The organism is Stenotrophomonas maltophilia group sp. P373 (assembly GCF_053295075.1).
Genome location: NZ_CM129994.1, coordinates 2,400,466 through 2,513,513 on the forward strand (window position 1 = coordinate 2,400,466; position 113,048 = coordinate 2,513,513).

Here is a 113,048-nt window from a genome sequence, read left to right on the forward strand (position 1 = left end):
GCCGAGGTAGCGCCCATAGGTGGCGTTGCCGGCACCGCCACGACCGACACCGGACGAACCGCCACCACTGCCGGATTGGATGCCGAAGTTGTCGCCACCGGCCTGCGCGTCGGCGTTCATCGTCACCGGATCGCTGTTGTCCGGGGTCGGCGTCGGCTCTTCGGCCGGCGTCGGCTGATCCAGCGGCTCCGGTTCGGGCATCGCCTCTTCCGGCGGCGTTTCCGGTTCCGGCGGTTTCTCCGGCGGCGGCGGGGGTGGCGGAGGCGGTGGCGGCAACGCCAGCATCGGCGGCTGCACCACCGGCCGGCGGGTGCTTGCGGTGTCCTTGAACAACAGCCACCACAGCGCGACGCCAAGCACCAGCAACGCGACCAGCACCAGCGCGACGGTCACCAGCAACGGGCGACCACGCATGCCGGGCTCCGGCCGAGGGGGTTGATGGGCGGTCATGCCTCAGCCCTGCGCCTTGCCAGTGACCAGGCCGACCTGAGCCAGCTCCAGGCGCCGCAGCAGGTCCAGCACCTCGACCACCCGGGCGTACTGCACCTGCGCGTCACCGCGCACGATCACCGGGAAATCCGGCGTGGTCGCGCGCTCGGTGCGCAGGCGGTCTTCCAGCTCGGCCATCGTCACCGGGTAGGCATCCAGGAACACCTGGCCACTGGGGTCGATGGTGATCGCCTTGATCTTCGGCTTCTCCAGTGCCACGCTGTTGCTGGCCTTCGGCAGGTTGACCTCGATACCGGGGATGGAGGCGTTGCTGGTCAGGATGAAGATCACCAGCACCACCAGCAGCACGTCGACGAAGGGCGTCACGTTGATGCCCTTCTCGCGCTTCTTGATGCCGAACTTCGCCTTCTGGCCCATGGCGCGCCCCTCAACCCTGGACCGCGGCCGGGCCGCGCCCGTCTTGCTCTTCAGCCAGGCGCGCGGCGAACTCGTCGATGAACACCGCCATGTCCGCGCCGATCGCTTCGGCACGCGCGCCCAAGTAGTTGTAGCCGAACAGCGCCGGGATCGCGACGCCGAGGCCGGCGGCGGTACACAGCAGCGCCGCGGCCATGCCCGGCGCCACCGAGTTGATGTCCACCGCGCCGGCCATCGCCGCAACCACGAACACCAGCATGATGCCGATCACGGTGCCGAACAGGCCCACATACGGGGCCCCCTCGATGGTGGTCGACAGCCAGTTCATGCGCCGTGCCATCGCTTCCTGCTCGCGCACCATCACCGCATCCATCGACGCGCGGATCGCCGCGATGGTGGCACCACTGAGGTAACCGCTGTTGCCATCGCGCTGGTGGCGCTGCTGCATTTCATCGATGGCCACCTGGTAGATGCGCCACAACGAGCCATCGTGCATCGCGGCCGGTGCCTTGCCCTGGCGGTCCATGTCGGACAGGGTGCGCAGCGGCACGCCGGACAGCTTGCCGAAGCTCTCCGTGAACACCGCATTGGCCTTGCTGGTACGGCCGAAGTGGCGCCCCTTGGCGATCATGATCGCCCACGACAGCAGCATCATCAGGCCGAGGATCGCCACCACCACCCAGGCGTCGAACGGCATTGCCTTGAGGATGAAGGCGAAGTGGCTCTGACCGGCGGACTGCTCGTCCGCGCCGTAGCTGATCAGCCGCGAGTCGGCACCCTGTGCGGTGGCATCGGCCAGCAGCAGCGCGGCCGGCCGTGCCACGCGCGAGACGCGCAGTTCATCGAGCGCACCTTCGAAGTTGGCCAGTGGCTGCACCGCCCCCGGCGCATCGGCACCCACCACCGGAGCCGTGCCCAGCGCCGGCAGCGCACCGCTCAGCTGGGCAACGACGCGCCCGTTGAGGTACAGCTGCAACGCGCCCTTCTCTGCCGTCAGTGCAACGTGTGCCCACTGTCCTTCCGGAACCGGCTGCGCGGGCGTGCTGCGCTGGCCATTGAGCTGCACGAACGGCACGCGGTTCTCGATGCCCAGCACCAGCTCGGATGCGCCGTCGCGACGCGCATAGATCGCCTGCGCCGCAGTGTTGCCGCCCGGCTTGATCCAGGCTGAAACGGTGAGCGGCGCGCCCGCTTCCTGAGCCAGCGATGCGCTGGCCGGCAGCGGCAGCGGACCGGCGCCCAGCTGCACGCCACGGCCGATCACCGAGCCTTCCGACGGCGGCACCACCGCGCCGGCATTGTTGCCATAGGCGGTGGTGTCGCGTGCCGGCGCATTGGCCTCGGCAAAGTGGTAGACCAGCGTGTAGTCCGGATCGAACACCTGCTGGCCGTTGCCGCTGGCCGGTGCCTTCTCATTGCCGTAGTACATCCAGATCGTCTGCGGCGCGGCGGTACTGACCGCCGGCACGTCGACCCAGACCAGGGCCAGGCCCATCCTAGGATCGAACTGTTCGATCTGGTGGGCCAGCACGGTACGGCCATCACCCGAAACGAAGCGCAGGTCGTTGCCCGCATCCTGGGTTCCGTCGAAGCCGAAGTTGCCGGTATGCAGGCGCAGCAGCAGCGGCGTGCGGCCCGGGTCACCGGCCAGGCCCGCGCCCTGCGGGCCGGCGTCGATGGTGATCGGCTTGCGGTACTTCCATTCGGCCTGCCACCAATTGGCATCGGCCGCAGCCACCGGCAGCGCAACGAGCGCGGCCAGCAGCAACAACACTCGGGAAAGCAAACGGTCCATGCGAAGGGTCTCCGGAGAACGCATGTTCAAGGGAAGGGTCAGTAACTGGTGCTGATGTTGAAATGCAGGCGCGGGTCGTCCTTGCGCGTGACCGGGCCATCGGCATACGGCCAGGCGTAGTCCAGGCGCAGTTGCAGGTGTTGACCCAGGCGCAGCTGCGCGCCCAGGCCGACCGAGGCCAGGTTGTACTTGTCGCGCTGTTCGGGCAGCGGCTGGCGCAGGCGCAGGTAGGCCGCGTCGGCAAAGCTGTAGACACGCAGGTCGGTGCCGCGCCACGGTGACCACGCAGGCGTGCGCCATTCCAGGCTGGCCAGGCCGCCGTAGTCGCCGATCGCCTCGGCCGAGAGATACCCACGCACGGTGTACATGCCGCCGGCGGCGAACTGCTCTGCCGACACCAGCGGCGCGTCGGTCACCTGCAGCGATCCACGCGCATACCACTGCCAGTCGTTGCCGAAAGTGTGGGTGTTGGCGACATCGGCCTTGAACGCCACGAAGCTCGGATCGGCCCAGTAGCGCTTCTGCCCGAACGCGGTGGCGTCACTGCCGTAGCCGAACAAGCGACGCGTACCGGCCACCAGCTGGGTGTTGATGCTCAACTGATCCTGCTCGCCCTGGCGTACACCGACAAACGCCAGAGTGATCGGCGCGTACCTCAGCGGCGTCTTCAGGCTCTCCTTGCCCATCTGCGTGTCTTCCTCGGTGTCCTTGAAATCCACGCCGAGGCTGAGCTGGCGCCACCACTGGCTACTGCCCGGCAGGCGATAGTTGAGCTTGAGGCCGATCGAATGGCCGTTGCCGATCACATTGGTACCGGTGCCGGTACCGACCTGCCCACCTGCATTCAACACGCGGCTGTCGGATCTGTAGCCGGAGGCTTCCAGGCTCCACGGCGTACCTTCGAACGGCATCGTGTACGAGGCCGAGAACACCTTGGCCTGCTTCGTGTCTTCCGGCGCCAGATACACGCCGAGGTTGGCGCTGTGCCCACGCTTCCACAGGTTGTCGTAGGCCAGCGATGCACTCAGGCGCAGCTTCTCGGTGTCGGCGCTATGGTCGTTGTTGAGTGACGCACTGGCACGCCACGGCGACTTCTCCTCGACCTGCAGGTCCACATCCATCGTGCCCGGCACCTGGCCTTCGCGCACCAGTGGCATCACCTGGCGACGTCCGCCTTCGTTCAGTGCGGTCAGTTCCTTCTGGGCCTGGTCAAAGTCAGGCACCTTGCCCTCGGCCAGCGCCGGTACACGTTCCCGGATGCGTTCGGGCGACTCGTGGCGGGTGCCGACCACGCGCAGCTGGCCGATCGGCGTCTGCTGCACCTTCAGCAGCACCACGCCCCCACTGACCTGCTGCTCGGGTAGCTCGACGTAGACCGACTGGTAGCCGGCCTGCTGATAGAGCGCGTGGACCGCATCGCGCGCCTTCTCGACATCGGCCAGGGTCTTGCCCGGGCCGAGGAACGGTTCCACCGCACGTTCAATCTGCCGCGGATCTAGCACCGTGTTGCCGCGCACGACGTATTCGTTGATGTTCACGCTGGGCGCGGGTGCTGCCTCCTGCGCGAACAGCGGCAGCGGCATCGCGGCCAGGGCCAGCACCAGCGGATGCAGGCGCAGCGGAAGGCGAACGGCTCGGCACGGAACAGGATTCGTCGAAGGCATCGCGTCGTATCGAAGGGAGGGCCAGGGAGCGGCGCGTGGATCTACCAACAGGACGTGTACATCGCGTCAAAGCCGCCAACAGTTTTGTGACAGCACTGTCATCTTTTGAAAGCGCCGCAACGCACGCAGGCGGACCCTGCCTTGGCCACCCGTCTTCATTGCAGGACATCGATTGCTGCGGGAGATTCGAGATGTGTGAATCGTTGATGCCGGACCTGCGCGCTGCCCTCGCCCTCGCCCTGCTGCTGGCGCTGCCATCGGGTCGCGCCGACGAAGCGAAGAAGCAGGAAGAAGCTGCGCCCTGCATCGAAGTACTGGTCAACGGCGAGCGGATTCCGGCCTGGGACTGTCTGCAACGCAAGCTGGCGCCTGCGACAAGGCCGGCGAAGTCGGCGGCGCTCCCCGAAGCCGAACGCCTGATGCAGCAGCCCGGCAACCAGCTGATGCAGTACAACCTGGAAGGCACGCGGCAGCGCATGGGCGATGCGTTCGGTCGCTCGGTGGTGCCGCAGCGACCTGCGCGCTGAGCCAGCGCCTTTGTAGAGCCGAGCCCATGCTCGGCTGTCTTTGCATTCATCGGCGATGCCGCGCAGGAGCAGCCGAGCGCGGCCTCGGCTCTACAAGTCAGCCGGCACGATGCCATCAGTTGGCACTGGTGGCAGCGCGGGCACTGGCAGGCTGCGCGATTGACCGGCCTGGTTCAGTTCCACTGCGCTGGCATTGATGCTGGCCAGCACCGTACAGGGCCCCAGCCGCTGGCCGGGTGCGTACGCTTCGGCAGGACGCCCATCCACCGAAAGCAGCGCCAGCGGCGCGTGGTCGCCGGCCATCACACCCAGCACGACCACCTCGGTCTGCACCGCGCCCGGGGACAGCAGCCGCACCAGCGGCAGGCTTGCCACCGCATCGAACATCGGCCGCACCGCCGCCTCGGTCTTCGCCTCGCTGGCCACGGCCGCCGGCGCCACCGCAGACAGAGTGATGCTCCAATAGGCGACTACGGCCAGCAGCAGCGCCGCCGCCAGCAGGGTCAACATGCGATTGCGATCCCAGCGCCTGCCGTCCATGTTCCGCACCATCGCCACGTTCATGTCTGCCCACGCTAGCAGGTGCGGCTGACGCTTTTGTTTCATCATGCGGGCCTACGCTGGCAGGCATCGACCCGGACAGAAGGCAACGTCGATGCAGCGCGTGCCGCGTGGTTTCACCCTGCTGGAACTGATGGTGGTGCTGGTGATCATCGGTATCTGCACGGCGGGTATCGGGCTGGGCCTGGGCAGCCTGCTCGACCCGGGCCGGCAGCTGCGACAGGAAGCCGAACAGTTGGCGCAGCGCCTGCAGGTGGCGCGCGACGAGGCCCGCATCGATGGCCGCCCCCTGCGCTGGCAGGCCGACGCCGCCGGCTACCGCTTCAGCCGCCGCGAAGGCACCCGTTGGGTGGATGTGCAGCGCGACGACCTGCTGCGCCCACAACCATGGCAGCTGGCGGGCATCGCGGTGCAGCCGACCACGCCGATTGAACTGAGCCCCGAATGGATTGGCGTGGCGTGGGAGTTGACGCTGTCGTTGCAGGGCCGCCAGCTGCGTCTTCGTGATGATGGCAGCGGACAGTTGCAGGTCGTGCAGTGAAGCGGAACAGGCACGGGTTCACCCTGATCGAAGTGCTGATCGCATTGGCGATCGTTTCAATCGCACTGGCGGCGGTGATGCGTTCGGTGGCGGTGGCTACCGACGATCAATCGCGCCTGCGCGACCGTCGGCTGGCACTGATGTGCGCGCAGGACCGCTGGCAGGAGCTGCGCCTGGCTGGGCAGCCGCCGCAGGATGCACGGCAGCGCTGCGTGCAGGGGCGCAGCACGTTCCTGGTGCTGCAACATCTCGGCACCGGCAGCGACAGCCAGCCGCAACTGGAACTGAGCGTGGTGGCTGAAGATGCACCGCAGCAGTCCCTGGCGCGGATGCAGCTGCCATGGACCACCATGCAATGAAGCGGGTCGCGCGTGGCTTCACCCTGATCGAAGTGATGATCGCGATCACCATCATGGGTGTGCTGGCGCTGATCTGCTGGCGTGCGCTGGACAGCGTGGCCAGCAGCGACCAGCGCCTGCGCCGGGCCGATGCCGAAACCACGACGGCGCTGCGCATCCTGCAGCAGTTCCAGCGCGATATCGAGATGCGTGCCGACGACGCGCTGATGAATGGTGCAGTGCGTCCGGCCGATCAACCGCAGCGGCTGCTGCCTCCGTCCCTGGTAAGCGAACGGCACCCGGATGGCAGCTTCGCGCTGGAGATCACCCGCAGTGTCGGCAGTGATGGACTACGCTGGCAGCGGGTGCGCTGGTGGCGGCAGGGCAATACGCTGTGGCGGGCCAGTGGCGCGGCGACGGATCGATACCCCCTGCCCGCGCCTGAGCCGTCGAAAGGCATTGCGGTGGCCAGGGATGTGCAGCGGTTCGAGGTACGCGCCTGGCAGCCGGGCGCGGGGTGGGCGCTGTTGCCGAGCGAAGGCGAGGTGCTGCCGGCCACCGGGCTGGAACTGCGGTTGGGCCTGCGCGATGGGCGTGGGCCGCTGAGCTACCGGCGGGTGCTGGAGCTTTAGGATTCCTCCCAGGCAAAGCATCCACGCATGGCGTGGATCTACTGCCGAGCGGCTTCTACTGCCCGGCCTGCTTTGGCGGGTGCCGACCTTGGTCGGCACTGATGCTGGCCCAGCCATCCACGCATGGCGTGGATCTACTGCCGAGCGGCTTCTACTGCCCGGCCTGCCCTGGTGGGTGCCGACCGTTGGTCGGCACTGATGCTGGCCCAGCCATCCACGCATGGCGTGGATCTACTGCCGAGCCTGCCGCCGGGTGCCATCCTGCGCCCGGCGGCGCCGTGTCGGTGGTCCTCACCGCCGATGGCCGCTCCCTGCCCTCCGTGCCGTCCTGGCTGGGGCCGCCACCGTTCCCTGGCGGCTGGCCCGATGCTGTCCGTTCTTCCTGGTCAGTCCCATCCACGCATGGCGTGGATCTACTGCCGGCCGCGATCGTGCCGACCAGGGTCGGCACCTACCTGCGCTGCGTGCCGTCGTCGCGGCTGGCCTGCGGGAACTGGAATGCGCTGTCGGCGTCGTAGCCGCTGTTGGCGGTAGTGCCGCGCGCCGGCGGCGCTACGCTGCTGGTACCGCTGCCGAAGCCCAGGATCTGCACGCTGATCACCGACGGCTGGTTGCGCCGTGCGTCGTCCTGGCTCTTGCGCATCACGTCCTGTGCCGCCTGGCTGGCGCTGTTGGCTGCCGCACTGGCCGCGGCCAGCGCATTGACGTTGACCGATGCCAGCACCGGCAGGCCCTTGCTCTCGCCCTGTACCTGGATGTTGGCCGCGTTGAGCACCTGCAGCGCGGCCAGATTGATGTTGCCGGAGACGCGTATACCGGCCTCGCCCGCATCGATGGTGCCCAGCGGTGCGATCAGATCGACGTCGCCCGGCGGCACTTCGGCGATGGGGTTCAAGGTCGCGATGCCAGCACCGCTGGCCGGGGCCTGCGGGGACAGGATCACATTGCCCCACCCGTCATAGACGCGGCGCGGTGGCGTGTACAGCAACGTCGTGCGCGAACCACGACCAGCATTGATGTCACCCTGCTCCGACCACGCCAGGATGTCGCCGCCGAACGTGGTCATCACCCGCGACAGGCCCAGCAGCACGCTGTCCTGGCTGAACAGCCGGATATCGCCCTGCCCTTGGGTCACCAGTCCGGCACTGGCCGGGGGCACCACGCCCTGCACACCGATCACGATCTGCCCACCCGGCGCCATCAGCTCGATGTTGCCACCCGCTTCGGTGCGCACGCCGGAGCCACCGTACATCACGATATCGCCGTAACGGTCGATCGTCGCGCCGGTCGCAGCCTTGTCTGGCATCAGCGTGGCGATGGCCTCGCGCCCACGCAGGTAGGAGCCGAAGCGGGGCCCTTCTGCATCGGTATATTCCCGTCCACCTTCGCGCAGCTCGGCGTAATAGACCTGGCGCAGGAAGATGTGCTGCTGTTCCTGCGGCAGCGCATCGAAGGCAGCCAGCGCCCCGTCGCCGTCAGCAGCCACGCCGAAGCGCTGCTGCAGCCACTGCGTCAGTTCCTGGTCGTAGACCTTGACTGCCTTGCCCGGCTGCGACGCAAGCGATTGCGCGGGATCGGCAAGGTTGTCGGGGTCCAGATAGCGGGCACGCAGGGCCGCGTAATCGATCTGCTGGTTGCCGGCCGTCAGCGCGATGCTGGCGCCGGGACGGGTGTCGCCCTGCACGATGCCACCGAGGCTGACGATGCTGCCCGCATCCTCCTGGCGCAGCTGGCGGCCGGCACTGATCTCGGTGTTGCCGGGGCCGGCGATGGTCGCGTTCAGATGCACGATGTCGCGGCCCGCCGCCGCCACCGTGATATCGGTGGGCGCGGTGTTCAACGCGGTCATCGATACCCCGAGGATGTCCCGGCCTGCCCGCAGTTGCACGGCACCGGCGGCCTCGAACCAGTTCAGCTGGGTGCGCTGCCCCACGTTGGGATTCAGCGTGCGCCGGGCGCCGCCGGACAGACCGATGATGTCGCCCTGCACCGCGTAGAAGCGGCTCGGCGCCAGGGCCGCAGACACGGTGGACAGCGGAGTATTCGGACCGAACGCAAACAGCGGAAGCGACGCGTCCGGCGATGCAATGTTGCCGTCGACCGACAGGTTGTGCCGCGAGCGGGTCACATTGCCGCCGGAATCCCCCTGCTGGGCCAGGAATGCGGGGTCGAAGGGTCCCGGCAGGCGCGCATCCGCGCCCGAGCGCGCGATCTGGGTCGCGCCACGTTGGGCGAAGATGCTGCCACCGGCCAGGACGTCCAACCGTCCCGTTGCCGAGGGTGCCAGCAGGATCACATCCTGCGTCCCCGGCGTGGCGCTGATCCGGTCCAGCTTGATGTCGCCCTGCGCAGCAATGGCGCTGAAGCGCGAAGGATAGAGCCAGTAATTCAGCAGATCATCACCACCACGCACAACAAGCTGGACCTGCTCGCGCCACAGATTGCTGCCGGTCACGTTATCCGGCCCGGCGAGGCCTGGCGCGAGGTCACCACCGGCACTGAACAGATCCACGGCCGTGCTGGCGGTCCACAGGGAAAACCACGTGCTGCCTGCAGCGCGCGCGCCATCATCCTGCAGCACCGCGCTGTAGTTGGCCAGCGGCACCCGGCCTGCATCGGCGATCCCGCCGAGCACCACATCGCCCCGTGCCTGCAGCTGCGCGACCGCATCGCCCAGCACCAGCACCGGTCCGCCCATCGCGCGGGCGGTGTCGGGCGCAAACAGGTCTGCGGCGCGCTGCTGACGCAGCGTCGCGTAGTTTTCCAGGGTGACGCCCATTGCACCGATGCGCCCGGCATCGAGCTGCAGGCTGCCACGCAGATTGCTGAAGGTACCGTTGAGATCGAGATTCTGTCCCGCCCTGGAGGGATTGAGGCTGGAGATCGTCGCCTGCAGATTCGGATTCAGTGCGCCACCGATGCGCAACCGCAGGTCGCCGCCACCGGTCAGGTGCAGCTGGCCATTGCTGACGCGGCCGGTCGATCCCACCGCCGCGATGATCGCGCCCGAGCGTGGTGCGCTCAGCGAGCCCAGCGCGTCGCCGATCGGATCGCGGACGCCGGCATTGCGCCCGGCCTCAAGCGTCAGGTCGCCGCCACCCAAGGTGCCGAAGCCGGTGAAGCCGACCATCCGCGGAGAGGCGCCAGCGGCAGCGGACACGTTGGTGTAGGTACCAAAGTTCACCCACCAGCTGGTCGGCACCGGCTCCACGCCGGTGGTGCTCCCGGTTCCCTGCCGCCACAGCCAATTGCCGACCGCGGCACTGGAGTACAGCGCCCAGTCGCGCTCGCTGGTGCCCGACTCCGCGCGCGCGGTCCAGGCGTCGCCGACGATATCGCGCCCGGCTTCGACCCGCAGGTTGCCACCATGATCGGGATACCAGGCCTGGTAGCCTGCGATCGCTGCGTCATAGCTGCCCGGCACCAGGTTCGGCCCCAGCAGTGCGGTGTTCCAGGGAGCCGCTGCACGGGGCGAATTGAAGGCAGCGTCGTGGCCCCCACCCAGCGCGGTGGGAGTGCCGGCGGTGTAGACACCGAAGCCTGACTTCATCACGACGTCACCGGCAGCGAGCAGTTCCATGTCCCCCTTGCCGGTGCGCAGCACGCTCCACGCCGGCGTGCCCGCGCGCTTGCCGTAGGTAGTCACTTCGGTCTGCGTGCCGCCGCCGGCGCAGTAGGTGGGCGCGGTACTGCAGAACTCGTCTTCGGTCATGCCGAACATCGCGGCGAAGTCCTTCGCAGGGGTGCCCACGTAGGTCTCGTCACCCCAGTAATCCAGCGAGCCCTGCGCGGCCACCTGGCGGGGTGCCGGGCCGCAGTAGTCGGCCGACATCGCGCAGAACTCATCTTCGGTGAAGCCGAACATGTCAGCCAGCTCTGCGATCGGGCGGCCCGCATAGGACGTGTCGCCGATCCAGTCCAGCGATGCCCGCTCGGTCAACGCACGATCACCCACCCAGATGATCTCGGTCTTGACCGTACCGATCGAGCCCTGGTGGGTATCGGCCAGCACCACGCTGCCTTCGCTGCCCCAGCGCCGGCTGCGTGGATCGGCCGCCCCGGCATCGGCACCGGCAACCACGGTCAGGTCCCAGGAGGTGGTGCCCTCGGCCAGCATCGGCGCCAGCGCCCAGTTGCGCCCCTGGTTGCCGTTGGCATCGGCCGGCCTCAGATTCACCGGCGCGTCGCCGGGCAGCTCCACCTTGGTCAACGAGGGAATGTACGCGCCCACCTTGAGCGCGACTTCCCGTGCCAGGCGCAGCGCAACCGGCAACACCGCGCCGGCGGGCCACTCCTGTGCCGCCACCTGTACCGCACTGCGCAGGCGGAAGCCGGCTCCCAGCCGCGCACCTGCCGCCAGCACCAGCGGCTCCTGCAGCACGGTGCCCGCCGCCAGCGTCTGCCCGGAGTCGGTGGTCACTGCCGCACCCAGTACAGTACCCGCGGGCAGGCGCAGATTCTGCGAGATCACCATCGGCGCGGGCAGCACGGTACCAACCGGAAGCGTTACCGATTCGACCGGCACGTCGTAGTTCAGGCGGGTGCCGGCCTGGAACTCGGTGCCGGGCTGCAGCTTCACTCCGTCCACCGGCACCACCAGGCCGCTGCCGAAGGGGGTGTGCCCGGCGCTGCCATTGCGGCCCTCATACAGCTGCCAGCCCCCCTCATCCGGCGTGGACGGCGGCGGTGCGAAGCCATCGTTGATGCTGCCGTAGACGTTGATGTTGCCTTCGGCCCGCAGCACCAGCGAGGCCGATTCGCCGAAGCCACGCCGCGATGGATCGGCGCGGTTGGCTTCGGGCCCGTAGCGGTAGCCGGACAGATCGATGTCGCCGGCAATGGTCAGGTCGCCGTCCGGGTTGGCGTCGCTGCGCCGCGCCACCACCTGCACGCCGGGACGAAGGCGGACATCACCCAGCGCGCGGGTGCGCTGCTGCAGGTCCGGGTTGCCCAGCGCACCATCGATCCACGCCACGCTGTGCGGATCGACCACCTGGTCCAGCCACTGCTGGGTCACCAGCTGCGCGCGGTTGCCGCGCACATCAGCGGTGCTGGCCAGGGGCGCATCGTCGTAACGGCGGACACCATTGAGCTGGATGTCAGCCGCGCCATCGATGCGCAGGCCATTGGCCGCGGCAATCGCCGCGTCGTTGCTGCCCACCCGCGGCACATCGATCTTCAGCGAGCCCCGCGCCATGCCGTCGTTCTGTCCAGCGCCGTCGCCGACGGCCACGCCGCTGCCGGCACGCAGGTCCAGGTGCGCCGCGCTGCCCAGACCCACGGCGCCTTCGGCGCTGCCCAGCGTGATGGTGGCCCGGTTCGGACTGTCGATGATCTTGCCATGGCTGTCCACGCGCAGGCCGGTACCGTGCGCGTCCAGCGTGCCGTCCACCTGCAACTGGTCGCGGGCGTACAGGCGGATGCTGCCGACCTGCTCGCCGCTGGCATCGATGCGGCCGGCCACGGTCAGGCTGCCCGCGTCGACACTGATGTCGACCCGGCGCGCCTTCACTTCGTCGCCGATCCGAAGATCGCCTTCACCGATCTGGAAGCTGCGGCCGCCAACGACACCGCCGGCGGTCAATCGCTGGTTGAGGCCGGCGAAGTCCTGCAGCTGACGTGCCCGCACCACAAGTTCACCGCCGTCGTAGGGCACCAGCGTGCCGCCGGCATCGTAGCGGCCACTGGCGGCACCCTGCAGAAAACCGGCCAGATCGGCTTGGCCGGCCATTGCGGTGACCGTCATGCGCCCGCCGCGGTTGTTGCGGGCGGAAACATCGATGCGGGAGGCCGCATCGGTGCGGATGTCACCCGTGTCGCTGGACAGCAGGACATCACCGCCCCAGCTGAACTTGTCCACGTCGTACAGCGGGACCTTGCGCCCGGCCAGGTCCAGCGCCGCCCGGCCGCCAAGCGTGATGCCCTCGCGCGCGCTCGCCGACAGCCGTCCTGACGCCAGCGCGATCGTGCTGTCCAGCGTGATCCGGTTGGCGTCGATGCTCAGCTCACTGCCCAGTGCATCGCCACCCGCCTTGCCGGTGCCTCCGTGCAGGCGGAACTCGCCGCCAGTGCGCACGCGCAGCTGCGCGGCGGGATCGGCGGTCAACAACGAGGTATCGATGCCGAGGCTGCCTCCGCTGTACTGCCAGCCCTTGTCGGCCAGATAGTCGCCGCGCTGCTGGAACACGTCCAGCGTGCCCTGCGCGGAGAACGACAGCTGCTCCGAAGCACTCAGGTTCAGCGCACTGAATCCGAGCACCTGCCGGTTCGCAGGTACTTCAGAGCTGGGACGGCTGAATGGTGCCCGCCCCAGCTGCAGCTGGCGGGTGACGAGGTCCAGCTGCCCGGCGCCGAGCCGGTCCACCATCGGATCGGCCGGCGGCACCGACGCGTCGCTGCCCGGCGCCTGGCTCGCCGCCAATGCGCCGTCCCAGACCAGCGTGTCCACCAGGATGCGCGCACGGTCGGTCGCCGCGCCGTAGCCGCGGATGGCCTGCGCACCCAGCACAAGCGTCTGCAGGCCACTGCGGCCGGTGGCACTGTCGCGCGCGTCCAGGTCGACGCTGCCGAACACGTTGACAGACTCCCGCGCGACCAGGCTCAGCGTGTCCAGCGCCGGCGCGCCGGTGGCATCATTGCCGCGCAGCAGTTGCTGCAGCACGGACTGGTTCATGGTCATGCCACTGGGCAGTGCCCCTGCCGCAGCGGCCTGTGCGATCGCTTCGGCACTGCCGAGGTTCAGCGCCGCCATGCTCAGGCCGAGCTGACGGGTGCCATAGCTGACCGAGTCGCGCATCTGCAGCGTGCCATCGGTCGCTACCGCGATGCTGCCATCGGAAACCAGCCGGGCCTGGCCGTCGCACGCCGCCTGGCACCCCCCGATGTCGATCGCCACCGGACCGGCCTCCACGCCCGTGGTGCCGGTGATCAGGTTCAGGCGCTGGTTGGACACCGCCAGCAGGCCGCCGGAGACCTGGTAAGGCAGCGTCGCGCTGGCACCCGCGTTGGCGGTTGCGAACGGCAGTGTATCGAGGGTCGCACCGGCCTCGACCAGCACGCCGCTGCCACCGGAGGCCGCTGCCACCAGCACTTCCGGTGCGTTCAGGGTGACGCCGGAACGGATCGCCACACTGCGCGCCTGGCCGGTCACCGCCACCTGCGAGGCCTCCTGGCTGAACTGCCCGCCGATGATCATCCGCGCCGGCAGGAAGGCATTGAGCGCGTCGTCGCTGAAGGTGGCGCCGCGATCACGCGCCTGCGATTGCGCGCTACCGTCAACGATCTCCAGTGAACCGACCGCCGGGCTCGCCAACGTGGCTGCCAGCGTGCCGCCGCGCCCATTGTCGGTGGCGGCGCCGAACCGCGCGGTGCCGGCGAAGCGGATGGCAGGCGTGTCTGCACGACCTGCACCTTCGCCCAGCGCTAGGGTCAACCCGAGCGCATCGATGGTCTGCCAGCCACGCGACTCGCCGCGGCGGTCGGCCACCGACTGCGCGAAGCTGTTGTAAGAGGTTTCGTTGTAGCCCGAGTGCCGGCGTACCACTGCGGCGGGCGTCAGCAGGATGTCGGTGAGCAACGGCGAGATTGCCGCGCCCAGCGCCGTGCGCTGCTGCCCGGACACACGCCAGGTGCCGGTGCCGGTCGCAATCGGTTGCACGATGCCAGAGGTGCCGGTAGCGCCCAGCTCCACCCGGAATGCACCGGGCTGCAGCGCATAGCTTGCCGGCATCAGCGTGTAGGTGCCGGCCGCCAGGCCGGGCACGCCAGCCGGCACGGTGATCTGCTGGCCCACCGCCGGAGCTGAGAATCCTTCTTCGCCGCTGGGGGCGAACGCCCCGGCGCGTCCCGGTACGATCGCGTACACCGGGTTGCCCGACGCACTGAACGCGTAGCGCGGATTGGCGTCGGCCAACGCCGTGCGCAGCACGTCGACAGAGCCGCCGCGCCCGGACACGAAGGCCGCACCGGTCAACTCACCACCGCCGGACATGTCCAGCAGTGCCCCCGACGCCACCTCGATCTCGTTGGCCTTCAGGGTCACCCCCATCGAGGAGATGCCGGCCGGCGTCAGCGAGCTCAGGCTGCGCGTGCCTACCCGCCAGTCGACACCATCGACGGTGCCACCATAGGGCAGCGACAAGCCGGCACCGCTGGTGGAGGTAACGCTGCCTGGCAGCAGTTCCACCCGGCTGCCGATGGTTCCGTTCTGGATCAGGCCGCCCAGCTGCAGCGTGCCCATCGGCGCCTGTACGTTGCCGCCCTGCTGCACCGTGGCGGCCACCAGGCGAAGCGTGCCCAGCGCCGATTCCGGCGCCGGCTGCGTGGCCGCACCTGTGCCGTGGATTCGCAGCACGGCAGCTGGATCGGCCCAGTAATCAGCGGTCTGCACGGTCTGCGCCGAAGCGCCGGCCACCAGCGTGCCGACCGCGCCTGCGGTGGGGTACAGGCGCGCAGCGGTGACGTCCATCGAACCGGCCGTCATCAACGCGCTGGTGTTGCCACTGCTGGCAATGCCGTTGGTCAGGCGCACGTCGCTGCGGCTTTCCAGCGCCACGTGGTCGAACCCGGGCAGCCAGGTGACGTCGCGGATGTCGATCAGCGCGGCCTGCACCGCCAGCGCGTGATCGTCCGGCCCGGCCGAAGCGACCGCCGCAGTGCCCTGCAGGTTCTCGCCCGCCAGCTGGCCCCAGCGCGCCTGCGCCAGGCGGACGTAGGGCGCACTCAGCCGCAACGCCGACGACGGCCCGGCATCCACGGCCATGCCCAGGCTCGAAGTGCCCTGGCCATGGATGCGCAGGCTCTGGGCCAGGCGCAGGTCGACATCGCCAACGGCGCGGATGTCACCGAACACGGACAGGTTGTCGAAGCCGCCCGCCTGCAGCTGCTCGACCGACAACGCGGCGTGGCCATACTCCAATGCGGCCGGCAGTGGCTGCACCGGTGCGCTGTGCTGGCCGAGGGTGATCGCACGTGCCCGCAGTACCTCCTCGCTGGCGCCACGTGCATGGATGCTGCCGCCGAAGGCCAGCCCAAGCGTGCCACCGCGTGCGCCGGCACCACCGGCGGCCGCGTCCATTCCGCCCTCCAGATACAGCGCATTGGCCGAGCGCAGCACGATCTGCCCGCCGTCGCTGTCCACGCGTACACGGCCTTGGCCGTCGATATCCAGCTCGGCCGACGCCCCCCGCGCCTGCAGGCGCGCGCCGCGTTCGACCACTACGAACGCTTCCGGTGGTCGGTTGTCGACGAATGCTGCGGTCTCCCAGTCCAGCGCCCCGCCAATCTCAATGCGTCCACCCGCGCGCACCTGCCCGCGCAGGCGGCCGCTGGCATCGGGCAGCGAGATCGCGTCCGCATCGGCATCCAGCAGCGCGCCTTCGGCGAAACGCCAGGTGCGTTCGGTGCGCTGCCCCGCGTACAGCGCATCCTGCGGACGCACATCGTCGATCACGATGCGACCGCCCTTCGCACGCAGTGTGCCTTCAACATCGATGTTGCCTGCACCCAGCAGCGAGATCGTCTGCCCTGGATCGACCGCCACCAGTGCATCCTTGCCGACCCGCAGGTCACCGCCCACGCCGTTGCGGTCCGAACGCAGGCTGATGCTCGCACCGGCGCGCTGGCTGACGCGCCCGTTCGACGGATCGGCGCTGTACAGCGGCGCATCCCATGCCGCCAGTGCGGACGCCCGATCGGTTGCCGTCTGCGCGTCCTGGGTCATGCGCAGGCCTGGCAGGGCAGCGACCAGCCGCGCGCCGTCGGCCACCTCCACGCCTTGGTGGCCATTGATGTCGTATTGCGCGAAGCCACTGCCGAACAAGCCGGTGTCCAGTCGTAGCGATGCGCCCGCCGGGTCCGCATCGCCCACTCGAACGCGGCCACCGGTTCCCAGCGAGAAGGCACCACTGCCCTGTCCTCGGCCACTGAACCGGCTCCCCTCACCCAGCTGCACCCGACCACTGCCGTCGGTCGTAACCGTGCTGCTGTTGGCCTGCAGGCTGACGCTGCCCCCTTTGCCGATGCGGGCCTTGCCGCGCAGGTCCAGCGCGGCGCCGGCCTCGACGTCCACCGTTGCCTCGGCGCCCACGACCACGTCATGACTGTTGCTCAGGCTCAGGCGGCCGCCATCCGTCCAGGCACCGCTGGCGTCGAGCGGCATCGGCAGTGATGCGTTGCTCCATTCGCCGGAGAGATCGATCCGCGTGCCACCGGCAATGGCGGTGCGGGCGCGGCCGTCGTGCAGCAGCGCCGTCGGCCGGCCCTGGACATCCAGCAGGTTGCCCGCCGACAGCTGGCCGCCAGCAATGCCGATGTCGCCTGCCAGTTCGACCTCGCTGCCGGTCAGGTTGAGCTGTCCACCTGCCTGAAGCCGAAGGCTGCCGTCGATGCGGATGCGATCGGCGGTCGCCAGGTCGATCCGTCCCCATTGCTGGGCACTCAGCGCTGCGATATCCAACCACACCGTGTCACGCCGCTCCTCGTTGATCGGAGCCAGCAGCGACCACGCCGCCTTCGCCGGAGCCTTGTCATCCAGGCGCACATCCGAGCCGAACACACCACTGCGGCCCTGGCCGTCGTAGCGCCCCAGGTACAGCTGCGCATTGCGCGCCACTGCCGTCTGCGCCTGCGCATAGCCATCCAGCGCGGCCTCCGGCCTGCGGTTCTGCTGCGCGCCCTGGAAGGTGGTCGTCTCAACCTTCCCATCCAGCACTGCGGTCGGTGCGGAGACGATCAGCCGACCTGCATCGCGGCCGACGGTGTATCCGTTATCGACACGCTGCGCTGCGAATACGATCGGATCACGGAAGGTCTCAGTGATGCCCCAGCGCTCCTGCTTTACTTCATGGCCGCTGTACAGGCCATCGAACAGCATCTCCGCCGGCGCCTCATCAAGGCGGTAGACCTGGCCGTCGACGCCGCGCACCCAGCTCTGCCGGATCACGCCGCTCTGCACATCCAGGCTGCCGCCGGCAAGGTTGATGCGTGAGCCACCGTTCGTGATCACTTCCCTGCCACCCAGCAGGACGGTGCCTCCCTGCGCAGCCCATTCGCCGATCGAGTGCCCCTGGTTGTCGAGGTAGCCACCCACCTCCAGCAGGCCGCCTGCAGCGTACCAGCGCTCCCCCTCGTAGCCCCCGGTACCGGCCGGAACGTGGACCAGCCTGCGGCGATCGACCCAGACTTCACTGCTGGTCAGCTTGCCGCTGTCGCGGTTGTCCAGGGCATCGCGCAGTTCGTTGCCCTGCACCTTGACCTGGACATTGTTGCTTTCCATCGACACCTGCACGCCCACTGCGCCGGACACGTCCACGCGCGCGGCGTCGTCTACGTAGCTGCGGGCCGCCGCATCGGCGATGATCTGGCCGCCCGTGGCAACCGTCAGCGAATCCCTGCTGAAATGGATGTTGCCACCCGAGACGATCTCCACCCGCGACTGGTCCCGGCGATCATTGTGCTGGGACAGATTGTCGAAGGTTGCCGAGCGCGCGCCAGCGCGGATCGCGTCCTGCTCTGCCGACTCCTTGATGAGGCTGTCGCGCTGCGTATCCAGCACCGTGGCCTTGCCATCGTCCTCGATCAGCACCGCCGTAGTGGCGCCATCGGCCAGCGTGACGCTGCTGCCGGCATCACTGGCCGAGGCCAGAAGATGCACGGTGCCGCGCTGTGCGAGCGTGGTGCTGGCCACGGCCACACCGGCCTGCTCGACGCTGCGCCCGGCCAGAGTCACGTCACCCTCAAGCGCGCGCAGCAGGCCGGTGTTGCGCACGCTGCCAGCCGTGCTGCCGGCGATGAAGCGCGGCGCGATCTCATTGCCCCGGGTGGTGGAGCTGGTGTTGGTGGCCGTACCCACGCCGCGCCGGATCACGAAACTGTCTCCCGCAGCGAGCTGCACCTGGCCCTTGCGCGCCTCGATATGGCCAGCATTCTCCACGCTGTGCCCGGCCAGCAGCACGTAGCCACCGCCGCGCGTCGCACTGGTCGGCTCATGGGTCGCGATGCGGGCACCCTGCTCCACCATCACCTTGCCGAATGCATCGCTGAGCGTGCTGCTGCTGGCGTCGGGGCTGTACAGGCCATTGTCGCGGAACTGCGCATCGCTGATCCGTGCTGCAGCCGCCAGCAGATTGCGTACATTGACCTGGCTGTTGTTGCCGAACACCACGCCGTTGCGGTTGGCCACGAACACCGTGCCATTGGCCTTCAGCTGGCCCAGGATCTGGCTGGGCCGCGCCTGAGGATCGTTGACGCGGTTCAGTACTGCCCAGTCAGGGTGCTGCAGGAAATTCAGCGTTGTGTTGCCGCCGATGTTGAAGGTCTCCCAGTTCAGGATCGCCTTGTCCGCGGTCTGCTCGACCGTGACCTGCACCCGCCCGTCGCTGCCCTGCGACTGGATCGCCTCGCGCGCGTTGAGCCAGCCACGGGTCAGCGGATTCTGGTCGACGCTCAGGCCGTCCTTGCCGAGGCCGTCGGCAACGACGAAGCCAGCTTCGCGGCGCGCCTGCCGCGCCTGTTCCTGCAGGCGCTGCTGCAGGGCAATCGCCTGCGCCGCCGTGCCAAGATTGTCGATCGACTGCTGCAGCTTCTGCCGTGCTGCGTCCTGCTGCTGGGCCGGCAACTGGAACTGGATCGGCACGCCGTTGGGCATCCGGCCACTCTGTGCCGCGCTGCCCTGGGCCGCGCCCCGTTCGGCGAACCAGCCCGGACTGAACGCCTGCTGCGCCTGGCTGGCCGGGGCCACCATGCTCCCCAGTGCGACTGCGATGGCCCACGCCATCGGATGATTGCGGCGCATCGACGCGGCCGGACGAACAACGGACGGGAGCGGGTGCGACATCGGAACCTCATCAACCTGGTGGGCCGCGGCTGCGGCGACGATCGGGGAGGCACGCGCAACGCATGCCCTGCCACTGATAGACGGTTCACGTGGCACGAAGCCGACAGCGAAACACTGCGGCGGCGGCACCGTCGCGGAAATGGCGACGCCGGCCCAGAGGCCGGCGTCGCGTCAAGCAGGATTCAACCGGCGCTGCGGATTACAGCGGACGACCGATGCCGGCGCAGGTGCTGGGGTTGTTCAGGCCGGCAGTGCTGCTGGCCAGCACGAAGCGGTTGCGGATCGCATCGCGCCAGGCCTTGGTAAGCGGAATGAAGCCGTGGTCGGTGATCGACTTCTCATACGTGACGGTGTAGGTGGCCGGATAGTGGCGGGCCAGGAAGCCGCGCAGGCTGGTGGCAACGCTCGAATCCTTGTAGCACTGGCCGATCACCAGGTTGGTGTAGCCGGCGATCGGATAGCCAGCCGACGGGTTGCCGAACACCGGCACCCAGTTGGCGGGGTTCTCAGCATCGGTGCCGGTCGGCGGAGCAACGGTGTCCAGGGTGGCCTGCACGCTCACCTGGTCCGGCGAGAAGCCCTTGACCTTGGCGACCTTGGTCGCATCGGTCAGGCTCGGGATCACGTCCGGGCCGACGTAGCCGATACGGCCTTCAGCAGCGTAGACCGTGTTGTACAGCGAGGTGCCACCGGTGGCCGGGGCGGCCACCAGGAACGCCGGCAGGTTGCCGTTGGCATCGCGCTTGTACAGGTCGGCGAAGGTCGACTTGATGGCGAACTTGCCGCCCACCAGCTTCGAGGTTTCAGCGTTCTCAGCGGCACAGGCCGCGGTCAGGAAGCGGCTGAACATTTCGCTGGTACCGCTGCTTTCCGCGCGGTACACCACCTGGATCGGGCCACTGCGGTTGGCATCGATGGTCGACCAGTCGCTGATCGCACCCGAGAACACGCCGCAGATCTGCGCCACGCTCAGGTCCACCGCCGAACCGGCTTTGTTGAACGGGATGGTGACCGAGGTGGCCACCGACGGCACCTGGATCAGCGCGCCGTAGCGATTGGCGTTGGTCGGCTGGTTGAAGTTGGTGGTGTAGTTACTCAGGTCGGTGCTGCTCAGCACCGAATCGCTGCCGGCGAAATGCACGGTGCCGGTGGTCGAGAACAGCGCCGAGTTGTTTTCCAGGAAGGCCTTCTTGCCGGTACCCGAACCGGTCACGGCGTAGGTGAAGTTCGCCGGCAGGATACTGTCGGCCGAACCCTTGTAGAGGTCGGCCGGCAGCGAGGCACCGCCGCCGGTAACGGTCTGCGCCGAGGCGGCGCCCACGGTAGCGAGCAGCGCGGTGGCAACCAGCGCGGCCAGGGTCTTGTACTTGGTCATGATCTTCTCCTGAAGGGTTTACTGCGAAGGGAAACGCCAAGGGAGGAACGGTCACTACACGCCTGCTGCCGCCGAGGGCCTCCCAGCCCACTCTGCGGCGACGGGTCCATGCTGGTCCGCGCCGATGACAGGCCGCTTAAGAAACCTGTGGAAGATCGGAAAAAGGTGTGGAGGATTGTGTGGAGAAATCCAGGCACCAGTAGATCCACGCCATGCGTGGATGTGCCGCCCATGCGCGCGTCGGTTGATCCATCCACGCATGGCGTGGATCTACTGCACCAACTGGTTCATTTCCATGATCGGCATCAGCACGGCCAGCACGATCGTCAGCACCACGCCGCCCATCACCAGGATCATGGTCGGTTCCAGAAGCGCGGTCAGTGCCATCGCGCGACGCTCGATGTCGCGCGAGATCGTCTGTGCGGCGCGGTCCAGCAGTGGCGCCAGCGAACCAGTCTTCTCGCCGCTGGCCACCAGGTGCACCAGGATCGGCGGATAGACCTTCTGCGCCTTCAACGCAGCACCCAGTGCCGCACCTTCGCGTACGCGTGCAGCCACATCATCGGCACAGCGCGCCAGCAACGCGTTGCCCAGGGTCTGCCGCGCCGCTTCCAATGCGCGCAGTAATGGCACGCCGGCATCCAGCAGGATCGCCAGTGTCGAGGCGAAGCGCGCACTGTTCACGCCCAGCACGAAACGCCCGACCATCGGCAGCCGCAGCAGCATCGCGTCCCAGCGCAGGCGCAGTTCCGACCGCCGCAACGCCAACCGCCATGCCACCACCAGCGCAGCGATGCCGAGCCCCACCCACATGCCCCAGCTGCGCACGAACGCGCTGGCGGCCAGCATCACCTGGGTCAGCATCGGCAGCGTCTGCCGCGCCTGCACGAATGCGGTCACCACTTGCGGCACCACGTAGCTGAGCAGGAAGATCACGATCGCCACCGATACCAGGCTGATCGCCGCCGGGTAGATGAAGGCGGTCAGTACCTTGGCCTGCAGCGCATTGCGTTCCTCGATGTAGTCGGCCAGACGCTCCATCACCCGCGCCAGATCGCCGGAATCCTCACCTGCACCCACCAGCGCCCGATAGATCGGCGGGAAATCGCGTGGCCGCGCGGCCAGTGCCACGGTCAGGCGCTGGCCGGCGCGCACGTCGGCGCGCACAGCGGTGAGTGCCTGGGCCACGTGCGGGCGCTCGGCCTGTTCGATCACCGCACTCAATGCAGCTTCCAACGGCAGGCTGGCCGCCAGCAGGCTGGCCAGCTGGCGCGTGGCCCAGGCCAGCTCGCTGGCCGACAAGCGGCGAGCGCCCCAGCCAGTGCCTGCACTTCGCGCCGCGCTGACCTGCACGGGTGTCAGCCCGCGCCCACGCAGCAGCTGGCGAGCACCGCGCGGGCTGTCGGCGTCCAATTGACCTTTCTCGATGCGGCCCTGCGCGTTGGCAGCCTGGTAATCGAACAGTGCCATGCAGGCCTCAGTCGTCGCCGGTGACGCGCAGGATCTCTTCCAGCGTGGTCACCCCGCTGTCGACCCAGCGCTGGCCGTCCTGCCGAAGGGTCCGCATGCCGGCCCGCCGCGCCGCCTCGCGTAGCGCAGGCTCACCCTGCCCTTCATGGATCAGTGCGCGTACCCGGTCGTCCACCACGAACAGCTCATGGATGCCCGTGCGTCCGCGATAGCCACTGTTGGCACAGGCCGTGCAGCCCACTGCGCGCCATACGGTCCGGCCTTCGCCATCCAGCTCGGCACGCCGGCACTGCGTGCACAGCCGCCGCACCAGCCGCTGCGCCAGCACACCGCGCAGCGACGAGGCCAGCAGGAACGGTTCCACGCCCATGTCGGCCAGGCGGGTCACCGCCGAGACCGCATCGTTGGTGTGCAGCGAAGCCAGCACACCGTGCCCGGTCAGCGATGACTGCACCGCGATCTGTGCGGTCTCCAGGTCACGGATCTCGCCGATCATGATGGTGTCCGGATCCTGGCGCAGGATCGCGCGCAGCGCGGTGCCGAAGCTCATGCCGATGCGCGCATTGACCTGGATCTGGCCGATGCCGGCAAAGTCGTACTCCACCGGATCTTCCACGGTGAGGATATTGCTGGTGCTGCTGTCGAGCTGGCCCAGCGCGGCGTACAGCGACGTGGTCTTGCCGCTGCCGGTCGGCCCGGTCACCAGCACGATCCCATGCGGCTGGCGGATCAATCCGGTGAACGTGGCCAAGGTGTCATCGGCCATGCCCAGGCGCTGCAGCTGCAGGCGGCCGGCATCCTTTTCCAGCAATCGCAGCACGGCGCGCTCGCCATGCGCGGTCGGTACAGTGGAAACACGGATGTCCAGCGGCCGCCCGCCCACGCGGATCGCGATGCGCCCGTCCTGCGGCAACCGCTTCTCGGCGATGTCCAGGTGGGCCATGATCTTGATGCGCGACACCAGCGCCGCGTGCAATGCGCGCCGTGGCTGCACCATGTCGCGCAGGGTGCCGTCCACCCGGTAGCGCACTACTGAATGGGTCTCGAATGGCTCGATATGCAGATCGCTGGCGCCATCGCGCGCGGCCTGTGCCAGCAGCGCATTGATCATGCGGATCACCGGTGCATCGTCCTGCGCATCCAGCAGGTCGGTGACCTCCGGCATGTCCTGCATCAGCCGGTCCAGATCGACTTCGCTTTCGGCGGCACCGACCACGGCAGCGGCATCACCGCCGTCACGGTACTGCTCACCCAACCGCTGCTGCCAGGTCGCGGCATCCAATGCCTGGAACGGAAGCGGGCCATGCCGCCGGCGCAGCTCGGCCACGGCCCACGCTGCGGTATCGTCCGTTCCCAGCAGCACCTGCTCGCCACCGGCTTCGGTCAGCATCACGCCGTGGCTGCGCACCCACGCGTACGGCAGCGGCACAACGGCGCTCACGGCCCGATCACCAGTTCCGGCGTGTAGCCCAGCCCGCGCAGCTGCTGCAATGCCGGGTCCAACTTCACCGGATCACGCGGCAGCCGCACGCGCAGGCGTTGCCCACTCTCGCCCGGCGTCGCCTCCGCGTAGGCCTGCAGGCCCAGCGCCCGCACCTGCGCCACGCCCTGGCTGGCACGGCTCGGCTCCAGCCCCTGTGCGAACTGCACCAGCTGCGCATCGCCGTCACCGGCCGGATACAACGCTGCCAGGCTGGTGTTCTGCAACGGCTGGCCGTGGCCATCGCGCGCATTGCCCTGGCCGAGTACCGTCAGGTCCTGCGGTGGCAGCTGCGGCGCCGGCAGCGCGGGCAAGGCCCAGCTCTGTACGGGCTGCGCGCCGGCCTGCGCATTGCGCATGTAGTCGTAGCGGTCGCGGGTCAGGCGCTGTCCTGCGGCCGGGTCGCGTACCACGTGCGGACGCAGGAACACCATCAGGTTGGTCTTGGCGCGCTTGCGCGAGTCGCTGCGGAACAAGGCACCCAGCACCGGGATCTTCCCCAGCCCCGGTACCGCATCACGGCCGTGGCTGACGCTGTCTTCCAGCAGGCCACCGAGCACCATGATCTGGCCATCGTCCAGCAGCACGCTGGTATCGAGTGCGCGCTTGTTGGTGATGATGCCGGCCGTGCTGTTCGCGCTCTGCGCGTCGATGCTGCTGACTTCCTGGTAGATGTCCAGCTTCACCGTACCGCCCTCGGAAATCTGTGGGCGCACCCGCAGCTTCAGGCCCACGTCTTCGCGCACGATGGTCTGGAAGGGGTTGTTGCTGCCGCCGCCACCGTCGGTCACGTAGCGGCCACTGACGAACGGCACGGTCTGGCCGACCATGATGCTGGCTGCCTCGTTGTCCAGCGTCATCAGGTTCGGCGTCGACAGGATGTTGGCGCCGCCCTTGCTCTGCAGCGCAGTGGCCAGCGCCTTCATGTTGAGGATCTGGCCGACACCGGGCAGGTTGATGGTGCCGTCGATCACGCCGATCTTCAGGCCATCCTTGGGCAGCACGTCCAGCGTGGTACGCGCACCGGTATTGAGCCCGCTACCGCCGGTAGCGCCCCCGAAATGGGTGCCGCCAAACGTACGGCCGTTGCCCAGCATCCACTGCACGCCCAGCTCGGCCGCGTCGGTCTGGTTGACCTCCACGATCAGGCTTTCCACCAGCACCTGCGCACGGCGCTGGTCGAGCTGGTCGATCACCCGCCGAAGGTTGCGGTACACCGGCTCCGGCGCCGAAATCAGCAGGGTGTTGGTGGCCACGTCCGCCTGTACCGAAATGCCGTTCTGGCTGAAGCCGGTGCTTCCTGCATCGATCGGGTCGCCCCGGCTCGGGTCCAGCCGCTGCGATTCCAGCGCATTGCCCCCGGGCTTGGCCTGCTGCGGCTGCGACGTCTGGGTGGGCGTGGGACGGTTGGCGTCACCCGGCAGCGGGGTGATTCCTTGGTTGCTGCCCATTGCCGGTGCATCGCTCTGTCCGGCTACCACGCCACGCAGCACACCGGCCAGCTGGTTGGCCTGGGCGTTGCGCAGGTAGACCACATGCAGGTTGCCGGACTCGTCCTGGGCACGGTCCAGCTTTTCCACCAGCTGCCGCGCCAGGCGGGTGCGGCCCGGGCTGCTGGAACGCAGCAGCACGCTGTTGCTGCGCGGGTCGGCCATCACCACCACCTTCTGGCCCGGCTCGGCACCCTGCGCATCCAGCAGCGGTGCGACCATTGCCGCCACGTCCACCGCAATGCCCTGCTGCAGCTTCACCACATCGGTGTCCATGCCGGCGGGCGTGTCGACGCTGGCGATCACCCGCGCGATGCGATCCAGGTTGTCGGCGTAGTCGGTGATCACCAGGGTGTTGTTGCCTGGATTGGCGGTGATCGGATTGTCCGGGCTGATCATCGGCCGCAGCACAGCCACCAGCGCCGCCGCATTCTCATAGCGCAGCGCAAAGGTGCGCGTGGCGATCTCGCCCCCTGCACCACCGCTGCCCACCCGTCCACCGAGCAACTTGGCATCGGCCTGCGGCACCACCCGGCTGACGCCGCCGTTCTCGACCACGGCGAAGCCACGCATGCGCAATGCGCCCAGCAGCAACTGGTAGGCCTGGGTACGGCTGACCGGGCCATCGGAAACCACCGTCATCTTGCCGGTCACGCGTGGGTCGACCAGGAACTGGCGCCCGGTGAAGCGCGCCGCCATGCGCAGCACGCCGCCGATGTCGGTGTCGACCAGGTTCAACTGCACCGGCTCATCGCGGGTGTCCTGCGCCAGCACGGGTGCCGGCGCGTGGCCCATGCACACGATCAGTGCCAATGCGGCACTGCAGGCAAGGCTGCGCATCGCCCTCATGGATGGGCACCCGCAGTTGCCACCATCACGATGTGTCCTGAAATCCGTGCCGCCGGCATGTTCGCATCCCCTGTGCGTGTCAATTGCAGCTGCTGCAACTCGATGGCCGGGTCGGCCAGCAGCGGCAGCAGCCAGTTCCATAGCGCATCGGCGGGTACGGCCCGTACCTGCAGGTGCCAGCGCCCGTCGCGCGCTTCGATATGCAGGCCGTCGGCCAGACCGGCAGCCTTGATCTGGTCACGCAGCCCGGCCAGGGTCGGATGCTGGCCCTGCGCCAGCTGCTGGCGCTCACGCGCGCGCAGCAGCGGCGCCAGTGCGCGGGACTGCGCCTGCAGCCGTGGCAGTTCGGCCTGCCAGTGCGTGCGCTGCTTCAGCAGGGGCTCCAGCCATAACGACCACAGGCCCGCTACCAGCAGCGCCACCACCATCACCCACAGCATCAGCCGGTCGCGCGGTGGCAGGCGTTGCCAGCGCTGCTGCAGGCCCACCAGCCCCTGGCCCAGCCGCAGGGTTCGGGTCGTCACTGTCCCGCTCCGCTCACCCGCAGGCGTCCACCGGTATCGCGCGCCAGCTGCAGTCCCTGCGCCTGCATCGCTTGCTGCCAGCGCTCAAGCCGCTGTGGATCGTCGGCCAATGCCTGGGCATCGGCGTCCAGCTCCAGGTACACCTGCCCGGGTTGGTAGTGCAGGCTGTGCACCTGACCCGCCAGCTCCGGAACCGCGTGCAGCGTGCTGGCGATCTGACGTTGCAGCGCCGGCAACGGCGGCGTCGGCGGTGGAACCGCAAGCGCTCGCCTTGCCTGCAACACCGGGTCCACCACATCGGTGACCTCCGGAAAGCGTGCGCTGAACTGCCGTGCCATGCCCTGCTGCAGCGCCTCACCCTCGATCCGCCAACGCGAGACCTGCCACTGCAGGCCAAGTGCAGCCAGCAGCACCGCCGCCAGTGCCAGGCCGATCGCCAGTCGCGGCGCTTGACGGCCTGCGCCGGGCAGCGGCAATGACCAACCCGGCAACGGACCACAGGCCTGCTGTTCATGCGCAACGGCGCTGGCCGGCAGGCTATCCGGCCACGCCGGCGGTACGCTGTCGATCCATTGCACGGCCCGCACCCCGGCCTGTTGCAGGCGGGTGGCCAACGCCTGCATCACCGCGGACGCGTCACGTCCGCCATACCATTGGACAAGTCCCCGATCGCGCCCGCTGCGCACCAGCAGATGCTCGCCGCTGACCTGCAGCGTGGCGTGGCCGCGCTGCCAAGGCAGCAGCAGTGGCGTCGGATACAACGCCTGCAGCTGCAGCGCACACGAGGCCAGCAGCTGCTGCACCTGCGCGATGGCCTGCTGGCCGAGCCAGGCCACCGGAACCGTACCGTCTGCCGCCTGCGGACCGTGGGCCAGCGCCACGTCCTGCAGGTCATCCAGCAGCATGGCCTCCACCTCACCCTGCAACGCCGCCTGCAGGCGGCGCCCGGACAGCGGTGGCAGCTGCAGTTCCAGCAGGATCAGGTCGTTCGGGTCAAGGCAGGCATGCACTGTGGCCCGCGGATGCCGCAGACCCAGCGCGGCCAGCGTGTCGCGGCCGTGTGCCACTACCTCGTCCTTGTGCAGCTGCGCCCAGTCCACCGCGCTGTCGGCGCGCAGGTGCGCCAACGGCGGCAGGCGCACCCGAAGCTGCACCGTCATGCGCCGATCCTCGTCCACACCCGTTGTACACGTACCCCGTCGTCGCGGTACTCGCGCCAGAGCAGCGCGCGAAAATCAACCGCGCTGCCGTCAGCCTGCACCCGGCCCACGGCCAGGAACCACTCGCTATGGATACCCAGCGGAAGCACGGCCATCTGTTCGTTGCTCAGTTGGAGTCGGTTGGCGATGTCACCGCGGTTGAGCAGCCAGTGGCCGGCGTCGCGCTCAGCGAGCAGCGCCTGCAGCCTTGCCGGTTCCACCGCAGGCGCCACCGCCTGCAGGACGCTCAGGTCGCAGGTGTTGGCGTTGACCAGGGTCTGCGCCGGCAACACCACTGTGCGCCGCACCAACGCCTGCAACGCCACCGGGTCAGCGCCGACCAGCGCCTGTTCGATCAGTGATTCGCGCGGCAGCGGTGCCTGCGCCTGCACATCGCCGTCGCGCAGGCGCGCCTGGATGTGGTCCACCGCGGATGCGCAGGTGCCCTGGCCCAGCCCCTGCCCGGCGCACAACGCGACGAACGCGCCCCGCGCCTCGGGGTCCGGCCTGCCCTGTGCCAGCAGGTTGCGCAGGTTGAACATCGACTGCGCATCGACCAGTTGCAGCTGCACCGGCAATGGCGCCTGCAGTTCCAACGGGCGCGCCCAGCGCCCGCTGCGCACCGTGGTCAGCTGTTCCTTGACATCCTCACGCAGCTGCTGCGCCGCACGCTCCAGCGTCGCATCCACCGCCATGCGTACCTGTGCGCGCAACTGGTCGCCGCGCAGCGCGCGCAGCTGCGCCGACTGCCGGGTCAACAGCGCAGTGGCAATCACGGCCACCAATGCCACCACCAGCAAGGCGACGATCACCGCTACGCCACGCTGGTGGATGCATGAAATCGAACGCGTCCGGGCTGCCATCAGCACGCCTCACAGCTGCCAGGAGCCGATGTCTGCGTTCCCGGCGTCGCCACCGGGCTTGCTGTCCGCACCCAGCGAGAACACATCGATGTCGCCATGAGTGCCTGGAACCTGGTACTGGTAAGGATGGCCCCACGGATCATTCGGCAGGCGATCCAGATACGGCGTCACCGGCAACGCACCGCTGCCCTGCGGCGGCTTCACCAGCGCCTGCAGGCCCTGTTCGGCACTGGGATAGCGCCCATTGTCCAGCTTGAACAACTTCAGCGCCTGCATCAGCGCCGCGATGTCCTGGCGCGCCGCCACCACACGCGCCTGGTCCGGACGGTCCATCAACCGCGGCACGATCAGCGCGGCAAGGATGCCGATGATCACCACCACCACCATGATCTCGATCAGGCTGAAGCCCTGCTCCCGAGCCCTGCGACCACCTGCCTGCCTTGCCATTGTTCCGCCCTCGTCATCCTGGAAGAGACCGCTGCACCATGGTCAGCGGTGCATGTGTCAGTACGATAAACATCCGCCTGCGATTCGCTGCGCGGTTGCCTGTGCGGGCGCACGTGCAGCCGGCACGCGTGCCGCCTCGAGCAGGTGCGGCGGCACGCTGGCCAGTGTTTGGTCGATGCACTCGCGCAGCAACGGATGCACGCACGCCTGCAGCAGGCGCATGCACTGCGTCGGCGACCACGCGGTGCCGTGGTCGAAACCGATGAACATGCGGTACGCCTGGTGGTAGCGCAGGTCGTCGTACACACGCTGCGCACTGTTGAGGTCACGCACGATCACCAGCAGGGCCGCACGTTGCAGCAGCCGCGCATCGGCTGCGCCAAGCGGCAGCGCGCTCATGGCCGCGTCGGGCCAGGGCGACAGCCGCAGGTCGAGGGCCTTTCGAAGTGCCGCCAGTGGATGCGCACTGCTGTCCAGTGCCGCCCAGCGTGCCGCATCCGCCCAGGCGTCACTGGACAGCACCCAGACCCACGAGCGCCCGTAGCGCTGCACGTTCAGTGGCGTGTGCCGTGCCTGTTCCAGTGACTGGCTCAGGTGGCGATCCAGCTCCAGCATGCTGATCCTGCGACTGTCTTCCATCTGCGCCGCCCGTGCTCCGCGACGCGTGGTGCGTCGTACTCTGGAGAAGACGTCAGCAAGGCAGGTGAAGCGACACCGCGAATGCAACTCTGTGCACGGGGTGGCGCTTCATCGGCAACGTCATCGCAGCGTCATCCGCCTGCAGGCTTCGCGCTGCAGCCGCGGTGCGTCACCCCCACAACGGCGGGCCAGTACCGCCACGTCGCTGCGGGCAGCGAATGCGACCAGTGCATCGGTCATGTCCACGTCATCGCACCATGACGCCAGCGCGACGCGCAGTGCGGGCAGCTGCCACCCGTCCATCACCCCATGGGCGCCCGCCACGAACCAGTGCCAGAGCCGATGATGCAGCACCTGCTCATGCAGCTGCGTGAGATCGTCGATGCCATGGATGTCCGCCAACAGCAGTGCGCGTGCGAGCGCCGCAGGCGGCAGCGCCCCGGATTCGACCAGGGGCATCTCCTGCTGCTGCAGCCGCAGCAGCATCGCCAATGGGTGTGACTGCGGATTGAAGTCCAGCAGCACCGCCTGCTGCTGCCACTGCGCGTCAGACACCACGCACACCCAGGGCGAACCATAGCGATGCACCATCAAGGGCCTTCGCTGGGTGGTTTCCAGCAATGCAGACAGATTGCGACGCAGATCGAGCACACCGATGGTCTCGTTGCGCATCCTTGGCTTCTCCTCGCTTGCAACAGCCCTGCGCGGCGCGCACGGCCAGCGCCTTCATCTATCCAAGGACGGCGATGCCACCCGGAAAGCGACGCAGATCCAGCGACATCGTCAGTCGCAGCTGCTCCAGCGCCGCGTCCGGATCATCGATGCGGAAGCGGCCACTGACCGGCGCGCGCGCCAATGCCGATTCACCCAGCAGTACCTTGCCCCGCCGGTAACGGTTGATCTCGTCCACCACCTCGCCCAGCGGTGCGCGGCGGAACACAAGCATGCCTTCGGTCCAGGCACTCACTTCCGAAGCTACGGCCTCGGCCACGACGCCACTGAGGCGCTCGTCGAACCGGGTCTGCTGGCCAGCCTGCAGCTGCAGGCGGCCCTGCGGGTGCTCGATACGGGCGCTACCCTGCAGGCAGGTCACCCGTACCTGGCCGTGGGTGTTGCGCACGTCCAGGCGCACCGCACCTTCATCGGTAATCACGCAACCCGGGCCCGCGAACAGCGCCAGGCGAAGGCCAGCGCCGGTTTCGATCGAGGCCTGGCCCTGCACCAGCTCGAAGCCTTCGCCCTGCGCGTGCGCGCGGCGACGCAGGCTGCTCTGCGTATCCAGTTCGATCTTGAGCTGCGGCAAGGGCGCGATCTGTAGTCGTTCACCTGTGCCGGTGTGGAAATCGGCCGCCATCGCCGTCACCGAGGGCCACAATCCCAGCGGCGGGCGGAGCGCCGCCGCCACCACCAGACTGGCTGGCGCTGCCACCGCAGCGCCCAGGAAGGCGCGCCGGCTCCAGCGCTGGGCCGGCGTCGGCGCGACCGGTTCGCGCGCGCCGGCGGGCAGTCGCTCGCCGGCCAGCCGCACCTGCTCCCACTGCCTGCGCGCACGGCCAAACGCTTCACGATGACGCGGGTCGGACTCGCACCATGCACGGAACCGGCGCCCATCGGCAGCGGTCGCCTCGCCCGAGGTCAGCCGCACCACCCACGCATGGGCCTGACGCTCAACTGCATCCAGCGGGCGTTGCGGGCGGTCGTCAGGATCCATGGGTCTCATGCCGGACCCGCACGCTGCGGGGTTCTGCTCGGCGTCAAAGTGTAGACGGATGCCGTCGCTCAGAACCGCACCTGGCGCCCCTGCCCGCTGCGTTCGGCCAGGTAGTCCTGGGCTGCCTTCAGCTCCCGCTGCACCAACCGCAGCGACACACCGAGGTGGTCGGCCACGTCGCGCTGCTGCAGGCCATCGACGCGGATTGCCAGCAGGATGCGACGACGGCGCTCGGGCATGCGCTGCAGCAGGCCGACCATGTCTTCCAGCGCGAAGTCCAGCTCGGCCGCCTGCGCCGGCCCCGGCCCCGGGTCGGCCATGTCCATCAGCGTATCCACCTCCTCCAGGCTCAGCAGGCGGTGGTCTGCCCGTTGGCGGTCGATCACGGTGTTCATCGCCATCCGCAGCAGGTAGGCCGCAGGGTTCTGCACCGCGTCCAGGCGGTCACGGCGCGCACTCAGGCGCACCCACGTGTCCTGCAGCGCGTCGCCGGCCAGCTCTTCCGATCCGAGCTTGCGCACCAACCGGCGTTTCAGCTCGTCGTAGGCACCCAGGAGGTGGTCCATCAGATCAACCGCCCCAGCCGTACCGTTGCTCATGTTCGAATCCTTGAAGTCATGGAAGGGGCGCGCGCCGGCCGCAGTCGTGGTCGGTGCCGGAAGGACGGATCTGCAGCGTCACCGGCTGTGGCAGCGCGGCGGCCTCGGCCGCCAGCACCAGGCCGTGCAGCGCCTGCAGCAGGCGTGCGTCGCGGCGATCACTGCCACTGCCGGACAGCAGCTCGGGCTCGCTCACCTGGCCCGCGCCGTCGATGCGGAAGCGCAGCGTTGCGGCATAGCGGCCGGGCGCAATCTCCGGGTCGTCACAGAACGCCTCACGCAGCCGCTGCTGCAACCCGCCGTAGCGACGCCGACGTTCGGCCTCGGGAAGCCCCGCGCCAATACCGGGTTCCGCGGCCGAGGGTTTGCCCCGGCGCAGCACCACACGCTGCTCGCCGATCACCTCCGCCTCGATCCCGGTGTCCTGCAGCAGCGACTCCAGCGCCGCAAGCGGCGCCAGGCTCCCGCGCAGCGCATGGCTGCTGCGGCCCGAAGCAAGGTCGCCGGGGTACATCACCGACCACCCACTGATGACACTGAAGCGCTCGACCGCCTGTTCCAGCGGCTGCGCAGGGATGTCGTAGGCATGAACCGCGTCCTGTGCGGCAGCGGCAAAGGACAGCAGCAGCCATGCGGCGATGGCCACCTTCCAAGTTCTGACCGCATGGTGTCCATTCAGCCCCCTGACGTAGAACACATGACCCTCGGCAGCGACAGCAGCTGCAGTGGACGCGCACCACGACCGGAACCCCGGCCCGCGCGCGACCCGCAAGCGGGCTCAAACCGTACCGGGGGCACATGTCATTGCGATGACCGCCGCCACGGCTGACGCCGAGGCAGGCTCCGTGGGGCCAGTCACGCATCAGGAATCAATGAATCGAACAGACATGACCATCTGCCCCTGGGGTCAGAGCCCGTTGCGCAGCAACGGGATCCGCCCCGTGCCGACCCAAACGTGTCGACCAAGGTCGACCCCCACCAAGAGCAGTTCATGCCGTTCCGGCAGATCGCGGGAAACTGTCGAAGGCGGGGTGGGTCTGGTTGCAGGGGTGTCCGCGGCATGGATGCCGCGGCCAAGCCCCCATGGAAGGGTTTACGGCGTCCCCTGCAACCGGACCCACCCCGCCATCCCACGGAATGCACGCTGTTGCTTCGGCCGTTGCTTCTGAGGTTGCCGGCCAGCGGCCGGCACTACCGGCGGGTGCCGGGTGCAACCCGGCCGCAAACCCCATCCCTCAAAGCGGCAGCTGGGTCGTCTGCTTGATCCGCTGCATCGGAATCTCGGTCTTGGTGTTCTGCACGCCGGCGATCCGGTTCAGGTGCTGCATCTGGAACTGCCGGTAGGCATCAAGGTCGGCCACCGCCACCCGCAGCAGGAAATCGCAGTCACCGGCCATCAGATGGCATTCCAGCACTTCCGGGAAAGACTTGATGCTGTTGATGAAGTGATTGGTGGTGTCCTCGTCCTGCCCGCGCAGCCACACCCGCACGAACACGGTGAAGCCGCGGCCCACCTTGGCCTCGTTCAACAGCGCCACGTAGCGGTCGATGTAACCGCCCTCCTCCAGCAGCCGCACCCGGCGCAGGCAGGCCGACGGCGACAGCCCGACCAGACGGGCCAGCTCCAGGTTCTGCAGGCGGCCGTCGCGCTGCAGGGCGTCGAGGATGCGGCGATCAAGGTTGTCGAGCTGATACTGCATGAAATTTCGTCCTGGTCGACTCTGGCCGCATGGAATATCAATCATCCAGAATCCAGTGGCATCAACGCAACCCGATTTCGTGATCGGACCGCTAGCATGGGCCACCCCCACCTCGTCGTGCCGTTCCATGGACGCCCGTACCACCCTCCCCCTGCCAGACACCTGCGATACCGCGCCGCGTGCCGAATTCCTGCGCGGCCTGCGCGCCGCCGTACCGGTGATGATCGGCTTCATTCCGTTCGCCCTGGTGCTCGGCGCGCAGGCGGCCCAGAAGGGTCTGAGCGCACTGGAAGTACCGCTGATGACCGGCCTCAACTTCGCTGGCGGTTCGGAGTTCGCCGCCGTCGAACTGTGGACCTCGCCACCGCACATCGCACTGATCGTGGCGATCACCGCGCTGGTCAACAGCCGCCACCTGCTGATGGGCGCCAGCCTGGCCCCGCTGCTGCAACACCTGCCGCGCCGCCGTGTGCTGCCAGCGCTGTTCTTCATGTGCGACGAAAGCTGGGCGATGGGCGTGGCTGATGCGCGCCGACGCGCACTTGGCTTCAGCCTGGCCTACTACCTGGGCGTATCGGCAGGCCTGTACACCGTCTGGGTGGCCTGCACCGCACTCGGTGCGATCGTCGGGCCGATGCTGGGCGACATCCACGCCTACGGCTTCGACATGGCCTTCCCCGCCGTGTTCCTGGTGCTGCTGCGCGGCATGTGGCAGGGCATGAAGGCGGCTAGACCGTGGCTGGTCAGCCTGGTCGTCGCCGCCGCCACCTACCTGCTGATCCCGGGCGCGTGGTACGTGGCCAGCGGCGCATTGGCCGGCCTGGCCGCCGCCTGGCTGCTGGCGGAGGACCCGGCATGATCTTCAATGGACTGATCCACTGGACCTCGGTGTTGACCATCGTGCTGATGGCTGCCGCCACCTACCTGACCCGCATCGTCGGCTTCCTCGCGCTGCGCAACCGCACGTTGAGCAAACGCGCCGTGACGGTGATGGAAGCCGCGCCGGGCTGCGTGCTGATCTCGGTGATCGCCCCGGACTTCGTCGCCGACAAGCCGGCCGACCTCGCCGCGCTGGCGATCACCCTGCTGGCCGCCACGCGGCTCTCGATGCTGCCGACGGTGCTGATCGGCGTCACCTCGGCCGGACTGCTGCGCTATCTGATGGGCTGACGCGCCCGCCGTTTCTGTAGAGCCGAGCCCACGCCCGGCAGCTGGCATTCCCGCTTGCCGCGCGAGCCAAGCATGGGCTCAGCTCCCTGCGACACCCGGTCGCAGCCCTTCGCGCCACCCGCTTGACCAATGTCAAACCGCCCGCTGCCGTGCGGGCGTATCTCTATGCAGGACCCGAACACGCCGGCGTTACCGGCATCCACAAGGACCCTGCGATGAGCTACACCCCCGACAACGCCCAGCTGCTGAACGCCATGCAGAACGTCATGGTGATCTCCACCACCGACCTGCAGGGCAACATCACCTACGCCAACGATCTGTTCTGCACCCTCACCGGCTTCGCCCGCGAGGAACTGATCGGCCAGCCGCACAGCATCGTGCGCCACCCGGATGTGCCCAAGGCGGTCTACAAGGACATGTGGGACACCATCAAGGCCGGCAAGACCTGGACCGGCATCGTGCCCAACCTCGGCAAGGGCGGCGTGCTCTACGTGGTCGACACCACCGTGCAACCGCTGTTCGACGCCGACGGCAACATCACCTCCTACATCAGCATCCGCCGCGTGGTGAACGACCTGATGCAGAACTACGAGCTGGTCGAGTTCAGCAAGGAAAAGTTCGACGACTTCTACGAGGCCGCGTGAACGCCCTCCCGACCAGTACGCCCTTCAGCCGCCTGCTGGTGGGTTTCGCGTCCGAGTCGGGCAATGCCCGCGCCCTGGCCCAGCGCCTGGGCGCGGACCTGCAGCCGCACGCGCCGCAGGTGCTCCCTTTCAACGACATCGAGGTGGCCAGTCTCGGTCACGGCGACGTGCTGCTGGCGATTTCCAGCTCGTTCGGCGATGGCGAACCGCCGGCCAATGGCGAACAGTTCTTCGAAACACTGCGCCAGACCCCGACGCTGGCTGGGCTGCGCTATGCAGTGTTCGGCCTCGGTGACACCGGCTACCCGAGCTTCTGCGGCTTCACCAAGGCGCTGGATGCTGCACTGAGCGAGCGCCAGGCGCAGCCGCTGCTGCATCGGGTGGACGCCGACCTGGGCTACGAGCAGTTCTTCCAGCAATGGCGGCCGGTGCTCGGCCAGGTGCTGGAGGGCGACCTCAACGCTGGCCAGGACCTGCGCCTGCAGGTCACCGCCTATGGCGAAGACAATGCGTTTGCCGCCCCCATTCTCGAACGTCGCCGCCTGAACAGCAGCGACCCCGCTGCCTGGCACCTGCAGCTGGACATTGCCGGCAGTGGCATGGCCTACCGCGCAGGTGACACCCTGCACGTGGTACCCGAGAACGATCCCGCCCTGCTGCAGGCATTGGCTGCCTGGTATGGCGACACCGCGGCCTTGGCCGCCCTGCACGACCGCGAGCTGCGCCTGCTGAGCAAGGGCGTACTGCGCGAACTGGCCAGGCTCGGCGGTAGCGAGGTACTGAAGGGTCTGTTGAAGGTCAGCCAGAAGCGCGAGCTGGACGCCTACCTGCACGGCCTGGACCTGCTGGACGTGCTGCAGGACCACGCCACCCCGCACAGCGTTCCTCTGGCCAGGCTGCGCGGGCTGCTGTCACCGCGGCTGCCTCGCGCTTATTCCATCGCCTCTCACCCTTGCGACGACCAGCTGAGCCTGTGCGTGCGCGAAGTGCGCTACACCCTGCGCGACCGCGAGCGCTTCGGCACCGCCACCGGCAGCCTGCTGCACGGCGGCGACCACGCCCGGGTGTACTGCCGTTCCAACCCCGGCTTCCACCTGCCCGATACCGGCCAGGCACCGCTGCTGCTGGTCGGCACCGGCACCGGCATCGCACCCTTGATGGGCCTGATGCAGGAACTGCAGGCCAACGCCTGCGAACGTGAAGTGCACCTGGTGTTCGGCGAGAAGCACCGCCAGCACGACTACCTGTACCGCGACCAGCTGCAGGACTGGCACACGCGAGGCGTGCTGGCCGGCCTGCATACCGCGTTCTCGCGCGATGGCGCCGAAAAGGTCTATGTGCAGCATGTGCTGCAGCAGCGTGCCGCCGAAGTGCGCGATGTCCTGGCCCGCGGTGGGCACCTGTACCTGTGCGGCAACAAGAGCCACCTGGAAGGCGCGGTGCGCGAGGCCATCGATGCCATCGGTGGTGAAGGATACTGGGACACACTGCGGGGCGAAGGCCGCACCCACTGCGAGTTGTACTGATCCATGACCACCGGACCGCACGGACCTTGAACCGGTAGAGCCGGCCGCTGGCCGGCTGCTCAGGATTCCGTTGTTGCCGGCCAGCGACCGGCACTACCATCAGATGTGACCAACCAGCGCCGGTGCGTCCATCACGGGTCAATTGCCGACGATGCGGCCGTCCACCACGCGCGCCACTTGCTGACCAAACATGGCTACGTCCTGCGGGTCGTGGCTGATCAACAACAACGGGATCCCGGTCTTGTCCAGCACCGCCTCCAACTCCTGGCGCAGATGCTGCCGAAGGTCATGATCCAGTGCGGAGAACGGTTCATCCAACAGCAGCGCCTGCGGTTGCGTCACCAGCGCCCGCGCCAGTGCGGTGCGCTGGCGCTGCCCGCCGGAAATCTGCGAGGGCAGCAGATCACCCACGGTGTCGATGCGGAAGGCGTGCAACCACTGCTCCACCGCACCGAAGTGCTGGCGGTTCCGTGGATTCAACCACCCCTTCTCCAGCCCGAACGCCACGTTCTGGCGCACGCTCAGATGCGGGAACAACGCGTAATCCTGGAACACATAGCCCAGCCGGCGGCGCTGCGGCGGCAGATCCACGCCGGTGGCCGCATCGAACAGGGTCTGCCCCTGCACGCGCACATGCCCCTGGCCCGGCCGCAGCAGCCCGGCCACCGCCTTCAAGGTCAGGCTCTTGCCCGCGCCCGAGGGCCCGAACAACACCACCTGCCGCTGCGTGCACTGCAGCGATACGTCCAACACGAACTCCTGGCCGGCCGCCTGCAGGCGACGCTGCACCTGCAGGTCAAGCCACATCGCGCAGCTCCCGGCGACGCCCGCCCACCAGCCGCGCGGCCAGCAACAGGATCACGATGCAGACCACCGAGGTCAGGATCACCAGCGCATTGGCCTTGCCGTCCTGGCCGGCCTGTACCGCCTCGTAGATGGCGATCGACAACGTCTGCGTCCGGCCCGGAATGCTTCCGGCCACCATCAGCGTCGCGCCGAACTCGCCCATCGCGCGCGCAAACGCCAGCAGCAGGCCGGCGAGGATGCCGCGCCACGCCAGTGGCAGCGTGATGCGGAAAAACACCGCCACTTCGGACACACCCAGCGTGCGTGCGGCCTGCTCCAGCTGCCCGTCCACTTCCTCGAACGCCGCGCGTGCCGGCTTGAACACCAGCGGCAGCGAGGCCACCGCCGCAGCAATCACGGCCGCCTGCCAGGTGAACACCAGGTTGATGCCGAACCACGACTGCAGCCACGCACCGATCGGACCATTGCGACCGATCAACACCAGCAGGTAGTACCCCAGCACCGTCGGTGGCAGCACCATCGGCAGGGTCAGCAGCGAATCCAGCAGCTCGCGCCCGGGGAAGCGACGGCGGGCCAGCAACGCGCCCAGCGCCACGCCCAGCACCAGATTGATCGCGGTGGCCCAGCCGGCCACCTTCAGCGACAACCCCAGCGCGGTCCAGTCCAGATCCATGCCTCAGGGCTTGCCGAACCCGTGCTTGGCCAGAATCGCCTGGCCCTGTGCCGAACGCACGAAGGCAGCGAAGCGCCGTGCCTCTGCCGGCTGCGTACTGGCCCTGGTCACCGCCAGCGGATACGCAATGCGCCCGGACACCGGCACCGCGAACGCACGGCGCACCCGGTCGGGCATCGCCTGCGCGTCGGTGGCATAGACGAAGCCGGCATCCACTTCACCGCGCGCCACGTAATCCAGCGACTGACGCACGTTCTGCGTGGTGATGATCCTGCCCTGCACCGACGACCACAGGCCCGCCACGTCCAGCGCGCCCTTGGCATAGCGGCCGACCGGCACGCTGTCCGGGTTGCCCAGTGCGATGCGCTGCACACCGGCACCGGCCAGGTCCTTCAAGGTACGCGGCGCCGCCTTGGCCTGCAGCGGCACCACCACCCACAGCGCGTTCGCTGCAAACACCTCGCGGGTGCCGGCCGCCAGCAGATCCTGCTGCTGGGCCTGGTCCATCGTGGTTTCGTCGGCCGAGGCGAACACATCCACCGGCGCACCGCGGCTGATCTGTTGCAGCAACACGCCGGACGCGGCGAAGTTGAAATCCACCTTGGTGCCCGGGTGTGCCTTCTCATAGGCATTGCCCAGTTCGCGGAAGCTCTCGGTCAGGCTCGATGCCGCCGAAACGGTCAGCGTGGCCGCCCAGGCCGGCACCGTGGCCAGCAGGCCCAGCAACAACAGTCCAGCTCGCTTCATCGTCGGCTCCCGGCCAGGTTCAGTTCGGATCGGATTCGTCGGCCACCGCCAGCGCGGCCAGGCGCTCGGGCTGCAGCAGCAGGATCTCACGCTGCTTCACCGCGATGATCCCATCATCGCTCAGGCGGCGCAGCACGCGGCTGGCGGTTTCCGGCGCCATCCGCAGGTAGTTGGCGATCTCGGTACGCGCCATCGTCAGGTTGAAGCGCGTGGCAGAAAAACCGCGCCGCGCGTAGCGCTCGGACATGTCCAGCAGGAATGCGGCCATGCGCTCTTCGGTACGGTGGTTGGCGGCCAGCGTGGCGACCTTGCCGATCTCCGCACTGAGCAGGCTGAACAGCTTGGCCTGCAGCCCGGGCATGCGCGTGGCCAGCGAGCTCAGCTTTGGGAACGAGATGCGGCACAGATGCACCGTATCCAGCGCCACCGCATTGCAGGGGAAGCGCGAACCGTGGATCGCATTCAGGCCGATCACTTCGCCCGGCAGGCTGAAGCCCAGCACCTGCTCGTTGCCCTGGCTGTCGTCGACGAAGGTCTTGACCATGCCGGCGCGCACCGCAGCAATCGAATCAAACGACTCGCCAGCGCGGAAGATGTAGTCACCCGCATGGAACGGACCGACGTGGTCGACCAGCACGTGCAGATCGCCCAGTGCGGTCTTGTCGTAGCCCTGCGACATGCAGGCGTCGGAAAACGCGCAGGTGCTGCAGAAGTGCAGCGCGTCGCCGTCATCGGCGGCGGCGGGGTTCGGGGTGGCCTGTCCAAGGCGGCCGTGCGAAGGCGGATTCGAAGACATCTGGGCAAGACTCAAGCGATGGCGGCCGCCGGCCGGAAGCATGCGGCCATCATACGCCACAGCAGGCGCCCTTCTTCGGCCAGCCGCAGCACGCGCGCATCCCAGTGCGCCCAGCCGCGCGCCAGCAACGGTGCCAATGCTGGCAGCTGCCCGGCGAAGCATTCTTCGAACGGTTCATCGTTGCGCCATTCGAAGGCAACCGCATCGAGCGCGTGATCGCAGGCGATACTCTGCGCCACCTCGGCCGCCAGTCGCTCGTCTTCGGACAGGATCAATCCAGCAGACACGCCCATATGCCCAGCCTGCAGCCGCGCACGCCATTCGCCCAGTTCGTCCTCCAGGCGGTAGAACACCTCGCCGATCTGGCTGCAGGCGGACAGCCCAAGCCCGATGAAATCGCTGCGGTCGCGGCGTGGCACGCCGGCCAGGTCACAATGACGCTGGCCATCGCCCGGGCCATGCGGGATCGGCAGGTCGCCGCGCTGGTAGTGGTCACCACCGATCGGTTCGTAGCCGGCTGCGCGCAGCAGGCGCCAACTCTGCAGCCATCGTGCCGCCGAGGGATGGTCTGGCAGCGCGCAAGGCGCCGGCAGCAGGATGCGCTCGGGCGCTTCGGCCAGCACCTCATGCAGTCGTTCGATGAAGCCGGTATCCGCGCTGCCGGGCACCCGCAACTGGTAGTATCGCGCGGTAAAGCCCACCTGTCGCGCATGCGCCAGCAGCGTCGGCCCGGGTGCATCGGCGCGATCAATCACGTTCAGGCGGGTGCAGCCCACCGCACGCAGTTGTGCCGGCGCCAGCGCGCTGCCCGCGTCCAGCCGCACCTCCACCTGTGGCCGCGCCACGGTGCGCAAGTACTGCGGCACGGCATCCAGCAGCTGGCCCAGCTGTGGTGGCGGCAGCGTCTCGGCCAGCCCCAACTGCAGCACCATTGCCACCACCTCGCGATCTTCAGCCAGCGCGCCGGCCTGCAGGCGCAGCGCCAGCAGCAGGGTGTCCAGATACGCCTGCGGTGGCACGTCGCGCCCGCCACGACCCGCCTGGAAGCCGAGCGTCAAACCACGCGGGATCAGGTGCTCGTTGCTGGCGCGCACGGCGGCGCGCCACCCGCTTTCGCCAAAGCCGGTACTGAACTGGTCAGCCGGCGGAAACAGCACGTGCCGTGGCTGCCGCAGCAATGCCGCCTGCAGCGCAGTGTCCTCGCTCTCGTCAACGTGGAAGCTCATGGCAGACATCTTCGGGCGTTCCTCTTCGCGTGGCCCTGATTGAAATCAAGCGTGGCGAATCTGATGGTTCCTGCCGGCCAGCGGCCGGTACTACCCTTTCACCCACCACTCGGTCGTGCCGGCCGCTGGTCGGCATCACCCCTTCACCCGCCGCGTATCGTCCTGGTAGTGCCGGCCGCTGGCCGGCAGCACCCTTCACCCGCCGCGCACCCGCTCGGCGGCGGCCGCGTCGATGGCTTCGGGCAGGTCGGTTTCGCGGTCGATCTGCGGGAAGTGGCGACGTTCCATGCGGCGGATCGCGAAATGCATCCACGCCAGTGCAGCCGCCACCAGCACGAACAGCAGCATGAAGCAGCTGCTCCAGATGCCCACCGCATCGTTCAACGCGCCAAACACGATCGGCAGGACGAAGCCACCCAGGCCGCCGATCATGCCGACCACGCCGCCCACCGCGCCCACATGCCTGGGGTAATACACCGGAATGTGCTTGTAGACCGCGGCCTTGCCCAGCGACATGAAGAAGCCCAGCACGAACACCAGCACGGTGAACATCACTACGCCGATGGCCAGATGGAAATGGAGCGGGCCGTGGATACCCTTCACCACATACTCGGTATCCGGGTAGGCCAGCAGGAAGGTGCAGATGGCCGACACGCCGAAGGTCCAGTACATCACCCGGCGCGCGCCCATCCGGTCCGACATCCAGCCACCGACCACGCGGAACAGGCTGGCCGGGATCGAATAGCACGCCGCCAGCATGCCGGCGTGGCCCACGTCCATGCCATAGGCGCCAACCAGGTAGTGCGGCAGCCACAACGCCAGCGCCACGAAGCCGCCGAAGACGAAGAAGTAGTACAGCGAGAACCGCCATACCTGCAGGTTCTTCAGTGGTGCCATCTGCTCGGCGAACGGCACCGGCTTCACGCCTTCGCGGCGGCGCTGTTCCAGAGACGGGTCTTCCTTGCTGAAGAGGAAGAACAGCACCGCAGTGACCGCCAGCGCGACGGCCCAGACCTTGGCAACCATGGTCCAGCCGGCCGCCACCATCACCAGCGGCGCCAGCAGCTTGGTCACCGCCGAACCGATGTTGCCGGCACCGAAGATGCCCAGCGCAGTGCCCTGCTTGCTGGCCGGGAACCACTTCGAGACGTAGGCCACGCCCACCGAGAAGTTGCCGCCGGCGATACCCACGCACAGCGCGGCAACCAGGAACTGGCTGTAGGTCTGTGCGTAGGTCAGCATCCAAGTAGCGACTGCACCACACAGCATCACCAGCACCATCACCTTGCGGCCACCGAACTGGTCGGACCAGATACCGAGGAAGACGCGGCTGACCGAGCCGGTCAGCACCGGCGTGGCGATCAACAGGCCGAACTGGGTGTCATTCAAGCCGAGCTGTTGACTGATCTGGATACCAATGATCGAGAAGATCATCCACACCGCAAAGCACACGGTGAAGGCGAACGTGCTCAGCCACAGCGCACGTTGCTGCTGCCCGGCACTGGCGGGGGCAAGGGCCTGGTTCATGAATTTTCCTCGTTCAAAGGGGTTCAGCCGATATCCGCTTCGGCTTCGATCTCATCCAGCCCGCGCACTGGGTAGCGTTCCTGCAACTGCAGCAGGTAGGCCTGCACCTCGCGCTGCCGCACCTGCAACTCCAGGTAGTCACGCAGCTGCGGCAGCACGGCCTCGAACGGCTGCGGCTGGCCTTCCTCGCGGGCATCGACGCAGACCACGTGGTAGCCCCAGCGCGATTCCACCGGGAATCCGGCCAGGCCTTCGCGCAGGCGGAACACCTGTCGGTCGAACTCCGGCGTGGTCTGCCCACGTTGCAGCCAGCCCAGGTCACCGCCTTCGCTGCTGGACGGGCAGCGTGAATGACGCAGGGCGAAATCGGCGAACAGGTGCGGCGACTCCTTCAGCAGTCCGACCAGCCGCTCGCCCTCGGTGCGTGCAGCGAAGCGCCCGGCCACGTCGTCGGCCGGTGCGGCCAGCAGGATATGGCGCAGGCGCACACGGTCGGGGGAGCGGAAGCGCTCCGGGTTCTGCTCGAAGTAGCGCCGGCAGTCTTCATCGGTCGGCACGCGGTCTTCGATCGCGTCTTCCAGCAGCTGCTGGATCAGCACTTCCTCGTCACTTACCCGGTTACCCTCCGGCGCCTGCAGGCCCAGCCGCTGCGCTTCCAGGCGCAGCAGTTCGCGCACCACCAGTGCACGTGCCGCTTCGGCACGTGACTGTTCCGGGCGCATCGCCCGGTGGTGCTGCATCTCGCGGGCGATGTCGGCCTCGCTGATCGCGGTCTCGTCCACGAACAGCCGGCACGGTGCCGGCTGCCCGAGCGAACGCGGCCCCTGCGCCGCCGCGTCATGGTGGTGCGAATGCGCCTCGGCGGGAACCGGTGCCGCGGAGTCGATCACGGTAATCGGCAGGAATTTCGGCAGGCTGCGCATGGTTTACTCCCGCGGCCCATAGCGCAGCGTGGCCTGACGGCGGCGCACCACCTGGTAGGGCCGCCACAGGTAACTGATCGGAATGCTCCATACGTGCACCAGGCGGGTGAACGGCGCGATCAGGAACAGGGTCAGGCCGAGGAAGATATGCATCTTGTAGACCCAGCTGACGCCCTCGATGTAATCAGCGGCACCGGCACGGAAGGTCACAATGTGCTGCGCCCACTCGGCCAGCTGCACCATCACCCCGCCGTCCAGGTGACCGGACGAGACGCGGATGCTGTACAGGCCCAGGCACAGCTGCGCGAACAGCAGCACCAGCACCAGGGTGTCACCGAAGCTGCCGGTAGCCCGAACACGCGCATTGAACAGGCGGCGTACCAGCAGGATGCTGATGCCGATGAAGCACAGTGCGCCGAACACACCACCGACCACCATCGCCAGCATCTGCTTCTGCGAGGAGGTGATGAAGTGCTCGTACACCGCGTGCGGCGTCAGCAGCCCGACCAGGTGGCCGCCGAGGATGGCCAGGATGCCGATGTGGAAGCAGTTGCTGCCGAGCCGCATGCCCTTGTCCGACAGCATCTGACTGGAGCCGGTGCGCCAGGTGTACATGGCCTTGTCATAGCGGGCCCAGCTGCCGATCAGCAGCACTGCCACGGCGATGTACGGGTAGTACTGGAAGGCGAATTGATGCAGGGAGTAACTCATGGCTGGACCTCACGATGCGAAGGACGGGCCGGCGAACGCACGGGCGGCTTGCAGTCTTCGGCAGGGGCTTCGGCGCCGAAGCGCACCGCCTCCTCCTCCCACAAGCGGTCCATGGCCTCGGCGGTATCGTCGCGGACTTCCTCGCTGGCACGCTGGCGCAGCGCCTGCAGATCGGCCTTGCCGTCACCGGCTTCGACCAGGATCTCGAACAGCACCCGGTGCGGCAGCTCACGCTCGGCGGCACGCGCGGCCAGCATCCCGGCGATATGGCCGATGTGGTGCAGCCACTCGCGGGCCTCGCTACCGGGGCGGTGGGCCAGGAACTCCAGCAGCAACGGCAGGTAATCCGGCAGCTCGCGGGCATCCAGTTCGAAGCCGTTGCGGCGGTAGGTTTCGACCAGATCGACCATGGCCTGGCCGCGGTCGCGCGACTCGCCATGGATGTGTTCGAAAAGCAACAGGCTCATCGAACGGCCGCGGTCGAAACTGGCCAGCCACGCCGCCTGTGCATCCAGCGCATCGGTGGCCAGCAGCTGCTGCACGAAGCTGCGCAGCTGCTGGCGGCGGGCGGGGTTCAGCGCCGGGTCGTCACAGGCGGCGAGCAGCTCCTCGCCGTGCTCCCACAGTTCCTCGCGGGGGTAGTCCAGCAACACCCCGACCAGCTTGAGCACCCTCATCACACCACCTCCTTGCGGCGCTGGTTCGGGCCCTTGTCCACCACGAAGGTGGTGGTCTTGCGCTGCCCGAACAGGTCCGCCGGGCTGTCACCATTGCAGCCGTTTCCGAAGGTGAAGCCGCAGCCGCCGCGCTCACCGAAGGCGTCGTTGGCGTACTCGCGGTGGCCGGTCGGAATCACGAAACGGTCCTCGTAGTTGGCAATGGCCAGATAGCGGTACATCTCTTCCACCTGGGCGATGCTCAGCCCGGTCTGTTCCAGCACGGCGGTGTCTTCCACGCCGTCCACGTTCTTGGCCCGGCGCCAGGCACGCATCGCCATCAGCCGCTCCAGCGCGCGTACCACCGGCGCCTCGTCACCGGCCGTCAGCAGGTTGGCCAAATAGCGCATCGGGATGCGCAGCGACGCCACGTCCGGCAGCTCGCCGCTCATGCCCACGCGGCCACGCTCGGCGGCGGACTGGATCGGCGACAGCGGCGGCACATACCAGACCATCGGCAGCGTGCGGTATTCCGGGTGCAGCGGCAGCGCCAGCTTCCAGTCGATCGCCAGCTTGTACACCGGCGACTGCTTGGCCGCATCCAGCCAGCTGTCCGGGATGCCTTCCTTGCGCGCGGCGGCGATCACTGCCGGATCGTTCGGGTCCAGGAAGATGTCCAGGTGGGCCTGGTACAGCTCCTTCTCGGCGGCTACCGAAGCGGCCTCGGCGATGCGGTCGGCGTCGTACAGCATCACGCCCAGGTAGCGGATGCGGCCCACGCAGGTTTCCGAGCACACGGTTGGCTCACCCATCTCGATGCGCGGGTAGCAGAAGATGCACTTCTCCGACTTGCCGCTCTTCCAGTTGTAGTAGATCTTCTTGTACGGGCACGCCGACACGCACATGCGCCAGCCGCGGCACTTGTCCTGGTCGATCAGCACGATGCCGTCTTCCTCGCGCTTGTAGATCGCGCCCGAGGGGCACGCCGAGACGCACGCCGGGTTCAGGCAGTGCTCGCACAGGCGCGGCAGGTACATCATGAAGGTCTTTTCGAAGGCGCCGTAGATCTCCTTCTGCACCTGGTCGAAGTTGCAGTCGCGTGAGCGCTTGCTGAACTCCGAACCGAGGATCTCCTCCCAGTTCGGGCCCCACTCGATCTTCTGCATGCGCTCGCCACTGATCAGCGAACGCGGGCGTGCGGTGGGCTGGTGCTGGCTGTCCTTGGCGGTGTGCAGGTTCTGGTAGTCGAAATCGAACGGCTCGTAGTAGTCGTCGATCTGCGGCAGGTCCGGGTTGGCGAAGATCTTGGCCAGCATGCGCCAGCGGCCGCCCGCGCGTGGCACCAGCTTGCCGGCGCGGCTGCGCACCCAGCCGCCGTTCCACTTGTCCTGGTTCTCCCATTCCTTCGGGTAGCCGATGCCCGGCTTGGTTTCCACGTTGTTGAACCAGGCGTACTCGACACCCTCGCGCGAGGTCCAGACGTTCTTGCAGGTGATCGAGCAGGTATGGCAGCCGATGCACTTGTCCAGGTTCAGCACCATCGCGATCTGTGCACGGACCTTCATCACACCACCTCCTTTACAGCTGCAGGTACTGCCTCATCGTCCAGCCAATCGATCTTGTCCATCTTTCGCACGATCACGAACTCGTCGCGGTTGGTTCCGCAGGTGCCGTAGTAGTTGAAGCCATAGGCCAGCTGCGCGTAGCCGCCGATCATGTGGGTCGGCTTGAGCACGATGCGGGTCACCGAGTTGTGGATGCCGCCGCGGGTGCCGGAAATCTCCGAGCCCGGCACGTTGATGATGCGTTCCTGCGCGTGGTACATCATCGCCATGCCCGGCATCACGCGCTGGCTGACCACCGCACGCGCGGCGATCGCACCGTTGACGTTGAACAGCTCGATCCAGTCGTTGTCGACGATGCCGGCACTGCGCGCGTCGTCCTCGCTGATCCACACGATCGGACCACCGCGCGACAGCGTCTGCATGATCAGGTTGTCGCTGTAGGTGCTGTGGATGCCCCACTTCTGGTGCGGGGTGATCCAGTTCAGCACGATCTCCTTGTTGCCGTTCGGGCGCTGGTTCAGCAGCGGCTCCACCGTGCGCGTGTTGACGGGCGGGCGATAGCTCATGAAGGCCTCGCCGAAGTCGATCATCCATTCGTGGTCCTGGTAGAACTGCTGGCGACCGGTCACCGTGCGCCACGGAATCAGCTCGTGCACGTTGGTATAGCCGGCGTTGTAGCTGACGTTGTCGTCTTCCAGTCCCGACCAGATCGGCGAAGAGATGATCTTGCGCGGCTGCGCCTGGATGTCACGGAAGCGGATCGCCTCGTGCTCCTTGCCCACCGCCAGATGCGTATGCTCGCGGCCGGTGAAGGTGCCCAGCGATTCCCAGGCCTTAACTGCCACGTGGCCATTGGTTTCCGGCGCCAGGTGCAGGATCACTTCGGCCGCGTCGATTGCGGTCGAGATGGCCGGGCGGCCCTGGCTTACGCCTTCTTCGTGCACGGTGTGGTTCAACTTGCCGAGGAACTCGACCTCGTGCTTGGTGTCCCAGCTCATTCCCTTGCCGCCGTTGCCCTGCTTGTCCAGCAGTGGGCCGAGCGAGGTGAACTTGCGGTACAGGTTCGGGTAGTCACGCTCCACCACCGTCATCGACGGCATGGTCTGGCCCGGGATGGCCTCGCACTCACCCTTCTTCCAGTCGGCCACGCCGAACGGCATGCCCAGCTCGTTGGGGGTGTCGTGCAGGGTCGGCACCAGCACCAGGTCCTTCTCCACACCCAGCACGCCCGGCGCCATCTCGCTCACGGTGCGGGCCACCTCCTTGAAGATGTCCCAGTCACTGCGCGATTCCCACGCAGGGTCCACCGCCTTCGACAGCGGGTGGATGAAGGGGTGCATGTCCGAAGTGTTGAGGTCGTCCTTCTCGTACCAGGTTGCCGTCGGCAGCACGATGTCCGAATACAGCGCGGTGGTGCACATGCGGAAGTCGAGCGTGACCAGCAGGTCCAGCTTGCCTTCCGGCGCCTCGTCGCGCCACTTCACCTCCTGCGGCTTCACTGCGCCCATTTCGCCCAGGTCCTTGCCCTGAAGCCCGTGGCGCGTACCCAGCAGGTGCCGCAGCATGTACTCATGGCCCTTGCCCGAGGAACCGAGCAGGTTCGAGCGCCAGATGAACATCATGCGCGGGTGGTTCTGGCTGGCGTCCGGGTCGGCGAAGGCGAAGTCCAGCGAGCCATCCTTGAACTTGCCCAGCGCGTAGTCCGCCGGGGCCACGCCGGCCGCTTCGGCCTCGCGTACCAGCTGCAGCGGGTTGCGGTCCAGCTGCGGGGTGCTCGGCAGCCAGCCCATGCGCACCGCGCGCAGGTTCAGGTCAGCCAGGCTGCCGCTGTACTTGCGGGCATCGGCCAGCGGCGACAGCAGCTCGTCCACCTGCAGCTTCTCGTAACGCCACTGCCCGGTGTTGAAATAGAAGAACGAGGTGCCGTTCATGTGGCGCGGCGGCTTGCTCCAGTCCAGGCCGAACGCGAGCGGCTGCCAGCCGGTCTGCGGGCGCAGCTTCTCCTGGCCCACGTAATGCGCCCAGCCGCCGCCGGTCTGGCCCACGCAACCACACATGATCAGCATGTTGATCAGGCCGCGGTAGTTCATGTCGTTGTGGAACCAGTGGTTCATGCCCGCGCCGACGATGATCATCGAGCGGCCGTGGGTCTTGTCGGCGGTACGCGCGAACTCGCGGGCGATCTGGATTACCTCGGCGCGCGACACGCCGGTGATGCGCTCCTGCCACGCCGGCGTGCCCGGCACCCTGTCATCGAAGCTCGATGCCACGTTGCCGCCGCCAAAGCCACGGTCCACGCCGTACTGGGCCAGCAGCAGGTCGTAGACCGTGGCTACCAGCGTCTGGCCGCCATCGGCCGTGGCCAGCCGGCGCACCGGAATGTTGCGGTCCAGTACGTCTTCGGCCGGCGCGGCGGTCCAGCCGTCGCTTTCAATGCCACCGAAGTACGGGAAGCTCACCGCCTCGATGCCGTCGTTGGCGTCGGACAAGCTCAGGCGCAGGCGCGTGTCGGCGCCATTGCTGGCCTTCTCTTCGATGTTCCAGCGGCCCTTTTCACCCCAGCGGAAACCGATCGAGCCATTGGGCACCACGATCTGGCCGCTGTTCTCGTCGTAGGCCAGGGTCTTCCAGTCCGGGTTGTTGGCTTCACCCAGCCCGCCCAGCTCACTGGCGCGCAGGAAGCGGCCCGCCACCAGGCGGCCATCGTCGCGGCGCTCCAGGCGCACCAGCATCGGCATGTCCGAGTACTGGCGGCAGTAGTCCTGGAAATACTGCGAGGGCGAGTCGACATGGAACTCGCGCAGGATCACATGGCCGAACGCAAAGGCCAGCGCCGCGTCGGTGCCCTGCTTGGGGTGCAGCCAGTGGTCGGTCAACTTGGCCAGCTCGGAATAGTCCGGGCAGATCGCCACCGTCTTGGTGCCGTTGTAGCGCGCCTCGGTGAAGAAGTGCGCATCGGGCGTACGCGTCTGCGGCACGTTCGAGCCCCAGGCGATGATGTAGCGGCTGTTGTACCAGTCAGCCGATTCGGGCACGTCGGTCTGCTCGCCCCATATCTGCGGCGAGGCCGGCGGCAGATCGCAGTACCAGTCGTAGAACGACAGGCAGGCGCCACCCAGCAGCGACAGGTAACGCGCACCGGCGGCGTAGGACACCATCGACATCGCCGGAATCGGCGAGAACCCGACCACGCGGTCCGGGCCGTACTGCTTCACCGTGTACAGGTTGGAGGCGGCGATGATCTCGTTGGCCTCTTCCCACTGCAGGCGCACGAAGCCGCCCATGCCGCGGCGGGTCTTGTACGAACGCGCCTTCTCCTTGTCCTCCACGATGCTGGCCCAGGCATCGACCGGGGCCTTGCTCTTGCGCGCTTCGCGCCACAGGCGCAGCAGCGTGCCACGGATCAGCGGGTACTTCAGCCGGTTGGCGCTGTACAGGTACCAGGAGTAGCTGGCGCCACGCGGGCAGCCACGCGGTTCATGGTTGGGCAGGTCCGGACGCGTGCGCGGGTAATCGGTCTGCTGGGTTTCCCAGGTGACCAGGCCGTTCTTGACGTAGATCTTCCAGCTGCAGGAGCCGGTGCAGTTCACCCCATGGGTGGACCGCACGATCTTGTCGTACTGCCAGCGGGCGCGGTAACTGTTTTCCCAGTCGCGGCCCTCGCTCTTGGCAAATCCATGGCCATCGGCAAAGGTCTGGGGGTCACGCTTGAAGAACTGCAAGCGATCGAGGAAATAACTCATCGGGGATCTCCCTTTGCGGACATCGGCATCGTGGCTGTGTGTGTCATCTGGCTGCGGTGCGTTTTCATGTCGTCAGCAGGGTGTCTCGGCACCGCGCCGGTAGTACCACCACCAGGTCACGGCCAGGCAGGTGACATAGAAAACAACGAATCCGTACAGCGCCATGTCGGGGCTGCCGGTCAACGTAATGGACGAGCCGTAGCTCTTGGGAATGAAGAAACCGCCGTAGGCGCCGATCGCACCGGAAAAGCCGACCACCGCAGCCGACTCGATGCTGGCCTGGTGCGCGGCGGTAGCCTTGCCCTCGGCGTTGTCGTTGGCCGACCAGCGCTCATGCAGCGTGCGGAAGATCACCGGGATCATGCGGAAGGTCGTGCCGTTGCCGATGCCACTGAGCACGAACAGCGCCATGAAGCTGAGCAGGAAGCCATGGAAGTTGCCGCCCTGGCCATCGCTGGGCAGGAAGTGCAACACACCGAACACCGCGGCGATCATCAGCGCGAACACCCAGAAGGTCAGGCGTGCGCCACCCCAGCGGTCGGCCATGCTGCCACCCACCGAGCGCATCAGTGCGCCCAGCAGCGGGCCGATGAAGGCGTAGGCCAGCGGGTTCACGTCCGGGAACTGGCTCTTCACCAGCATCGGGAAGCCGGCCGAGAAACCGATGTAGGAACCGAAGGTACCGATGTACAACCAGCACATCAGCCAGTTGTGCTTGCGGCGGAAGATCACCGCCTGCTCGGAGAACGACGAGCGGGCGCTGGTCAGGTCGTTCATGCCGAACCAGGCCGCGATGGCGCACAGCGCGATGGCCGGCACCCAGATGAAGCCGGCGTTCTGCAGGAACAGTGATGCCCCACCCTCCACCGTGGGCTGCGGTGCACCACCCAGCGCACCGAACACGCCTACGGTGATGACCAGCGGGATCACCGCCTGCGCCACCGACACGCCCACATTGCCCAGGCCAGCGTTCAGGCCCAGCGCCAGGCCCTGCTTCTGCTTGGGATAGAAGAAGGAGATGTTGGACATCGACGATGAGAAGTTCGCGCCACCGAAGCCGCACAGGATCGCGATGGCCACGAACACCCAGTACGGCGTGGCCGGGTCCTGCACCGCAAAGCCGAGCCAGAGCGTCGGCGCCAGCAGCGAGGCGGTCGACAGCGCGGTCCAGCGGCGGCCGCCGAAGATCGGGATCACGAACGAATAGAAGATGCGCAGGGTCGCGCCGGACAGGCTGGGCAGCGCCACCAGCCAGAACAGCTGGTCGGTGCTGAAGTTGAAGCCGATCTTCGGCAGGCTGATCGACACCGCCGAGAACAGCACCCAGACCGAGAAGGCCAGCAGCAGCGAGGGGATCGAGATGACCAGGTTGCGGGTGGCAACCCGCTTGCCGGTGCGCTCCCAATAGCCGGGGTCCTCCGGCGTCCAGTTGCTGATGACGCGACCCGGACGGGCAGTGCTGCGGACAACAGGATCGCTACCGACGGTCATACATGGCTCCAAGGCTGTGGAATGACGTGGGTATTGCTTTCAAGTTGTGACCCGTCGTCGTGCAGCCATTAGGCCGTGCGGCAACTACGACGGGGTTGATCTGGATCAATCAGGGGCCGGTTTTCACCCTGCCCCTGACAAATGTCAAACCGATGAAGCGGTATTGCGGCGCGTGACTCCGCGCTGGCGCACGCTGTCGCGCACGTCCACATCGAACTGCAGCTGAAGCCGGCTGCCATCTTCCAGGGCAATGTCGAATGGCAGGCCATCCCGGCACGGCAGCCGCGCCGCCAAGGCCTCAACCGCCGGGCGCGGCAGCACCAGGCGGCAGAAGGTGCCACCATCGAGCAGCACCGGCCGCTCGCCGCCATGCAGCGACACCGCCATGCCCCAACCCTCGATACCGCCGAAGCGGGTCATGTTCTCGACCGATTCACCGGCCAGCAGGCGCGCCAGTTCGGCCTCGTCCAGGCGAAGCCGTACCGATTGGTCCTGAAACTGCACTTTCATGACGCAACATCCTCCCATTGTTCGGGGGTATTGCAGTTGACCAGCCCGGCCTCGTCAACCGGCGCCAGGGCCACGGAATTCACGCCAAGACGGCGCTGCAGGGCCTGCAGCGAGCGCGGGCCGTCCGGGTCATCCAGCATCGATCCAAGTACGTTGCGGCAAGCATCGTCTATATCCACCAGCATGGGCAGGGGGTGGCCCGCAAAGATCGTGCATGGACCGCGATGGCCGTCACGCAATTGCTGTAGCAATCGCGGCGGCAGCAGCGGTGTATCCACCGGCACCACCCAGGCCGGGCCATCGGGCATGCGCGTCGCCACGCTGTAGAGCCCGCCCAGCGGCCCGCAACGTGCCACGCGGTCCGGTATGCCGCCGAACGCCGGGTAATTTCCGCTGACCCAGACCTCGCGTGCGCCAGCCTGCATCAACAGGCCCCGCATGTGTTCCAGCAGCGTGCGCCCCTGCCACGGCAGCAGCGCCTTGTCGCGGCCCATCCGGGTGGACAGGCCACCGGCCAGCACGATGCCGGTGATGCTCATCGCAGTAGAGCCACGCCATGCGTGGCTGCGCCGGCATCAATGTTGATGATCGTGCGCATGGTCATGGGCATGTGCAGGTTCACTGTCCGCGTGGCAGAGGCTGCAGCCCTCGCTCCACGCGCTGTCGCCGTCTTCGTAATGTTCCTGCTTCCAGATCGGGCACTGGTGCTTGACCACCTCGATCAATTGCCGGCAGGCCCGGAATGCCTCGTCACGGTGCGGGCTGCCGGCGGCCACCACCACCGCCACATCGCCGATGCCGAGTCGGCCCTTGGCATGGGCCACATACAGCTTCAGCTTCGGGCCAAACGTCGCCTCGACCTCGGCGGCCAACCGCTTGAACTCGTTCAACACCAGCGGCTCGAACAGGTCGTAGGTGATCCCGGTCACCGGCCGGCCGATGTTGACATCGCGCACCTTGCCGATGAACACATCGATGCCACCGAAGCCCGGATCGGACACCGCCGCGATGCCCTCGGCCGGATCGATCGCCGCCTGCGCGCGGTCCACCACCTTGGCAATGATCGTCTCGCTCATCGCTCAGCCCCCGCTCACCGGCGGCAGGATCGCCACCCGGCCATCGTCGGGCAGCGCCTCGTGGTCGCGCAGCACGCGTTGCTGATCGGCGAATGCCGAGTAATCCAGCAGGCCGGCACGGAAACCCGGCCAACGCAGTGGCAGCAGCTCGCGCAGCGCCTGGCGCAGATCGGCCACGGTGCCACCGGCCACCTCCACCGCGATTTCACGGCTGGCATCCAGATCGGAAAACGCACCGAACAACTGCAGATTCACCTGTTTCATCATGACTCCTGGCTCACCAGCTGCACCGGTTCGTGGTGACCCCAGCCCTGCACCCGCACGTAGGTGCCCGCGCTGGCCTGGTCTCCCTCGGCTTCCAGCACCACCCAGGCGTTGGCCTGCAGCATGGACTTCAAACGGAATGATTCCTGCCCGGACAGCACGCGCGCACTCAGGCGCCCCTGCGCGTCCACTTCCACCCGCGCCCGCGCATGGAAACGCAGGCCCGGCGGCGTGCGCACGTCGGCCTGCAGCGGCAGCGTCAGCACCGGCTCCGGCGCCAGCCCCAGCAGGCGGCGCAGCACCGGCTCGACGAAGAAACGCTGGCCCACGGCCGCCGAGACCGGGTTGCCCGGCAGGCCGAAATACAGCGCGCCATTGGGCAGCACCGCAAACAGCAACGGCTTGCCGGGGCGGATCGCCACCTTGTGGAACACGATGCGCGCACCCCGTCCGCGCAGCGCGTCGGGAACGAAATCGTACCGGCCGGCCGACACCGCGCCGGTGCTGATCAACAGCTGCGCACCCGCAGCCAGCGCTTCATCCAGCACCGCATTGAACGCGGCCACGTCGTCGCCCACCGTGCCCTGCCACACCACCTCGGCACCGGCGGCCTGCAGGCGGCCGACCAGGTATGGCCGGTTGCTGTCACGGATCTGGCCGGATTCCAGCGTCTGCGCCGCCTCGGTCACCAACTCCTTGCCGGTAGCGATCACTGCCGCCTTCGGCCGCGCCACCACCGCCACCTCGCCCACGCCGATCGCATGCAGCAGGGTGCGCGCGTTGATATCCAGCACCTGCCCGGCCTGGAGCACGCGCTCGCCGTCGCTTACATCCTCGCCGCGCAGGCGCACGTTCTGGCCCGGCTTCACCAATCCCTTCAGGGCAATGCGGGTCGGGCGGCCGTCCTCGCTGGAGAGGATCTCCACATTCTCGACCGGCACCACCGTGTCCAGCCCGACCGGCATGCGCGCGCCGGTCATGATTTCCCAGGCACCCTCGCCGCCTTCGGCACCGGCATCGCCGGCCGCCTGCCAGCCCTGTACCCCGAATTCGGTACCGGCTTCGAATGCCACGCCGTTGGCGCGCAGCGCGAAGCCGTCCATCGCCGAATTGTCGAACGGCGGCAGCGACTGTGCGCTGTGGATGTCACGGGCCAGCGTGCGGCCCGCGGCCTCGTGCAGCGGCAGGCGTTCGGCCGGCAGCGGCGTGGCCGCGTCCAGCAGGTGCTGCAAGGCTTCGCTATAGGCAATCATCAGTGGCCACCACCCTCGACCATTGCCAGTGCGTGGCCCAGTACCGGCGCCAGGATGTCCAGGCACTGCGCCGCCGCCTTCGGGCTGCCCGGCAATGCAAACACCAGCATGTTGCCCAGCTGCACCACCTCGGCGCGGCTCAGCCAGGCCATCGGCGTGTGCTGTGCGCTGAGTGCCCGCACCATCTGCGCCAGGCCATGCACCGGCCGCGCATTCAACGAACGCAGCGCCTCCGGGGTCAGGTCACGCGGGCCCAGCCCGGTACCACCGGTACACAGGCTCAGGCGCACGCCCTCGGCGGCCAAGGCCTGCAGGCGGCCCGCCAACGGCTCGATGCCATCGGGCAGTACCTCGGCGGCTACCACCTCGCCCCCCAGCTTCTTCAGCCCGGTCACCAGGGTCGGGCCAGAGATATCCTCATAGGTGCCTTCGCTGGCGCGATCGCTCAGCGTGATCACCGCGCAGGCCGCGCCCTGCAGCCCCTTCGGCGCACGCGGCTTGAACCGCTCGCGCTCGGCCTCGTCCATGCCATCCGGGTGCAGCCAGACACCGCGCTTGCCGCCTTCCTTGAACAGCAGGCGGATGCCTTCGATGCGCAGCGCCGGTTCCACCGGCTTGCTCAGGTCGTACAGGGTCAGCAGCGCCGCGTTGACGCCGGCCAGTGCCTCCATCTCCACGCCGGTGCGGGCCTCGCTGGCGCACTCGCACCACACGCGGATCGCCTGCCGTTCCGGCACCGGCGCGCAGAACACCTGCACCAGTTCCAGCGGCAGCGGATGGCACAGCGGCATCAGCATCGACGCCATCTTGGCACCCTGCAGGCCTGCAATCTCGGCCATCACCAGCGCATCGCCCTTGGGCAGGCGGCGCTCGACGATCAGCGGATAGGCCACTGGACCGGCATGCAACTCGCCCACCGCCACCGCACGGCGGCGGGTGATGCGCTTGTTGCGCACATCGGCCATATGGAAGGCCGCATTCAATTCCCCACTCATCGTGTTGCTCATCCTCCGATCGAGGCCAGGTGCGGGGTCAGCCCGGTCTGGCCCTGGTGCAGTCCATGCCCGGCCGCTTTCAGGCCAAGCTGGGTGGTGATGCGTGCCAGCAGCGCGTCGTGGTCCTCATCGCGCTGCAGCAGCGGTCGCAGTGGCACGCCGAACTCGCCGAACAGGCACAGCCGCAGGTCGCCCTTGGCGGTCACCCGCAGGCGGTTGCAGCCTTTGCAGAAGTCACGCGAATACGGCGCGATGATCCCAATGCTGCCGCGATGGTCCGGATGACCGAACTCGCGCGCCGGGCCGGCATCGGCCGCGCGCGGGCGCTCGTGCCAGCCCGCGGCCAGCAGCTGCTCGATCACCCGATCGGCGCGCAGGTGGTGGCGCTGGAAATAGGCTTCGTTGTCGCCGGTGCGCATCAGCTCGATGAAGCGCACGCTGAAGGGGCGGTCACGCAGGTAGTCCATCCACTGCGGCAGCTCGTCGTCGTTCAGGCCACGCAGCAGCACCGCGTTGAGCTTGATCGCCGGCAGGCCCAACGCCTGCGCCAGCGCCAGGCCCTGCTGGATCTCCGGCAGGCGGTCATGGCCGGTGATGGTATTGAAGCGTTCGCGCTGCAGGCTGTCCATGCTCACGTTCAGCGCAGTCAGGCCTGCCCGGTGCCATCCCGGCAGCCGCCGCGGCAGCAGCGTGCCGTTGGTGGTGATGGCCACCTTGCGGATGCCCGGCACCGCCGCCACGGTGGCGATGATCTCGTCCAGATCCTTGCGCAGGCTGGGCTCGCCACCGGTCAGGCGGATCTTGCTCATCCCCAGCGCGGCAAAGGCCCGCACCAGGCGGCCGATCTCCTCCACCTGCAGGAAACGCGGGTGGCCATCGGCCTGGTAACCGTCGGGCAGGCAGTAGCTGCACCGGAAGTTGCAGGCTTCGGTCAACGACAGGCGCAGGTACGGAAAGCTGCGTCCGAAACCGTCGGTGAGTTGGCTCATGGCTGGTCCACCTTGTTGCTCCACCGTCTTGCCTGTGCCCGGAACGGCCCGGATACCCTCGCCTGCTGGAACGATTGCCAGAGTACGCGGCCTTCAGTTCCATCGGCATGACTTAAATCAATCGCGTTCGGCCCCCCGCGGAAGGCGTTGTGGCAGCATGCGGCTTTCCGTGCAGCGGGCGTGTGACAACCCTCATGATGATGAACGATTTCCAGCAACTGCTGCACGCCGCCGGCGAGCAGGCTGAACCGCAACGCCTGCTGTTCGTATTCGTGCGCGCCGAGCTGCCCGAATCGCCCACCAGCGACCAGCGCGACCGGCATGACCGCCGCGAGGGCGGCACCCTGTCGCCGGTGCTGTGCGTGGACAAGCTGCCGGCCGAGGTGCCCAGCTTCCAGGCGCTGGCGGCCGAATCGACCACCACCGGCATCGACTGGGACCTGGTGTTCGTAGCGGCGCTGGATGGCCGTGGCGGTTTCGCGCCGAACAGCGACGAAGCCGCGCGCCCGTTGCAGCTGATGGTCAACGCCATCCATGGCGGTCAGATCGGCCGCTTCGCCGCCTTCGACCGTGGCGGCGAGCCCGTTCAGTTCTATTGAGCCACCAGCTGCAGGGTCAGGAAGAAGATCACCAGCACGGTGTTCAGCCCCCAGGCCACGGTCAGCCCGCGCGCCGCCACGCCCAGGTTGGGGTTGTGCGCGGTGGGCGCCGCCCGCCAGACCGCCGGGATGATCCAGCCGGTATAGAGCAGCAGCACGGCAAATACCCCCAGCAGCAGCGTGGTGCGCTGGTTGGCCAGCGCCCAGAGGGCCACCGCCCACAGAATGTTGCTGGGAATGACGCCCTGCAGCCAGAACACACTCCACAGGCGGGAACGGCCTTGGGTGTCGGGGGTGGGGTGCAGCGAAGCGGTGGCGGTCATAAGTCTCCTTCTGTTTAGGAAACGTGCTGAACAAGCCTGCGCTTGGTGGCTGGGAACGTCAACCCGAGTCGCACGTCACGCTTTGGCGCCTGTAGACGCGGGCCATGCTCGACACAGGTCGCTCCCCGCAGAGCCTGTCGTCATCGCCCCTCCCCCTTTGTTCCCTAACGCCCCCCAACCTCGACATCTGTCGCAGATTGCACGGTGCGGGCGGACCGCCGCGCCAGCCAGCGCTGGCAGTGCTTAACAGCATGGGAGAATGCCGAAAGCGTCTCCAATCGAGTGTTGTTTACAACTCTTCTGATTGGCATTGCACAGCGCCAGGGGCTCAGATGGCGTGCCACCGGAAAAGGGTGGCCGGGCTTCGAACACCCGAGTTGATGTTGATGTATGCGCTTGCCAGCCGGCGCCACCCTAGCGTGGCGCCGGCTGGCAATCCGTCTGCCGGCTATGGCGGGCGGTGCGTGGGGGCCTTCGGGCCCGCCGGACTGACATCAACCCGGTGTTCGAACCACGTACCGTCCGCCACTTTTATGGGTGGCGGCTACCGATTGCCCTGCACGGAGCCTTGCCATGAACGAGTCGGACTTCCCGCATCTGCACGCCTACCGCAGCACCGCCGGCGACGACGGTTCGCCACAAGCCGCGCCGCCAGTGGACAGGAACACCTTCATTGCCAACCTCCACCGCATCGGCTCCGGTGCGGCGGCCGACGGGCAACCCTGGCCGGAGCGTCACCAGCTGCCCGGCCGCCTCCTGGCCCTCGCCGATGCCGATTGCGCGCTGAGCGGGTTGCGGGTGGTGCTGGAAATGCTGCTGGCGGCGGAGCGCACCCGGCAGAATGGCGAACCCGGGCAGTACGTGGGCGACCGGGTGATGGAGGGGTTGGTCATGGCCTGCCAGTCGTTGTGCGCGCAGGCGGTGGGGCGCTTGCAGCCCGAAGGGTGAATGTCATGTGCAACGCCCTTCAGCGAGAACCGCCTTCCACCCGACATGCCAGCGGCGTAGCGCCCTTCGCCGAGGGAATCGCGAGTACATTCCAGCGCTCGGCCAAGGTGCGTTCGACGCGGAAAGAAAATGACCGTGCCTCGGCGGGCATCTTCCCTTCAGAGAAGCCGATGGCTATCTCGAAGCGATCCAATCCGAAGTTCCCCGCCTCCAGTCCAGAGCCATCTTCCCGCTTCACTCCGACGTAGACGACAGGGCGCTTCACGTCCACCTTTGCTCTGGCAAGCTGGCGATCCAATTCAGCGCTGCCATCGAAGTACTGCATTCCTTCGTCGTTGGCGATAGAGCTGAGGGTCTGCTTGAACCGATTCACGCCCTCTTGGTCATGCACGCAGAACTGGATCATCTTGAAGGGCCGCTTTCCTACAGCCCATGCGCCGCCAGAGAATCCAAGTCCGACTCCAATCAGAAGTAGTGCTGTCAGGATCCTCACCATCATCAAGGCCCCAGTTTGCAGAGTGTGGCGGACAACGTCGCCGCAGGGCCAAAAATCATGACCCCAAACACATCTCCGCTCGGTCTTCTCAGGCCGCTTCCCTTGGATGAGGGAGACCGTGTCGGGGGTGAGGAATCTGGGCACGGAATGTCCTTCAGGGCACTGCACCCGCCATCGGCAGATGCTCGATCCGCCATGTCCTGGCGTAGATGAGAATTACGCTTCCGGTCGAGGTGGTCTCGATACGGAAACACTTCAGGCCGGACAACGGATAGCCGACCGCCTTCCAACGATCAAGAAGATGAGCAAGCCCCGGCTCGTCGTCCTCGACCCTGGCGAACTCTATTCCCTCCTCCCCCAGTACGCCGAAGTTCATGAGCGCCGAGCACCCGTAGGCTTCCGAGAAGCAGACGGTTGCCTGCCGGCCGTCCGGCCAGCGCACGTGGACCTTTACCTCGTCGCATACGCCAGGTTTGCTCCTGTCAATGTTGATGGCCAGCAACGTGGCGTCACACCATTCGAGCAAGTTGAAATCTTCGTTCATCCACTGGAATCCGTCAGATGCATACGACGGAGGTGCGACCCCGGTCGCCCCTTCCTCTCTCTCACCGCTCCTGGAGCTCCCCAAGATTGAGATCCCGGGCATAGGAGCGCCGACTACTGATCTGCACCGGCTTGGATGCGAAACTCCGGCCGTCCCTGCATTCAACGGCGAATTGGTAGCTCTGGGGTTCCGGCCCTGCAACGACCATCATGGGGACCGAGAATGTGCTTCCAACCGGTTTCGACGAAACTACACCTTCGCCCTCCCCGAGCATGCTCAGCTCACAATCCAGAGCGCGAACGTCACCCTGACCTGGCGGCACGCTTCCCGAGACGCGCACGATCATATCGCCACCCAATGTTGCACAGCCGGCCAGAACCAGACCGGCCATGACAGCTGCGGCACACCTCACCTTTGGCATCCTCGGATCCTCAGTACGCACTGCGACGTCTCACGCATACAACCATTCAGGTACGCATCAACCTCATCAATAGATACCCGCCATGATACGAATGTAGTCGTCGAGCGAATCCACCCGCCGATTGACTGCAATACCCCGTTCTTTCGCGAGCGATTGAAGCTCGAATATTAAAACTCCATACCCCGAGTCCCAGCCATCAGCTTCACCAGGCGACAGTTCCTTCGAAAATCGATCTCCAGGACGGAGCTTCCCGGAGGGCAAACGAAGCTCGTCTGCAACATGCTCCAGCAGCTCCACTACGGTTTCCTGATCCAGGCCACTGTCCGCATAGTATTGGTCATAGAAGCCAGTTGGCGACAGCGCCTCTCTTTCTCTCATTTTTTCTTTCATTTCCATTCGCCTCCATCCACCGCCTGCGCTGCAGCCACAATAGAGCATGGAGCCGATATCCCATAGGTCCTCCCGCACAGTCGTCACCGCGGCCCAGCAATCTTCCTGCCGAACGCCAGGGTGCTTAAAGCTTGCCGGACCATCCGATCTTCCTACACGGCCCTCCCATTCGTGAACACGGACCAGTGGCAAGGTCGATTTGACACATACCCGAACCCACACGACGCTCGGCGGGAAAGTGCCGAATCAGGCACCGGGAAAGGAGACCGCCACGTGCCCCTCACGCATTTCGCTTACTGGGTGAGACCGCCCAGCCACCTATAATTTTATTCCGCTGTAAACAAGGCCCAGCTCTTCATCGCGCATGACCCAGCGGCCAACATTTCCCTCCGGACACAGATAGAACTTGCCGCCATGGCTTGACGCTCGCGACCACGCGTTGCGGGCAAACTGAGGAAATCTCCGCATGACTCGCGCGTCGGACATCTCCGGCCTGCTCATCGGCCTACATTCTTCGGGCAAAGCAAGAACCCCGCTGGTCAGGCGGAAAACCAGCCACGATTCATTTGTGTCCATGTCGTGCGACTCGCGTATGTTGACTGCATCCTCTGGCAACCATGAAGGCAACCATTTCGATTCACCGATTGCTTGCCTTGAGACGGCTTGATTGCGGTCTGCATACTCGGTGCTGGCAACTTCCATGCAACCAGAAAGTGCGATTGACAGCGTCACGATTTGGAGCAGCTTGGAAGCGTACATCTGAGGCATCCGAGTCATCAGCAAGGGAAGTTTCCACCGGGTCGATAGCTCCCGCACATCTGCGAGCAACTCCGCGTACGGCTCATTTGTCCAGATGATCGTCCGAGGCGGTTTGCCAGCTGATCCGCAGCGGAGTCAGCGGTGGAGTCGCCCTTGATGTTTTGATCGAACCACTATAGTTATCGAACCACTATAGTTGTAGAACCACCCGCTCGCATCCGTGGCCTGCTGGCCCGGGAAGCGCAATGCCAGTTCGAACGCCACACCATCACCATCCGGATCGGCACTCGGAAGCTGGTTGCCGAACACCTCGCTCTTGTTGCTCCACTCCCAGATCGCGACATCACGCGCTGGATCGATCACGACACGCGGCGTGCCCAGATGATCCGGCTGCACGTAGGCCAGCTCCGGCACGCCGGTAGCCGGCACATTGATCAGCGCCACCGGGTAGTTGTCCAGCCAGATGGCCTGCTGTTGCGCCTGGCCCGTGGCCGAGTAGTTGCCCAGCCACTGCCCTGCTTCGTCATACAGCGTGATCTGGGCAGTTCCACCGGCAGGGGTACGCAGCACGCGCTCGCCGCGATGGTTGTAGGCGTTGCTTTCCTGCACGGCATTACCCTGCTTCACCGCGTTCATGCGGTTCGCATCGTTGTAGATGAACGTCTTGCTGCCGATGCTGGTGGTATTCCCCGCTGCGTCATGGTTGCGCACCTCGCCATCCACCGCAGCCAGGCGATGGCTGGTTGGGGGATAGGTGTAGCTGGCGGTGCCTGCCGAAGTGGTCAGCGGGGTGCGATTACCGGTGGAGTCAAAATTCTCAAGCCCCCTCTTCGAAGAGGGGGCTGAGAAGGCACGCTACTCTTGTGATCCACCAGCCAAATGCTGCTTTCTCCTCAAGGCAACGAGAAAGAAGGCTGTCGCAGCTAGCAACGCGCCACACGCATCCCAGATTCGGTCAAGCCACAGCATCAAAGTGAAAATGGCCAGCCACATTACAGATAGTGCAAGAAACCATCCGCGCGTCAGCTTCATAGGGCTCAATACACAGTTTGAATTCCAACCATAGCGCAGACGATACCCAATACAACCTAATAGATTGCCGGCATCCCTTCCTCCAACTGCTGCAACGCCGGCGACAAAGGGCAAAAGCAGCGTCAGATCCGACGCACCAGATGCCGGCAAGGTCAGCCGCGTTGATAGGGGGGGGCGGAAGAACCCGCAGCGCAGGCGCAGCGACCTCATGCACCATGACTTCCTGCACAGGGAGTAGGTGTTATACCTCACTACATTACCAGCACGACCCGTCGCGAGGTCGGCAGGCTGTGGCACTCCGCTGCAGACCTGACCCATCGGAAGGGCTGGCACGCGCACGGCCCAGGGGAACGGCAATGAAGAGCAGCCGAGTGACGTTGTGGGCGCTGGCCGCGATGATGGCCGCAGTGGGCACCGCGCACGCAGGGGAAATCCAGGTGGATCGAGGCGCTTACGCACTGCAGGCCGAAGAAACGGGGTCAGGCCCGATCACCGTGGTCTTTGAATCCGGTTTCGGCCAGGGCGCAGCCGCCTGGAAGGAGGTGGTTGCGGGTCTGGGGCGCGACTACCACAGCATCACCTACGCCCGTGCGGGACTCGGCAAGTCCGGCAGCGACGGTCACCCCAAGCGCATCGATGCGCATCTGGCCGACCTCACGGCCGTGATCGATACGCTCGCCCCCGGTCGCCGCGTTGTGCTGGTGGGTCATTCCTATGGCGGTCTGCTGGCCACGGAGTTTGCACGCCGCCATCCGGAGCGCCTGCAGGGCCTGGTGCTGGTGGACCCGGCCACGATGGGGCAGCGCCATGCGTTCAAGCAGGCCGACAGTGCCCGCGTGCAGGCAGACGATGCCCAGCTGCGGGCGATGCTGCCGCCGGCCATGGCCGCCGACTACGCCGTGCTGACCGAACAACTGGATGCACCCGGTGCGGAAACCCCGCGCACGATGCCGGACGTGCCGGTGGCGCTGCTGACTGCAACCCAGCTGGCTGCCGAACCGCTGTTCTTCGAAGAAACCGCAGCGGGCAAGGCGCTCTGGAAAGCACAGCACGCCCTGCTCTTCTCGGGGTTCACGCGCGGTACGCATCGCTACCTGGCAACCGGCCACACCCTCCAGCGCGAGGACCCTGCTGCGGTGGTGGCCGCGATTCAATCGGTCTCCGACACCTCGAAGTAGCCGTTCCAGGCAACGGCTTCCCCCGTTGTTCCCCGCTACTGCCCGCGCAGGCGCACCGCGAAGTACCGCGCCGGGGAAAGGCCAAGCGCTTTCTTGAACATCGTGATGAAGGCCGTCACCGACTCATAGCCCAGCGTCTCGGAAACGCGTTGTACCGGTGCGCCCGCGGCGAGTTCCCGAATGGCGATGAGCAGGTGCAGCTGCTGCCGCCAGCGCCCGAAGGACAAGCCCGTTTCCCGTTCGATGAGCCGGGTCAATGTGCGCTCGCCCAGGGCCAGGCGCACCGCCCACTGGCTGATGGTGCTGCGATCTGCCGGATCCGCCGACAGCGCCGCCGCCAACGCCCGCACCTTCGGGTGATGGCTGACCGGCAGCGACAGATGCTCGGCCGGCATCTGCACCAGTTCGTCCAGCAGCACCCGCGCCAACCGGTCGGTGTGGCTGCCATGCGGGTAGTCCAGCGGCGCGTCGGCCAGGTGCAGGATCATCTCGCGCAGCATCGGCGAGATCGCCAGCGTCACGCACTGCGCCGGCAGGTCGACGACGCCGGGCTCGACGAACAGGTAGCACAGGCGCGCGTTGGCGGTGGCGCGATTGCTGTGCGGCATGCCGCCCGGGATCCAGACGCCACACTGGGGCGGCACGATCCACAGCGCGTTGGCCACTTCGCAGGTCACCGCCCCATGCAGCGCAAGAATGAGCTGGCCCTTGCGGTGCTCATGCACGGGAATCTCTGCGTCGTGCTCGGCCACCTGCAGGCGGCTGGCGACCGCCGGGCGATCGGTCTCGTCCGGGTCCAGGTCAAAGCCGGGGAGCGAAATGCGAGCCATTCTCACATTGACCTGTTTTAGCGATTGGTTGTCATTGTAGCGAAATTCGCCAGTGCGGCCGATCACTAGCATGAGCCGCATGCCCTCCCCCACCCCTTTTCGTCCCCATGTGTTCCAGGCATTCGGCCGGTTGAAAAGCCCTGCCCTCAGGACCGACCAGGAAGCAGCGCTGTTCTCGCTCAAATGCCTGCTCGCCGCGTCACTGGGGCTGTATGTCTCTCTGCGGATCGGCCTGAATCGCCCGTTCTGGGTGATCGGCACGGTCTATCTGGTGTCGCAGCCCCTTTCCGGGGCAACACTGAGCCGCGGCCTGTTTCGCCTGCTCGGTACCGTGGGTGGGGCCGTCGCCACCGTCGCGCTGGTGCCACGCTTCGCCAATGCCCCCCTGGTGCTGAGCGCCGCGCTCGCCACCTGGATGTCACTTTGCCTGTATCTGGCAATGCTCGACCGCACGCCACGTGCCTATGCGTTCCTGCTGGCCGGCTATACCACCAGCCTGATCGGGTTTCCTGCGGTGATGGTGCCGGCAGACGTGTTCACCATCGCCATCACGCGGGTGCAGGAAATCGCCATCGGCATCCTGGCCGCAACGCTGGTCCATGGGCTGGTGCTGCCGCGCCGGGTTTCGTCGCGCGTGCACGCACGGGTCGCTGCCGTGCTGGATGACGCGGAACGATGGACACGGGACCTGCGCGCCGGCGCATCGGACACGGTGCTGGCGACGGACCGCTCGAAAGTGGCGGCGGACCTGCTCGAGCTGCATGTGCTGTCGATCCACCTGCCCTTCGACAGCGCCCACGGCGTGGCCCAGGTACAGATCCTGCGCGCCCTGCACGACCGGATGCTGGACGTCCTGATGCTGTCCAGCGCGGTGGAAGATTCCATCGACCGGCTGCGTTCACCACAGGCCGGCGCGATGGATGCAACGGGCTGGCGCGATCTGCTACAGGCCGGCCTCGCCGCGCAACAGACGGAGCTCGACCTCGCCCACGCCGACTGCCGCGTGCTGCAGGCGCAACTGCACACCGCCAGGCCCCACTGGCGTCGGCATGTACCTGCCCGCCTTGCGCGACATGTGCAGGGTGCGGTACTTCACCGGGATCATCGGCTTGCCCTGCGCAGCGCGCTGGGCGCGTTCGTCGGCATCCTGCTGAGCTGCGTTCTGTGGATCGTTACCGGCTGGTCGGACGGCGCCACGGCGGTGTCCATCATCGGCACGGCGTGCGTGCTGTTCGGCACGATCGAAGCGCCTGCGCCGCATGTCATGCGCTATCTGGTGGGGTCGTTGATCGGCGTTGCCGTCGGCCTGCTCTACGGTCTGCTGATCTTCCCCGCGCTGTCCGATTTCGTCGGCCTGATTGCCGCGCTGGCGCCTGCGCTGCTGCTGTGCGGATCGTTCCTGGCCCGGCCTCCCTTCATCATGGCTGCGCTGGGCGTGGTGCTGACGTTTCCGCTCATCGCGGGACTGGGCGCGACCAATACGGTCAACATCGTCGGCGCACTCAACAACAGCGTTGCATTGTTCATCGGTACGACGGTGGCACTGTGCAGCATGCAGCTGTTCCAGACCGCCGATGCGGGCCGCAACCGCGCTCGGCTGGAGCGTTCGATCCGCCGGGACATCGCACGACACGCCGCCGGACAAGGTGATGTGACACGCGCCTGGCTCAGCCGCATGCTGGATCGAATCGGGCTGCTCGCTCCCAGGCTGCAGGGCCGTTCCAGCGCAGGACACGACCTGCGGGCATTGTTTGCGGATGTTCGTGCGGCACGTGCATCCAGCCAACTCCGCGCACTGGAAAGGTGCCTGGACAATCCGCAGGTCCGGGCGCTTCATGCACTGCTGATCGAACGCATCGCCGAGCATTTCAGGGTTCGTGCCCACCCGCCGCGCCGTATCGACACCCATCTTCTGGAAGTGCTGGACCGAATGCGCGAAGCAGTGGTTACCAGCAGTGGGGCTGATCGGGAGCATCTGTCGCACCTGCTCTGCGGGTTGCACCGCGACCTTCTCGTACCTTTGTTCACCCACCGGCGCTGACCTCATGCTTCCTGATCTTTCGATTGACGGCGTGCTGATTCCCGGCCTGCTTGCGGTGGCCGTCGCCGCGCTGGCGCTGTCGGTACTGACCTCACGTTTCCTCGCCAGCCTTGGTCTGTACCGGTTGTTCGCCGCGTGGCCACTGGTGGGTCTGTCCCTGTTCGTGATCCTGGCGGAGCTGATGATCCGGCTCGCGCCCCTGTTCGAGAAATGAGATGAAACACACGCTTGCTGTCATCGGGCGCTGGAGCGCAACCCTGGTGGTGTTCGCAATTGCCGTCGTCGCTGCACTGGCCATCTGGCATCGCTACGAAACACGCCCGTGGACGCGCGATGGGCGGGTGCGCGCCGACGTGGTGCGCGTTGCGTCGGACATGGGGGGATTGGTCACCCAGGTGCTGGTGCACGACAACCAGCGGGTGAGCGCCGGACAGCTGCTGCTGGTGCTGGACCAGCCGCGCTTCGCTGCCGCACTTGAGAAGGCCGACGCAGCGGCCAGCAGCGCACGCGCCACGCTGGCACTGGCCCGCCGCGAATCGACGCGGGACGACGCACTGGGCAACCTGGTCGCTTCGGAAACCCGCGAACGCAATGCCGCCAAGGTCGATACCGAGCTGGCCGCCCTGGCGCAGGCGCGGGCCGAACAGCGCGTTGCCCGGCTCAATGTGCAACGCACCGAGGTGCGTGCGACCACCGATGGCATCGTCACCAACCTGGACCTGCACGCGGGCGACTACCTGCAGCCGGGGGCACAGGCGCTGGCGCTGATCGACACCCGCAGCCTGCGCATCGAGGGCTATTTCGAGGAAACCAAGCTGGCCTGCATCACCGAGGGCGATGCCGCCGTGGCCCGGCTGATGGGCGACGACCACGACGTGCGCGGGCACGTGGATACCATCGCCGCCGGCATTGCCGACGATCAGCGCTCAAGCACCCACAACCTGCTGCCGGCGGTGGCGCCGACCTACACCTGGGTGAGGCTGGCACAGCGGATCCCGGTACGCATCCGCATTGACGATGCGCGGCCGGATACCCGCCTGATCGTCGGTCGCACTGCAAGTGTGACCATCACGCCCTCGGCACAGGGAACCTGCAAGTGAGCCTGCGAACACTACGCGGTGGGCTGCTTGCCCTGCTGCTGCCGATGACGGCCTGCGTCTCCGGCCCCGACTATCACCTGCCTGCGAATGCCGTCGCAGCTTCACAACGGGCTGCGCGGGCGTTCGTCTCAGGCCAGGACGCACCGTTCAGCCACGACGCGCCACCGGATCGATGGTGGCAACTGTATGGCGACCCTCAGCTTGACGCCTACGTACGCGAGGCACTGGCGGCCAATACCGACCTGCGCGCCGCCGATGCCAACCTTCGGCGCGCCAGCGCGACCGTGCTGGAGTACCGCGCGCGCGGTGCCGTGCAAGGGGACGTGGATGCATCGGGCACGCTCGTCCATGCCGGTGGCTACACCCAGGCGTCGGCCGCGCCGCAATCCTATGCGCTGGGCCTTCACCTCTCCTATCCACTGGATCTTGCAGGCGGCATCCGCCGCGGCATCGAAGCCGCCAACGCGGACGCGGAGGCGGTTGCTGCGGCACGCGACCAGGTCCGCGTGGTCGTCGCTGCGGCCGTCACCCGTGCCTATCTCCAGGTGTGCACAAGCAATCACACGCTCGCTGCAACCCGGCAGGTGCTGGCGATACAGCGCGCCACGCTGGAGGCAACCCGACGCCTGGCTGCAGGCGGACGCGGAACGGACTTCGATGTCAGCCGTGCCGGTGCAGCCGTCAATCGCAGCGCGGCGGCGATACCGCACCTGCTGGCGGAACGGCAGGCCTCACTGTTCGAACTGGCCGCACTGATGGGCAAAGTCCCGGCAGACTATCCCAAGGAAGCAGGAGGGTGCCCACAGCCCCCTGAGCTGCAGCAGGCATTGCCGGTCGGTGACGGCTGGCAGCTGCTCCAGCGGCGCCCTGACGTACGCGCAGCCGAACGCAGCCTGGCCGCCGCGACTGCAATGATCGGTGTCGAGACGGCGGGTCTCTATCCGCAGATCACCTTGGGCGCCTCTTCGGGCGTGGCTGGCACACCGGCGCATCTGCTTTCCGCCGACAGTTTCGGGGCGAGCGTCGGGCCGCTGCTGTCATGGCACTGGCCCAACCGCCGCGTGGCCAAGGCCCGCATCGCAGCGGCCGGTGCCAATGCAGATGCGGCTCTTGCTTCCTTTGACGGCGCGGTGCTGCAGGCACTTCGCCAGACCGAGACTGCGCTTTCTGCCTGCACGCAGGCGCTTGAACGCGAGCGCAGCCTGGCACAGGCGCGTGGGGACGCAGCGCGGGCCGCGGGACAGGCGCAGCAGCTCTACCGTTTCGGCAGGATCGATTTTCTCGATGTGCTTTCGGCCCAGGCCGCGCTGGCAGGTGCGGAGTCCGCATTGGCCGCATCGCGCGCGGACCGGGTCGATCGCCAGATGGATCTGTTCCTGTCACTGGGCGGCGGCTGGGGCGCATTGGGTCCGGCCCCGGACGGGGCCCGTTGATCCGTTCCGGGGCGGCGACTGCACGTCACGCTGTGTGTTCAGGAAAGTGCCGCGCACACCCGTATTCATTCACGCTGTCTGCCCTATATTCCCGCCACAGCGCCGCATGCTGCGGCCATGACGGAGGCACATCCATGAAGACCACACGTTTGCTTGCCATCGCTTTGACCACCGCCACCGCGTTGGCTGCGGCCCCCGCCTTCGCCGATCCGCCGCACCACGCCCGCGGCAACGGCCCGCCGCCGCATGCAGGTGGCCCGCACAACCGCGATGCGCCGCCGCCGGGCTGGCAGAAGAAGGCCTGGCGTCGTGGCGACCGCCTCCCTTGGGCCGAAGTGGACCGCCGCTACTGGGTGGACGACTACGCGCGCTATGACCTGCGCGAGCCGGGCCGCGACCGGCGCTGGGTCCGGCAGTCCGATAACGAGTACCTGTTGGTGGAGATCGCCACCGGGCTGATCATCGACGCGCTGCATCGCTGACACCTCCTGCGGTGTCCCTCCGCGCGGCAGAACGCCGCGCGGAGAGATACTTCACGACCTGGGCTGTGACGATCGGCGGCGCTTATGCCCCCGACGCTGTACCTGCCTTCGCGGCCGCCCGGCATGCATGCCCTCCCGCAATGCGATATACGCGCACATCAGCGCTGTGGCAAACAGTCCCATCGCCACCAGCAGTTCGAATCCCCGATCACCGAAGAGCAGGCGGAGGGAGACCTCCAGTGAGCACAGCCTGCCACAGCGCAGGCCCTGCTCGTTGAAGCCATGGATGAGCACCAGCACGCCCATCAGCCCGCACAACGCCATCAGGGCCAGGCTTGCGATGAAGATGAAAGGTCGATGGATGCGCATGCGTTCGTCGCGGTCTTCTAGGGTGACGTCAAGCGCGACGTTGTGAGCACGCGATCGGAAGCATCCAGCTCCACCGACCAGGCTTCGGTATCCAGGCCCAGCCGGTTCTCATACCACCATCGCTGCGCACAGCGACCACTGCATCCACGGCTGGCATAGCGGGTAAAGGGAGCAGCGGCGTGCTCCACCACGTCAGGTTGCCCCAGCGCCTGGAGTACTCCGGCCTTGCCCGCCCCCGGCCGAACCGAGGCAAGCGCGCGGGAATGCCACGCCGAGATTGCCGAGCAACCGGCAACGTACGCCAGGAACAGGCCGGCAAGCCCCCACATCAATGTCCTCATTGACAGATCCCCTCCTGCGCCGCGCGCCCGCGCATCATCCGCGCAGACCTTCCTCAACGTCAAACCGGCCTGTTGCGGCGCCCGTCATCCGTGCTAGCGTGCGCCGACCGATGATTCAGGATGAACACAGGGACGCCCGTCGATGGCAGGCAAGAGCCGGAAGGACAGGATCGCGCAGGAGATCGGCCTGTTCATGCAGCAGTACGCGCGCAAGGCGCAGCGCCATGCAGAACCCTGCGACCGGCCGTACGACCGGGGCTGGGAGAGCGGCTCAAGCGCTTGCCGCCCTTGGAAGTGGGTAGGCTGCTTTCCGCAGAGCATGACGAGGATGACCAGCCCCGTTGCATGGGCCAGGCGCGCCATTGTCGTGACGTTCTGTAGCGCGCTATGCGCCTGCGGTATGGTGATGGACAGTTCGTTCGACACCCTGCAGGAGGCGCTTGACTCCGACAGGGTGAACAAGGGGTGGATTCCCGGCTGGGTGCCGCAAGCGGCGACCGATCTGCGCGAGGTCCATGACCTCGACTCCAACACCAGCGCGCTGGCCTTCACCAAGCCCCCTGCGATACCACTGCAGCTGCCTGCGGATTGCCAGGCGACCACATTCAACAACAGTGATCCTGTTGCATTCAATCGATACTGGTGGCCTGGCAACGCGACGCTCAGTGCGTCGTACCGTGTCTTTCGCTGCGCGCCCGAATCCGGAAAATCCGTCTTCGTCGCCGTCAACACGGCCGAAGACCACGTGCTTTTCTGGCGAACCGACGCGCGGTGATGCGCGAGCGCCACCTCACTCCTCCCCAGGACCCCCATGATGCCCAAGGCACGTGCACGCTCCGCCGCCCTCGCCCTTCTGCTCCCGGCGTGGCTGCCAGTCATAGCCGCGCAGAACGCCCCTGCCGACGTCAAGGCCATCGAACAGGTGGTCGAATCGTTCCGCACCTCGCTGATCAACAAGGACAAGCCGACCTACATGAGCCTGTTCTTCTCTGACAAGCCGGAAGATATCGGCTGGCAGTTCGTTTCCGAGGACGCGCGCCTGCAGGACATCCGCAAGGCCAAGCCCGATGCGATCAAGGCGCGGCAGATTCCCGCCAACAACTTCATCGCGCTGATTGACGGGGCGGTCGCCTCGCCGAAGCCGAAGGAGGAAAAGTTCTCCAACACGAAGATCGAAACGGACGGCGATGTGGCTTCGGTGTCGTTCGACTACAGCTTCCACGACGATGGGGTGAAGACCAACTGGGGCAGGGAAATGTGGCAGCTGGTCCGGACCGAGCAAGGCTGGAAGATCTTCTCGGTGATCTACTCGATCCGCGATTCACGCAGCCCGGCCGATTGAACGTCTTGAGGACGCCGAGCGCGGATTGCGATCCATTCAGCCAGGGCATTGGCATCCGGCAAGGGATCGGGCAGAGTTCGGCCACGCGCAAGGACGCTCGCAATGACCCGCCTGCTGATCATCGAAGACAACCCCGAACTGGTTGCCAACCTGTACGCCTTCTTTGAGCCACTCGGCTATGTGCTGGACGACGCCCGTGACGGCGCCAGTGGCCTGCGTCGGGCCACGCAGAACGACTACGATGCCATCCTGCTGGACCTGATGCTGCCACGCCTGGACGGGATGGCGCTGTGCCGGAAGCTGCGCCAGGAGTTCCAGAATCCGGTGCCGGTCCTGATGCTGACGGCGCGCGATCCGGTCGAAGACCGCGTGCAGGGCCTGGCGCTGGGCGCGGATGACTATCTGGTCAAGCCCTTCTCGCTGAAGGAGCTGGATGCGCGGATCAAGGCCCTGGTGCGACGCGCCCAGGGCCGCCAGGTCGACAGCGTACTGGCGTGGAAGGACCTGCAGGTCGATACGCGGTCGCCGCAGGCCTGGCGGCAGGGACGCTGCATCGCGCTGACGCCCACCTCGCACAAGCTCCTGTTGTGCCTGGTACGCGCGGCACCCGCCGTGGTCCGCAAGCAGGAGATGGAATACCTGGTCTGGGGCGACGAGCCACCGGACGGCGGCGCGCTGCGTACCCACATCCATGAGCTGCGCCTGCAGGTGGACCGCAGTTTCGACACCACGCTGATCGCCACGGTGCACAGCGTCGGCTGGCGCATGCCGGCGTGACCCCCGCCGCTCTCTACCGGCGCTTGACCCTGCGCACCCGCATCACGATTTCGTTCGTGCTGCTGATGGCCGGCGCCATGGGCTTCATCGTTCTGGCCGAACAGGTGGACTACGACCAGGTACGGGCCGCCGTCGTTGGACGCACCCAGGACAGCCAAGTACGCCGCCTGCAGGACGAACTGGCTCGTGGCCAACGCCCCGCCCTGCCCTCCGGCAGCGCACTGTACGATGCCCGGAACGTACCTGTGGTGCTGCGCCAGTATGGCCTGGGCTACCACGGCGAAGCAGCACCCAACGAGTGGCACCTGCGCGTGTTCGACAGTGGCGGACAGCGCTACTACCTGCTGCAGGACGCGGCGCCTTATGGCTATCTGGAATACCTGATCAACGCCTTTGCAGCGCTGGTCATTTCGATCTGCGTGCTCGGCGCCTTCCTGATCGGTCGCAAGGTGGCGTCGCACGTCATCGCGCCCATCACGCAGTTGGCCGATGCCGTGCAGAGCGGGCGGAAGCCCTTTCCCTGCCAGGACGCACGCGACGAGATCGGTGTTCTGGCCCGCGCCTTTGCCCGGCACAGTGATGAACTGGAGCGTTTCCTTCACCGCGAGCAATGCTTCAGCGGCGATGCCAGCCATGAGCTGCGTACGCCGCTGGCCATCATCGGCGGCGCTGCGGAAACCCTTGCCTGCCAGCTTCCTCCTGACAGCCATCTGGTTCCCAGCGCAGAGCGCATCCTGCGTACTACCCAGGAGATGCAGCGCCAGTTGTCCTGCCTGCTGTTGCTCTCTCGTTCCCCCGGCTCAGTCCCGCGCAGCGAGGTGGCTTTGCGTCCGTTGATCGAGTCCTGCGTGGAACGCTGCCAGCCCTGGCTGGCCGGCAAGCCGGTCGGCATCACCGTTGATCCCGGTCGCGAGGTAACGATGCACACCAATCCGGACCTGGTACACAGCGTGATCTGGAACCTGACGCGCAACGCCTGCCAATACACCGAACAGGGCAAGGTCCGGATCACCCTGGACACCACCGCACTGATCATCGCAGACACCGGCCCCGGCCTGCCCTCCAGCATCGACCCGCAGCAGTTCCAACGATTCGTGCCCGGGGCACCGCACAGCGGCGAAGGATTGGGACTCTCCATCGTGCAGCGCATCGTCGAACACCTTGGCTGGACAATGACGGTACAGTCCTCGGAGCGCGGCTGCCGGTTCGCCCTGCACTGGCCTGCGGCCCGCATCTGACGTATTCCTGACAGCGGCGTGCACATGCTCGGGGTTGTCCCAACCTCGAGAACGGCATGCAGCACCCCAAGCACAGCGGCAAGTATCCGCACGGCAAGACCGGCCTGAGCCGCATCTTGCACACCCTGGTCCATTCGCGCGATGGCTTCATCGCGACCTTCCGCGGCGAGGCCGCCTTTCGCCAGCTGCTGCTGCTGCACGCGCTGTTGATCACTGCGGCGTTCGTGCTGGACATCAGTACAACCGAGCGCGCGTTGGTGCTGGCGGTCTGCTTCATCAGCCTGCTGGTGGAACTGCTCAACTCGGCAATCGAGGCCGTGGTTGATCGCATCTCGCTGGAGCAGCACCCGCTGTCGAAGAACGCCAAGGACATGGGCAGCGCCGCACAGACCACCGCGTTGTTGATGGTCGGCGCGGTGTGGGGCGTGATCCTGCTGGGCTAGGCCGGCAATCCTGACAACTTCCTGATAAGGCCGTTTCGATACTGCGCGCACTCCTGTTCCGCGGACCCTGCTCGTGCGTCAATGCCTCCGTTTTCCACGGCCCCATCCGATCATCCTGGTCTGGGCCGCAGCGTTTTTCTTCACCACGATTGGAAACATCGCCCTCTGGAAGTCGCTGTGGGAACTGACCGATCTCAACGGTGTGCGCAGCATCCTGTTCCTGGCCAGCCTGCCGCTGGTGTTGTTCTGCCTGTTCAATCTGCTGCTGACGCCATTGCTGGCACTACCCTTCGTGCGCAAGCCGCTGCTGGCCGTACTCATCGTCACCAGCGCCGCCTGCAGCTATTTCATGCTGCACTACAACGTGCTGATCGATCGCAGCATGGTGCAGAACGTGTTCGAGACCAATCAGGCCGAACTGAACGCCTATCTCTCGCTGCCGCTGCTGTTGACCCTGCTGGCGCTGGGCGCGATGCCCGCTGCAGGGCTTGCCCTGGTGCGCACCGCCAGCGGAGCGGGTTCGATACGGTCACTGCTGGTGTGGCCGGCCAACGTTCTGGCGTCACTGGTGATGCTGCTGGTAATCGGCTTTGCGTTCTACAAGGACTACTCCTCACTGCTGCGCAATAACCGCCACATCCGCGACCAGGTACTGCCGTTGAACGTGATGCGCCATACCCACGGTTACCTGAAAAGCCTCCATAGCACCCGCCAGCAACCGCTGCGCCCGATCGGCACGGACGCGCGGCGCATACCCGGCCCGCGCCCGAAGCTGGTGGTCATGGTCGTCGGCGAGACCGCGCGGTCACAGAACTTCCAGCTCAACGGCTACCCACGCGCAACCAATCCCCGGCTCTCACGCACGGAAGGCGTCATCAGCTTCAGTGATGTCTCCTCGTGCGGAACCGCAACGGCCATCTCGGTGCCGTGCATGTTCTCGCAGATGACCCGCCAGCAATACGACAACGTTCGCGCGGCGACCGAGGAGAACGTGCTCGACATCCTGCAGCGTACCGGCGTCAGCGTGCTCTGGCGCAACAACAACAATGGCGGCTGCAAGGGCGTGTGCGAGCGCGTGCCGACCGAGGACATGCCTGCGCTGAAGGTGGCGGGCCAGTGCGTCAACACCGACGGCACCTGCTACGACGACGTGCTGCTGCACCAGCTTGGCACACGCATCGACGCGATCAACGGCGACGGCCTGGTCGTGCTGCATCAGCTGGGCAGCCACGGCCCGACCTACTTCGAGCGCTATCCGGCTGCCTCGCGGGCCTTCAGCCCGACCTGCGACAGCAACCAGATCCAGCATTGCAGCAACGAGGCGCTGGTCAACACCTATGACAACACCCTGGTGCATACCGACCGGGTGCTGGCGGAGACCATCGACCTGCTGCAAGGCTATTCGGACCGGCGCGACGTTGCGCTGATCTATGTGTCCGACCACGGCGAGTCGCTCGGCGAACGCGGCATGTACCTGCATGGTACGCCCTACTTCATCGCCCCGCGCGAACAGACCCAGGTGCCGATGGTGATGTGGTTCTCATCGGACTTCGGCCGCAACGCGGGCCTGGACATGGCCTGCCTGCGTGGGAATGCGCTGCACCGGGCGCACAGCCACGACAACATCTTCCACTCGCTGCTGGGCCTGTTCGGGGTCAGCAGCACGGTGTACCAGCGTAATCTGGATGTGTTTGCCGGATGCCGCCCGTCGGGTTCGCCGGCTGTGGCCGCCACGCCGGCGAAGAAGCGGCACCGGCTGATGCCGGTCACCGCCCGCAACGTGGCGCGCTACTGCGCCGCCAGGGCGAAATCCAGGCCCGCACACACCGCCGCCACCTGGGCGTCGTTGCATTCCTGCGGGTTGGTGCGCGGGCTGTCCGGGTAGACCTCGGTGGTGGTCGCAAAGCGTGCGTCGGTGAAGCCGGCGCAGGCGCCGATCGAACGCGACTCGCCCCAGACCACGCCCGGCGACTGCAGCGGCAGGCCGACCAGGTTGCCGTCGGCATCGGCCGGGGCGATGTGGGTGATGGGCGCCACTGCGGCAATCAGGGCCTTCTGGAACTCGGCCTGCGGATCTTCGCTGTTGCCGATCACATAGAAGCCATCGGGAATCGTGTCGCGCTCGAACAGCTTGCCGTCGCGCGCGCAGCGCGCCGGATCGAACTCGTTCAGGTCGCTGTCGGTGGTCTCGTGCAGGTCCAGGTGCACCAGCAGGTTCGCCTTGCGCTCGCCCACCCAGGCCATCAGTGCGGCGGCTTCCTTTATCTGGCCGCCGTCACGGAAGCTACGGTTCGGATCGATCGCATCCGGGTTCCAGCGCTGGATGCGCTCGTAGCCCCACGGGCTGACGCATGGCGCGACGATCAGGTTCAGCCGGCCCAGGTAACGCTCGGCCTGCTGTTCCAGGAACTGCAGGGCGCCGTGCACGCCGCTGGTTTCGTAGCCATGCACGCCGCCGGTGATCAGCGCGGTCGGCAGCGCCGGGTTCCAGTCGTGGTTGACCACGGCGAACAGCGGGTAATGGTCCGGTGCATAGTCCAGCTGGCCGTACTGGATCACGTCGAAAACGCTGTCGTCCAGGCGCTCAAGGGCGGCCACCACGTCATCGTGGTAGCTGCGCTGGCGCTGCTGGCGGGCCCGCCACTGTGCGCGTTCCGCGTCGCCCCAGGGCTGTCCGGGGGTGCCGATCGGGTAGAACTGCGCAACAGTCATGGGGGTACTCCAGGGGACGAACGGGGGGATGCAGCCGGACATTCTAAGCCTTGTCGCGCCTGTGGGTACCGCCACCCAGGCCCCGCCTTCATCCAGCCGGGGTCATCTGGTTGTAAAATCAACGGTTTTTGGCCCCTCACCCCTTGATGGCGAACGCAGCGCAGCCGGTCCTGGGTGGACCGGAGTTCCTCCGCCTGCTCGCCCGTCTCAGCGACGGCGCGATGCCGGCCAGCAGTCCCGCCCTGACCGATCGCCTCGGCCAGTGGGTGGACTGGAGCCGTGCCGTGGCCCTGTCCGGCGCGTTGGGCGGACGCCTGCCCGAGCCCGGCGAAGCTGCCGAGGGGGCCGAGGATGTACTGGCCGACTGCGCCCAGGCCCATGCCAGCCTGCTGGCCTCGATCCGCGAGGACGCCGAGGCCGAGCGCCTGCTGGACCTGGCCGAGGCCGCTGCCGCACCCAACTTCGCTTCGCTGCGCCAGCGCTACCGGGTGCTGCAGCAGGCCATCCAGACCGCCACCGGGCGCCTGCGCGGCCGCCTGCGCGACCAGCTGGTACAGGTCTCGCCGGAGCTGGCGCGACTGGCCGAGGTTGATGCGGTGATGGAACAGACACTCACCCCGCGCGAGCACAGCCTGCTGGCCACCGCGCCGGCGGTGCTCGGCGCCCGTTTTGAACGCGTGCATGGCCAGCCCGGCTGGCGCGCGGCCTTCCGCCATGACATGCGCACGCTGCTGCTCGCCGAGCTGCAGCTGCGCTTCCACCCGATCGAAGGGCTGCAAGACGCCCTGCGCTCCCACTGACCGGAACACCATGTCCAGAACTGCTCTCCATGTCGTTGTTTTCCTTGTCGGCCTGCTGGCCGTGTGCTGGATCGGCATTGGCTACGTTTCGGTGCATCCGCTGGGTGCAGCGGTGGCGGCGATCATTGCGGCCTGCTACATCGCCGGCGGCGTGGAGCTGTACCGCTACCGCCAGGCCAGCAACGGCCTGCGCGCCGCACTGAATGACCTGTCCAGCGCGAAGGAAAGCCTCGCCCCATGGCTGGAGCGCGTGCCGGTAGGCCTGCGCAACGCCGTGCGCCTGCGCGTGGAAGGCGAGCGCACCGCCCTGCCCGCACCGGTGCTGACCCCGTACCTGGTCGGCCTGCTGGTGCTGCTGGGCATGCTCGGTACCCTGCTGGGCATGATGGACACGCTGCGTGGCACCGGCCTGGCCCTGCAGAGCGCGACCGACATGGCCGCGATCCGCGGCTCGCTGGCCTCGCCCGTGCAGGGCCTGGCGGTGGCCTTCGGTACCTCGATCGCCGGTGTGGCCAGCTCGGCCATGCTCGGCCTGCTGGCGGCGCTGCTGCGTCGTGACCGTCTGCTGGCCGTGCAGCAGCTGGACCGCGCCATTTCCAGCGACCTGCATCCGTACTCGCAGGCCTGGCAGCGTGCCGAATCGCTGCGCCTACTGCAGGCGCAGTCCGCAGCGCTGCCGGCGCTGGTCGACCGCCTGCAGGCGATGACCAGCACCTTTGAACAGCACAGTGCCGCCGCCAATGAGCGCCTGCTGGCTGGCCAGGCCGAGTTCCTGACCCAGAGCCAAGCGCTGCAGGAACGCCTGGCCCTGTCGCTGCAGCAGTCGCTGCGCGAAGGTGCTGAAGCCAGCGCCGCGGCCATCGGTGGCGCGCTGCAGCCGATGGCCGAGACCACCCTGGCTGGCCTGGCCCATCACGGCGAAGCACTGCATGCCCGCGTCGAGCAGGCCGTGCAGCAGCAGCTGGCCGGCCTGAGCGACGGTTTCGAACGCAGCCGGGTCGCCACCGAAGCCAGCTGGGCCAAGGTGGTGAGTGAACAGACCCAGGCGCAGCAGGCGCTGGTGAGTGATCTGCGCCAGCACCTGCAGGCCTTCAGCGATGGCCAGGGCACGCACGCCGAAGCACTCGTCGCGCGTATCGGCGAGCGCCTGCAGGCCGATGCCAACGGCAACGCCGAGGCCTGGCGCGCCGCCATCGAGCAGCAGCAGGCACTGAACAGCGCGCTGGTCGAGCGCCAGCAGCAGGCGCTGCTGGCGGCCGGCCAGCAGCTGGACGAGCGTGCGCAGGCATTGCTGCAGGCACTGGAGCAGCGCCACGACGCCAGCCAGTCGCTGCTGCAGGACCACGAACAGCAGCGCTCGCAGCAGTGGCAAGCCGCCCAGGCTGCCGCCGCGACTGCGCACGCCGAACTGCAGGCCAGCCTGGACAGCCGCGAACAGCAGCGCCAGGCGCGCTGGGACGCGGTCAGCGCCGAACTCCAGCAGGCCCACGCCACCCTGCATGCGCAGCTGCAGGCTGGCGACGAACAGCGCCTGCAGCGCTGGAGTGATGCCCTGCAGCACGTTTCCACCGAGCTGGCCGAGCGCCTGCAGGCCAATGGCGAACGCCTGGCTGCACAGCAGCAACAGGTCTGCGACACGCTGGCGGCGACCGCACAGCAGATCGGCGAGAACGGTCGCGCGCAGGCCAGCGCCACGCTGGCCGAAGTGTCCACCCTGCTGCAGACCGCGGCCGCCGCTCCGAAGGCTGCGGCCGACGTCATCAACGAGCTGCGCAGTACGCTGTCCGAAAGCCTGGTGCGCGACAACGCGATGCTGGAAGAGCGCGGCCGCCTGCTGGCCACCGTGCAGACCCTGCTGGATGCAATCAACCACGCATCGCACGAACAGCGCACCGCGGTGGACGCACTGGTTGGCGGTTCGGCCGAGCTGCTGGAGCGTGTCGGCAACCGCTTTACCGACCATATCGCGGCCGAGACCGGCAAGCTGGATGGCATTGCGGCAGCACTCACCGGCAGCGCGGGTGACGTCGGCCAGCTGGCCGGCGCCTTCGGTGAAGCGGTCGCGCAGTTCAGCAACGCCTCCACCGAGCTGTCCGGCCGTCTGGAACAGATTGGCGGCGCGCTGGATGCCTCGCTGGCCCGTAGCGATGAGCAGCTGGCTTATTACGTGGCGCAGGCGCGCGAGGTGGTCGACCTCAGCCTGCTGTCGCAGAAGCAGGTGATGGAAGAACTGCAGCAGCTGGCCGCGCGCCGCGGCAAGGCCGGTAGCGCATGAGCGACGAGCTGGAGGTCGATGGCGGCTCGCACGCACCGATCTGGGCCGCCTTCGGCGACCTGATGTCGGTGCTGCTGGGTGCGTTCGTGCTGATACTGGTCGGTGTGGTCGCGGTGCAGCTGGAGCTGTCGCAGCGGCTGGACCAGGAAGTGAAGCAGCGCCAGGCCGAAGCCAAGCGCCTGCAGACGCTGGAACAGGCGCTGGCCGGCCCGCTGGCCGCCGGTCGCGTGACCCTGGTCGATGGACGCATCGGCATCAGCGGCAGCGTGCTGTTCGCGCTGAACTCCGACCAGCTGCAGCCGGAAGGCCAGGAGCTGCTGCGCACTCTGGCCGCACCGCTGGCCGCCTATCTGGGCAGCCGCGAAGAGATCCTGATGGTCAGCGGCTTTACCGATGATGCGCCGGTGCGCGAAGGCAACCGCCGCTTCGCCGACAACTGGGAGCTGTCCGCGCAGCGTTCGCTGACCGTGACCCGCACCCTGATCGCCGATGGCGTACCGGCTGACGCCGTGTTCGCCGCCGCGTTCGGCAGCGAGCAGCCGGTCAGTTCCAACGCCAATGAGGAAGGCCGCGCGCGCAACCGTCGCGTGGAGATCGCGCCGATTCCCAAGCCCAAGGCCCCGGATGCCAAGTAAGCCGCCCGCGCTGGAAGGCCTGCGCGCATTGGTGCGTGACCTCAATGCGGGGTCGCGCTCGCTGCCGTATTACCCACAAGTGCCGATGCTGCAGCAGGTGCAGCGCGAGTGGTCGGAGCTGCGCAGCGAACTGCAGGTGCGCCGCTCGCTGCGCGCCGAGGCCCCGGCCGATGGCGGCCCGCTGAACTCGGCGGTACTGGTGCAACGCATGCTCGACACGATGCAGGCCACCAGCCCCGGCTACCTGCGCCACTTCATCGACTATGTGGACACCTTGTCCTGGCTGCAGGCGCTGCAGGATGGCGCCGCCAGCGGCGGTGATACCGCAAAGCCGAAACGGACACGCAAGCCGCGCTGACCGTTGAATGGTAGTGCCGGCCGCTGGCCGGCATCACATCCAGGCCGGCCACGGCCGAAGCGCGCAAGCGGCGCTGAACAGCGAATGGCCGCGCTGAACATTGAATGATGGTGCCGGCCGCTGGCCGGCATCACATCCAGGCTGACCACGGCCGAAGCGCGCACGCGGCGCTGAACAACGAATGGCCGTGCCGAACATTGATTGGTAGTGCCGGCCGCTGGCCGGCAGCTACGCACCTCCGCGCGGGTCATGTCGTTGCCGGCCAGCGGCCGGCACTACCATCGCGGGTGCTCTGTGCGCAGTAACGGAATCTGCGCTGCGCTTCGGTTCCGCTGTGGTAGTGCCGGCCGCTGGCCGGCATCACATCCAGGCCGACCACGCCAAAGCGCGCGCAAGCGCCGCTGAACAGCGAATGGCCGCGCTGAACAATGAATGGCAGCGACGGCCGCTGGCCGGCAGCTACGCATCTCCTCGCGGGTTCCTGCGGTTGCCGGCCAGCGGCCGGCACTACCCTTACGGATGCTCTGTGCACCGGAACGGGATCTGCGCTGTGGTAGTGTCGGCCGCTGGCCGGCATCACCCCCAGGCCGACCACGCATACGGATACTCGCCAATCTGCCCAGCAAGACCGGCGCGCACCGGATTCCCCAGGATGTACAGGGCCTGCCGCGCCAGCGACTCTTCGGTCCTTACTGCATGATCGAAGTAGCCGGGCTGCCACACCGTACCTCGACGGCCCGCCAGGCGATTCAGGGCAAGTGCGCTCGACGATTTCATCCGGCGCGCGACGTCTGGAAGGTGAACTGCACGCAGCTCGAACATCCAGTGGACGTGATCCGGCATGACAACCCATGCGTGTGACCATACGAGCCCGCGCTGTTCGATGTAATGGAACTGGTCGATTACACAGGCTGCTGCAGCTTCGCTTTCAAAGAGCCGGCGGCGCTGGTGGGTCGTGGTTGTCAGGACATAGGCCTGGCCGATGATCGAGTGACGGCCCAGGCGGAGGCGATGGCTGCTCATGCGCCATGGTGGGTCGATCATTGGGCGTTGGCTTTCAGGCCAAGCCTCGATGCGGGTTGGGAGATGTCTGAAGTTGAATGAGGTTGCCGGCCAGCGGCCGGCACTACCGGGGCCATGGGTTGCCGGCCAACGGCCGGCACTACCAGACCTCAGCCGCGCAGGGTGGCGCCGCCGTCCACGTACAGGTCGCTCATCGCTACGTGCCCGGCCTGCTCGGAGAGCAGGAACATCGCCGAGTGCGCGATGTCTTCCGGGGTGGCCAGCTTGCGCAGTGGGATGCCGGCCTTGTAGGTCTCAAGGCTGCCGACGATCACCCGTTCGGCGCCGTGCTCGTCCTGCCACATGCCGGTCTGCATCGGGGTCAGCGTGGACCCCGGGGCGACGATGTTGCAGCGGATGCCCAACGGCGCCAGCTCCAGCCCGAGGCAGCGGGTGAACATCGTGGCGGCGGCCTTGGATGCCGCATAGGCGGCCATGCCATGCCTCGGCACACCGGCCGCATTCGAGCTGACGGTAACCATCGCGCCCTGCCCGCGCGGCGACATCACCCGCGCCAGGGCACGCCCGACATGGAACACCCCGTCAGTGTTCACCGCGAACACCCGGCGCCAGTCGTCATCGCCGGTCTCGGTCACGCCGCCCACATGCAGCACACCGGCTACGCTGGCGGCCAGCATGATCGGCCCGATGCTGGACTCGACCTGATCCACCAGGCCGTCCACGGCGGCACTGTCGGTCACGTCGAGCGCAAAGGTGTGCACACGCACATCGGCCGTAACAGGCGCCTCGCGATCGGTCGCCACTACGGTGCAACCGGCCTCGGCCAGCAACCGCACCAGTGTCTCGCCGATGCCACCGGCAGCGCCGGTCACCAACGCCACGCGGCCTTTGAAACCGGTCAACTGCATGTTGCGATCTCCTGTTGTTCGTCCCATTGGCGCAAGCGTGCCGACAACCACGGCGCCAGCTGCGCCACTGCATCGCGTCCGGCCAGCTCTGCGTGCAGGAATGGCAGTTCCAACGACTGCACCCTGCGCGCGTGTGCCCGCCACAACGCCGACCGCAACTGTGGCCGCGCCTGGTGATCTCGACCGGCACGCACATGCACCAGCGTGCCATCGAACGGCCGGTGGATATGTTCACGGATCAGTCGATTGGTGCCGGTCACGGCGCGCACCACGCCATCCAGCACGACATCCGGCAGGCTACCCAGCGCACTGCCGCCACGACGCAGGAACGCGAGAATGCGTTCCCGGCTGTCCAGTTCCGGATGCGCATCCGGGTCATGACCGGCAATCGCCAGCAGTGCCCGCAATGCGGCGATGGCATCGGGCTCCGGCTCGGCCCGCCAGCACTCGCTGGGATAGGCGTCCAGCAGTACGAGTTCGCCGACCTCGCGCCCGATCTCATGCAGTCGCACCGCCATCGCCTGGGCGAGGATGCCACCCACCGACCAGCCCAGCAGATGCACCGCCCCCGTCGGCTGCAATGCGACCACACGCTGTACGTAGTCGTTGACCATCGCCTCGATACTGCTCGGCAGCGGCTGCCGCGCGTCCAGTGCCGGCGACTGCAGGCCATATACCGGGCGTGCCGGCTGCAGTGCCCGGGCCAGGGCGCGGTAGTTCCAGGCGATGCCGCCGGCCGGGTGCAGCACGAACAGCGGCGTAGGCCCGGCAGCGTCGGTCGCGGCCAGCGCGATCACCGGCCCCAGTGCGTGATCGGCCAGCGCCGGCGGCTCGGCAATACGAACCGCCAGCGCGGCCACGGTGGGCTGGGCAAACAAGGCCCCCAGACCGAGATCGCAGCGCCAGCGCTGTTCGATCGCCAGCAGCAGGTGCACCGCCGACAGTGAGTCACCGCCGAGACTGAAGAAATCCGCATCCACCGCCACCGGCGCTTCTCGCCCCAGTGCCTGGGCAAACAGCGACGCCAGCTCCTGTTCCAACGGCGTGCGCGGCGCCAGCCCGGCGATCTCCTGCCGCGGTGGTACGGGCAGCGCGTTGCGATCCAACTTGCCGTTGGCGGTCACCGGCCAGTGATCCACGCCAACGAAGGCGGACGGCACCATGTAATCCGGCACGCGTGTGGCCAGATGACTGCGCAGCATGCTGGCGTCGGCCAGTGCCGACGGCACATAGGCTACCAGCCGGGCATCGCCGGGTGCGTCGTGGCGCAGGAGCACTTCCACCCGCTCCATGCCCGGCAGTTCGCGCAAAGCCGCCTCGATCTCGCCCAACTCGATGCGCAGGCCGCGCAGTTTCACCTGATGGTCGCTGCGGCCCAGGTACTCCACCGCGCCATCGCTGCGCCAGCGCGCTATGTCGCCGGTGCGGTAGATGCGCTCGCCCGCCAGGAAAGGATCGGCAAGGAAGCGTTCGGCAGTCAGGTCCTCGCGACCGAGATAGCCACGCGCCAGCTGCGCACCGCCCAGATAAAGATCACCGGCCACACCGACCGGCACCGGCTGCATCCGCGCGTCCAGCACGTAAAGGCGGGTATTCCAGACCGGGAAGCCGATCGGCACCGGCCGCGATCGATCCTGCGCCGACGCCGGCCAGTAGCTGACGTCCACCGCGGCTTCGGTCGGGCCGTACAGGTTGTGCAGCTCGGCGTGCATGCGCGCGTGGAAGCGGTCGCGCAACGCGGCGTCCAGCGCCTCGCCACTGGTGAATACCCGTCGCAGCTGCAGGCCTTCGGAGGCCGGTGCAGCGAGGAAGGCATCGAGCATCGACGGCACGAAATGCGCCGTGGTGATGCCATGCCCGCGGATCAGCCGCGCCAGTTCGGTGGGGTCGCGATGCGCATCGGGCCCGGCAACCACCAGCGTGGCCCCGCACAGCAACGGCAGGAAGAACTCCCAGACCGAGACATCGAAGGTGGCCGGGGTTTTCTGCAGCACGCGGTCATCGGCGCGGATGCCGTAGTGCTCGCGCATCCACAGCAGGCGGTTGACGATGGCACGGTGTTCGACGACCACGCCCTTCGGTTCCCCGGTCGAACCGGACGTATAGATCACATAGGCCGCATCGCTGGGCGCCGGATCGGACCACGGCGCGGCGAAGCTCAGCGCGGTCCACTGCTCCGGCGCGAGCACCGGTACGCCGGCCGTGCGCGCCGAAATCTCCGCCGCAGCCAGAACGCACACCGGCTGCGCCGAGGCGAAGATGCGCGCCAGCCGCTCGTCGGGATGGGCAAGGTCCAGCGGCAGGTAGGCCGCGCCTGCACGCAGCACCGCGACCAGCGCGATCACCAGCTCCAGCGAGCGCGGCAATGCCACCGCCACCACGCTGCCTGGGCCGACATCCATTGCACGCAGCTGTGCCGCCAGCGCGAAACTGCGCGCTTCCAGCGTCGCGTAATCCAGCGTCGCATCGCCGAACACCAGCGCAGGCGTGTGCGGGTCCCGATCCATGCCCTGCTGCAGCAATTCAACCAAGGTGGTCTCAGGAAGCGCGTGCGCGGTGGCGTTGAAACCCTGCAGCAGCTGCTGCGCCTCCGCGGGCGTCGCCAGGGGCACGGCGGCGATATCGTCAGCCTGCAGCGCCGCCGACACGAAATGCAGCAGCCTCACCGCGTGCGCCTCGACATCCTCGCGACTGTACAGCGCGGGATTGGCCTCGATCTCCAGATCCAGCAGGTGCTGGCCATCGCCACGGAAACCCAGCGCCAGGTCATCCACCGGCCCGGTGCACAGCACCTCCAGCGCCGCCTGCACGCCAGTCAGCGCCAGCGGCCTGTAGAACGGCTGCACATTCACCAGCGGGCCGTGCAGGCGCTGCTGCGTGCCGACCAGGCCCAGGTCCCGGCGCAGCTGCTCGCCCCGGTAGCGGCCGTGCCTGCGGCCCTGGCTGAGCTGGCGACCCAGGCCCCGGGCAAAGGCCTCGACGCTGCCCTCGCCGGCCGCCACGCGCAGCGGCAACACATTCATCACCATCGCCGGCACCCGCGCCGACGCGTTGCCCAGCCGCCCCATGTAGGGCACGCCCAGCACCACTTCATCGGCGGCACTCATCCGCCGCAGGTACTCGGCCGCCAGCGCGGCCAGCACATCCGGCCAGGGCTGCAGCCAACGCACCGAAGCCTGCAGCAACTGCTCACGGAAGGCCGCATCGAGCGGCTGTACCCAGCGCAGCGCGTCGACACTGGCCGCGAGCGTGCCGGCCAGGCCTGCGCCTGCCGGTGCGCCCTGCATGTGCTCACGCCACCACTGCCCGGCCTGCACGCGGCGCGGATCGGCACGAAACGCGGCATCATCGGCCAGCACGCCCGCCAGCCCCGGCAGTGACTCACCGGTACGACCGGCATACAACGCGCACACCCGATCAGTGAACAGCGCCATGCCGTAGCCATCGGCCGCCAGATGATGCACCCGCAGGTACCAGACCCAGCGCTGCCCACCCAGTTCAAGCAGCACCTGCTGGCTGATCCGGTCGCGGGTGGGATCGACCGGGCTCAGCCGGTCAGCGTGCATCAGGCTGCGTGCCGCAGCGGCGGGATCCGCCTCGGCGGACACATCGCGTACCGAAATCAGCGGCACGCGTACCGGGTCATGCCACTGTAGTGGCTGGCCATCGGCACCTTCGGCAAAGCGCAATGCGAAAGCCTCGGCCTCGCGCGCAGCCTGGTCTGCCGCTGCGACGAACGCGGCCACGTCCAGCGGGCCGTCGATCCATACCGCGTGCGCGGTATTGAATGACGGATTGTCCGGTGCCAGCCGCTGTGCAAACCACAGCCCAGCCTGGGCCTCGGTCAACGCCACCGGCGTGGCCAGCGCTGCGGCGTTCATGCGTTCTGCGCGGCCTGCAGTTGCTGCACCACACCCCACCACTGGCGCAGCGTGGTGTGCTCGGCCAGCTGCGAGAACTCCAGCGGAAGGCCAGTGCTGCCCCAGGCCAGGACCAGGCCGAGCATGCGCATTGAATCCAGGTCCAGGTCGATCAGGTTGTCGTCGTCACCGATCTCGGCCGGCGTGCATTCCAGGACACGCGCCACGTCGGCACGCATCCGCTCCAGATCCAGCGCCTCACCCATGGCAGCCATCACAGCACCTCCAGCAGCTGATCGGTGGTCATCGGCACACCACAGGTGCGCGCGATCCAGCGCAGCGCCTGATCGTGATCGGCACGCGAGAAGTCCGCCACCGCATCAGCGGCGATGAAGGCCTCGATATCACGCTGGAAGGCATCGACCACGGTCGCGGTGCAGCCGATATGGGCGTACACGCCGGTCACCAGCAACTGGTCGCGCCCACGCACCCGCATCAGCGTCTCCAGGTTGCTGCGCTGGAATGCGCTGTAGCGGTGCTTCACCAGCACGTGCTCGCCCGGTTGCGGTGCCAGCGCCTCGATGATCGGCTCATGGTCGGCGCTGCGACGCATGCCCGGCCCCCACAGGTCGGCCTGCAGGCCACGGTCGCGACGGTCCTGGTCACCATGCTGGGCGGTGTAGAACACCGGAATGCCCTGCGCACGGCAATGCGCCAGCAGGCGCACGATGTTGTCCACCGCAGGCCGCAAGGGCGTACTGCCGGCGTCGAATGCGGCCAGGAAGTAACGCTGCATGTCATGCACCAGCAGCGCGACACGATCGCGCCGGGGACGCCACGGTCCGCGCGCCTGCGGTAGCTCAGCGGCGGTCGGCAAGGGGTAATCGGTGATACGGGGCAGCGCCATCAGCGCGTTCCTCCTGTCTGTTGCAGATGACGCGCACGCAGCTGCGCACGCAGTTCGCGGCGGCTGATCTTGCCGACCGCAGTGGTATCGAAGCTGTCGACGAACACGACCTGATCGGGCACCTTGAACGCCGCCAGGCCGCGCCCGCGCATCCAGGCCTTCAGTGCCGGCGCCTTGAACGGTTCGCCCTGCGCGATCACAAAGGCGCAGCTGCGCTCGCCCAGATACTCATCGGGAATGGAGACCACGGCGGCATCAAACACGCCGGGGTGCGCCAGCAGATGATCTTCGATCTCTTCGGCGGAGATTTTCTCCCCGGCACGGTTGATGTGGTCACCGGCGCGGCCCTGCACCACCAGGTAGCCTCCGGGCAGCTGCTGCACACGGTCGCCGGTGCGATAGAAGCCGTCGTCGGTGAACGAGCGCGCATTGGCCACCGCATCGTTGTGGTAGCCACGGATGGTATACGGGCCACGGGTGAGCAGATGCCCCACCTCGCCTTCGGCCACCGGCTGGTCATGGTCATCGACCACGCGCACTTCGTCGTCCGGACTGATCGGCCGGCCCTGGCAGGCCACGATCAGGTCCTCCGGATCATCCAGCCGTGTGTAGTTGACCAGGCCTTCGGCCATGCCGAACACCTGCTGCAGCGTGCAGCCAAGGCCGTCGATCACCCGCCGTGCGGCTTCCGGCACCAGTTTGGCGCCGCCCACCTGCAGTACCCGCAGGCTCGACAGGTCATGCTTGCCGGTAGCGGCGGCCTGCGCCCACAGCAGCGCCAGCGGCGGCACCAGGCCGCAGCAGGTCACCTTTTCGCGGGCGATCAGCGGGAATGCAGCATCCGGCCCGGGGCCGGGGCTGAGCACCACGCGGGCGCCGGCGTACAACGCGCCCAAGAAGCCGGGCGAGCTCATCGGGAAATTGTGCGCGGCCGGCAGCGCGACCAGGTAGACGCTGTCGCGGTCGATGCCGCAGATTTCATTGCTGGCACGGAATGAATAGATGTAGTCGTCGTGCGTGCGTGGAATCAGCTTGGACAGCCCGGTACTCCCACCGGAAATCTGCAGGAACGCCACAGACTGCGGGTCCGGATCGGCCGGCAACCGGCTGCGATCGCCCTGCAATGCCTCCAGCCCAATGAACTCCGCCGCATCGCCGTCGATCACTACATGGCGAACCGCCGGCACGTCGGCCTGCAGCGCCCGCGCCAGTCCGCGATGGTCGAAGCCATCATGCAGCCCGGTGGTGATGTAGGCACTGGCTTCGGCCTTGCTGGCGAAGTGCACCAGCTCGGTGATGCGGTGTGCCGGCAACGCGTACACCGGCACCAGTCCGGCGCGGAACAGGCCACAGACCGTTGTGACGAAGCCTGCCGTGTTGCCCAGCTGCACCAGCACCCGCTCCCCTGGCTGCAGGCCGAGCGTCAGCAGGCCGGCACCGATCCGCCCGGCCTCGTGCCACAGCTGCGCATAGCTCAGGCGCACGTCGCCGGCGACCACCGCAATGTCATCGGCATAGCGTTCTGCACGTTCGCGCAGGAACCCCGGGAAGGTCTCGCCACGCCAATGCCCAGCCTCGCGATAGCGTGCCATCAGGTCATCCGGCCACACCTGCTGCAGTGCCAGGCGGGAAGCGTCAGTGGAGGTAGTCATGCGGCAGGCTCGATCGCAGGCGCGGATTCATGGACACCCAGCGCATTCAGCAGGGCGGCGAACTTCGCAGCGGTCTCGGCCACCTCGGCCTCGGGCTGCGAGTCGGCAACGATGCCGGCGCCGGCGAACAGGCGCAGCTGCATTCCCTGCAGGCGTGCGCAGCGGATTGCCACATACCAGTCGCCGTCACCCTGCGCATCCAACCAGCCCACGGCGCCGGCATAGAAGCCGCGCGGCACCGTTTCCAGCTCGCGGATGCGCTGCAGCGCCGCCAACCGCGGCGTACCGCAGACCGCCGGCGTAGGGTGCAGCTGCGCCAGCAGCTCGGCGGCCGACGTGTGCGGATCCTTCAGCGTGGCATGGATGCGTGTGCCCAGATGCCACATGCTGGCGGTGGCATGCAGCGCCGGCCGCGGCTGTGCATCGATGTGGCTGCAATACGGCGCCAGACCCTCGACGATCGCCTCGACCACATGACGGTGCTCGTCATGGTCCTTGGTCGAGGCCAGCAGGTCCTGCGCGGCGCGCTCGTCCTCGGCAGCATCGGCGCAGCGCCGCGCAGACCCCGCCAGCGGGTGCGACAACAGCTCGGCGCCACGCTTGCGCAGGAGCAGTTCCGGGGTCGCGCCCACCAGCCACGCTGGCGCCTGACCCACTTCCACCGGCAGCGGAACCGCATAGGTCGCCACCGACGGATCCGCGCCCAGCCGTGCCAGCAGCACGTCCGGAGACAGCGCCCGGTGGGTGCGTGCCAGCAGGCTGCGCGCCAGCACCATCTTCTGAAGGTCCAGTTCGGGCGCGCGCAGTGCCTGCACCGCCGCAGCCACCGACGCCGCGTACGCCTGCGCCGAAGGCTCGGCCTGCAGGGCACCCTCCAGCGCTGGCGCGGCCTGTGGCTGTAGTGCCAGCGCTGGCAGCAGGCGCTCGGGCTGGTACAACGCGTCGTCGGCACGGGGTTCGAATGGGACTGCGCCGACCAGCAGGCCCGGGCCGCCGCGCTGCTGGGCAAAGAACACCGAAACGCGTTCCGCCAATGTCGCCAGCGCACCTGCCGGCAGCGTGGCGCGGCAACCGCGTGCGTGCACGTGCTGGCCAGCGTGCTGCAGCAGGAACAGCGTCGCGTCGTCGCTGCTCTCCTGCGGCGCTGGCGCAGCCTCCGGCCACGCGCCCTGCATCAGGGAATCGTTCATGGGGTCTCCTTCATCCGATGCACTGCGGCCAGCGCGCACAGCAACAGCAGCAACGCGCCGACCAGGAGGTATGGCAGGCTGGGCCCGCCGCGATACACCAGCGTGCCGAGCATCGGCCCGGCCACCATGCCCAGTCCCTGCGCGGCAGCGACAGTACCGGCGGCGGCGCCCTGCTCGTGCGCCTCCACCGCGTCGGCGGCCAACGCCTGGAACGAAGGGAATACGAAGCCCATGCCGAACGCTGCCAGCGCATATGCCGCCGGCAGCTGCCAGCCCTGCTGCACGCCCGCGACCGAGGCGAAGCCGATGCTGGAAATCACGGCGCCGAGGACGATCCAGCGCCGCGGATGAACCTCCAGCTTCATCACCAGCGCCTGCGCCAGGATCAGGCCAACGCCGACCGCCGTCAGCGCGATGCCGGCCATGCGCGCACCGGCCGCCGCATCCAGGCCCAGGCGATCAATCGCGAAGAAGCCAACCGTGACCTGCGCGATGGTCACGGAAACCATGGCGATGAACGCCGCCAGCTGCGGCAGGCGCAGGCGCGGGTCGAGGCGGCTCATCGGCGCGCGGCGCTGGGCGGAAACGCCCATTACAGGCGGTGTGGCCGGCAGTCGCCAGGCCAGCAGCGCCAACGCCAGCAGTGGCAACAGTGCGGCCACGTACAGCGCCAGCGACAGGTTCGTATAGGCCAGCCAACCCGCGGCAGCCGGGCCCAGCACCATGCCCAATGCGTTGGCGCTGCCCAGGCGGGCGAGGAACTTCGCACGCTGCCCGGTCGGTGCCTTGTCGGCGATCAGCGCAGCTGCGGTAGGAGGCACCGCTGCGTAGAACAGGCCGATCAGGCCGCGCGCAGCGACCAGCACCAGCACTGACACCAGCACCGGCGGCACCGCCTGCAGGGCCACGTCGATGAACACCGCCAGCGCGATGTAGACCACGGTGTAGGCACTCATCGCCAGCATCAGCACGCGCTTGCGGCCGATGCGGTCGCTGAGCCGGCCCCAAGGGCGCGCGGCCAGCATCCACAACACGCCTGCGGCGGTGACTGACAGCCCGGCATGCCACTCGGACAATCCGAGCGTGCGGACCACCGGGCCGATCACGGCGACGAAGGACATCATCGCCATGGTGCCAATCAGGGCAGCCAACACCAGCGCCGGCAAGCCGGGAACGACGGGACGTGCGTGCATGAAACACCAGCCGTAACAGGAAAGGATTGGCCGGGCGCGCCTGCGCGCCCCACCCGGCACCGACCCTGCTCAGGGCCAGATGCCACCCTCAAATGATAACGGCTCGTATTTGCATTTGATACCCATTCTCTTGAATGGGCGCGCAACAGTGGGTTCAGCGCATTGCACGCAGGCCGAGCAGGCCACGGCGCTTGAACCACCACTCCAACGGCAGCGTCACCAGCGGCGGGATCGCTGCCAGCAGGGCCAGGGCACTGGCCCACCACGGCCAGCGCAGGCGCACCGCCGCGAGCAGCGTCACCGCCACATACACGAGGAAAGCCACGCCGTGCAGCGGCCCGAACACCTTCACCAGGGCCACGTTGGCCATCGGGCCGTACTTCATCCACATGCCGATGAGCAGGCCGACCCAGGTCACGGCCTCGATGAAAGCGACCGCAGCGAACAGGCGTCCGGTCGGGTGCATGGGGGAACGTTGGGTCACGTGGGGCTCCGGCATCGGGGTATCAAATGCGAATGATACGCAGATGCACGCTGCATGTAGAGTCGAGCCGTGCTCGACTGCTTCTGCCTCGGCCACTGAAGGAAACACTCAGCAGTTCAGCGGGCGCAGCGGCGAGAGCGTGTCCACCAAGGTGGACACCTACCCGGGCATATCCGGCAGAACCTGCTCCCCGATCTCGCGCAGCACGTCATCCATCGTCCGCCCGTTATCGATCAGGTTGAACATCACGTGCGCCACGCCCTGCGCATGCACGCGCAGCAGATACTCACGCAGGCCTTCGCGGCCGACCTTCAGGCCCAGCGGCAGCGGCTCGGGCGGCGCCTGCGGATCTGCCTGCAGGTCCAGCAGCATCGACTGCACGAACGGCTTGCCTGGCCCGCCGCGCTGCGCCAGCGCCTGCTGCCACAGGCCGATGCGCCCTTCCTGCGCGGCCTCTTCGCGGTGATAGGTGGCCCAGCCTTCGGCCTCACGCGCTATCCACTGCAGGCTCTGCCGCGCGGTACCCACCACCAGCATCGGAATGCGGGTTGCCGGCGCTGGCAGCACGTCGAAGCCACCAGTGGCCTGCAATACGGCGGTGCGCTCATCGGCGGCCGGTGACAGCGCCGCCCGCAACAACGTCCAACGCTCACGGAAGGTCGCCGCCCTGCCCTCCAGATCCTCGCCGAATGCGGCGAACTCTTCCGGGCGGTCACCCGAACCCAGGCCCAGTACGTAGCGTCCGCCGCTGATCCGGTCCAGGCTCAACGCCGACTTCGCCACCTGCAGCGGCTGGCGCAATGGCAGCACGATGGCCGCGCTGCCGATCACGATACGCTCGGTCGCAGCGGCCAGCATGCCCAGCCACAGGAACGGGTCATCCAGCGCGCTCGCTACCGCGTCCGGACCCTGCGGCACCATCAACGGCACGTCGCGCGCCCACAACGCGGCGAAACCAAGATCGTCGGCCAACCGCGCGATGCGCCGCGCCTGATGCGGATCGGCCAGCCCCTGCGACGCCACTGGCGTCATCAGGCCCAGGCTCAAGCCCTGCCCTGGAAACAACGCAGCGTACGCGGGATTGAAATCACTCATGCCTGCAGCTTAGCGTGCAGGCACGGGGCAGCGATGACGCGCAGCCCGCCACGGGAAGAACACTGCATGCCGAACATCCGCCCTGCCCGCGTCGATGACCTGCCCGCGATCAGCGCGGTGTGCCTGGCCGCGTTCACTGCGGCGGTGGCGCCCTCGCTCAGCGCAGCCGGCATCGCCACGTTCGGCAATGTCGCCGCCGCCGATGCGTTCGGTGAACGCCTGCACGGCGACAACCATATCCTGGTGGCCGAGCAGGACGGCCGTATCGTCGGCGTGGTCGAGCTGAAGGAAGGCCGCCACCTGGCGATGCTGTTCGTCGATCCCGGCTGCCAGGGACAGGGCATCGGCCATGCACTGTTCGAGGCGGTGCTGCCGCAGGTACGCGAGCCGGTCCTGACCGTACGCGCATCGCTCAATGCTGTGCCGACCTATCTGCGCTATGGCTTCGTGGTTGACGGTGAGGCCGGCGAGTTCAACGGTCTGGTCTACCAGCAGATGGTGCGGGCGGCCGCCTGAAGGCAGCGGGTGTCATGCCCAGCTGCCCAGCCGATATAAGCAAACTGAATCAGCACACTCCCCTGCCATTCCTACAATGGACTGTCCCCCTTCGAGATGCCGCCGATGCGCGTCGCGCTTTCCGTGTTGCTGCTGGCTTCGGCGCTGAGTGCCTGCGCCCCGGCCCCGGTTTCCACCGCCAACTCCACCGAGGCACCTGCGCCGGCCAAGGGAATCGCGTGGCGCCAGGGTGACGTCGATGATGCCTTCGCCGAAGCCGCAGACAGCGGTAAGCCGGTACTGCTGTACTGGGGCGCGGTCTGGTGCCCGCCGTGCAACCAGCTCAAGGCCGGCCTGTTCAAGGACCCGGCCTTCATCGCCTTGACCGGCAAGTTCGTGCCGGTCTACCTGGATGGCGACGAGGAAGGTGCGCAGGCCTGGGGCGAACGCTTCGGGGTGCGCGGCTACCCGACCCTGATCGTGCTGGACCCACAGCGCAATGAACTTACACGCGTGGCCGGTGGCAACGACGCCGCCGAACTGACCCGGGCATTGACCGTCGCCGCCGGGCGCCGCAGTGCAATCGCTGCCACTCTGGCCACCGCCCTGGCCACGCCGGAGAAGTTGGCTGCAGAAGACTGGCAGGTACTGGGCGACTACGGCTGGGAAGTCGACGCCAACCGTCTGGCTGGCGGGCGCAGGGGCCAGGATGTACTGCGCCAGCTGTCCAAGGCCGCACCCGACGCAGCGCTGCAACGCCGCTTCGCCCTGCTGGCCTTGGCCACCGCCGACACGCCCGCCAGCTCGCCTACCGAAGTACGCGAGCTGCTGCAGGCCGTGCTGGCGCAGCCGGCCGAAGTCCGCCGCAACCGTGAGTTGCTGGGCTATGCAGGCGCACAGTTGGTCCAGCAGGCCAGCGCCGGCCCGGCCACCCGCAACACGCTGGGGCAGCAGCTGCTGGTCGCGCTGGAGCGCGCAGATGCCGAGCGCGGCGACCGCGCCGACGACGCATTGTCGCGCGCACTGACGGAAGTATCGCTGGCCCGCCAGCAGCAGCAGAAGGGCGCACTGCCCGCGCCGCTGGTTGATCGGGTCAAGCAGCGCGTGGCCGCGGCCGATGCCACCGCCACTGATGCGCATGCACGCCAGGCCACGATCAGCAGCGCGGTCTACGCACTGCGCCAGGTCGGTGACGACGCCGGTGCCGAGGCGTTGTTGCTGGCGGAGCTGAAGCGCAGCGAGCAGCCCTACTACTACATGCCCGAGCTGGCCGAACTGGCCGAGCAGCGCGGCGACACTGCCGGTGCGCTGGAGTGGTTGAAGCGTGCCTACGACGGTGCGCAGGGCCCGGCCACCCGCGTGCAATGGGGCGTGCTGTACGTGGAAGGGTTGCTGAAGCTGGCGCCGAACGACGCGCCGCGCATCGAGCAGGCCACCGCCTCGCTGATCGCCGAACTGGAGGCGCAGCCGTCGGGTTACCACCAGCGCACCCGCCAGCGTTTCGAGCGCCTGGCCGGGCAGCTGAAGGCGTGGAGCGGGAAGCACCAGGGTGCCGAGACGCTGGCGCGATTGCAGCAGAGGATGCAGCAGGCGTGCGGTGAACAGGTGGATGGCGCGTGCAAGGACTGGTTGAGTTGAGTTGATGAAAACGCGGGCGGCTGGTTCGCCTGCCGGCGCCTTTGTTGATGCCGGTTGTGGCCGGGGGAGGGGCTGGCCGGGACACGCCGTAAACCCATCCTTGGGGGCTCGATGGCGCCATCCATGGCGCCAACGGTCCCGGCCAGCCCCTCCCCCCGCCACCGGACGGTTTCCTGCGAGCGCGGGCAGCACTTCAGCGCGCCGGTGAGGTTCGAAAAGCGGGTTCTGGTAGTGCCGGCCGCTGGCCGGCAACCCGACCTTGCCAGCATGCCGGCCAGCGGCCGGCACTACCATTCCGCTCGTGCTGTCCTGCAGGAAGAATCAAAGCGATGAACGCGCACGCACCTCAATCCCGCCCCTTGACCTCAACCAATGTTGAGGTGCGATAACGATCTCCCCACGGCCAGCCCCCTGGCCTTCCCACGGAGATTGCTTCGATGTCGTACTCGCTTCCCCCGCTCCCCTACGCCTACGACGCCCTTGAGCCGCATTTCGATGCGCGCACGATGGAGATCCACCACAGCAAGCACCACCAGACCTACGTCAACAATCTCAACGCCGCCATCGAGCAGGCCGGCATCGCCGAGCAGCCGGTCGAGGCGCTGATCGCCAACCTCGATGCCGTGCCCGAGGCCCAGCGTGGCGCGGTCCGCAACAACGGCGGCGGCCACGCCAACCACAGCCTGTTCTGGACCGTGCTCAGCACCACCGGTGGTGCACCCGATGACGAACTGGCCGCCGCCATCGACCGTGACCTCGGCGGTTTCGATGCCTTCAAGGAGGCCTTCACCAAGGCCGCGCAGACCCGCTTCGGCAGTGGCTGGGCCTGGCTGACCAGCGATCGCGATGGTCGCCTGCAGGTGGAAAGCAGCGCCAACCAGGACAGCCCGCTGATGGGTGCAGCCGTAGGCCTGTCCGGCCACACCCCGATCCTCGCACTGGATGTCTGGGAACACGCCTACTACCTGCACTACCAGAACCGCCGCCCGGACTACATCGGCGCCTTCTTCAACATCATCAACTGGGCCGAAGTCGGCCGGCGCTCCCACCAGGCCCGGGCCTCATGAGCGGCGAGACACTGCCCTACGCCGGGCCGTGGGCCGGGGTGTTCCCCGCCCCGGCCCCGGTGCCATCGGTCGAGATGCCGCCGCGTGCCCTGCGGCGGCTGCTCGGCCATTTCCCGACCGGCGTGGCCATCGTCTGCGCGCGCGATGCACAGGGCAAGCCGGTCGGCCTGACCATCAACTCGTTCGTGCCGGTCTCACTGCAGCCACCGTTGGTGCTGTGGAACCTGGCGTTGCACGCACAGAGCCTGTCCACCTTCCAGCGCGCCACGCGCTTTGCGCTCAGCGTGCTGGCGGCCGACCAGGAAGCGCTGGCCCGGCGCTTCGCCGATCCGCAGGTCCGCAACCGCTTCGACGGCCTGGCATTGCTGGATGACGACGAGGACGCCCCACCCCGCATCACCGGTGCGGTCGCCCATCTCACCTGTACCCGCCACGCGCAGTGGCCGGTGGGCGATCACCTGCTGCTGGCCGGCCGCATCATCGAAGTGCACGAGAACGGCGGCGCGCCACTGCTGTTCCATCGCGGCCGCTTCCAGCCCGGCCCGGCCGAGCTGCTGGCGGAGGTACGCGGATGAACATCGAAGCTCTGGAATGCATGCTTGCCGCCGGCAAGGACGGCGCGCTGCTGCGCTTCGGCCTGGGCAAGGGCTGGCTGGATGCCGGCAACCCGGTACGCGCGGCAACCCACCTGGGCCGTTGCGTGGTGCTTGATCCGCAGTACTCGGCGGCCTGGAAGCTGCTGGGCAAAGCCTGGCTGGCCAGTGGCCAGCCACAGGCGGCCCGTGAGGCGTGGCAGCGCGGCTTGAGCGTGGCCGGCAGCAAGGGCGACCAGCAGGCACGCAAGGAAATGCAGGTGTTCCTGCGCCGCCTGGACCGCGAACAGGCGGCCCTGGCGAAGGCGGGCTGAGTCGATCAGCCCGCGTTGGCCGATGCCGGTGCGGACATGATGTCCGGCATCGGCAGGCGGCGCGGCTTGCTCGGGAACGCGTGGCGCAGGATGCGCCAGACCACCTGGCCGAACTGGCGCGGCAGCGAGCCGTTGTTGTAGTGCTGGCCGTAGCGGCGGCAGATGTCCTTCACTTCCTTGGCGATGGCCGCGTAGCGGTTGGCCGGCAGATCCGGGTAGAAGTGGTGCTCGATCTGGTGGCTGAGGTTGCCCGACAGCACGTTGATCAGGAAGCCGCCGCTGATGTTGGACGAACCGCGCAGCTGGCGCAGGTACCAGTGGCCGCGCGACTCATTGCGCAGGCACTCCTTGGGGAAGGTTTCCGATTCGGCGGTGAAGTGCCCGCAGAAGATGATCACGTAGGTCCAGATGTTGCGCAGGCCGTTGGCGACCAGGTTGCCCAGCATCACGGTGAGGAAGAACGGACCCGCCAGCAGCGGGAAGAACACGTAGTCCTTCAGCACCTGGCGCAGCATCTTGCGCGCCACCGGGCGGGTCTGCAGCCACATCGCACGGGCACTCATGCGGCCCTTCAGCCAGCGGCCAAGGCGAAGGTCCTGCGCCGCCACACCCCACTGGAACAGCAGTGCGAAGATCGGCGCGATGATCGGCTGCAGCAGGTAGAACGGCTTCCAGCGCTGTTCGGGGAAGATGCGCAGCAGGCCATAGCCGATGTCATCGTCCATGCCACGCACATTGGTGTAGGTGTGGTGGCGGAAATTGTGGGTCTTGCGCCAGTTGTCGGCGGTGGCAACGATGTCCCACTCGTAGGTGTTGCCATTGAGCTTGGGATCACCGGTCCAGTCGAACTGGCCGTGCATCACGTTGTGGCCCAGCTCCATGTTCTCCAGGATCTTCGACAGCGCCAGCAGCAGCGTGCCGGTGATCGCGGCCGGCCACAGCAGCGGCATCCAGAACAGCGGCGAAAACGCTGCCAGGAACAGCAGGCCACGGCCACCCACGCCGAACCAGCGCACGGCGGCGGCCACGCGGCGGATGTAGCGGGTATCGGAGGCGCCGAGGCTGCCGATCACACGGTCGCGGATCGCGTCGAGTTCCTCGCCGAAGGCATGCATCTCGGCAGTACTCAGGGCACGGTCGGTGGCGCGGGTCATGGCAGGCGTCCTCAGAGATCCAGGGTCAGGTCGGTGGTCGGTGCGCTCACGCAGATCCGCACCGGCTGTGCCGATTCGGACTGCAGGTCGCCGGTGCGCAGGTGGCGGGTGGCGCCACTGACACGGTCACAGCTGCAGGTATTGCAGATGCCCATGCGGCAGCCATGCTTGGGCTTGATGCCATGGGCTTCGAGGCTTTCCAGCAACGAGCGGCCGCGCGGCACGCTCAGCTGGCGGCCACTGCGGGCAAGGGTCAGCGACACTTCGCCTTCGCTGCTGGCGTCACGCAACGGCGCTGGCGGAGTGAACGCTTCCGCCTGGAAACCCGCAACCTGGTGCGCCAGGCGTTCGCGCGCAGCGGCAACGAATCCATCCGGGCCACAGGCCAGCACGTGGCGCTGCGCCAACGGGGTGTCATCGCCGGCGACCTGCAGATCGTGAGTATCGATGCGTGCGGCAGGCACATCACCCTCGCGGGTGGTCAGCAGGTGCACACGCAGGTTCGGCTGGCGCGCGGCCAGCGCCTGCAGCTCATCACGGAACTGCAGCTGGGCGGCACTGCGCTCCCAGTAGAACAGGTCCACCGGCGCGGCCAGCGGGCGCTGGCAGGCGTCGCGCAGCAGGCTGCGCATCGGCGTGATGCCACTACCGGCCGCCAGCAGCAATACCGGAGCCGCGGCCGGCAACTGGAATTCTCCGAACGCAGCCTCCAGGCGGAACAGCTCACCCGGTTGTGCGTGGTTGACCAGATGCTGGCTGACCCGGCCGCCGTCGACCGCCTTGACGGTGATCGCCAGTTCGCGCGGTCCCAGCGCGGTGGGGCTGTAGCTGCGCTGCCACAGGCGTCCTTCAATCTCCACGCCGAGGGTGACGTGCTGGCCCGCGCGCATGCCGGCCCAGTGCCGGTTGGTGCGCAGGACCAGGGTCGCCGCGCCCTCGCCGGCCGGCTCGCGCCGGACCAGGCGGGCCACCGGCTCGCGCAGGGTCCACAGGGGATTGAGCTGGCCCGCCCAGAAATCGAACAGCGACGGCGAGACCCAGCGGTACGGAGAGAACAGGGATGGACGGACGACAGCGCTCATGGGCGCACTATACGGGCGCACATACACCTGTGTATACATGTGTATATTGAACCGGATTGGGTATGATTCAGCCTCGCCCCACCGGAACCGTCATGGCCGCCGCCACCGTCTTGTCGACGCCTGAAGATGCCAACAGCCCGGCCCGCCGTACGGTGAGCCGCGAAGATCTGCTGGCCGCCGCCCTGAAGCTGATCGGGCCGCACCGCAGTCTGTCGACGCTCAGCCTGCGCGAAGTGGCACGCGAGGCCGGCATCGCGCCGAACAGCTTCTACCGGCAGTTCCGCGACATGGACGAACTGGCCGTAGCGCTGATCGACGCAGCCGGCCGCTCGCTGCGCACCATCATCGGCGAGGCCCGCCAGCGCGCCACCTCCACCGCCACCAGCGTGGTGCGGGTTTCGGTGGAGACCTTCATGGAACAGCTGCGCGCCGACGACAAGCTGCTGCACGTGCTGTTGCGCGAAGGCGCGGTCGGCTCGGACGACTTCAAGCACGCAGTCGAGCGCGAGCTGCATTATTTCGAGGAAGAGCTGCAGCACGACCTGGTGCGCCTGGCCGCACTGGATGGCGCGGTGCTGCACGCTCCGGAACTGGTAGCCAAGGCCATCACCCGGCTGGTGTTCGCGATGGGCGCCACCGCCATGGACCTGCCTCCGGAGAAGGATCCGGAGCTGGTCGAACAGATCTCCACGATGATCCGCATGATCATCGTCGGCGCCCGCACGCCCGCCGCATTCCGCCGCGGCTGACGATCGCGCCCTGGGGTCGGATCCCTTTCCAAAGGAAAGGGCTCTGACCCCAACCTCACTGCCCACACGGCAACTCCATCCTCCGGACATGACCACCGGCAGGTTTGTGGTTGTTTTATGTAATGTTATAACACTCCCGTGATCTGACCCGGCCGGCGCTCCACTCGGAATTGCTGCGGCTTCGTTATATAGCACTTGCTATATTGATAAGCCGCTGCTTCCATATGCATCAGCCAGGTCGCCCTCGCCGCCTTTCTTCCCCCAAGGACGACGCCCTCATGCCCGTTGCCACGCCCCTCTTCCATCGGCTGCCCCTGGCCGCCGCCATTGCCCTGGCCCTGCCGCTGCCTGCACTGGCTGACACTCCGAAACCGACCGAACTGGACCGTGTGCAGGTCAAGGTCAGCACCGCCACGCGCAGTGAACGCCTGCTGTCGGACGTGCCGATCCGCACGGAAGTGCTGCGCAAGGAAGACATCGCGCTGCGCGCGGCCACCGACTTCTCGCGCGCCGCCGAGCTGATCAACGGCCTGCGCGTGGAGAGCAACTGCCAGAACTGCAACACCAGCGAAGTACAGCTGCTGGGCCTGCCCGGCGCCTACAACCAGCTGCTGTTCGATGGCATCCCGCTGCTGTCCACGCTGGGCAGCGTGTACGGCCTGGAACAGATCCCGGCCGGGTTCGTCGACCGCATCGAAGTGGTCAAGGGCGGTGGCTCGGCGCTGTATGGCCCGGGTGCGGTTGCCGGTGTGATCAACCTGATTCCGCCGCTGCCGGCGCGCAGTGGTGGCCATGTGCAGGCCGGCGTGGATGTGCTGGAGGGTACACCTCAGAAGAACGCCGACGTTCGACTGGACCTGGTCGCCAAGGACGCAGACGCCGGTCTGTCGGTGATTGCCCAGCGCAACTGGAACAGTGGCATCGACTACAACGGTGACGGCTACACCGAGATCACCCGCAAGAACCTCAAGGTCGGCGGGCTGCAGGCCTGGTACGCGCCCACGCCGGGCACGCGGCTGCGCCTGGACCTGCAGGTGACCGATGAAACCCGCCGCGGCGGCAATCGCCTGGACCAGCCAGAGTACCTGGCCAACATCGCCGAATCGCTGGATACGAAATACCGCCGCGGCAGTGTGTCGTGGGACCAGGAGATCACCGCCGACGTCGATTTCCGCCTGGCCTACGCCTTCGCCGACATCGACCGCGACAGCTTCTACGGCGGCCTGGGCGACGTGGTCACCGCCCCCTCGGCGCCCGGCCATGACCCGTTGCAGCTTGACCGCAACCTGGCCGGCAGCGCGGCCTCGCGTTCGTGGCGCCAGTACGGCCGCACCCACAACCCGCTGCACTACATCGACAGCCAGTTGAACTGGCGGCTGGGCGCGCATGCACTGGCCTTCGGTGTGCAGTACAAGCACGAGGCGCTGCGCGACGACAACCGTACCGGTGACGGGCAGCGTCTTGCGGTACTGGAGGATGCGACCTTCCACAACCTGGGCGCCTTCATCCAGGACGAGTGGAGCCTGCGCGACAACGTCGACCTGGTGCTGGGCGCACGCGTGGACAAGAGCTCGGAACTGGACAACGCGGTGTTCTCACCACGCATCGCGCTGGCCTGGCAGGCCACGCCGAACCTGAAGTGGCGCGCCGGTATTGCCACCGGCTTCCGTGCGCCGGAAATCTTCGTCGAGGATGTGCACGTCGATACGCTGGGCGGCGAACAGGTGCGCGTGCGCAACACGGACGGTCTGAAAGAGGAACGCGCGTTGACCACCCTGTTCGGCTTCGACTGGCGTTCGGACCCGGCCAATCCGGTGTGGAGCTGGGATGCCACCGCCTCCTATGCACGCATCCGCGACACCTTCGCGCTGGGCGAGATCCAGCGCGGCGATGACGGCCAGCTGAGCCAGCTGCGCTACAACGCCTCCGGCTCCAACGTGCTGGGTGCGGAAACCAACCTCGGCTGGCAACCCTCGCCGCAGTGGCGCCTGACCGCAGGTGCCTCATGGTACCGCTCGCGCTTCCGCGAGCCGCAACGCATCTTCGACGACAGTGGCGACGGTGGCGACGGTGGCGACACCGTGATCGAAAGCCGCGATTACCTGAAGACACCCCGCTGGACCGGTCTGGCGCAGCTCAGCTGGATGCCGGCCGAACCGTGGGAAACCTTCGTCGCGCTGCGCCATACCGGGCCGATGTCGGTGCTGAACAACCGGCTGGGCGAGCTGCACCGCACACGTTCGTTCCTGGTCACCGACCTTGGTGCGCGCTGGCACCGGCATCTGGGCGCACAGGCGCAGCAGGAAGTGTCGGTAGCTGCGGGCGTCAAGAACGTATTCGACCAGCGCCAGAAAGACCTGGAATTGGGCGCGCTGCGGGACAGCGACTATGTCTACGGGCCGCGCTTCGCGCGCTCGTGGTACGTCAACCTGCGCTATGCGTTCTGAAGCTCTGCGAGCGTTGTTGCTGGCCTGTGCCGTGCTGCTGGCCGCACCGGCGATGGCTGCGGACCTGCACGCGCAGGTTTCGGCCTCGCTGATGCGGCCGGAGCAGCGATCGCTACGGCCGATGCAGTGGTCGTCGCCGCCGAAACTGGTGGCGCTGTACTTCGGCGCCGACTGGTGTGCACCGTGCCATGCCTTCGTACCCACGCTGCGCAGCGTGCGTGATGCCCTGCGCCAAGCCGGCGCCGATACCGAAGTGGTGTACGTCAGCCAGGATGAGAGCGAGAGCGCGCTTCGCCGCTACATGCACGCGCAGGACATGCCGTGGCCGGTACTGGACCCACGACGTGCCGCGCGCATGCCGGCACTGCAGGCATTGGCCGGATTGGCACCACCGAACCTGGTGCTGATCGATGCGGATGGGAAGGTGCTGGCCAACGGATGGCAGGGCCGGCGCTATGAAGGCCTGCAGCCGGTGTTGAAGGAATGGACGAAACGCGCGTGCGCGCAGCAGCAGGCGCGCTGCCCGCCTGGATTGTAGATCCACGCCATACGTGGATGCTCCCTGTCATCGCGCGAACAGCAGCCGAGCATGGCTCGGCTCTACAGGAAACGTGGCTCAGCCGCCCTCGGCCCTGCGCACGAATGCCTCGAACAGAGCCAGTGTCTGTTCGCTGACATGGTGCTCGATGCCCTCCGCATCGCGCCGCGCGGTATCCGCGTCCACCCCCAGCGCCAGCAGGAAACGCTCCACGGTCTGGTGGCGCTGGCGGCTGGCATGGGCCAGCGCCTCACCTTCCGGGGTCAGGAACACGCCACGGTACGGCCGCTGCACCACCCAACCATCACGGGCCAAGCGCCGCAGCATCTTCGCCACCGTAGGCTGGGCCACGCCCAGACGCGTCGCGATGTCGACCTGGCGGGCCTCGCCGCCGTCGGCCAGCAGGTCCGAGATCAGCTCGACATAGTCCTCCACCAGCTCCATCCGGTGCGCCTCGCGCACTTGCCGGAAGCTCTCGACCTGGCGCTCGGCCTCGATCAAGGGGGTGCTTTTCAGCGATGTCGAATCGTCGGTCTTGCCCACGCCTGCGCCTGTCCTTCCGGTGCAATCCGGTGTTGAACCTGAATTCTGGACCAGTCACACGATAAAGACGATTGTTTCACATTGCTAATGACTATAGCAGGAGCTATATTCGGACCCATGAACACCCTGGCGCCCCACGACCCTTCGGCCTCCACTCCGGCCAGCCTGGGTGCGCTCAACGCCTCGGTCGCGGTGCCCGACAAGGGCCATTGGTGGTTCCGCCTGCTGGCCTTCCTTGGCCCGGGCTACATGATCTCGGTCGGCTACATGGACCCTGGCAACTGGGCCACCGACCTCGCCGGCGGTTCGCGCTTCGGCTACCTGCTGCTGTCGGTCATCCTCATTTCCAACCTGATGGCGGTGATCCTGCAGGCGCTGTCGGCGCGGCTCGGCATCGCCACCGGCATGGACCTGGCGCAGGCCTGCCGCGCGCGCTACCCCAAGCCGGTGAACCTGGCGCTGTGGGCGCTGTGCGAGGCGGCGATCATCGCCTGCGACCTGGCCGAGGTGATCGGCACCGCGATCGCGCTGAAGCTGCTGTTCGACCTGCCACTGCTGTGGGGCGCGGTGATCACTGCGCTGGATACGCTGCTGGTCCTGCTGCTGATGAACCGCGGCTTCCGTGCGCTGGAAGCCTTCGTGATCGCGCTGCTGATGGTGATCTTCGCCTGCTTCATGGTGCAGATCGCGATGGCTGCGCCGCCAGTGATGGCGGTGCTGGGCGGCTTCATTCCGCGCGCGCAGGTGGTGACCGATCCGCACGCGCTGTACATCGCGATCAGCATCATCGGTGCCACGGTGATGCCGCACAATCTCTACCTGCATTCGTCCATCGTGCAGACCCGCGCCTACCCGCGTACCAATGAAGGCCGCCGCAGTGCGCTGCGCTGGGCGGTTACCGACAGCACTCTCGCGTTGACACTCGCATTGTTCATCAACGCCAGCATCCTGATCCTGGCGGCGGCGGTGTTCCATGCCAATGGTCGTTTCGACGTGGAAGACATCGAGCAGGCGCACCAGCTGCTGGCGCCGATGCTGGGCGTAGGCGCGGCGGCGACGTTGTTTGCGATCGCGTTGCTGGCCTCCGGCCTGAACTCGACGGTGACCGCGACGCTGGCCGGCCAGATCGTGATGGAAGGTTTCCTGCACCTGCGAATGCCGCCGTGGCTGCGACGGCTGATCACCCGCGCACTGGCGATCATTCCGGTGGTGGTGGTGATCCTGCTGTTCGGCGACCAGGGCGCGGTGAAGCTGCTGGTGCTGAGCCAGGTGGTGCTGTCAATGCAGCTGCCGTTCGCGATCATCCCGCTGGTACGGATCGTGACCGACAAGGTGACGATGGGGGCGCTGGTGGCACCGCGCTGGCTGGGCGCGATCGCCTGGGTGATCGCGCTGGTGATCGTGGTGTTGAACGTGAAGCTGCTGGTGGATACCTTCAGCGGCGCCTGACGCCAAACCACGGACCCTGCCCCGGTAGATCCACGCCATGCGTGGATGGCTTCTCGCATCGCGCGGAGAGCAGCCGAGCATGGGCTCGGCTCTTGTGTCTCGGATGGTGCCCTGATCAGGCACAATTCCCCGGTGACCCGGGAGGCTCCGATGACGCTGCCTCGGCTCTTAAGCCTTTGAGCTTGCAAAGTAGATTCAGCGCGTCGGCGGCCTGACACCGCCTTGGAACTTGAACGGTATCTTAGGCCCACCCTTGGGTGAGAGCCTGTACTCACAAGGGCAAGTCTGGCGGCTTCCGATCACGATCGTAAGTTCAAGCTGGAGCGAAATCATGCAATTTATCGGCATCGACGCTGCCAAGGCGACCTTTGATATCGCCTTGCCGCTGCCTGATGGCAAATATCGAACCAAGGCCAAACTCCCCAATTCAGCCAAGGGCTTTAATGAGCTTCTTGCTTGGCGCGCCAAGCATGCGCCGAACGCGGCGGTAGGCATGGAGGCCACCGGTATCTACCACGAAGCTTTGGCGCGAACCTTGGTGGAAGCAGGGGTGGTGGTTCATGTGGCCAATCCCGCCCGGGTAAAGGCGTTTGGACAGGCGGAGGGCATCCGGACCAAGACGGACCGCAGCGATGCCAAGCTGATTGCCCGGTTCTTTGAGGCGCAGCGCTCGGAGAAGTTGCATCCCTACGTTCCGCCGACCCCCTCGGAGGTGAAACTGCGTGCCTTGGTACGGCGTCGAGATGACCTCCAGGAAATGCTGCAGATGGAGCGCAATCGCCTGGACGTTGCCGACATCTCGGTCCAGCAAGGGATCAAGGATGTGATCCAGACGCTGGAGGAGCAGATCAAGCAGGTCCAGAAGGCGATTGAGGACCATATCGATAACGATCCGGACCTGCGCCAGCGTCATCACCTGCTTACCAGCATTCCCGGTGTAGGCAACACCAGCAGTGCCCAGCTGCTGGCCATGCTGGGGGATCTAAGCAAATACAGCGACGTGCGCCAGGTGGTTGCCCACGCAGGCCTGAATCCGGCCCAGCGTCAATCAGGAAACTACGAAGGCAAATCCCACATATCACGCGTGGGCGACGCCAATTTCCGCAAAAAGCTGTACATGCCGGCGTTGACCGGGAAGACCTACAACCCCAGGCTGAAGTCCTTTGCAGACCGGCTCAGCGCGAAAGGGAAGCCCTTCAAGGTCGTCATGTGTGCGGTGATGCGCAAGCTCATCCATCTGGTTTGGGGCGTACTGAAAAGCGGCCGCCCATTTGAGCCTGACGGCGCCCTTGCCTAGGCAAGGGCAACACGGTATCTACAAATGCAACGCGATCGCGGCTTCGATCTGCTGCGGCGACTGGAACCCGGCCAGGCGCGTGCGTTCGTTACCATCACGGAACAGGGACAGCGTCGGCGTCTGCCGCAGCCCCAGTTCCCTGAAGAACGCCTCACCCAGCACTTCCAGCTGCACGCGAAGCAAGGTGGTGCCCTGCCCCGCCACGCTGTTGGCCACGCGGTGCAGCGACACTTCCAGCATCCGGCACCCGGGGCACTGGTCCTTGTGGAAATCCACCAGCACCCGCGGGTGCTCGGCCAGCAGCTGCTGGAACTGCTCAGGCGTGGTGGCGTCGATGATCTGCATCGTGGTTGCTCCAGTAGTGGGCCAGGACCGCATCGGTCCAGGCGTCGATGGCTTCGGCATGACGCTCGCCATGCGGCATCTGTTCGATCTCCAGCGGCGGGTAGTCGCTGCGGAAATAGCGGATCAGCCGGTGCACGGCACCACAGTAGTACTCCTGCCCCCACTGCGTTTCGCCGGTGCCGAACACCGCCAGCTGGCGTGGCTGCTGACCGCGCTCGGCAATGCCAGCCACCCACGCCTTCATCTCCGCTGGCGTGCGCCCGGCGTTGTCGGTCCAGCAGCCCAGCAGCACCAGGTCGGCCTCGCCGGCAGCCAGCGGCGGCGCCTGCCGCAGGTCGTCGGCCTCCTGCCAGTGCACCGCATGACCTGCGGCGCGGCAGCGCTCGGCGATCTGCCGGCCGAGCTCGCGGGTGTTGCCGCTCAAGGAGGCGACCACCATCAGGATGCTCAGCGCGGTGCCGGGCTCAGAGGTCGTCGAAGCCGTTGTCGACGTTGGTCTTCTTGTAACTTGCATTGCGCATCTCGAAGAAGTCGGTCTTGGTCTCGGTGAAGTTGTCGGCGTAGGCCCTGATCCAAGGCATCACGTTGTCGGTGGTGTCGCTGTACAGGCGCTCGATGCCGAGCATGCCGGCCATCTTGTTGGCGCGGTACTTCACGTAGCGCACCATCTCGTCCACGTCGATGCCATCGATGCCATCCAGCACCTCCGACGACCACTGCGTCTCAAGCTCGATGGCATGTTCGAATGACTGGTGCACATAGGCGGTCAACTCATTGGTCTGCAGCTCGGGGTTTTCGCCGATGATGGCGCGGATCAGCTCGCTGATGAATTTGGTATGGGCCAGCTCGTCGCGATTGATGAAGCTGATGATCTTGCCGGTGCCGTTCATGCGGTTCTGCCGCACCATGTTGTAGAAGTACGCGAACCCGGAATAGAAATTGATGCCCTCCAGGATCGAGGACTGGATCAACGACTTGAGCAGGGTCTCGGCGGTCTTCTCGCGCATGAAGTCGTCGTACGCACCCATGATCGGGGCATTGCGCTTGATGATGGTCGGGTGGGTGCGGGCGATCTCGAAGATCCGGTTCTGGTTCGGCAGGTCGGTGATCGAGGCCAGCACGTAACTGTAGCTCTCGTTGTGGATCACTTCCTGCTGGCCGATGATGGCTGCGTTCGCATGCGCGGCCGGGTCGGTGATGTACTCGGCCACGTTGTAGATGAAGCGCGTCTGCGGTGAATCCAGCGTGGCCAGCAGGCCGATGATCGAGTCGTAGGCATTCTTTTCGCGCGCGTTGAGCTCGCCGTACTGGCGGGCATCCAGCTTCATGTCGACCTCATCGGGAATCCAGAAGTTGGTCGACAGCTCCTTGTAGGCCCGATAGAACGACGGGTACGGGATATCGTTCCAGTTGAGGATGCCGCTGGTCTGGCCGTTGATGATGCCGGTGCTGCGGTTGGGATGGCGCGGTTCGAGGATCTTGATGCGGTCGAGGGGGGTTGCCATGGGCTTCTGCCTTCGTTCTCTTTCTATCGTGTTGCCGGCCAGCGGCCGGCACTACCGTGGGTCGCCGGTGGTCAGCTGGCGCACCACTCGCATTCGCTGATGTCGATGTCGTTGGAGCGCACGTAATAGGTGGTCTTCAGGCCTTCGCGCCAGGCGCTCAGGTGCAGCTCCAGCAGCGTGCTCGCACGGATGGTGCTGGGCACGTACAGGTTGAAACTGATCGACTGGTCGACATGCCGCTGGCGGCGCGCGTTCTGGCGCACGCTGGCGAACTGGTCGACCTTGTAGGCGCCCTTCTCGTAGTACGGCCAGGTCTCCAGCGACAGTCCCGGTGCTGCCACCGGCCGCCGGAAGTCCTTCTTCTCCTCGTAGTAGAACGCGCTGTAGATCGGGTCGATCGATGCGGTGGAACCGGCAATCTGCGCGGTGCTCATGTTCGGCGCGACGGCCAGCAACCAGCCGTTGCGCAGGCCATGCGTGGCGACCTCGCGGGCCAGGCTGTCCCAGGCCGCGCCGCTGTAGCCGCGGTCACTGAAATAGCGTCCGTTGTGCCAATCGCTGCCGGCGAACATCGGATAGCTGCCCTTCTCCTGCGCCAGTTGCGCGCTGGCCTGGATGGTCAGGAAGTTGATGCGTTCGTAGAGATGGTCGGCCAATACTTCGGCATCCGGAGATTCCCACTGGATCGCCTGCTGCGCCAGCAGGTGGTGCCAACCGAACGTGCCCAGGCCGATGGCGCGGTACTTGCGGTTGGTGATCGTGGCCTGCGGCACCGGCAACGCGTTGAGGTCGATCACGTTGTCGAGCATGCGCACCTGGATCGGGATCAGGCGCTCCAGCACATCGGTGGCCAGCAGGTCATCAGGTGCACTGATCGCCCGGCCGAGGTTGATCGAGGAGAGGTTGCAGACCACGAAGTCACCGGCACGGCGCGTGGTGACGATCTGGTCGCCGCTGACGATCTCCTGGATCATCCGCGTCGGGCTCATGTTCTGCAGGATCTCGGTGCACAGGTTGCTGGAATAGATCATGCCCGCGTGCTTGTTCGGGTTCCTGCGATTGACCTCGTCGCGGTAGAACAGGAACGGGTTGCCGGTTTCCAGCTGGCTGAGCATGATCCGCTTGAACAGATCGATGGCCTTCACCGTTCGGCGGCTGATGCGCTCATCGGCCACCAGCTCGGCATAGCGGTCGCGGAAGCTGCCCGAACCGCGCTTCTCATCGTAGAAGTCCTGCAGGTACCAGCCCTTGGCCTGCTTCACCTCGTGCGGGTCGAACAGGTACCAGTCGGCGCGGCGCTCGACCGCTTCCATGAACAGGTCGGGTACGCACACCGAGGTGAACACATCGTGCGCGCGCAGGCGCTGGTCGCCGTTGTTGAGGCGCAGGTCCATGAAGGCTTCGATGTCGCGATGCCAGATGTCCAGGTACACCGCCACTGCGCCCTTGCGCTGGCCAAGCTGATCAACCGACACCGCCGTGTTGTTGAGCTGCTTGATCCACGGCACCACGCCGCCGGAGGAGTTGGCCACGCCACGGATCGGTGCGCCGCTGCTGCGCACGTAGCCCAGGTAGGCACCGACGCCGCCGCCGTGCTTGGACACGCGCGCGATATCGGTGTTGGAGTCATAGATGCCCTGCAGGCTGTCGTCCACCGTGTCGATGAAGCAGCTGGACAGCTGGCCGCCCACCTTGCCGGCATTTGCCAGCGTCGGCGTGGCCACGGTCATGTACAGGTTGGACAGCGCCCAGTACGCCTCGCCAACCAGCTGCATGCGGCGTTCGCGCGGCTTTTCCTCCTGCATCAGGTACAGCGCAATGGTCAGCCAGCGCTCCTGCGGCAGTTCATAGACCTCGCGGCTGCGGTCGCTGGCCAGATAGCGCGTGGCCAGCAGGTACAGGCCGTTGTAGGCGAACAGGCGGTCGCGTTCCGGATCGATCATCTCACCGGCCTGCTGCAGCTCTTCCTTGGAATAGCAGCGCAGGATGTCGTTGCTGTAGATACCACGATCGGCGAGGCTTTCCTGCAGGCCCACGTAGGAGCCGTACTTCAGGCTGACATCGTAGAAGCGGTTGCGGCTGGCACGCTTGTACAGGCGGCGCAGGTAGATGCGCGCGGCGAACTGTTCCCACTCGGGCGCGACCAGGTCCACCCGCGATTCGGCCTCGCGGATCAGCAAATCGACCAGGTCGTCGGCGCTGATACTGGGCTTGCGCTCGACCATCGCCTGCACCACGCGGCGGTAGTCGCTCACATCCAGCTGCGGGAACTCGGCATGCACCGCGTCGATGCTGCGTTGCAGGCGCTCGGCGTCGAACGGCAGGCGGCGGTTGCCGGCCTCCTTGGTGATCCAGGTCGGCACGCGCTCGCCACCAGCGCGCAAAGCGTCGCCAGCGCCGGCCGGATCGGCCACGCGGAAGGTACTGTCGGTCATGGTGGTGAAACTCCAGGCTCGCACGCGCATTGGCGGTCGATGCCATGGCGGCCCTGGACGCGATACCGGCGCACGGGGCGAACGGGTGGATTGCCAGGGTGCGGGAACGTAGGTCGTCGGCATCTGCCTGCGCCTGCGGCCGGTATCCGGGCCGTGGGGGGCGACCTGCGTCCGCACGATGGCGGCCGCGTCGACACGGCAAGCCTTCAGGGGCGGGCCGCGGGACGTTTGCTACATGTCCGGCGGCGGCGGCTGACCGGGAGTGACGGCCACAACATAGTGGGGATGACGCGCACCGTCAACACAAGATGCGGTAATCACGACATGCCGCGACGATCAGTCGCAGGATGCCGTGTTGCAGCGGCGACGCCTTGTCGACATGCCCTGCGTCCCCAGTTCGGTACAACATCCACTTTCCCCGGAACACCGCCCCATGCGCGCTGCCCAGTACTCCTCCTTCGGCAACCCGGCCGACGTCCTCGCCATTGCCGATGCCGCCCTGCCCGAGCCCGGCCCCGGCGAGGTGCGCATCCGCACCGTGCTGGCCTCGATCCACAACCACGACCTGCTGACCGTGCGTGGCCTCTACGGGTACAAGCCGACATTGCCCGCGATCGGTGGCAGTGAAGCACTGGGCGTGGTCGATGCACTCGGCGATGGCGTGGACGGCCTGCAGATCGGCCAGCGGGTGGCCGCCGCCTCGGTGCACGGCACCTGGGCCGAGGCCTTCGTCGCACCGGCACGCATGGTGATTCCGATGCCGGAGGCGATCCCGGACGAGATGGCCGCACAGTTGATCGCGATGCCGCTGAGCGCGCTGATGCTGCTGGAATTCCTGCACGTCCAAGCAGGCCAGTGGATCGTGCAGAACACCGCCAACGGCGCGGTCGGCAAGTCGCTGGCGATGCTGGCAAAGGCGCGCGGCGTGCACGTGGCCAACCTGGTGCGCAATGCCGCGGCCGTAGCGCAGTTGCAGGCGCTGGGCATCGATCATGTATTCGACACCTCGGTGGACGGCTGGAAGGATCGCGTGCGTGAAGCGACCGGCGAAGCACAGGCCGCGGCCGCGGTGGATTCCATCGGCGGTGATGCCAGCGGTGACCTGGTCGACCTGCTCGGCCACCACGGCACGCTGGTGTCGTTCGGCGTGATGAGTGGCGAGCCGATGCACATTCCAGCCGGCGGCCTGATCTACAAGGAGGCCACGGTGAAGGGCTTCTGGGGCAGCAAGGTCAGCCAGGCGATGGCGGTGGAGGACAAGCGCCGGCTGGTCGGCGAGCTGCTCAAGCGCGCGGCCAGCGGCGAACTGACCTTGCCGGTGGAGCAGATCTTCGCGCTGGACGATATCGCCCAGGCAGCGAAGGCCGGTGCTGGGTCGGGACGCAATGGCAAGGTGCTGCTGCGGCCGTGATGCTAGGCACTGGATCCGGCGGCGCCGCGCGCCGCCGTCATCCCAATGGATAATGTCTACATCGTCTTTGCTGAAGAAGGAATCACGTTGAGCGGAATGAATGGTCGGAAGGTGCTGCTGGCGACCTTTCTCGGGAGCAAATCCCCTCCTGACGATGTTCGGCCCTCCGAAGACTACTGGAGGTTGATCGGTACCAACGGGACCATTGTTCTTGAGGAATCCCAGACTTCCATGACCAGGCATCAACGTGGCATGAGGGTGCTGGTCCAGTTTCCTGAAAGCATCACGGATATGGGGCTTGCTTGCCACAACGACATACCGGACAGCCTCTGGATTTTCGTCTCCGACCTGATAATTCACCCAGTCGATTGAATGGATCGGGGTTGAATGCAGTAGCGGCGCCCGGATAC

The 113,048-nt window shown here is 67.1% G+C and carries 104 protein-coding genes and 1 pseudogene (1 of these 105 running past the window's edge); 38 read left to right on the forward strand and 67 right to left on the reverse strand.

Going from position 1 to position 113,048, the window contains the following annotated elements; genetic code table 11:
* The 4 genes in view from ACSYHF_RS11175 to ACSYHF_RS11190 are tightly spaced (at most 39 nt apart) and all read right to left on the reverse strand, a layout consistent with a single transcriptional unit that may run on beyond the window.
* On the reverse strand, positions 1-414 hold the 5' portion of the coding sequence (locus ACSYHF_RS11175; protein WP_447575650.1) for a TonB family protein. It extends 252 nt beyond the left edge of the window; only the first 414 of its 666 coding nucleotides appear in the window; its start codon is at positions 412-414; its stop codon lies beyond the left edge, outside the window.
* Positions 415-453: 39 nt separating this feature from the next.
* Entirely contained in the window at positions 454-867 is a 414-nt protein-coding gene (locus tag ACSYHF_RS11180; RefSeq protein WP_447575651.1) for an ExbD/TolR family protein, read from the reverse strand.
* Positions 868-877: 10 nt separating this feature from the next.
* Positions 878-2,662 carry a DUF2341 domain-containing protein gene (locus ACSYHF_RS11185; protein WP_447575652.1) on the reverse strand — a complete coding sequence of 595 codons (1,785 nt, stop codon included), beginning with the start codon at positions 2,660-2,662 and terminating at the stop codon, positions 878-880.
* A 38-nt stretch (positions 2,663-2,700) separates the two neighbouring features.
* Positions 2,701-4,326, reverse strand: a complete 1,626-nt coding sequence (locus ACSYHF_RS11190; protein WP_447575653.1) for a ShlB/FhaC/HecB family hemolysin secretion/activation protein — start codon at positions 4,324-4,326, stop codon at positions 2,701-2,703.
* 191 nt (positions 4,327-4,517) lie between these two features.
* On the opposite strand from ACSYHF_RS11190, the gene ACSYHF_RS11195 reads away from it, so the two are divergent.
* Positions 4,518-4,853, forward strand: coding sequence for a hypothetical protein (locus ACSYHF_RS11195; RefSeq protein ID WP_053500982.1), 336 nt, complete (start codon positions 4,518-4,520; stop codon positions 4,851-4,853).
* 90 nt (positions 4,854-4,943) lie between these two features.
* Here the strand turns inward: ACSYHF_RS11195 and ACSYHF_RS11200 are convergent, their stop codons facing one another.
* Positions 4,944-5,405, reverse strand: a complete 462-nt coding sequence (locus ACSYHF_RS11200; protein ID WP_181453220.1) for a general secretion pathway protein — start codon at positions 5,403-5,405, stop codon at positions 4,944-4,946.
* Between the two features lie 103 nt (positions 5,406-5,508).
* On the opposite strand from ACSYHF_RS11200, the gene gspH reads away from it, so the two are divergent.
* From gspH to ACSYHF_RS11215, 3 genes are read left to right on the forward strand one after another with little or no spacing between them, the layout of a single operon-like run.
* Positions 5,509-5,955 (forward strand): type II secretion system minor pseudopilin GspH, encoded by a 447-nt coding sequence (gene gspH / locus ACSYHF_RS11205; RefSeq protein ID WP_065196397.1) that lies wholly within the window; start codon positions 5,509-5,511, stop codon positions 5,953-5,955.
* On the forward strand, positions 5,952-6,314 hold the full coding sequence (gene gspI / locus ACSYHF_RS11210) for a type II secretion system minor pseudopilin GspI (RefSeq protein ID WP_005416768.1): 363 nt from the start codon (positions 5,952-5,954) through the stop codon (positions 6,312-6,314). Before gspH ends, gspI begins: the two co-directional genes overlap by 4 nt.
* Positions 6,311-6,925: a prepilin-type N-terminal cleavage/methylation domain-containing protein gene (locus ACSYHF_RS11215; protein ID WP_164263492.1), complete on the forward strand. Its 615-nt coding sequence runs from the start codon at positions 6,311-6,313 to the stop codon at positions 6,923-6,925. The genes gspI and ACSYHF_RS11215 overlap by 4 nt, the downstream gene beginning before the upstream one ends.
* Before the next feature lie 451 nt (positions 6,926-7,376).
* On the opposite strand, the gene ACSYHF_RS11220 is transcribed toward ACSYHF_RS11215, so the two are convergent.
* The 15 genes from ACSYHF_RS11220 to ACSYHF_RS11290 all read right to left on the reverse strand — a co-directional run bounded on the left by ACSYHF_RS11220 (position 7,377) and on the right by ACSYHF_RS11290 (position 34,106).
* Positions 7,377-19,760, reverse strand: coding sequence for a filamentous haemagglutinin family protein (locus ACSYHF_RS11220; protein WP_447575654.1), 12,384 nt, complete (start codon positions 19,758-19,760; stop codon positions 7,377-7,379).
* A gap of 199 nt (positions 19,761-19,959) precedes the next feature.
* The gene (locus ACSYHF_RS11225; RefSeq protein WP_197598944.1) at positions 19,960-21,135 is read right to left on the reverse strand and encodes a substrate-binding domain-containing protein; all 1,176 of its coding nucleotides are present in this window, start codon (positions 21,133-21,135) and stop codon (positions 19,960-19,962) included.
* Positions 21,136-21,405: 270 nt separating this feature from the next.
* Complete coding sequence (gene gspF / locus ACSYHF_RS11230) at positions 21,406-22,605, reverse strand: type II secretion system inner membrane protein GspF (RefSeq protein ID WP_447575655.1); 1,200 nt, start codon at positions 22,603-22,605, stop codon at positions 21,406-21,408.
* A gap of 7 nt (positions 22,606-22,612) precedes the next feature.
* Positions 22,613-24,046: a type II secretion system ATPase GspE gene (gspE, locus tag ACSYHF_RS11235; protein ID WP_134956253.1), complete on the reverse strand. Its 1,434-nt coding sequence runs from the start codon at positions 24,044-24,046 to the stop codon at positions 22,613-22,615.
* Positions 24,043-26,424, reverse strand: a complete 2,382-nt coding sequence (gene gspD / locus ACSYHF_RS11240) for a type II secretion system secretin GspD (RefSeq protein ID WP_447575656.1) — start codon at positions 26,422-26,424, stop codon at positions 24,043-24,045. Before gspD ends, gspE begins: the two co-directional genes overlap by 4 nt.
* A complete protein-coding gene (gene gspM / locus ACSYHF_RS11245; protein ID WP_021203914.1) occupies positions 26,421-26,948 on the reverse strand; it encodes a type II secretion system protein GspM in 528 nt (175 codons plus the stop codon). Before gspM ends, gspD begins: the two co-directional genes overlap by 4 nt.
* Positions 26,945-28,108 (reverse strand): type II secretion system protein GspL, encoded by a 1,164-nt coding sequence (gene gspL / locus ACSYHF_RS11250; RefSeq protein WP_065177667.1) that lies wholly within the window; start codon positions 28,106-28,108, stop codon positions 26,945-26,947. The genes gspM and gspL overlap by 4 nt, the downstream gene beginning before the upstream one ends.
* Positions 28,105-29,010, reverse strand: a complete 906-nt coding sequence (gene gspK / locus ACSYHF_RS11255; protein ID WP_032954238.1) for a type II secretion system minor pseudopilin GspK — start codon at positions 29,008-29,010, stop codon at positions 28,105-28,107. Before gspK ends, gspL begins: the two co-directional genes overlap by 4 nt.
* A 9-nt stretch (positions 29,011-29,019) precedes the next feature.
* Positions 29,020-29,457 carry a type II secretion system major pseudopilin GspG gene (gene gspG, locus ACSYHF_RS11260; protein ID WP_329915563.1) on the reverse strand — a complete coding sequence of 146 codons (438 nt, stop codon included), beginning with the start codon at positions 29,455-29,457 and terminating at the stop codon, positions 29,020-29,022.
* Between the two features lie 57 nt (positions 29,458-29,514).
* Entirely contained in the window at positions 29,515-30,096 is a 582-nt protein-coding gene (locus ACSYHF_RS11265) for a hypothetical protein (protein WP_005416801.1), read from the reverse strand.
* A 120-nt stretch (positions 30,097-30,216) separates the two neighbouring features.
* Positions 30,217-30,768 (reverse strand): hypothetical protein, encoded by a 552-nt coding sequence (locus ACSYHF_RS11270; protein WP_005416804.1) that lies wholly within the window; start codon positions 30,766-30,768, stop codon positions 30,217-30,219.
* Between the two features lie 58 nt (positions 30,769-30,826).
* Positions 30,827-31,807 (reverse strand): FecR family protein, encoded by a 981-nt coding sequence (locus ACSYHF_RS11275; protein ID WP_065185681.1) that lies wholly within the window; start codon positions 31,805-31,807, stop codon positions 30,827-30,829.
* Positions 31,808-31,875: 68 nt separating this feature from the next.
* Positions 31,876-32,406, reverse strand: coding sequence for an RNA polymerase sigma factor (locus ACSYHF_RS11280; RefSeq protein WP_065177664.1), 531 nt, complete (start codon positions 32,404-32,406; stop codon positions 31,876-31,878).
* A gap of 16 nt (positions 32,407-32,422) precedes the next feature.
* A complete protein-coding gene (locus ACSYHF_RS11285; RefSeq protein ID WP_447575657.1) occupies positions 32,423-33,103 on the reverse strand; it encodes a TonB-dependent receptor in 681 nt (226 codons plus the stop codon).
* Positions 33,104-33,641: 538 nt separating this feature from the next.
* Positions 33,642-34,106, reverse strand: coding sequence for an Lrp/AsnC family transcriptional regulator (locus tag ACSYHF_RS11290; RefSeq protein WP_005413654.1), 465 nt, complete (start codon positions 34,104-34,106; stop codon positions 33,642-33,644).
* A 127-nt stretch (positions 34,107-34,233) separates the two neighbouring features.
* On the opposite strand from ACSYHF_RS11290, the gene ACSYHF_RS11295 reads away from it, so the two are divergent.
* The 4 genes from ACSYHF_RS11295 to ACSYHF_RS11310 all read left to right on the forward strand — a co-directional run bounded on the left by ACSYHF_RS11295 (position 34,234) and on the right by ACSYHF_RS11310 (position 37,446).
* Complete coding sequence (locus tag ACSYHF_RS11295; protein WP_005416820.1) at positions 34,234-34,965, forward strand: AzlC family ABC transporter permease; 732 nt, start codon at positions 34,234-34,236, stop codon at positions 34,963-34,965.
* Positions 34,962-35,276, forward strand: a complete 315-nt coding sequence (locus tag ACSYHF_RS11300; protein ID WP_065177661.1) for an AzlD family protein — start codon at positions 34,962-34,964, stop codon at positions 35,274-35,276. Before ACSYHF_RS11295 ends, ACSYHF_RS11300 begins: the two co-directional genes overlap by 4 nt.
* A 215-nt stretch (positions 35,277-35,491) precedes the next feature.
* Positions 35,492-35,920: a PAS domain-containing protein gene (locus ACSYHF_RS11305; protein WP_005416824.1), complete on the forward strand. Its 429-nt coding sequence runs from the start codon at positions 35,492-35,494 to the stop codon at positions 35,918-35,920.
* Positions 35,917-37,446, forward strand: a complete 1,530-nt coding sequence (locus ACSYHF_RS11310; protein WP_447575658.1) for a diflavin oxidoreductase — start codon at positions 35,917-35,919, stop codon at positions 37,444-37,446. The genes ACSYHF_RS11305 and ACSYHF_RS11310 overlap by 4 nt, the downstream gene beginning before the upstream one ends.
* Before the next feature lie 138 nt (positions 37,447-37,584).
* Here the strand turns inward: ACSYHF_RS11310 and ACSYHF_RS11315 are convergent, their stop codons facing one another.
* The 19 genes from ACSYHF_RS11315 to moaA form a co-directional block, all read right to left on the reverse strand.
* Positions 37,585-38,253 (reverse strand): sulfate/molybdate ABC transporter ATP-binding protein, encoded by a 669-nt coding sequence (locus tag ACSYHF_RS11315; RefSeq protein ID WP_447575659.1) that lies wholly within the window; start codon positions 38,251-38,253, stop codon positions 37,585-37,587.
* The gene (gene modB, locus ACSYHF_RS11320; RefSeq protein ID WP_065177657.1) at positions 38,243-38,926 is read right to left on the reverse strand and encodes a molybdate ABC transporter permease subunit; all 684 of its coding nucleotides are present in this window, start codon (positions 38,924-38,926) and stop codon (positions 38,243-38,245) included. Before modB ends, ACSYHF_RS11315 begins: the two co-directional genes overlap by 11 nt.
* 3 nt (positions 38,927-38,929) lie before the next feature.
* Positions 38,930-39,673: a molybdate ABC transporter substrate-binding protein gene (modA, locus tag ACSYHF_RS11325; protein WP_447575660.1), complete on the reverse strand. Its 744-nt coding sequence runs from the start codon at positions 39,671-39,673 to the stop codon at positions 38,930-38,932.
* 19 nt (positions 39,674-39,692) lie between these two features.
* Positions 39,693-40,469: a helix-turn-helix domain-containing protein gene (locus tag ACSYHF_RS11330; protein ID WP_005416832.1), complete on the reverse strand. Its 777-nt coding sequence runs from the start codon at positions 40,467-40,469 to the stop codon at positions 39,693-39,695.
* Between the two features lie 11 nt (positions 40,470-40,480).
* On the reverse strand, positions 40,481-41,695 hold the full coding sequence (locus ACSYHF_RS11335) for a hypothetical protein (RefSeq protein WP_005416834.1): 1,215 nt from the start codon (positions 41,693-41,695) through the stop codon (positions 40,481-40,483).
* Positions 41,696-41,890: 195 nt separating this feature from the next.
* On the reverse strand, positions 41,891-43,222 hold the full coding sequence (locus tag ACSYHF_RS11340) for an MFS transporter (protein ID WP_005416836.1): 1,332 nt from the start codon (positions 43,220-43,222) through the stop codon (positions 41,891-41,893).
* 23 nt (positions 43,223-43,245) lie between these two features.
* Complete coding sequence (locus tag ACSYHF_RS11345; protein ID WP_005416838.1) at positions 43,246-44,145, reverse strand: peptidylprolyl isomerase; 900 nt, start codon at positions 44,143-44,145, stop codon at positions 43,246-43,248.
* Between the two features lie 3 nt (positions 44,146-44,148).
* On the reverse strand, positions 44,149-44,856 hold the full coding sequence (gene narI / locus ACSYHF_RS11350; RefSeq protein ID WP_005416840.1) for a respiratory nitrate reductase subunit gamma: 708 nt from the start codon (positions 44,854-44,856) through the stop codon (positions 44,149-44,151).
* The gene (gene narJ / locus ACSYHF_RS11355) at positions 44,853-45,533 is read right to left on the reverse strand and encodes a nitrate reductase molybdenum cofactor assembly chaperone (protein ID WP_111128611.1); all 681 of its coding nucleotides are present in this window, start codon (positions 45,531-45,533) and stop codon (positions 44,853-44,855) included. The genes narI and narJ overlap by 4 nt, the downstream gene beginning before the upstream one ends.
* Entirely contained in the window at positions 45,533-47,077 is a 1,545-nt protein-coding gene (gene narH / locus ACSYHF_RS11360; protein ID WP_447575661.1) for a nitrate reductase subunit beta, read from the reverse strand. The genes narJ and narH overlap by 1 nt, the downstream gene beginning before the upstream one ends.
* A complete protein-coding gene (locus ACSYHF_RS11365; RefSeq protein WP_447575662.1) occupies positions 47,077-50,820 on the reverse strand; it encodes a nitrate reductase subunit alpha in 3,744 nt (1,247 codons plus the stop codon). Before ACSYHF_RS11365 ends, narH begins: the two co-directional genes overlap by 1 nt.
* A 72-nt stretch (positions 50,821-50,892) precedes the next feature.
* Positions 50,893-52,311 (reverse strand): NarK family nitrate/nitrite MFS transporter, encoded by a 1,419-nt coding sequence (locus ACSYHF_RS11370; RefSeq protein ID WP_069138369.1) that lies wholly within the window; start codon positions 52,309-52,311, stop codon positions 50,893-50,895.
* A 144-nt stretch (positions 52,312-52,455) separates the two neighbouring features.
* A complete protein-coding gene (locus ACSYHF_RS11375) occupies positions 52,456-52,821 on the reverse strand; it encodes a hypothetical protein (RefSeq protein ID WP_447575663.1) in 366 nt (121 codons plus the stop codon).
* Positions 52,818-53,360 (reverse strand): molybdenum cofactor guanylyltransferase, encoded by a 543-nt coding sequence (gene mobA / locus ACSYHF_RS11380; protein ID WP_329915557.1) that lies wholly within the window; start codon positions 53,358-53,360, stop codon positions 52,818-52,820. The genes ACSYHF_RS11375 and mobA overlap by 4 nt, the downstream gene beginning before the upstream one ends.
* Positions 53,361-53,396: 36 nt before the next feature.
* A complete protein-coding gene (locus ACSYHF_RS11385) occupies positions 53,397-53,897 on the reverse strand; it encodes a molybdenum cofactor biosynthesis protein MoaE (RefSeq protein ID WP_005416853.1) in 501 nt (166 codons plus the stop codon).
* A gap of 3 nt (positions 53,898-53,900) precedes the next feature.
* Positions 53,901-54,161: a MoaD/ThiS family protein gene (locus ACSYHF_RS11390; protein ID WP_005416856.1), complete on the reverse strand. Its 261-nt coding sequence runs from the start codon at positions 54,159-54,161 to the stop codon at positions 53,901-53,903.
* Positions 54,161-55,414, reverse strand: a complete 1,254-nt coding sequence (locus ACSYHF_RS11395; protein ID WP_447575664.1) for a molybdopterin molybdotransferase MoeA — start codon at positions 55,412-55,414, stop codon at positions 54,161-54,163. The genes ACSYHF_RS11390 and ACSYHF_RS11395 overlap by 1 nt, the downstream gene beginning before the upstream one ends.
* On the reverse strand, positions 55,414-56,409 hold the full coding sequence (moaCB, locus tag ACSYHF_RS11400; protein WP_447576438.1) for a bifunctional molybdenum cofactor biosynthesis protein MoaC/MoaB: 996 nt from the start codon (positions 56,407-56,409) through the stop codon (positions 55,414-55,416). Before moaCB ends, ACSYHF_RS11395 begins: the two co-directional genes overlap by 1 nt.
* Before the next feature lie 8 nt (positions 56,410-56,417).
* Positions 56,418-57,398, reverse strand: a complete 981-nt coding sequence (gene moaA / locus ACSYHF_RS11405; RefSeq protein WP_111128620.1) for a GTP 3',8-cyclase MoaA — start codon at positions 57,396-57,398, stop codon at positions 56,418-56,420.
* Between the two features lie 194 nt (positions 57,399-57,592).
* Here moaA and ACSYHF_RS11410 point away from each other — a divergent pair, with 194 nt between their 5' ends.
* Complete coding sequence (locus ACSYHF_RS11410) at positions 57,593-57,997, forward strand: ribonucleotide reductase subunit alpha (protein ID WP_111128621.1); 405 nt, start codon at positions 57,593-57,595, stop codon at positions 57,995-57,997.
* Here ACSYHF_RS11410 and ACSYHF_RS11415 read toward each other — a convergent pair.
* Positions 57,991-58,320, reverse strand: a complete 330-nt coding sequence (locus tag ACSYHF_RS11415; protein WP_005416862.1) for a hypothetical protein — start codon at positions 58,318-58,320, stop codon at positions 57,991-57,993. The two genes, ACSYHF_RS11410 and ACSYHF_RS11415, sit on opposite strands and share 7 nt — an antisense overlap.
* 573 nt (positions 58,321-58,893) lie before the next feature.
* On the opposite strand from ACSYHF_RS11415, the gene ACSYHF_RS11420 reads away from it, so the two are divergent.
* Positions 58,894-59,268 carry a hypothetical protein gene (locus tag ACSYHF_RS11420; protein ID WP_065179221.1) on the forward strand — a complete coding sequence of 125 codons (375 nt, stop codon included), beginning with the start codon at positions 58,894-58,896 and terminating at the stop codon, positions 59,266-59,268.
* Positions 59,269-59,287: 19 nt separating this feature from the next.
* On the opposite strand, the gene ACSYHF_RS11425 is transcribed toward ACSYHF_RS11420, so the two are convergent.
* The 6 genes and pseudogenes from ACSYHF_RS11425 to ACSYHF_RS11450 all read right to left on the reverse strand — a co-directional run bounded on the left by ACSYHF_RS11425 (position 59,288) and on the right by ACSYHF_RS11450 (position 63,120).
* Complete coding sequence (locus ACSYHF_RS11425) at positions 59,288-59,767, reverse strand: hypothetical protein (protein ID WP_240431616.1); 480 nt, start codon at positions 59,765-59,767, stop codon at positions 59,288-59,290.
* A 151-nt stretch (positions 59,768-59,918) separates the two neighbouring features.
* Positions 59,919-60,308: a hypothetical protein gene (locus ACSYHF_RS11430; RefSeq protein WP_061479978.1), complete on the reverse strand. Its 390-nt coding sequence runs from the start codon at positions 60,306-60,308 to the stop codon at positions 59,919-59,921.
* 487 nt (positions 60,309-60,795) lie between these two features.
* Complete coding sequence (locus ACSYHF_RS11435; RefSeq protein WP_005416874.1) at positions 60,796-61,125, reverse strand: hypothetical protein; 330 nt, start codon at positions 61,123-61,125, stop codon at positions 60,796-60,798.
* Between the two features lie 312 nt (positions 61,126-61,437).
* Positions 61,438-61,878 (reverse strand): hypothetical protein, encoded by a 441-nt coding sequence (locus tag ACSYHF_RS11440; protein ID WP_134955520.1) that lies wholly within the window; start codon positions 61,876-61,878, stop codon positions 61,438-61,440.
* A 192-nt stretch (positions 61,879-62,070) separates the two neighbouring features.
* Positions 62,071-62,691: pseudogene (locus ACSYHF_RS11445) on the reverse strand (RHS repeat-associated core domain-containing protein); the annotation flags it as partial.
* A gap of 42 nt (positions 62,692-62,733) precedes the next feature.
* Entirely contained in the window at positions 62,734-63,120 is a 387-nt protein-coding gene (locus ACSYHF_RS11450; protein WP_134955521.1) for a hypothetical protein, read from the reverse strand.
* 146 nt (positions 63,121-63,266) lie between these two features.
* On the opposite strand from ACSYHF_RS11450, the gene ACSYHF_RS11455 reads away from it, so the two are divergent.
* Positions 63,267-64,088 (forward strand): alpha/beta fold hydrolase, encoded by an 822-nt coding sequence (locus ACSYHF_RS11455; RefSeq protein WP_447575665.1) that lies wholly within the window; start codon positions 63,267-63,269, stop codon positions 64,086-64,088.
* 35 nt (positions 64,089-64,123) lie between these two features.
* Here the strand turns inward: ACSYHF_RS11455 and ACSYHF_RS11460 are convergent, their stop codons facing one another.
* Entirely contained in the window at positions 64,124-64,918 is a 795-nt protein-coding gene (locus ACSYHF_RS11460; protein WP_005416883.1) for an AraC family transcriptional regulator, read from the reverse strand.
* Positions 64,919-64,988: 70 nt separating this feature from the next.
* Between ACSYHF_RS11460 and ACSYHF_RS11465 the strand changes: the two genes are divergently transcribed.
* From ACSYHF_RS11465 to ACSYHF_RS11485, 5 genes are all read left to right on the forward strand, one after another.
* Positions 64,989-66,959 carry an FUSC family protein gene (locus ACSYHF_RS11465; protein WP_271162914.1) on the forward strand — a complete coding sequence of 657 codons (1,971 nt, stop codon included), beginning with the start codon at positions 64,989-64,991 and terminating at the stop codon, positions 66,957-66,959.
* A gap of 4 nt (positions 66,960-66,963) precedes the next feature.
* Entirely contained in the window at positions 66,964-67,173 is a 210-nt protein-coding gene (locus ACSYHF_RS11470; protein WP_005416886.1) for a DUF1656 domain-containing protein, read from the forward strand.
* 1 nt (position 67,174) lies between these two features.
* Entirely contained in the window at positions 67,175-68,059 is an 885-nt protein-coding gene (locus ACSYHF_RS11475) for an efflux RND transporter periplasmic adaptor subunit (protein WP_032954245.1), read from the forward strand.
* Positions 68,056-69,492, forward strand: coding sequence for an efflux transporter outer membrane subunit (locus ACSYHF_RS11480; RefSeq protein WP_447575666.1), 1,437 nt, complete (start codon positions 68,056-68,058; stop codon positions 69,490-69,492). Before ACSYHF_RS11475 ends, ACSYHF_RS11480 begins: the two co-directional genes overlap by 4 nt.
* A gap of 134 nt (positions 69,493-69,626) precedes the next feature.
* Complete coding sequence (locus tag ACSYHF_RS11485; RefSeq protein ID WP_065185701.1) at positions 69,627-69,974, forward strand: RcnB family protein; 348 nt, start codon at positions 69,627-69,629, stop codon at positions 69,972-69,974.
* Between the two features lie 51 nt (positions 69,975-70,025).
* Here the strand turns inward: ACSYHF_RS11485 and ACSYHF_RS11490 are convergent, their stop codons facing one another.
* A complete protein-coding gene (locus ACSYHF_RS11490; protein WP_005416890.1) occupies positions 70,026-70,343 on the reverse strand; it encodes a hypothetical protein in 318 nt (105 codons plus the stop codon).
* 17 nt (positions 70,344-70,360) lie between these two features.
* Positions 70,361-70,672: a hypothetical protein gene (locus tag ACSYHF_RS11495; protein ID WP_271162982.1), complete on the reverse strand. Its 312-nt coding sequence runs from the start codon at positions 70,670-70,672 to the stop codon at positions 70,361-70,363.
* Between the two features lie 154 nt (positions 70,673-70,826).
* Between ACSYHF_RS11495 and ACSYHF_RS11500 the strand changes: the two genes are divergently transcribed.
* The 6 genes from ACSYHF_RS11500 (at position 70,827) to ACSYHF_RS11525 (ending at position 76,369) form a co-directional block, all read left to right on the forward strand.
* Positions 70,827-71,459 carry a hypothetical protein gene (locus tag ACSYHF_RS11500; protein WP_447575667.1) on the forward strand — a complete coding sequence of 211 codons (633 nt, stop codon included), beginning with the start codon at positions 70,827-70,829 and terminating at the stop codon, positions 71,457-71,459.
* Between the two features lie 36 nt (positions 71,460-71,495).
* Entirely contained in the window at positions 71,496-72,026 is a 531-nt protein-coding gene (locus ACSYHF_RS11505) for a nuclear transport factor 2 family protein (RefSeq protein ID WP_095377092.1), read from the forward strand.
* Between the two features lie 102 nt (positions 72,027-72,128).
* Positions 72,129-72,803: a response regulator transcription factor gene (locus tag ACSYHF_RS11510; RefSeq protein WP_095377093.1), complete on the forward strand. Its 675-nt coding sequence runs from the start codon at positions 72,129-72,131 to the stop codon at positions 72,801-72,803.
* Complete coding sequence (locus tag ACSYHF_RS11515; protein ID WP_111129134.1) at positions 72,800-74,041, forward strand: sensor histidine kinase; 1,242 nt, start codon at positions 72,800-72,802, stop codon at positions 74,039-74,041. The genes ACSYHF_RS11510 and ACSYHF_RS11515 overlap by 4 nt, the downstream gene beginning before the upstream one ends.
* A gap of 56 nt (positions 74,042-74,097) precedes the next feature.
* On the forward strand, positions 74,098-74,484 hold the full coding sequence (locus tag ACSYHF_RS11520; protein WP_005416899.1) for a diacylglycerol kinase: 387 nt from the start codon (positions 74,098-74,100) through the stop codon (positions 74,482-74,484).
* Between the two features lie 73 nt (positions 74,485-74,557).
* The gene (locus ACSYHF_RS11525; RefSeq protein ID WP_329888589.1) at positions 74,558-76,369 is read left to right on the forward strand and encodes a phosphoethanolamine transferase; all 1,812 of its coding nucleotides are present in this window, start codon (positions 74,558-74,560) and stop codon (positions 76,367-76,369) included.
* Here the strand turns inward: ACSYHF_RS11525 and ACSYHF_RS11530 are convergent.
* The gene (locus ACSYHF_RS11530) at positions 76,273-77,196 is read right to left on the reverse strand and encodes a M14 family metallopeptidase (RefSeq protein WP_032954249.1); all 924 of its coding nucleotides are present in this window, start codon (positions 77,194-77,196) and stop codon (positions 76,273-76,275) included. The two genes, ACSYHF_RS11525 and ACSYHF_RS11530, sit on opposite strands and share 97 nt — an antisense overlap.
* A 146-nt stretch (positions 77,197-77,342) precedes the next feature.
* Here ACSYHF_RS11530 and ACSYHF_RS11535 point away from each other — a divergent pair, with 146 nt between their 5' ends.
* Genes ACSYHF_RS11535 through ACSYHF_RS11550 form a run of 4 tightly spaced genes read left to right on the forward strand, consistent with a single transcriptional unit; the run spans position 77,343 to position 81,264 of the window.
* A complete protein-coding gene (locus ACSYHF_RS11535; protein WP_005416902.1) occupies positions 77,343-77,996 on the forward strand; it encodes a DUF3348 family protein in 654 nt (217 codons plus the stop codon).
* Positions 77,997-78,006: 10 nt separating this feature from the next.
* Positions 78,007-80,271, forward strand: coding sequence for a DUF802 domain-containing protein (locus ACSYHF_RS11540; RefSeq protein WP_447575668.1), 2,265 nt, complete (start codon positions 78,007-78,009; stop codon positions 80,269-80,271).
* The gene (locus ACSYHF_RS11545) at positions 80,268-80,906 is read left to right on the forward strand and encodes an OmpA family protein (protein ID WP_447575669.1); all 639 of its coding nucleotides are present in this window, start codon (positions 80,268-80,270) and stop codon (positions 80,904-80,906) included. The genes ACSYHF_RS11540 and ACSYHF_RS11545 overlap by 4 nt, the downstream gene beginning before the upstream one ends.
* A complete protein-coding gene (locus tag ACSYHF_RS11550; protein ID WP_329915547.1) occupies positions 80,896-81,264 on the forward strand; it encodes a DUF2894 domain-containing protein in 369 nt (122 codons plus the stop codon). Before ACSYHF_RS11545 ends, ACSYHF_RS11550 begins: the two co-directional genes overlap by 11 nt.
* Before the next feature lie 576 nt (positions 81,265-81,840).
* Here the strand turns inward: ACSYHF_RS11550 and ACSYHF_RS11555 are convergent.
* From ACSYHF_RS11555 to ACSYHF_RS11600, 10 genes are all read right to left on the reverse strand, one after another.
* Entirely contained in the window at positions 81,841-82,287 is a 447-nt protein-coding gene (locus ACSYHF_RS11555) for an REP-associated tyrosine transposase (RefSeq protein WP_005416905.1), read from the reverse strand.
* A gap of 149 nt (positions 82,288-82,436) precedes the next feature.
* Positions 82,437-83,195: a 2,3-dihydro-2,3-dihydroxybenzoate dehydrogenase gene (locus tag ACSYHF_RS11560; protein ID WP_164262639.1), complete on the reverse strand. Its 759-nt coding sequence runs from the start codon at positions 83,193-83,195 to the stop codon at positions 82,437-82,439.
* Positions 83,186-87,076 carry an amino acid adenylation domain-containing protein gene (locus ACSYHF_RS11565; protein WP_447575670.1) on the reverse strand — a complete coding sequence of 1,297 codons (3,891 nt, stop codon included), beginning with the start codon at positions 87,074-87,076 and terminating at the stop codon, positions 83,186-83,188. Before ACSYHF_RS11565 ends, ACSYHF_RS11560 begins: the two co-directional genes overlap by 10 nt.
* Positions 87,073-87,330: a phosphopantetheine-binding protein gene (locus ACSYHF_RS11570; RefSeq protein ID WP_329845653.1), complete on the reverse strand. Its 258-nt coding sequence runs from the start codon at positions 87,328-87,330 to the stop codon at positions 87,073-87,075. The genes ACSYHF_RS11565 and ACSYHF_RS11570 overlap by 4 nt, the downstream gene beginning before the upstream one ends.
* The gene (locus ACSYHF_RS11575) at positions 87,330-87,962 is read right to left on the reverse strand and encodes an isochorismatase family protein (RefSeq protein ID WP_447575671.1); all 633 of its coding nucleotides are present in this window, start codon (positions 87,960-87,962) and stop codon (positions 87,330-87,332) included. Before ACSYHF_RS11575 ends, ACSYHF_RS11570 begins: the two co-directional genes overlap by 1 nt.
* On the reverse strand, positions 87,962-89,614 hold the full coding sequence (locus tag ACSYHF_RS11580; protein WP_095377100.1) for a (2,3-dihydroxybenzoyl)adenylate synthase: 1,653 nt from the start codon (positions 89,612-89,614) through the stop codon (positions 87,962-87,964). The genes ACSYHF_RS11575 and ACSYHF_RS11580 overlap by 1 nt, the downstream gene beginning before the upstream one ends.
* Positions 89,611-90,804 carry an isochorismate synthase gene (locus ACSYHF_RS11585; protein WP_447575672.1) on the reverse strand — a complete coding sequence of 398 codons (1,194 nt, stop codon included), beginning with the start codon at positions 90,802-90,804 and terminating at the stop codon, positions 89,611-89,613. Before ACSYHF_RS11585 ends, ACSYHF_RS11580 begins: the two co-directional genes overlap by 4 nt.
* Positions 90,801-91,997, reverse strand: coding sequence for an MFS transporter (locus tag ACSYHF_RS11590; RefSeq protein ID WP_188238494.1), 1,197 nt, complete (start codon positions 91,995-91,997; stop codon positions 90,801-90,803). Before ACSYHF_RS11590 ends, ACSYHF_RS11585 begins: the two co-directional genes overlap by 4 nt.
* Positions 91,998-92,151: 154 nt before the next feature.
* Positions 92,152-92,463: a DUF3817 domain-containing protein gene (locus ACSYHF_RS11595; protein WP_447576439.1), complete on the reverse strand. Its 312-nt coding sequence runs from the start codon at positions 92,461-92,463 to the stop codon at positions 92,152-92,154.
* Between the two features lie 177 nt (positions 92,464-92,640).
* Complete coding sequence (locus tag ACSYHF_RS11600; protein ID WP_447575673.1) at positions 92,641-93,576, reverse strand: TIGR03571 family LLM class oxidoreductase; 936 nt, start codon at positions 93,574-93,576, stop codon at positions 92,641-92,643.
* A 66-nt stretch (positions 93,577-93,642) separates the two neighbouring features.
* On the opposite strand from ACSYHF_RS11600, the gene ACSYHF_RS11605 reads away from it, so the two are divergent.
* The 5 genes from ACSYHF_RS11605 to ACSYHF_RS11625 all read left to right on the forward strand — a co-directional run bounded on the left by ACSYHF_RS11605 (position 93,643) and on the right by ACSYHF_RS11625 (position 97,683).
* Positions 93,643-94,092, forward strand: a complete 450-nt coding sequence (locus ACSYHF_RS11605) for a GNAT family N-acetyltransferase (RefSeq protein WP_111129166.1) — start codon at positions 93,643-93,645, stop codon at positions 94,090-94,092.
* A gap of 96 nt (positions 94,093-94,188) precedes the next feature.
* Complete coding sequence (locus ACSYHF_RS11610; protein ID WP_447575674.1) at positions 94,189-95,709, forward strand: thioredoxin family protein; 1,521 nt, start codon at positions 94,189-94,191, stop codon at positions 95,707-95,709.
* A gap of 437 nt (positions 95,710-96,146) precedes the next feature.
* Positions 96,147-96,776, forward strand: coding sequence for a superoxide dismutase (locus ACSYHF_RS11615; RefSeq protein WP_447575675.1), 630 nt, complete (start codon positions 96,147-96,149; stop codon positions 96,774-96,776).
* Positions 96,773-97,351: a flavin reductase family protein gene (locus ACSYHF_RS11620; RefSeq protein ID WP_053498541.1), complete on the forward strand. Its 579-nt coding sequence runs from the start codon at positions 96,773-96,775 to the stop codon at positions 97,349-97,351. Before ACSYHF_RS11615 ends, ACSYHF_RS11620 begins: the two co-directional genes overlap by 4 nt.
* Complete coding sequence (locus ACSYHF_RS11625) at positions 97,348-97,683, forward strand: tetratricopeptide repeat protein (RefSeq protein ID WP_053498539.1); 336 nt, start codon at positions 97,348-97,350, stop codon at positions 97,681-97,683. Before ACSYHF_RS11620 ends, ACSYHF_RS11625 begins: the two co-directional genes overlap by 4 nt.
* A gap of 5 nt (positions 97,684-97,688) precedes the next feature.
* Here ACSYHF_RS11625 and ACSYHF_RS11630 read toward each other — a convergent pair whose 3' ends face one another.
* Together ACSYHF_RS11630 and ACSYHF_RS11635 are read right to left on the reverse strand one after the other, a co-directional pair.
* A complete protein-coding gene (locus tag ACSYHF_RS11630) occupies positions 97,689-98,837 on the reverse strand; it encodes a fatty acid desaturase family protein (RefSeq protein WP_005416924.1) in 1,149 nt (382 codons plus the stop codon).
* Positions 98,838-98,848: 11 nt separating this feature from the next.
* A complete protein-coding gene (locus ACSYHF_RS11635) occupies positions 98,849-99,919 on the reverse strand; it encodes a ferredoxin reductase (protein ID WP_262233549.1) in 1,071 nt (356 codons plus the stop codon).
* Positions 99,920-100,011: 92 nt separating this feature from the next.
* Between ACSYHF_RS11635 and fabR the strand changes: the two genes are divergently transcribed.
* From fabR to ACSYHF_RS11650, 3 genes are all read left to right on the forward strand, one after another.
* Positions 100,012-100,668 (forward strand): HTH-type transcriptional repressor FabR, encoded by a 657-nt coding sequence (fabR, locus tag ACSYHF_RS11640; protein WP_005416927.1) that lies wholly within the window; start codon positions 100,012-100,014, stop codon positions 100,666-100,668.
* Positions 100,669-100,946: 278 nt separating this feature from the next.
* Positions 100,947-103,115, forward strand: a complete 2,169-nt coding sequence (locus tag ACSYHF_RS11645) for a TonB-dependent receptor plug domain-containing protein (RefSeq protein WP_447575676.1) — start codon at positions 100,947-100,949, stop codon at positions 103,113-103,115.
* Positions 103,105-103,653, forward strand: coding sequence for a thioredoxin-like domain-containing protein (locus ACSYHF_RS11650; RefSeq protein ID WP_329845644.1), 549 nt, complete (start codon positions 103,105-103,107; stop codon positions 103,651-103,653). Before ACSYHF_RS11645 ends, ACSYHF_RS11650 begins: the two co-directional genes overlap by 11 nt.
* Before the next feature lie 78 nt (positions 103,654-103,731).
* Here ACSYHF_RS11650 and mntR read toward each other — a convergent pair whose 3' ends face one another.
* Positions 103,732-104,196 carry a manganese-binding transcriptional regulator MntR gene (gene mntR, locus ACSYHF_RS11655; protein ID WP_005416934.1) on the reverse strand — a complete coding sequence of 155 codons (465 nt, stop codon included), beginning with the start codon at positions 104,194-104,196 and terminating at the stop codon, positions 103,732-103,734.
* A gap of 117 nt (positions 104,197-104,313) precedes the next feature.
* On the opposite strand from mntR, the gene ACSYHF_RS11660 reads away from it, so the two are divergent.
* Both ACSYHF_RS11660 and ACSYHF_RS11665 read left to right on the forward strand, forming a co-directional pair.
* Positions 104,314-105,645 (forward strand): Nramp family divalent metal transporter, encoded by a 1,332-nt coding sequence (locus ACSYHF_RS11660; protein WP_447575677.1) that lies wholly within the window; start codon positions 104,314-104,316, stop codon positions 105,643-105,645.
* 331 nt (positions 105,646-105,976) lie between these two features.
* Positions 105,977-106,942 (forward strand): IS110 family transposase, encoded by a 966-nt coding sequence (locus ACSYHF_RS11665; RefSeq protein ID WP_253137552.1) that lies wholly within the window; start codon positions 105,977-105,979, stop codon positions 106,940-106,942.
* A gap of 18 nt (positions 106,943-106,960) precedes the next feature.
* Here ACSYHF_RS11665 and ACSYHF_RS11670 read toward each other — a convergent pair whose 3' ends face one another.
* The 4 genes from ACSYHF_RS11670 to ACSYHF_RS11685 form a co-directional block, all read right to left on the reverse strand.
* A complete protein-coding gene (locus ACSYHF_RS11670; RefSeq protein ID WP_005416939.1) occupies positions 106,961-107,287 on the reverse strand; it encodes a thioredoxin family protein in 327 nt (108 codons plus the stop codon).
* Complete coding sequence (locus ACSYHF_RS11675) at positions 107,259-107,726, reverse strand: flavodoxin (RefSeq protein ID WP_080375118.1); 468 nt, start codon at positions 107,724-107,726, stop codon at positions 107,259-107,261. The genes ACSYHF_RS11670 and ACSYHF_RS11675 overlap by 29 nt, the downstream gene beginning before the upstream one ends.
* A gap of 25 nt (positions 107,727-107,751) precedes the next feature.
* Positions 107,752-108,792, reverse strand: a complete 1,041-nt coding sequence (locus ACSYHF_RS11680; RefSeq protein ID WP_111128003.1) for a ribonucleotide-diphosphate reductase subunit beta — start codon at positions 108,790-108,792, stop codon at positions 107,752-107,754.
* Positions 108,793-108,863: 71 nt separating this feature from the next.
* A complete protein-coding gene (locus ACSYHF_RS11685; protein ID WP_111128011.1) occupies positions 108,864-111,227 on the reverse strand; it encodes a ribonucleoside-diphosphate reductase subunit alpha in 2,364 nt (787 codons plus the stop codon).
* A gap of 433 nt (positions 111,228-111,660) precedes the next feature.
* On the opposite strand from ACSYHF_RS11685, the gene ACSYHF_RS11690 reads away from it, so the two are divergent.
* Complete coding sequence (locus ACSYHF_RS11690; protein ID WP_065179191.1) at positions 111,661-112,638, forward strand: zinc-binding dehydrogenase; 978 nt, start codon at positions 111,661-111,663, stop codon at positions 112,636-112,638.
* Between the two features lie 45 nt (positions 112,639-112,683).
* Positions 112,684-113,010 (forward strand): hypothetical protein, encoded by a 327-nt coding sequence (locus tag ACSYHF_RS11695; RefSeq protein WP_095377111.1) that lies wholly within the window; start codon positions 112,684-112,686, stop codon positions 113,008-113,010.
* Positions 113,011-113,048: the final 38 nt, after the last annotated feature.

Bases quoted from the DNA above. Each gene is read 5' to 3' on its own strand.
- modB (WP_065177657.1), bottom strand. From the start codon at position 38,926: ATGGATCTGGACTGGACCGCGCTGGGGTTGTCGCTGAAGGTGGCCGGC.
- ACSYHF_RS11670 (WP_005416939.1), bottom strand. From the start codon at position 107,287: ATGCAGATCATCGACGCCACCACGCCTGAGCAGTTCCAGCAGCTGCTG.
- ACSYHF_RS11620 (WP_053498541.1), top strand. From the start codon at position 96,773: ATGAGCGGCGAGACACTGCCCTACGCCGGGCCGTGGGCCGGGGTGTTC.
- ACSYHF_RS11490 (WP_005416890.1), bottom strand. From the start codon at position 70,343: ATGCGCATCCATCGACCTTTCATCTTCATCGCAAGCCTGGCCCTGATG.
- ACSYHF_RS11600 (WP_447575673.1), bottom strand. From the start codon at position 93,576: ATGAGTGATTTCAATCCCGCGTACGCTGCGTTGTTTCCAGGGCAGGGC.
- ACSYHF_RS11300 (WP_065177661.1), top strand. From the start codon at position 34,962: ATGATCTTCAATGGACTGATCCACTGGACCTCGGTGTTGACCATCGTG.
- ACSYHF_RS11575 (WP_447575671.1), bottom strand. From the start codon at position 87,962: ATGGCGCTGCCCCGTATCACCGATTACCCCTTGCCGACCGCCGCTGAG.
- ACSYHF_RS11630 (WP_005416924.1), bottom strand. From the start codon at position 98,837: ATGACCCGCGCCACCGACCGTGCCCTGAGTACTGCCGAGATGCATGCC.
- ACSYHF_RS11635 (WP_262233549.1), bottom strand. From the start codon at position 99,919: ATGAGCGCTGTCGTCCGTCCATCCCTGTTCTCTCCGTACCGCTGGGTC.
- modA (WP_447575660.1), bottom strand. From the start codon at position 39,673: ATGAAGCGAGCTGGACTGTTGTTGCTGGGCCTGCTGGCCACGGTGCCG.
- ACSYHF_RS11390 (WP_005416856.1), bottom strand. From the start codon at position 54,161: ATGAAACAGGTGAATCTGCAGTTGTTCGGTGCGTTTTCCGATCTGGAT.
- ACSYHF_RS11510 (WP_095377093.1), top strand. From the start codon at position 72,129: ATGACCCGCCTGCTGATCATCGAAGACAACCCCGAACTGGTTGCCAAC.
- ACSYHF_RS11530 (WP_032954249.1), bottom strand. From the start codon at position 77,196: ATGACTGTTGCGCAGTTCTACCCGATCGGCACCCCCGGACAGCCCTGG.
- ACSYHF_RS11475 (WP_032954245.1), top strand. From the start codon at position 67,175: ATGAAACACACGCTTGCTGTCATCGGGCGCTGGAGCGCAACCCTGGTG.
- ACSYHF_RS11270 (WP_005416804.1), bottom strand. From the start codon at position 30,768: ATGCGCAACGAGACCATCGGTGTGCTCGATCTGCGTCGCAATCTGTCT.
- ACSYHF_RS11180 (WP_447575651.1), bottom strand. From the start codon at position 867: ATGGGCCAGAAGGCGAAGTTCGGCATCAAGAAGCGCGAGAAGGGCATC.
- ACSYHF_RS11190 (WP_447575653.1), bottom strand. From the start codon at position 4,326: ATGCCTTCGACGAATCCTGTTCCGTGCCGAGCCGTTCGCCTTCCGCTG.
- ACSYHF_RS11195 (WP_053500982.1), top strand. From the start codon at position 4,518: ATGTGTGAATCGTTGATGCCGGACCTGCGCGCTGCCCTCGCCCTCGCC.
- ACSYHF_RS11520 (WP_005416899.1), top strand. From the start codon at position 74,098: ATGCAGCACCCCAAGCACAGCGGCAAGTATCCGCACGGCAAGACCGGC.
- gspF (WP_447575655.1), bottom strand. From the start codon at position 22,605: ATGGCACTGTTCGATTACCAGGCTGCCAACGCGCAGGGCCGCATCGAG.
- ACSYHF_RS11680 (WP_111128003.1), bottom strand. From the start codon at position 108,792: ATGGCAACCCCCCTCGACCGCATCAAGATCCTCGAACCGCGCCATCCC.
- fabR (WP_005416927.1), top strand. From the start codon at position 100,012: ATGGCCGCCGCCACCGTCTTGTCGACGCCTGAAGATGCCAACAGCCCG.
- ACSYHF_RS11365 (WP_447575662.1), bottom strand. From the start codon at position 50,820: ATGAGTTATTTCCTCGATCGCTTGCAGTTCTTCAAGCGTGACCCCCAG.
- ACSYHF_RS11500 (WP_447575667.1), top strand. From the start codon at position 70,827: ATGGCAGGCAAGAGCCGGAAGGACAGGATCGCGCAGGAGATCGGCCTG.
- ACSYHF_RS11660 (WP_447575677.1), top strand. From the start codon at position 104,314: ATGAACACCCTGGCGCCCCACGACCCTTCGGCCTCCACTCCGGCCAGC.
- gspK (WP_032954238.1), bottom strand. From the start codon at position 29,010: ATGGCAGCCCGGACGCGTTCGATTTCATGCATCCACCAGCGTGGCGTA.
- ACSYHF_RS11335 (WP_005416834.1), bottom strand. From the start codon at position 41,695: ATGAGCTTCCACGTTGACGAGAGCGAGGACACTGCGCTGCAGGCGGCA.
- ACSYHF_RS11215 (WP_164263492.1), top strand. From the start codon at position 6,311: ATGAAGCGGGTCGCGCGTGGCTTCACCCTGATCGAAGTGATGATCGCG.
- ACSYHF_RS11565 (WP_447575670.1), bottom strand. From the start codon at position 87,076: ATGAACGCCGCAGCGCTGGCCACGCCGGTGGCGTTGACCGAGGCCCAG.
- ACSYHF_RS11290 (WP_005413654.1), bottom strand. From the start codon at position 34,106: ATGCAGTATCAGCTCGACAACCTTGATCGCCGCATCCTCGACGCCCTG.
- ACSYHF_RS11690 (WP_065179191.1), top strand. From the start codon at position 111,661: ATGCGCGCTGCCCAGTACTCCTCCTTCGGCAACCCGGCCGACGTCCTC.
- ACSYHF_RS11275 (WP_065185681.1), bottom strand. From the start codon at position 31,807: ATGGATCCTGACGACCGCCCGCAACGCCCGCTGGATGCAGTTGAGCGT.
- ACSYHF_RS11410 (WP_111128621.1), top strand. From the start codon at position 57,593: ATGATGATGAACGATTTCCAGCAACTGCTGCACGCCGCCGGCGAGCAG.
- narI (WP_005416840.1), bottom strand. From the start codon at position 44,856: ATGAGTTACTCCCTGCATCAATTCGCCTTCCAGTACTACCCGTACATC.
- ACSYHF_RS11585 (WP_447575672.1), bottom strand. From the start codon at position 90,804: ATGAACGATTCCCTGATGCAGGGCGCGTGGCCGGAGGCTGCGCCAGCG.
- gspH (WP_065196397.1), top strand. From the start codon at position 5,509: ATGCAGCGCGTGCCGCGTGGTTTCACCCTGCTGGAACTGATGGTGGTG.
- moaA (WP_111128620.1), bottom strand. From the start codon at position 57,398: ATGAGCCAACTCACCGACGGTTTCGGACGCAGCTTTCCGTACCTGCGC.
- ACSYHF_RS11555 (WP_005416905.1), bottom strand. From the start codon at position 82,287: ATGAGCAGCCATCGCCTCCGCCTGGGCCGTCACTCGATCATCGGCCAG.
- ACSYHF_RS11295 (WP_005416820.1), top strand. From the start codon at position 34,234: ATGGACGCCCGTACCACCCTCCCCCTGCCAGACACCTGCGATACCGCG.
- ACSYHF_RS11200 (WP_181453220.1), bottom strand. From the start codon at position 5,405: ATGGTGCGGAACATGGACGGCAGGCGCTGGGATCGCAATCGCATGTTG.
- ACSYHF_RS11580 (WP_095377100.1), bottom strand. From the start codon at position 89,614: ATGACTACCTCCACTGACGCTTCCCGCCTGGCACTGCAGCAGGTGTGG.
- ACSYHF_RS11605 (WP_111129166.1), top strand. From the start codon at position 93,643: ATGCCGAACATCCGCCCTGCCCGCGTCGATGACCTGCCCGCGATCAGC.
- moaCB (WP_447576438.1), bottom strand. From the start codon at position 56,409: ATGAGTGGGGAATTGAATGCGGCCTTCCATATGGCCGATGTGCGCAAC.
- ACSYHF_RS11385 (WP_005416853.1), bottom strand. From the start codon at position 53,897: ATGAGCGAGACGATCATTGCCAAGGTGGTGGACCGCGCGCAGGCGGCG.
- ACSYHF_RS11430 (WP_061479978.1), bottom strand. From the start codon at position 60,308: ATGAACGAAGATTTCAACTTGCTCGAATGGTGTGACGCCACGTTGCTG.
- ACSYHF_RS11420 (WP_065179221.1), top strand. From the start codon at position 58,894: ATGAACGAGTCGGACTTCCCGCATCTGCACGCCTACCGCAGCACCGCC.
- ACSYHF_RS11465 (WP_271162914.1), top strand. From the start codon at position 64,989: ATGAGCCGCATGCCCTCCCCCACCCCTTTTCGTCCCCATGTGTTCCAG.
- ACSYHF_RS11570 (WP_329845653.1), bottom strand. From the start codon at position 87,330: ATGGCTGCCATGGGTGAGGCGCTGGATCTGGAGCGGATGCGTGCCGAC.
- ACSYHF_RS11650 (WP_329845644.1), top strand. From the start codon at position 103,105: ATGCGTTCTGAAGCTCTGCGAGCGTTGTTGCTGGCCTGTGCCGTGCTG.
- narJ (WP_111128611.1), bottom strand. From the start codon at position 45,533: ATGAGGGTGCTCAAGCTGGTCGGGGTGTTGCTGGACTACCCCCGCGAG.
- ACSYHF_RS11460 (WP_005416883.1), bottom strand. From the start codon at position 64,918: ATGGCTCGCATTTCGCTCCCCGGCTTTGACCTGGACCCGGACGAGACC.
- ACSYHF_RS11305 (WP_005416824.1), top strand. From the start codon at position 35,492: ATGAGCTACACCCCCGACAACGCCCAGCTGCTGAACGCCATGCAGAAC.
- ACSYHF_RS11375 (WP_447575663.1), bottom strand. From the start codon at position 52,821: ATGAAAGTGCAGTTTCAGGACCAATCGGTACGGCTTCGCCTGGACGAG.
- ACSYHF_RS11220 (WP_447575654.1), bottom strand. From the start codon at position 19,760: ATGTCGCACCCGCTCCCGTCCGTTGTTCGTCCGGCCGCGTCGATGCGC.
- ACSYHF_RS11265 (WP_005416801.1), bottom strand. From the start codon at position 30,096: ATGGAAGACAGTCGCAGGATCAGCATGCTGGAGCTGGATCGCCACCTG.
- ACSYHF_RS11225 (WP_197598944.1), bottom strand. From the start codon at position 21,135: ATGACCAAGTACAAGACCCTGGCCGCGCTGGTTGCCACCGCGCTGCTC.
- ACSYHF_RS11435 (WP_005416874.1), bottom strand. From the start codon at position 61,125: ATGGAAATGAAAGAAAAAATGAGAGAAAGAGAGGCGCTGTCGCCAACT.
- narH (WP_447575661.1), bottom strand. From the start codon at position 47,077: ATGAAGGTCCGTGCACAGATCGCGATGGTGCTGAACCTGGACAAGTGC.
- ACSYHF_RS11675 (WP_080375118.1), bottom strand. From the start codon at position 107,726: ATGGTGGTCGCCTCCTTGAGCGGCAACACCCGCGAGCTCGGCCGGCAG.
- ACSYHF_RS11340 (WP_005416836.1), bottom strand. From the start codon at position 43,222: ATGAACCAGGCCCTTGCCCCCGCCAGTGCCGGGCAGCAGCAACGTGCG.
- ACSYHF_RS11370 (WP_069138369.1), bottom strand. From the start codon at position 52,311: ATGACCGTCGGTAGCGATCCTGTTGTCCGCAGCACTGCCCGTCCGGGT.
- ACSYHF_RS11590 (WP_188238494.1), bottom strand. From the start codon at position 91,997: ATGCACGCACGTCCCGTCGTTCCCGGCTTGCCGGCGCTGGTGTTGGCT.
- ACSYHF_RS11625 (WP_053498539.1), top strand. From the start codon at position 97,348: ATGAACATCGAAGCTCTGGAATGCATGCTTGCCGCCGGCAAGGACGGC.
- gspG (WP_329915563.1), bottom strand. From the start codon at position 29,457: ATGGCAAGGCAGGCAGGTGGTCGCAGGGCTCGGGAGCAGGGCTTCAGC.
- ACSYHF_RS11280 (WP_065177664.1), bottom strand. From the start codon at position 32,406: ATGAGCAACGGTACGGCTGGGGCGGTTGATCTGATGGACCACCTCCTG.
- ACSYHF_RS11535 (WP_005416902.1), top strand. From the start codon at position 77,343: ATGGCGAACGCAGCGCAGCCGGTCCTGGGTGGACCGGAGTTCCTCCGC.
- mobA (WP_329915557.1), bottom strand. From the start codon at position 53,360: ATGAGCATCACCGGCATCGTGCTGGCCGGTGGCCTGTCCACCCGGATG.
- ACSYHF_RS11545 (WP_447575669.1), top strand. From the start codon at position 80,268: ATGAGCGACGAGCTGGAGGTCGATGGCGGCTCGCACGCACCGATCTGG.
- ACSYHF_RS11185 (WP_447575652.1), bottom strand. From the start codon at position 2,662: ATGGACCGTTTGCTTTCCCGAGTGTTGTTGCTGCTGGCCGCGCTCGTT.
- ACSYHF_RS11330 (WP_005416832.1), bottom strand. From the start codon at position 40,469: ATGTCTTCGAATCCGCCTTCGCACGGCCGCCTTGGACAGGCCACCCCG.
- ACSYHF_RS11425 (WP_240431616.1), bottom strand. From the start codon at position 59,767: ATGATGGTGAGGATCCTGACAGCACTACTTCTGATTGGAGTCGGACTT.
- ACSYHF_RS11455 (WP_447575665.1), top strand. From the start codon at position 63,267: ATGAAGAGCAGCCGAGTGACGTTGTGGGCGCTGGCCGCGATGATGGCC.
- ACSYHF_RS11685 (WP_111128011.1), bottom strand. From the start codon at position 111,227: ATGACCGACAGTACCTTCCGCGTGGCCGATCCGGCCGGCGCTGGCGAC.
- ACSYHF_RS11315 (WP_447575659.1), bottom strand. From the start codon at position 38,253: ATGTGGCTTGACCTGCAGGTGCAGCGTCGCCTGCAGGCGGCCGGCCAG.
- ACSYHF_RS11470 (WP_005416886.1), top strand. From the start codon at position 66,964: ATGCTTCCTGATCTTTCGATTGACGGCGTGCTGATTCCCGGCCTGCTT.
- ACSYHF_RS11560 (WP_164262639.1), bottom strand. From the start codon at position 83,195: ATGCAGTTGACCGGTTTCAAAGGCCGCGTGGCGTTGGTGACCGGCGCT.
- ACSYHF_RS11645 (WP_447575676.1), top strand. From the start codon at position 100,947: ATGCCCGTTGCCACGCCCCTCTTCCATCGGCTGCCCCTGGCCGCCGCC.
- ACSYHF_RS11665 (WP_253137552.1), top strand. From the start codon at position 105,977: ATGCAATTTATCGGCATCGACGCTGCCAAGGCGACCTTTGATATCGCC.
- ACSYHF_RS11440 (WP_134955520.1), bottom strand. From the start codon at position 61,878: ATGTACGCTTCCAAGCTGCTCCAAATCGTGACGCTGTCAATCGCACTT.
- ACSYHF_RS11495 (WP_271162982.1), bottom strand. From the start codon at position 70,672: ATGTGGGGGCTTGCCGGCCTGTTCCTGGCGTACGTTGCCGGTTGCTCG.
- ACSYHF_RS11610 (WP_447575674.1), top strand. From the start codon at position 94,189: ATGCCGCCGATGCGCGTCGCGCTTTCCGTGTTGCTGCTGGCTTCGGCG.
- ACSYHF_RS11540 (WP_447575668.1), top strand. From the start codon at position 78,007: ATGTCCAGAACTGCTCTCCATGTCGTTGTTTTCCTTGTCGGCCTGCTG.
- ACSYHF_RS11485 (WP_065185701.1), top strand. From the start codon at position 69,627: ATGAAGACCACACGTTTGCTTGCCATCGCTTTGACCACCGCCACCGCG.
- ACSYHF_RS11345 (WP_005416838.1), bottom strand. From the start codon at position 44,145: ATGCGCAGCCTGCCGAAATTCCTGCCGATTACCGTGATCGACTCCGCG.
- ACSYHF_RS11415 (WP_005416862.1), bottom strand. From the start codon at position 58,320: ATGACCGCCACCGCTTCGCTGCACCCCACCCCCGACACCCAAGGCCGT.
- ACSYHF_RS11695 (WP_095377111.1), top strand. From the start codon at position 112,684: ATGGATAATGTCTACATCGTCTTTGCTGAAGAAGGAATCACGTTGAGC.
- ACSYHF_RS11505 (WP_095377092.1), top strand. From the start codon at position 71,496: ATGATGCCCAAGGCACGTGCACGCTCCGCCGCCCTCGCCCTTCTGCTC.
- ACSYHF_RS11395 (WP_447575664.1), bottom strand. From the start codon at position 55,414: ATGATTGCCTATAGCGAAGCCTTGCAGCACCTGCTGGACGCGGCCACG.
- gspD (WP_447575656.1), bottom strand. From the start codon at position 26,424: ATGAGGGCGATGCGCAGCCTTGCCTGCAGTGCCGCATTGGCACTGATC.
- ACSYHF_RS11450 (WP_134955521.1), bottom strand. From the start codon at position 63,120: ATGAGGTCGCTGCGCCTGCGCTGCGGGTTCTTCCGCCCCCCCCTATCA.
- gspL (WP_065177667.1), bottom strand. From the start codon at position 28,108: ATGACGGTGCAGCTTCGGGTGCGCCTGCCGCCGTTGGCGCACCTGCGC.
- ACSYHF_RS11550 (WP_329915547.1), top strand. From the start codon at position 80,896: ATGCCAAGTAAGCCGCCCGCGCTGGAAGGCCTGCGCGCATTGGTGCGT.
- ACSYHF_RS11595 (WP_447576439.1), bottom strand. From the start codon at position 92,463: ATGCACCCGACCGGACGCCTGTTCGCTGCGGTCGCTTTCATCGAGGCC.
- ACSYHF_RS11615 (WP_447575675.1), top strand. From the start codon at position 96,147: ATGTCGTACTCGCTTCCCCCGCTCCCCTACGCCTACGACGCCCTTGAG.